Origin of the sequence: Spirosoma aerolatum, from assembly GCF_002056795.1 — a bacterium.
Taxonomy (GTDB): Bacteria; Bacteroidota; Bacteroidia; order Cytophagales; family Spirosomataceae; genus Spirosoma; species Spirosoma aerolatum.
Genome location: NZ_CP020104.1, coordinates 3,177,202 through 3,292,544, shown reverse-complemented (window position 1 = coordinate 3,292,544; position 115,343 = coordinate 3,177,202). Strand labels below are relative to the sequence as shown.

General features: G+C 47.2%; 99 protein-coding genes (1 of these 99 running past the window's edge). 46 read left to right on the top strand and 53 right to left on the bottom strand.

Annotated features, from left to right (window positions below; genetic code table 11):
* Positions 1-125: 125 nt before the first annotated feature.
* Entirely contained in the window at positions 126-1,319 is a 1,194-nt protein-coding gene (locus B5M13_RS13330) for a glycosyltransferase family 2 protein (protein ID WP_179950491.1), read from the bottom strand.
* Between the two features lie 255 nt (positions 1,320-1,574).
* On the opposite strand from B5M13_RS13330, the gene B5M13_RS13325 reads away from it, so the two are divergent.
* Entirely contained in the window at positions 1,575-1,850 is a 276-nt protein-coding gene (locus B5M13_RS13325; protein WP_245859990.1) for a hypothetical protein, read from the top strand.
* A gap of 119 nt (positions 1,851-1,969) precedes the next feature.
* Here B5M13_RS13325 and frr read toward each other — a convergent pair whose 3' ends face one another.
* The 6 genes from frr to dusB all read right to left on the bottom strand — a co-directional run bounded on the left by frr (position 1,970) and on the right by dusB (position 6,972).
* Positions 1,970-2,530 carry a ribosome recycling factor gene (gene frr / locus B5M13_RS13320; protein WP_080059917.1) on the bottom strand — a complete coding sequence of 187 codons (561 nt, stop codon included), beginning with the start codon at positions 2,528-2,530 and terminating at the stop codon, positions 1,970-1,972.
* A 92-nt stretch (positions 2,531-2,622) separates the two neighbouring features.
* A complete protein-coding gene (gene pyrH, locus B5M13_RS13315) occupies positions 2,623-3,351 on the bottom strand; it encodes a UMP kinase (RefSeq protein WP_080056135.1) in 729 nt (242 codons plus the stop codon).
* A 141-nt stretch (positions 3,352-3,492) separates the two neighbouring features.
* Positions 3,493-4,455: a sugar phosphate isomerase/epimerase family protein gene (locus B5M13_RS13310; RefSeq protein ID WP_080056134.1), complete on the bottom strand. Its 963-nt coding sequence runs from the start codon at positions 4,453-4,455 to the stop codon at positions 3,493-3,495.
* A gap of 17 nt (positions 4,456-4,472) precedes the next feature.
* The gene (locus tag B5M13_RS13305) at positions 4,473-4,973 is read right to left on the bottom strand and encodes an acetyl-CoA carboxylase biotin carboxyl carrier protein subunit (protein ID WP_080056133.1); all 501 of its coding nucleotides are present in this window, start codon (positions 4,971-4,973) and stop codon (positions 4,473-4,475) included.
* 69 nt (positions 4,974-5,042) lie between these two features.
* Positions 5,043-5,948: a DMT family transporter gene (locus tag B5M13_RS13300; protein ID WP_080056132.1), complete on the bottom strand. Its 906-nt coding sequence runs from the start codon at positions 5,946-5,948 to the stop codon at positions 5,043-5,045.
* 28 nt (positions 5,949-5,976) lie between these two features.
* On the bottom strand, positions 5,977-6,972 hold the full coding sequence (gene dusB, locus B5M13_RS13295; RefSeq protein ID WP_080056131.1) for a tRNA dihydrouridine synthase DusB: 996 nt from the start codon (positions 6,970-6,972) through the stop codon (positions 5,977-5,979).
* 193 nt (positions 6,973-7,165) lie between these two features.
* Here dusB and B5M13_RS13290 point away from each other — a divergent pair, with 193 nt between their 5' ends.
* The 4 genes from B5M13_RS13290 to B5M13_RS13275 all read left to right on the top strand — a co-directional run bounded on the left by B5M13_RS13290 (position 7,166) and on the right by B5M13_RS13275 (position 10,591).
* Positions 7,166-8,047 carry a CPBP family intramembrane glutamic endopeptidase gene (locus B5M13_RS13290; RefSeq protein WP_080059916.1) on the top strand — a complete coding sequence of 294 codons (882 nt, stop codon included), beginning with the start codon at positions 7,166-7,168 and terminating at the stop codon, positions 8,045-8,047.
* 90 nt (positions 8,048-8,137) lie between these two features.
* Complete coding sequence (locus tag B5M13_RS13285) at positions 8,138-8,362, top strand: putative signal transducing protein (protein ID WP_080056130.1); 225 nt, start codon at positions 8,138-8,140, stop codon at positions 8,360-8,362.
* On the top strand, positions 8,343-9,176 hold the full coding sequence (locus B5M13_RS13280) for a phosphatidate cytidylyltransferase (protein ID WP_080056129.1): 834 nt from the start codon (positions 8,343-8,345) through the stop codon (positions 9,174-9,176). Before B5M13_RS13285 ends, B5M13_RS13280 begins: the two co-directional genes overlap by 20 nt.
* A gap of 683 nt (positions 9,177-9,859) precedes the next feature.
* The gene (locus tag B5M13_RS13275) at positions 9,860-10,591 is read left to right on the top strand and encodes a carboxypeptidase-like regulatory domain-containing protein (RefSeq protein ID WP_080056128.1); all 732 of its coding nucleotides are present in this window, start codon (positions 9,860-9,862) and stop codon (positions 10,589-10,591) included.
* 24 nt (positions 10,592-10,615) lie between these two features.
* On the opposite strand, the gene B5M13_RS13270 is transcribed toward B5M13_RS13275, so the two are convergent.
* Entirely contained in the window at positions 10,616-11,395 is a 780-nt protein-coding gene (locus B5M13_RS13270) for a UDP-2,3-diacylglucosamine diphosphatase (protein ID WP_080056127.1), read from the bottom strand.
* Positions 11,396-11,612: 217 nt separating this feature from the next.
* Between B5M13_RS13270 and B5M13_RS13265 the strand changes: the two genes are divergently transcribed.
* Positions 11,613-12,377, top strand: a complete 765-nt coding sequence (locus tag B5M13_RS13265) for a hypothetical protein (RefSeq protein ID WP_080056126.1) — start codon at positions 11,613-11,615, stop codon at positions 12,375-12,377.
* An 84-nt stretch (positions 12,378-12,461) separates the two neighbouring features.
* Here the strand turns inward: B5M13_RS13265 and bioB are convergent, their stop codons facing one another.
* From bioB to B5M13_RS13205, 12 genes are all read right to left on the bottom strand, one after another.
* Positions 12,462-13,457 (bottom strand): biotin synthase BioB, encoded by a 996-nt coding sequence (gene bioB, locus B5M13_RS13260; protein ID WP_080059915.1) that lies wholly within the window; start codon positions 13,455-13,457, stop codon positions 12,462-12,464.
* 132 nt (positions 13,458-13,589) lie between these two features.
* Positions 13,590-14,783, bottom strand: coding sequence for an acyltransferase family protein (locus tag B5M13_RS13255; protein WP_080056125.1), 1,194 nt, complete (start codon positions 14,781-14,783; stop codon positions 13,590-13,592).
* A gap of 86 nt (positions 14,784-14,869) precedes the next feature.
* Positions 14,870-16,837, bottom strand: coding sequence for a pyrroloquinoline quinone-dependent dehydrogenase (locus B5M13_RS13250; protein WP_080056124.1), 1,968 nt, complete (start codon positions 16,835-16,837; stop codon positions 14,870-14,872).
* Between the two features lie 105 nt (positions 16,838-16,942).
* Complete coding sequence (locus B5M13_RS13245) at positions 16,943-18,142, bottom strand: helix-turn-helix transcriptional regulator (RefSeq protein WP_080059914.1); 1,200 nt, start codon at positions 18,140-18,142, stop codon at positions 16,943-16,945.
* 90 nt (positions 18,143-18,232) lie between these two features.
* Positions 18,233-20,002, bottom strand: a complete 1,770-nt coding sequence (sppA, locus tag B5M13_RS13240; protein WP_080056123.1) for a signal peptide peptidase SppA — start codon at positions 20,000-20,002, stop codon at positions 18,233-18,235.
* A gap of 188 nt (positions 20,003-20,190) precedes the next feature.
* Positions 20,191-20,793 carry an inorganic pyrophosphatase gene (locus tag B5M13_RS13235; protein WP_080056122.1) on the bottom strand — a complete coding sequence of 201 codons (603 nt, stop codon included), beginning with the start codon at positions 20,791-20,793 and terminating at the stop codon, positions 20,191-20,193.
* A gap of 105 nt (positions 20,794-20,898) precedes the next feature.
* Complete coding sequence (locus tag B5M13_RS13230; RefSeq protein WP_080056121.1) at positions 20,899-21,894, bottom strand: glycosyltransferase family 2 protein; 996 nt, start codon at positions 21,892-21,894, stop codon at positions 20,899-20,901.
* 169 nt (positions 21,895-22,063) lie between these two features.
* On the bottom strand, positions 22,064-22,252 hold the full coding sequence (locus tag B5M13_RS13225; RefSeq protein ID WP_080056120.1) for a HepT-like ribonuclease domain-containing protein: 189 nt from the start codon (positions 22,250-22,252) through the stop codon (positions 22,064-22,066).
* Positions 22,253-22,340: 88 nt separating this feature from the next.
* A complete protein-coding gene (locus B5M13_RS13220) occupies positions 22,341-22,532 on the bottom strand; it encodes a nucleotidyltransferase family protein (protein ID WP_245859988.1) in 192 nt (63 codons plus the stop codon).
* A gap of 71 nt (positions 22,533-22,603) precedes the next feature.
* A complete protein-coding gene (locus tag B5M13_RS13215) occupies positions 22,604-23,302 on the bottom strand; it encodes a tRNA1(Val) (adenine(37)-N6)-methyltransferase (protein ID WP_394334316.1) in 699 nt (232 codons plus the stop codon).
* Between the two features lie 126 nt (positions 23,303-23,428).
* Positions 23,429-24,067 (bottom strand): ribonuclease H1 domain-containing protein, encoded by a 639-nt coding sequence (locus B5M13_RS13210; protein WP_080056118.1) that lies wholly within the window; start codon positions 24,065-24,067, stop codon positions 23,429-23,431.
* 246 nt (positions 24,068-24,313) lie between these two features.
* Positions 24,314-26,032: a PQQ-dependent sugar dehydrogenase gene (locus tag B5M13_RS13205; RefSeq protein ID WP_080056117.1), complete on the bottom strand. Its 1,719-nt coding sequence runs from the start codon at positions 26,030-26,032 to the stop codon at positions 24,314-24,316.
* A 187-nt stretch (positions 26,033-26,219) separates the two neighbouring features.
* On the opposite strand from B5M13_RS13205, the gene B5M13_RS13200 reads away from it, so the two are divergent.
* The 7 genes from B5M13_RS13200 to B5M13_RS13170 all read left to right on the top strand — a co-directional run bounded on the left by B5M13_RS13200 (position 26,220) and on the right by B5M13_RS13170 (position 35,282).
* Complete coding sequence (locus B5M13_RS13200) at positions 26,220-26,696, top strand: MarR family winged helix-turn-helix transcriptional regulator (protein WP_245859987.1); 477 nt, start codon at positions 26,220-26,222, stop codon at positions 26,694-26,696.
* Positions 26,697-26,755: 59 nt separating this feature from the next.
* Positions 26,756-28,084, top strand: a complete 1,329-nt coding sequence (locus tag B5M13_RS13195) for a TolC family protein (RefSeq protein WP_080056116.1) — start codon at positions 26,756-26,758, stop codon at positions 28,082-28,084.
* Positions 28,085-28,113: 29 nt separating this feature from the next.
* Positions 28,114-29,169 (top strand): efflux RND transporter periplasmic adaptor subunit, encoded by a 1,056-nt coding sequence (locus tag B5M13_RS13190; RefSeq protein ID WP_080056115.1) that lies wholly within the window; start codon positions 28,114-28,116, stop codon positions 29,167-29,169.
* A gap of 106 nt (positions 29,170-29,275) precedes the next feature.
* The gene (locus B5M13_RS13185) at positions 29,276-32,407 is read left to right on the top strand and encodes an efflux RND transporter permease subunit (RefSeq protein WP_080056114.1); all 3,132 of its coding nucleotides are present in this window, start codon (positions 29,276-29,278) and stop codon (positions 32,405-32,407) included.
* Positions 32,408-32,670: 263 nt separating this feature from the next.
* On the top strand, positions 32,671-32,928 hold the full coding sequence (locus B5M13_RS13180) for an acyl carrier protein (RefSeq protein ID WP_080056113.1): 258 nt from the start codon (positions 32,671-32,673) through the stop codon (positions 32,926-32,928).
* A 220-nt stretch (positions 32,929-33,148) separates the two neighbouring features.
* Positions 33,149-34,654: a DUF2271 domain-containing protein gene (locus B5M13_RS13175; RefSeq protein WP_080056112.1), complete on the top strand. Its 1,506-nt coding sequence runs from the start codon at positions 33,149-33,151 to the stop codon at positions 34,652-34,654.
* Positions 34,599-35,282 (top strand): PepSY-associated TM helix domain-containing protein, encoded by a 684-nt coding sequence (locus B5M13_RS13170; protein ID WP_080056111.1) that lies wholly within the window; start codon positions 34,599-34,601, stop codon positions 35,280-35,282. Before B5M13_RS13175 ends, B5M13_RS13170 begins: the two co-directional genes overlap by 56 nt.
* Before the next feature lie 94 nt (positions 35,283-35,376).
* On the opposite strand, the gene B5M13_RS13165 is transcribed toward B5M13_RS13170, so the two are convergent.
* The 8 genes from B5M13_RS13165 to B5M13_RS13130 all read right to left on the bottom strand — a co-directional run bounded on the left by B5M13_RS13165 (position 35,377) and on the right by B5M13_RS13130 (position 43,243).
* A complete protein-coding gene (locus B5M13_RS13165; protein WP_080056110.1) occupies positions 35,377-37,035 on the bottom strand; it encodes a carboxylesterase/lipase family protein in 1,659 nt (552 codons plus the stop codon).
* 157 nt (positions 37,036-37,192) lie between these two features.
* A complete protein-coding gene (locus B5M13_RS13160; protein ID WP_080056109.1) occupies positions 37,193-37,771 on the bottom strand; it encodes a TetR/AcrR family transcriptional regulator in 579 nt (192 codons plus the stop codon).
* Positions 37,772-37,951: 180 nt separating this feature from the next.
* Entirely contained in the window at positions 37,952-38,920 is a 969-nt protein-coding gene (locus tag B5M13_RS13155; RefSeq protein WP_080056108.1) for an MBL fold metallo-hydrolase, read from the bottom strand.
* A gap of 149 nt (positions 38,921-39,069) precedes the next feature.
* Positions 39,070-40,317 (bottom strand): peptidase T, encoded by a 1,248-nt coding sequence (gene pepT, locus B5M13_RS13150; protein WP_080056107.1) that lies wholly within the window; start codon positions 40,315-40,317, stop codon positions 39,070-39,072.
* Positions 40,318-40,391: 74 nt separating this feature from the next.
* Positions 40,392-40,844 carry a GNAT family N-acetyltransferase gene (locus B5M13_RS13145; protein WP_080056106.1) on the bottom strand — a complete coding sequence of 151 codons (453 nt, stop codon included), beginning with the start codon at positions 40,842-40,844 and terminating at the stop codon, positions 40,392-40,394.
* 15 nt (positions 40,845-40,859) lie between these two features.
* Positions 40,860-41,333 carry a pyrophosphohydrolase domain-containing protein gene (locus tag B5M13_RS13140; RefSeq protein WP_080056105.1) on the bottom strand — a complete coding sequence of 158 codons (474 nt, stop codon included), beginning with the start codon at positions 41,331-41,333 and terminating at the stop codon, positions 40,860-40,862.
* A gap of 90 nt (positions 41,334-41,423) precedes the next feature.
* Entirely contained in the window at positions 41,424-41,984 is a 561-nt protein-coding gene (locus B5M13_RS13135) for a hypothetical protein (protein WP_080056104.1), read from the bottom strand.
* Positions 41,985-42,040: 56 nt separating this feature from the next.
* Positions 42,041-43,243, bottom strand: coding sequence for a M28 family metallopeptidase (locus B5M13_RS13130; protein ID WP_080056103.1), 1,203 nt, complete (start codon positions 43,241-43,243; stop codon positions 42,041-42,043).
* Positions 43,244-43,454: 211 nt separating this feature from the next.
* Here B5M13_RS13130 and B5M13_RS13125 point away from each other — a divergent pair, with 211 nt between their 5' ends.
* Entirely contained in the window at positions 43,455-44,102 is a 648-nt protein-coding gene (locus B5M13_RS13125) for a carbonic anhydrase (protein ID WP_080056102.1), read from the top strand.
* Between the two features lie 69 nt (positions 44,103-44,171).
* Here B5M13_RS13125 and B5M13_RS13120 read toward each other — a convergent pair whose 3' ends face one another.
* Both B5M13_RS13120 and B5M13_RS13115 read right to left on the bottom strand, forming a co-directional pair.
* Positions 44,172-46,361 (bottom strand): glutamine synthetase III family protein, encoded by a 2,190-nt coding sequence (locus tag B5M13_RS13120; protein WP_080056101.1) that lies wholly within the window; start codon positions 46,359-46,361, stop codon positions 44,172-44,174.
* A gap of 144 nt (positions 46,362-46,505) precedes the next feature.
* Positions 46,506-46,826, bottom strand: a complete 321-nt coding sequence (locus tag B5M13_RS13115) for a hypothetical protein (RefSeq protein WP_155297247.1) — start codon at positions 46,824-46,826, stop codon at positions 46,506-46,508.
* Positions 46,827-47,089: 263 nt separating this feature from the next.
* Between B5M13_RS13115 and B5M13_RS13110 the strand changes: the two genes are divergently transcribed.
* Positions 47,090-48,223 carry an ATP-binding protein gene (locus tag B5M13_RS13110; protein ID WP_080056099.1) on the top strand — a complete coding sequence of 378 codons (1,134 nt, stop codon included), beginning with the start codon at positions 47,090-47,092 and terminating at the stop codon, positions 48,221-48,223.
* Positions 48,224-48,339: 116 nt separating this feature from the next.
* Here the strand turns inward: B5M13_RS13110 and B5M13_RS13105 are convergent, their stop codons facing one another.
* The 4 genes from B5M13_RS13105 to aroQ all read right to left on the bottom strand — a co-directional run bounded on the left by B5M13_RS13105 (position 48,340) and on the right by aroQ (position 51,863).
* The gene (locus B5M13_RS13105) at positions 48,340-49,374 is read right to left on the bottom strand and encodes a glutamine synthetase beta-grasp domain-containing protein (protein ID WP_020596016.1); all 1,035 of its coding nucleotides are present in this window, start codon (positions 49,372-49,374) and stop codon (positions 48,340-48,342) included.
* 328 nt (positions 49,375-49,702) lie between these two features.
* Positions 49,703-50,278, bottom strand: a complete 576-nt coding sequence (locus B5M13_RS13100; protein WP_080059912.1) for a MarC family protein — start codon at positions 50,276-50,278, stop codon at positions 49,703-49,705.
* Positions 50,279-50,334: 56 nt separating this feature from the next.
* Positions 50,335-51,372 (bottom strand): aminotransferase class V-fold PLP-dependent enzyme, encoded by a 1,038-nt coding sequence (locus tag B5M13_RS13095; protein ID WP_080056098.1) that lies wholly within the window; start codon positions 51,370-51,372, stop codon positions 50,335-50,337.
* 65 nt (positions 51,373-51,437) lie between these two features.
* Positions 51,438-51,863: a type II 3-dehydroquinate dehydratase gene (aroQ, locus tag B5M13_RS13090; RefSeq protein ID WP_080056097.1), complete on the bottom strand. Its 426-nt coding sequence runs from the start codon at positions 51,861-51,863 to the stop codon at positions 51,438-51,440.
* A 122-nt stretch (positions 51,864-51,985) separates the two neighbouring features.
* On the opposite strand from aroQ, the gene xerD reads away from it, so the two are divergent.
* Positions 51,986-52,921 carry a site-specific tyrosine recombinase XerD gene (gene xerD, locus B5M13_RS13085; protein ID WP_080056096.1) on the top strand — a complete coding sequence of 312 codons (936 nt, stop codon included), beginning with the start codon at positions 51,986-51,988 and terminating at the stop codon, positions 52,919-52,921.
* A gap of 149 nt (positions 52,922-53,070) precedes the next feature.
* Here the strand turns inward: xerD and B5M13_RS13080 are convergent, their stop codons facing one another.
* Positions 53,071-53,607: a hypothetical protein gene (locus tag B5M13_RS13080; RefSeq protein ID WP_080056095.1), complete on the bottom strand. Its 537-nt coding sequence runs from the start codon at positions 53,605-53,607 to the stop codon at positions 53,071-53,073.
* Positions 53,608-53,680: 73 nt separating this feature from the next.
* On the opposite strand from B5M13_RS13080, the gene B5M13_RS13075 reads away from it, so the two are divergent.
* Complete coding sequence (locus B5M13_RS13075; RefSeq protein ID WP_080056094.1) at positions 53,681-54,874, top strand: aminotransferase class V-fold PLP-dependent enzyme; 1,194 nt, start codon at positions 53,681-53,683, stop codon at positions 54,872-54,874.
* Between the two features lie 87 nt (positions 54,875-54,961).
* On the opposite strand, the gene gloA2 is transcribed toward B5M13_RS13075, so the two are convergent.
* The 3 genes from gloA2 to B5M13_RS13060 all read right to left on the bottom strand — a co-directional run bounded on the left by gloA2 (position 54,962) and on the right by B5M13_RS13060 (position 56,138).
* On the bottom strand, positions 54,962-55,351 hold the full coding sequence (gene gloA2 / locus B5M13_RS13070) for an SMU1112c/YaeR family gloxylase I-like metalloprotein (protein WP_080056093.1): 390 nt from the start codon (positions 55,349-55,351) through the stop codon (positions 54,962-54,964).
* Positions 55,352-55,357: 6 nt separating this feature from the next.
* Complete coding sequence (locus B5M13_RS13065) at positions 55,358-55,549, bottom strand: hypothetical protein (protein ID WP_080056092.1); 192 nt, start codon at positions 55,547-55,549, stop codon at positions 55,358-55,360.
* 82 nt (positions 55,550-55,631) lie between these two features.
* Positions 55,632-56,138 carry a SixA phosphatase family protein gene (locus B5M13_RS13060; protein ID WP_080056091.1) on the bottom strand — a complete coding sequence of 169 codons (507 nt, stop codon included), beginning with the start codon at positions 56,136-56,138 and terminating at the stop codon, positions 55,632-55,634.
* A 167-nt stretch (positions 56,139-56,305) separates the two neighbouring features.
* Between B5M13_RS13060 and asnS the strand changes: the two genes are divergently transcribed.
* Together asnS and B5M13_RS13050 are read left to right on the top strand one after the other, a co-directional pair.
* Entirely contained in the window at positions 56,306-57,805 is a 1,500-nt protein-coding gene (asnS, locus tag B5M13_RS13055) for an asparagine--tRNA ligase (RefSeq protein WP_080056090.1), read from the top strand.
* A 12-nt stretch (positions 57,806-57,817) separates the two neighbouring features.
* Entirely contained in the window at positions 57,818-58,900 is a 1,083-nt protein-coding gene (locus tag B5M13_RS13050; RefSeq protein WP_080056089.1) for a complex I subunit 1/NuoH family protein, read from the top strand.
* Between the two features lie 94 nt (positions 58,901-58,994).
* On the opposite strand, the gene B5M13_RS13045 is transcribed toward B5M13_RS13050, so the two are convergent.
* From B5M13_RS13045 to B5M13_RS13020, 6 genes are all read right to left on the bottom strand, one after another.
* Entirely contained in the window at positions 58,995-59,687 is a 693-nt protein-coding gene (locus tag B5M13_RS13045; RefSeq protein WP_080056088.1) for a sulfite oxidase-like oxidoreductase, read from the bottom strand.
* Positions 59,688-59,870: 183 nt separating this feature from the next.
* Positions 59,871-60,944, bottom strand: a complete 1,074-nt coding sequence (gene pheA / locus B5M13_RS13040) for a prephenate dehydratase (protein WP_080056087.1) — start codon at positions 60,942-60,944, stop codon at positions 59,871-59,873.
* A 199-nt stretch (positions 60,945-61,143) separates the two neighbouring features.
* Complete coding sequence (locus tag B5M13_RS13035; protein WP_080056086.1) at positions 61,144-62,634, bottom strand: RagB/SusD family nutrient uptake outer membrane protein; 1,491 nt, start codon at positions 62,632-62,634, stop codon at positions 61,144-61,146.
* A 28-nt stretch (positions 62,635-62,662) separates the two neighbouring features.
* Positions 62,663-65,176, bottom strand: a complete 2,514-nt coding sequence (locus B5M13_RS13030; RefSeq protein WP_080056085.1) for a SusC/RagA family TonB-linked outer membrane protein — start codon at positions 65,174-65,176, stop codon at positions 62,663-62,665.
* A complete protein-coding gene (locus tag B5M13_RS13025) occupies positions 65,176-65,841 on the bottom strand; it encodes a carboxypeptidase-like regulatory domain-containing protein (RefSeq protein ID WP_080056084.1) in 666 nt (221 codons plus the stop codon). Before B5M13_RS13025 ends, B5M13_RS13030 begins: the two co-directional genes overlap by 1 nt.
* Positions 65,842-66,499: 658 nt before the next feature.
* Entirely contained in the window at positions 66,500-68,395 is a 1,896-nt protein-coding gene (locus B5M13_RS13020; RefSeq protein WP_080056083.1) for a DNA topoisomerase IV subunit B, read from the bottom strand.
* Between the two features lie 242 nt (positions 68,396-68,637).
* Here B5M13_RS13020 and B5M13_RS13015 point away from each other — a divergent pair, with 242 nt between their 5' ends.
* The 19 genes from B5M13_RS13015 (at position 68,638) to B5M13_RS12925 (ending at position 91,941) form a co-directional block, all read left to right on the top strand.
* Positions 68,638-71,253 (top strand): polysaccharide biosynthesis/export family protein, encoded by a 2,616-nt coding sequence (locus tag B5M13_RS13015; protein ID WP_080056082.1) that lies wholly within the window; start codon positions 68,638-68,640, stop codon positions 71,251-71,253.
* 15 nt (positions 71,254-71,268) lie between these two features.
* Complete coding sequence (locus B5M13_RS13010) at positions 71,269-72,381, top strand: GumC domain-containing protein (protein ID WP_080056081.1); 1,113 nt, start codon at positions 71,269-71,271, stop codon at positions 72,379-72,381.
* Between the two features lie 72 nt (positions 72,382-72,453).
* Positions 72,454-73,293 carry an ABC transporter permease gene (locus tag B5M13_RS13005; protein WP_080056080.1) on the top strand — a complete coding sequence of 280 codons (840 nt, stop codon included), beginning with the start codon at positions 72,454-72,456 and terminating at the stop codon, positions 73,291-73,293.
* 105 nt (positions 73,294-73,398) lie between these two features.
* A complete protein-coding gene (locus B5M13_RS13000; RefSeq protein ID WP_080056079.1) occupies positions 73,399-74,655 on the top strand; it encodes an ABC transporter ATP-binding protein in 1,257 nt (418 codons plus the stop codon).
* 124 nt (positions 74,656-74,779) lie between these two features.
* Positions 74,780-75,886, top strand: a complete 1,107-nt coding sequence (locus B5M13_RS12995) for a DegT/DnrJ/EryC1/StrS family aminotransferase (RefSeq protein ID WP_080056078.1) — start codon at positions 74,780-74,782, stop codon at positions 75,884-75,886.
* 112 nt (positions 75,887-75,998) lie between these two features.
* Positions 75,999-78,065 carry an ArnT family glycosyltransferase gene (locus B5M13_RS12990; protein ID WP_080056077.1) on the top strand — a complete coding sequence of 689 codons (2,067 nt, stop codon included), beginning with the start codon at positions 75,999-76,001 and terminating at the stop codon, positions 78,063-78,065.
* Positions 78,066-78,149: 84 nt separating this feature from the next.
* Positions 78,150-78,854, top strand: coding sequence for a WbqC family protein (locus tag B5M13_RS12985; RefSeq protein WP_080056076.1), 705 nt, complete (start codon positions 78,150-78,152; stop codon positions 78,852-78,854).
* A gap of 59 nt (positions 78,855-78,913) precedes the next feature.
* Positions 78,914-79,567 carry an acetyltransferase gene (locus B5M13_RS12980; RefSeq protein WP_080056075.1) on the top strand — a complete coding sequence of 218 codons (654 nt, stop codon included), beginning with the start codon at positions 78,914-78,916 and terminating at the stop codon, positions 79,565-79,567.
* Positions 79,568-79,673: 106 nt separating this feature from the next.
* Positions 79,674-80,861, top strand: a complete 1,188-nt coding sequence (locus B5M13_RS12975; RefSeq protein WP_080056074.1) for a glycosyltransferase family 4 protein — start codon at positions 79,674-79,676, stop codon at positions 80,859-80,861.
* 179 nt (positions 80,862-81,040) lie between these two features.
* On the top strand, positions 81,041-82,087 hold the full coding sequence (locus tag B5M13_RS12970; protein ID WP_080056073.1) for a glycosyltransferase family protein: 1,047 nt from the start codon (positions 81,041-81,043) through the stop codon (positions 82,085-82,087).
* A 2-nt stretch (positions 82,088-82,089) separates the two neighbouring features.
* Entirely contained in the window at positions 82,090-83,124 is a 1,035-nt protein-coding gene (locus B5M13_RS12965; RefSeq protein ID WP_080056072.1) for a glycosyltransferase family 9 protein, read from the top strand.
* Positions 83,121-83,948: a DUF5672 family protein gene (locus B5M13_RS12960; RefSeq protein WP_080056071.1), complete on the top strand. Its 828-nt coding sequence runs from the start codon at positions 83,121-83,123 to the stop codon at positions 83,946-83,948. The genes B5M13_RS12965 and B5M13_RS12960 overlap by 4 nt, the downstream gene beginning before the upstream one ends.
* Positions 83,949-83,956: 8 nt before the next feature.
* Positions 83,957-84,982, top strand: coding sequence for a glycosyltransferase (locus B5M13_RS12955; RefSeq protein ID WP_245859985.1), 1,026 nt, complete (start codon positions 83,957-83,959; stop codon positions 84,980-84,982).
* A gap of 18 nt (positions 84,983-85,000) precedes the next feature.
* The gene (locus tag B5M13_RS12950; protein WP_080056069.1) at positions 85,001-86,020 is read left to right on the top strand and encodes a hypothetical protein; all 1,020 of its coding nucleotides are present in this window, start codon (positions 85,001-85,003) and stop codon (positions 86,018-86,020) included.
* 116 nt (positions 86,021-86,136) lie between these two features.
* Positions 86,137-87,246 carry a glycosyltransferase family 4 protein gene (locus tag B5M13_RS12945; protein ID WP_080056068.1) on the top strand — a complete coding sequence of 370 codons (1,110 nt, stop codon included), beginning with the start codon at positions 86,137-86,139 and terminating at the stop codon, positions 87,244-87,246.
* A gap of 3 nt (positions 87,247-87,249) precedes the next feature.
* Positions 87,250-88,146 (top strand): glycosyltransferase family 2 protein, encoded by an 897-nt coding sequence (locus B5M13_RS12940; protein WP_080056067.1) that lies wholly within the window; start codon positions 87,250-87,252, stop codon positions 88,144-88,146.
* A gap of 74 nt (positions 88,147-88,220) precedes the next feature.
* Positions 88,221-89,600, top strand: a complete 1,380-nt coding sequence (locus B5M13_RS12935; RefSeq protein ID WP_080056066.1) for a hypothetical protein — start codon at positions 88,221-88,223, stop codon at positions 89,598-89,600.
* Positions 89,600-90,766 carry a glycosyltransferase family 4 protein gene (locus B5M13_RS12930; RefSeq protein ID WP_080056065.1) on the top strand — a complete coding sequence of 389 codons (1,167 nt, stop codon included), beginning with the start codon at positions 89,600-89,602 and terminating at the stop codon, positions 90,764-90,766. The genes B5M13_RS12935 and B5M13_RS12930 overlap by 1 nt, the downstream gene beginning before the upstream one ends.
* 20 nt (positions 90,767-90,786) lie before the next feature.
* A complete protein-coding gene (locus B5M13_RS12925) occupies positions 90,787-91,941 on the top strand; it encodes a glycosyltransferase (protein WP_080056064.1) in 1,155 nt (384 codons plus the stop codon).
* A gap of 28 nt (positions 91,942-91,969) precedes the next feature.
* On the opposite strand, the gene B5M13_RS12920 is transcribed toward B5M13_RS12925, so the two are convergent.
* The 3 genes from B5M13_RS12920 to B5M13_RS12910 all read right to left on the bottom strand — a co-directional run bounded on the left by B5M13_RS12920 (position 91,970) and on the right by B5M13_RS12910 (position 95,654).
* Positions 91,970-92,824, bottom strand: a complete 855-nt coding sequence (locus tag B5M13_RS12920; RefSeq protein ID WP_080056063.1) for a polysaccharide deacetylase family protein — start codon at positions 92,822-92,824, stop codon at positions 91,970-91,972.
* Positions 92,825-92,918: 94 nt separating this feature from the next.
* The gene (locus tag B5M13_RS12915; RefSeq protein WP_080056062.1) at positions 92,919-93,683 is read right to left on the bottom strand and encodes a methionyl-tRNA formyltransferase; all 765 of its coding nucleotides are present in this window, start codon (positions 93,681-93,683) and stop codon (positions 92,919-92,921) included.
* Between the two features lie 63 nt (positions 93,684-93,746).
* Entirely contained in the window at positions 93,747-95,654 is a 1,908-nt protein-coding gene (locus B5M13_RS12910; RefSeq protein ID WP_245859983.1) for a sialate O-acetylesterase, read from the bottom strand.
* Positions 95,655-95,861: 207 nt separating this feature from the next.
* Here B5M13_RS12910 and B5M13_RS12905 point away from each other — a divergent pair, with 207 nt between their 5' ends.
* The 4 genes from B5M13_RS12905 (at position 95,862) to B5M13_RS12890 (ending at position 99,545) form a co-directional block, all read left to right on the top strand.
* Entirely contained in the window at positions 95,862-96,794 is a 933-nt protein-coding gene (locus B5M13_RS12905; protein WP_080056059.1) for a glycosyltransferase family 2 protein, read from the top strand.
* 41 nt (positions 96,795-96,835) lie between these two features.
* Positions 96,836-97,402 (top strand): WcaF family extracellular polysaccharide biosynthesis acetyltransferase, encoded by a 567-nt coding sequence (locus B5M13_RS12900; protein ID WP_080056058.1) that lies wholly within the window; start codon positions 96,836-96,838, stop codon positions 97,400-97,402.
* The gene (locus tag B5M13_RS12895) at positions 97,399-98,172 is read left to right on the top strand and encodes a glycosyltransferase family 2 protein (RefSeq protein WP_080056056.1); all 774 of its coding nucleotides are present in this window, start codon (positions 97,399-97,401) and stop codon (positions 98,170-98,172) included. Before B5M13_RS12900 ends, B5M13_RS12895 begins: the two co-directional genes overlap by 4 nt.
* 164 nt (positions 98,173-98,336) lie before the next feature.
* The gene (locus B5M13_RS12890) at positions 98,337-99,545 is read left to right on the top strand and encodes a glycosyltransferase family 4 protein (RefSeq protein WP_080056054.1); all 1,209 of its coding nucleotides are present in this window, start codon (positions 98,337-98,339) and stop codon (positions 99,543-99,545) included.
* A 74-nt stretch (positions 99,546-99,619) separates the two neighbouring features.
* Here the strand turns inward: B5M13_RS12890 and B5M13_RS12885 are convergent, their stop codons facing one another.
* Positions 99,620-102,697 carry a hypothetical protein gene (locus B5M13_RS12885; RefSeq protein WP_155297246.1) on the bottom strand — a complete coding sequence of 1,026 codons (3,078 nt, stop codon included), beginning with the start codon at positions 102,695-102,697 and terminating at the stop codon, positions 99,620-99,622.
* Between the two features lie 433 nt (positions 102,698-103,130).
* Here B5M13_RS12885 and B5M13_RS12880 point away from each other — a divergent pair, with 433 nt between their 5' ends.
* Positions 103,131-104,456, top strand: coding sequence for a glycosyltransferase (locus B5M13_RS12880; RefSeq protein ID WP_080056051.1), 1,326 nt, complete (start codon positions 103,131-103,133; stop codon positions 104,454-104,456).
* Positions 104,457-104,602: 146 nt separating this feature from the next.
* Here B5M13_RS12880 and B5M13_RS12875 read toward each other — a convergent pair whose 3' ends face one another.
* From B5M13_RS12875 to B5M13_RS12855, 5 genes are all read right to left on the bottom strand, one after another.
* The gene (locus B5M13_RS12875) at positions 104,603-104,989 is read right to left on the bottom strand and encodes a hypothetical protein (protein WP_179950490.1); all 387 of its coding nucleotides are present in this window, start codon (positions 104,987-104,989) and stop codon (positions 104,603-104,605) included.
* A 313-nt stretch (positions 104,990-105,302) separates the two neighbouring features.
* A complete protein-coding gene (locus tag B5M13_RS12870) occupies positions 105,303-105,698 on the bottom strand; it encodes a hypothetical protein (RefSeq protein WP_155297245.1) in 396 nt (131 codons plus the stop codon).
* Between the two features lie 502 nt (positions 105,699-106,200).
* The gene (locus B5M13_RS12865) at positions 106,201-107,664 is read right to left on the bottom strand and encodes a TolC family protein (RefSeq protein ID WP_080056048.1); all 1,464 of its coding nucleotides are present in this window, start codon (positions 107,662-107,664) and stop codon (positions 106,201-106,203) included.
* Positions 107,639-110,860, bottom strand: coding sequence for an efflux RND transporter permease subunit (locus B5M13_RS12860; RefSeq protein ID WP_080056046.1), 3,222 nt, complete (start codon positions 110,858-110,860; stop codon positions 107,639-107,641). Before B5M13_RS12860 ends, B5M13_RS12865 begins: the two co-directional genes overlap by 26 nt.
* Positions 110,861-110,991: 131 nt before the next feature.
* Positions 110,992-112,128 (bottom strand): efflux RND transporter periplasmic adaptor subunit, encoded by a 1,137-nt coding sequence (locus B5M13_RS12855; RefSeq protein ID WP_080056045.1) that lies wholly within the window; start codon positions 112,126-112,128, stop codon positions 110,992-110,994.
* Positions 112,129-112,383: 255 nt separating this feature from the next.
* On the opposite strand from B5M13_RS12855, the gene B5M13_RS12850 reads away from it, so the two are divergent.
* The 3 genes from B5M13_RS12850 to B5M13_RS12840 all read left to right on the top strand — a co-directional run.
* The gene (locus B5M13_RS12850; RefSeq protein WP_080056044.1) at positions 112,384-113,265 is read left to right on the top strand and encodes a universal stress protein; all 882 of its coding nucleotides are present in this window, start codon (positions 112,384-112,386) and stop codon (positions 113,263-113,265) included.
* An 87-nt stretch (positions 113,266-113,352) separates the two neighbouring features.
* Positions 113,353-113,898 carry a hypothetical protein gene (locus B5M13_RS12845; protein WP_080059911.1) on the top strand — a complete coding sequence of 182 codons (546 nt, stop codon included), beginning with the start codon at positions 113,353-113,355 and terminating at the stop codon, positions 113,896-113,898.
* Positions 113,899-114,014: 116 nt separating this feature from the next.
* Positions 114,015-115,343: the 5' portion of a vanadium-dependent haloperoxidase gene (locus B5M13_RS12840; RefSeq protein ID WP_080056043.1), read on the top strand. Its footprint extends 9 nt past the window's final position; the window shows 1,329 of its 1,338 coding nt (coding positions 1-1,329); the start codon lies at positions 114,015-114,017; its stop codon lies off the right edge, out of view.

The window sequence follows — 115,343 nt, the reverse complement described above, 5'->3', positions numbered from 1 at the left end:
CTAATCTGTATCATTTAACGGATTCGCTTTCTTTTTACCCACTTTAGTAGGCTATTTATCTCTTTTGACTCCTTAATTTGGGCTTTGTCACACATCGGCTTCATCCTTATCCCAGGCAATCCAGGCTAGGGTGTCTGGGCATCAGGCGAACCCGTGTGGGGGGTGTGCATAAAGCGCTTAAAGGCTTTACGAATATTAAGTAAAGCCCTTACAAAACTTAGCAGCAATACAGGAATAAATAAAAATTCGCGTATACTTACTCGTTTCCATAAATAAGCAGGCACCGACATAATTAAACTGGCACTCATCACCAGCAACAACACAAGTGGCGTTTGCCAGAGGAATGAGTAAGGCGTTAGTAAACCGATTAATAAGCCTAAAAGCAGTAATCCCAGTAAAAGAATTTTTGGCAGAATGATAGCCTGAATAATCTTGAGGCCACTGGCAATACGCCCCTGTAGAATTTCACCTATCCCTTTCCAGAAATAGAATTTTATGAACTGCCACTGAGCCGCTATCCAACGAGTACGCTGATTCTGAAATACTGCCCGATGGGCTACTTTCTCATCGTAAATGTAGGCATCTTCGAGGTAGGCAATCTTACAACCACTCAGTACAATATTGGTTTCCAGCTCTTTATCGTAGCCTCCCATGGTATGTTGAGTTGCCATGGCTTCTTTCATCAGCCTGGGTTCAAATGCCATCCCCGAGCCAATTGTAGCCGATGACAAACCTAATACCCGGCTTCCTTTCCGAAAAATGTGGTTGTTTATTTCTTCACTAATGGCGTCCAGAATGGCAACACTGGTATTACTATTTTTAGCAACCCGATGTCCCTGAGCCGCTCGCCATCCCTGTTCAAAGGCCCTGTTGATTCGACTCAGAAAATCAGGTGCCATATGGTTATCGGCATCAGAAACAACAAGTATATCGTATTGATCAAGTGGCAACTTCGATAAAGCGGCATTAATAGCCTTTGCGACCGTCGATACGTCGAAAGAGACTTCGAGTACTTTGACTGGAAATGCGGCTAACTGAATGAGTGTACGTGGTAAAAATGAATCTGCTATGACAATAAGATCGAATTGATCGGCAGGATAATGTTGCTTCAAATTTTCCGTTACCGACTCAATAATAACGGCATCTTCTTTATAGGCAGGAATCAAAACTCCTATTTTCCTAAACGTAATTGTATCAGACGATGGACTAACATCGTCTGCTTTGCCTAAGCGACCTGCTATAGCAAATACGGCCCAGTACACTACGTTCAGTACAATATACCCTAAAAAAATACAATAAATTGCGTAAATAATTGACATAAAGTAAGTGTCGAGTTCATACTGCGCAGCTATTGCTTCAGAATCATAAATTAACCTCAACTGTTCTCCAACCTATTGATGGGAAGAGCCCATTTCTTTAGTTTGGCAAAATCCCGCCCATCTACCCTTTACTAAATTCACATATAATGTAGACCTGCAGACTCAACATAACTAGGCTCATTAAAGGATAACCCTTTCATCTTTAAGACCACCGATTCGTTACCAAGTCACATAAAAAGACGCAACCAAAATGATTTGCGCTCCGTATATATGGGCATGCGCTACATTGTTGTTTTCGCTCAGGCAGAAATAGGCTACGCGGTGGGGTTCGATAACTCCGCCGATGCAGTTGATTTTTTGTATTGGGGTTACGAAGAGTATGACTTACTACCCTATGGTATCTTCGATGTACTGACGGGCGAAGTATGGCCATACGAACACCGGGGAGCGCGCGTGGTCGATGTTGACGACGAATTAATCAGCCGAACAGCAAAAGACTATTTAAAATCAGCTATTCGGCAAACGAAATAGCCCTGTAGGGAGTATTAGGGACTATATAGACTGGATCACTGGCGAACGTAATCCAGTCGTTTACACCAAAAAGCCGACCCTTAGTGATTGGGTCGGCTTTTTTGACCAAGCAGGGCAAGCTATACGGCCAGGATATCTTTCTCTTTAGCCACGAACGTCTCGTCGATGCGGGCGATGAATGCATCCGTTAATTTCTGAACACGCTCCTCACCAACTTTAACGGCATCTTCCGAAACCCCGTCTTTTACTAGCTTGCGGATGTCTTCGTTGGTATCTTTACGGATATTGCGAACGTTTACTTTAGCGACTTCGACCTCCTGTTTTACTTTTTTGACAAGGTCGCGACGACGCTCTTCCGTGAGCGGTGGAATGTTTAAGCGAATAAGTTCTCCGTCGTTGCTCGGCGACAATCCGAGGTTCGAATTACGGATGGCTTTTTCAACTTCGCCGATCAGTTTTTTCTCGAAAGGCTTGACAGCAATCGTACGTGCATCGGGCGTCGTTACGGAAGCTACCTGATTTAGGGGCGTCATAGCCCCATAATATTCTACCTGAATACCATCCAACATCTGGGGTGACGCTTTACCGGCGCGGATTTTTGTTAACTCGATGGCCAGGTGCTTGAGAGCCTTTTCCATCGTGTCCTTTGCATCATCGAGAAATAGCTCGATCTCTTCCATATAGTTTTTAATTTTGAATGAGTGAATAGTTGAATGACTGAATAATCGTAGCGATACATATTTAATCATTCAACTAGTTAATCATTCTATCATTACAATTTAGTCGTAACAAGTGTACCGACACTGTCGTCACCCTGAATCAACCGAAGCAGACTTCCCTGATTGTTCATATTAAAGACAATGATCGGCAGATTATTTTCCTGACAAAGTGTAAAAGCTGTAAGGTCCATCACGCTCAATTTCTTCTCGTAAACGTCATCGAAGGTAATCGTCGTATACCGAACAGCCGTTTTGTCTTTCATTGGGTCGGCCGAATAGATACCGTCCACTTTGGTCCCTTTCAGGACGACATCTGCTTCTACTTCAATGGCTCTTAATGCGGCCGTAGAATCAGTGGTGAAGTAGGGATTCCCCGTTCCAGCCCCAAATATAACTACCCTGCCTTTTTCGAGATGACGCACAGCCCGGCGACGGACGTAGGGTTCACAAACCTGCTCCATTTTGATCGCCGACATGACACGGGTATACATACCGTGCTTCTCCAGCGAACTCTGAATAGCCATTGCGTTGATAACTGTTGCCAACATACCCATGTAATCCCCCTGCACACGGTCGATGCCTGATCGCTCCCCTGAAACGCCCCGAAAGATATTCCCTCCACCAATGACAATAGCGACCTGCACCCCCAGATCAACAATTTGTTTAATTTCTTTGCTGTATTGTTCAAGCACGATCGGGTCTATATTATACCCATTAGGCCCAGCCAATGCCTCCCCACTCAGCTTGAGCAGGATGCGTTTATACTTTGTCTGTGATGTCATGAAGGGAAGTTTTGCGGGCAAAGATAGGAAAAAGGGAGTAAAGGGAAGAGTAGAGAAAAAGAGAAAAGGTCTGAGATTTTACGGGGCGGCTTCATTTCTCTGATCCTTTGTTTGTTTTACCAATTCGACCTTCCTGACTTTTTATGCCTCCTGCCAAAGTGTCTTTATTCGGTCCATATCCCGTTTCATAGCCGTAAATACTTCATTTTTAGGTATTGATATCGTGGTATTTCCATGCTCAGCCCCACCGATTGGATACTCTATATGGAGTGTGATGGGTACATTTACAACATGTTTTTTCAAAAAGGCAAAGTACGTCTTAAAATCGACCATGCCTTCACCAAACGGCACGTCCTGTACCACCCACTTATCCCCTTTTTTCGCCCAGTGAAAATCTTTAAGCGTAATGGCTTTAATCTGCGGCCGGATCAATCGAAGGCCATTTGGCCAGGCAGTACCACCTTCGACCGTAGCATGTCGAATGTCGTATTGTACGCCCATATGCTGAGGGTTAGCTTTCCTGAGAATTTCCCATATCTCCCAGATGTCTGATCCGACCAGTACCCCGGCATGATTCTGGTAGCAGCCAATCAGGTTCAGGGTTTTATTTAGTTCTGCCAGCGCCTGAATCTGATTCTGATAGTGTAGAATGGAATCAGGCAAGGAACGTTTCTCTTCGTATTGGTACCATGCCATTCGGTACGTCTGAAACCCAAGTTTGGCGGCTGTTTTCAGAAGACGTTGATCGGTAGCCTTCGTCGCATCGCCAACCGCAGTGGTCATCAGTCGAGGGGGAAGTCCTGCCTTTCGAAGAGCTTCAACGGCTTTTGGCAAATCATCTTCCACACGCTCTGGACGCACATGTCCGTCAGGCCGTACGGTCAGATCTACACCCGCAAAGCCCATACTGGCGGCCGCATCTGCCATGTCCGTGTAATTCAGAAACTGCAGATGTTTCGAGAATATATGGATCGGTGGCACCACAGCATCATCGCTTGGAACGTACGGAATAGACTCCGCAATGGTTCCGGGCCATACCGGCAATATTCCTGCGGCTAAAGCGGTCTGAGTCAGAAAACGGCGACGGGTATAGTGAGTATCCATACCTACTAAATACCTACTCAGGAAAATTCTACCAATACCTGGCCCTTCTCGACCCGATCGCCTTTGGCTACCCGGATGGTTTTGATGCTACCGGCACCAGGTGATTTTAGCACGTTTTCCATTTTCATTGCCTCCAGAATCAGCAGACTATCGCCTTTGTTGATGGCATCACCCGGCTGTACGTGTATCCCAACGATCAGTCCGGGCATCGGCGCTTTCAACTCATTTACTTTCGTGCTGGCGGCACTACTCATGCCCATTTTTTCGAGTAATAAATCGAAGCGGTCTTTTAGCTGAACCTGATGGATATGCCCATTAATTTTTAGGGTTACCGATTTCTCCTTGGTGTTCAGGTCCAGGATTTCGGCAGTGTAAGAACGATTCTGATGAAGAATATGAAAGGTTCGATCGGATAACTTAGCTAAGTCCCAGACGAATGGCTCTCCATTCAACAGCGGACTGCCTGACATAAAATCAATCGTGAAGGTGTTTTCATCGGGTAGGGCAGCGGTGTACATAACAGGGATTCGTTTTTACGGTTGGCGTTGGCAGACACATCATCACACCAGACACTACAAACATCAAACTTATTTATTCACCAGCCAAATTCCCAGCAGGCAAATACCCATACCTGCAAACTGCACGGCATAAATGGTTTCGCCATCCAGTACACCCCACATTAGCGCCACAATGGGAATCAGATACGTAACCGAAGCCGCAAATAAAGGGGATGCCAGTTGCACAACTCGGTTGAAGAAAATAGACATCAGCCCGGAACCAAACACCCCAAGCGTGGCCAGAGCTGCTAGTGACCAGTTATTTTTTACGTCAACGACCCGGCTCAGAAAATCCGTCGGGATAAGCGTAAGCAGGGCAATGGGGCCCGCAAAAGCAAACAACCAGGCCGTCGATACCAGCGCTGGCAGATGACTCAGGTAACGTCCGATCAGGTTTGTATTCAGACCATAACAGATCGTAGCCAGCACAACCAGCAGCGCATACCCATTAAACTGAAAAGAACCTGTAGCACTGAAAAATACCAGCAGCAGCGAACCGGTCAGCCCCAACAGAATACCCGCTACCTGTCGGATTCGGAGTGGTTGCCCGAAAACTAATCCACCCAGAATCAGTGTAAACAATGGGCTAAGCGAATTTAAGGCACCGGCCAAAGAACTGTTCAGATGGGCACCCGCTTCGGCAAACAGAAAAGCAGGAATTACAAAGCCAACAACACCCGACGCAAGCAAGGCCAGCCACCGATGCCGAACAGCTACCCGAACATCAGACTGACGACTTTGCCTTATCAGAAAGGGAAGAAAGAAAACAAAGGCAAACACCAATCGACCAGCCGCTACTTGTTCTGGTGGAAAAGCTCCCAGGCTACGCTTAATCAGAATAAATGAACTGCCCCAAACCAAAGCCAGCGCACCAAGCAATACCCAGGCCATCAATGGGCGTTTCTGCAAGCGTAAAACAGGCTCTTCGGTAGTCATGTTTTTCTCCTACTACTCACTCCTATTACTAGGCTAAAAGAATCTCTTCGGAATAGTAGTCAGCGATTTCATCCAGCACCGCACTTACTCCGCTATAGGAATCGGTGGTCACCAAACGCATTCGATAAGGTTTGAAGTCGGGTAGCCCTTTAAAATAATTGGCGTAATGACGGCGCATTTCGAAAAGGCCAACAATTTCGCCTTTCCAGCGAATTGAGAAATCCAGATGCTGACGACAAACCGCTACCCGATCGGCAATAGTCGGTGCCGGAAGATGCTGACCAGTTTTAGCAAAATGCTTTATTTCATTAAAAATCCAGGGATAACCTATACTGGCGCGACCGATCATGACGCCATCGACACCATACCGATTCTTATACTCAATCGCTTTTTCGGGCGAATCGATATCGCCATTGCCAAAGATCGGAATATGAATACGTGGGTTATCTTTTATCCGGCCAATGAGGGTCCAGTCGGCTTCGCCCTTATACATCTGCGCCCGGGTTCGTCCATGAATGGTCAGCGCTTTAATACCCACATCCTGCAACCGTTCGGCAACTTCACCAACATTTTTTGTTGAATCGTCCCAGCCCAGGCGGGTTTTTACCGTTACGGGCAGGTGCGTAGCCTTAACAACGGCTTCGGTCATGCGCGCCATTTTAGGAATATCCTGAAGCAGGGCTGCTCCTGCTCCCCGGCAGGCGACATTTTTCACCGGACATCCGTAATTTATATCGATCAAGTCTGGACTGACCCGACTGGCAATACGAGCACACTCACCCATGGTTTCAACGTCCGACCCAAAAAGCTGTATACCGACAGGACGCTCATACTCAAATATATCCAGTTTTTGAACACTCTTTGCGGCATCCCGGATTAAGCCTTCCGACGAAATAAATTCCGTATACATCAGATCGGCTCCATTCGCCTTGCAAACCGCACGAAACGGCGGATCGCTGACATCTTCCATGGGAGCCAGTAGCAACGGAAAATCCGGCAGTTGTATAGTACCAATCGTGACCACTCTGGTATTGATTTATAACATATAATAACAGATTTACGATTTGTAGGCTTATTTGGTTCCGTTATTTGCCAGGCCTGATGGTCCATGCATCGTCATTCGTACCCCATACGTCCTTATATTTACACAAATTATGCAACCCGTTCACCCTTCAGAGACCTCTACCTCCCGTCCTCCCACGCTTGGCGGCCTGATTATGCTCGTCGGTTTTATCCTCCTGGGAGGTGTTGTAAGTACGTATTTACTATTCGGCCTACTGGCTATGACCCGTGGGCTGGATATCGAGAAAACGCAGGATTATCTGCAGTCGCTGGCCGCCAACCCAACATCGGTGCCGGGTAGCTGGTACGAACTCATGCTACTCCAGGCCGTCAATCATATGGGCACGTTTCTGCTGCCTTCGCTGGTGTACTGGTATTTTATCGAGCGCCGTTCCTGGAATCAGTTTAATAATCGCCCTGTTTCGGCTGTGGTAGGCTTTAGTCTGGTCGTTCTGATTGTCCTGGCGTTTATGCCGTTTGATGGACTTATCATCGAGTGGAATCAGAATCTGCACTTACCCGAAACGCTGGCTCCTATTGAGCAGTGGATGCGCGATCAGGAGAAGAAGCTGAACGGACTCACACAATACCTGACTACCTTTCAATCGACAGGGCAGTTACTTATTGCGATACTGGTAGTAGCCGTTATTCCGGCTATCGGCGAAGAAGTTCTGTTTCGGGGAATTCTACAACGTAACTTTATCTACTGGACGCGGAATGTACACGTAGGCATCTGGCTGGCGGCTGCGCTATTCAGTGCCATTCACGTACAGTTTCTCGGCTTCTTCCCACGTATGCTCCTGGGAGCGCTGTTCGGATACCTGTACGTATGGTCAGGTAACCTTTGGGTACCAATTTTAGCCCATTTCGTCAATAATGGGTTTACTGTATTCATGGTCTATCTTTATCAGCAGAAAGTTACCTCTATGAACATCGAAAGTACAGAATCCGTACCGATTTTAGGCTCGCTGATAGGAGCTATCGTTACGACTGGGCTATTATATTATTTCAGAAAAAATAATTCCGTACAAACGTAAAGACGCCACACCTGGCGTCTCTGGTGCGTCAGCAGCAACCATCTGGTCATGAGGGACCACACCTGGCGTCTCTACAAGTCAACAATTAGAATGAACGAAAATTGGGAATCCATATACGCAACCGTCCTTCCTCACCGGGCCGAACTGGCGAAAGCGTTGCTCCTGGAACACGATATTCCGGCAGTTATTATTAATAAACAAAGCAGCAGTTATCCGAATATTGGGTGGGGAAAAGGTGAGGTTGAGGTTCATGTACCAGCCAAGGATGCCATTCTGGCCAAAGTTATTTTAGAGAATGAAGCAACGTTTAGCTAATATGACCAATCTTCAGCAGCGAGTGATTGCGGCTGTAATTGGAGTTCCGTTTATTTTATTCATGATCTGGTACGCTGATTGGACATTTGCCCTCCTGTTCTGCGTGATTAGTGCATTGACCCAACGCGAATTTTATCGGTTGTTGGGGCTGGATGGTTTCGAGCCCCTTACTGCCTATGGCACGCTGGTGGGTAGTATGATTTGTGTACTGGCTTACTTTATCGAAACAGACCAGATCGGTATGGGCAACTATTTTCTGATCTGTCCGGCCTCGTCGATGATCTTCCTGATAAAGCTTTACAAAAAGCGCGATATGAAACCATTCACCAATATTGGTTTCACCTTTCTGGGGATCATCTACGTTGCTATGCCCTTCGCCCTGCTTATTATTCTCGCTCTCCGAGGAGGAGGCTTCCATCCGATGATTATCACTGGATGTCTTCTTTTACTGTGGGCCAGCGACATTGGCGCTTATTTCGCTGGGACAAAGTTTGGTCGGCGAAAATTATTTGAGCGGGTATCGCCCAAAAAATCGTGGGAGGGGGCCCTAGGTGGGGCTGCTGCTGCTACCCTTATTGCTTCAGGTCTGGCCCTATATGCCACCGAGCTACAACCCTGGCAATGGTACTGCGTAGGAACCATTATCGTCGTAACGGGCACCTATGGCGATCTGGTTGAATCATTATTCAAGCGAAGCATTGCCATTAAGGATTCGGGAAGCAGTATTCCGGGGCATGGTGGTTTTCTTGACCGTTTCGATGGGCTTTTGCTGGCAGCGCCATTCATTATTACATTTTTAAAGCTGTTCGCCTGACGCTTGACAGTTTATAAAAAGTCATCTGACTACAAAAACGCCCGGTTTCAAGATGAACCGGGCGTTTGCGTTTACCGTAACTGTACTTCTTACTAAAAAAGGTGTATGAATTCGTAATGAATTAGATACCTGATCGCTTAAAAGGTAACGGTTTTCATCCTACTAACTTAATTATTTCCCCAGCCTCCCCTACCCAAAAAGCCAATTTACTTAGTTGTGTGATGTACAGTCAAAAGGATATCCATGGGTTTGTAATTCTACCTAATCAGGTACGAGAAAAACCCCATTCAAATACCGCAGAATGCCCATTGCCAGACATGTACGCATGTATATACATTTACAAACCTCTTGAAAAACAGAAAAACTTTCTTTTCGGCTACTCAAGTTCAAGCGTCTTAAGTAGTAAGCCCGGCCTGACTAACCGGGCTTTTTTAGTTTACTCCCCTGAAGGCAATTCCTTCAATTTCCACTCAGTTATCAGGCTTGGCTATACCGACTATGTCAACTTCATTGGTAAAACTTTATGATTTAAAAATTCTTAAAAAGCTCTTCACATTACATTCATTCTCATGTGTTATCGTCCAGAATGGGTAAATTTGTCAGGCAAACTTTCTTAAAATTCGGGTAGTCGAAACCATATACTGCCTTTTCCTCGTTTACTTTGTAGTTTATTTGGCGAGTCTATGAAGAAGTCATTGACGTTATTGGTTCTGATTATGGTGCTAACTGCCTTAACGGGACTCTATTCATCCGTAAAGGCCCAGGGACAGGACCGGCAGGTAACGTTCACTGGCTTTATAACGGGAGGCAAAACGAACGAACCTTTACCTGGAGCTTATATTTATATTCCGAAAGCTGGGCGTGGGGTTTTAGCGGCTCCTAACGGCTATTTTGCTTTGCCTGTATTTCCGGGCGATAGCGTTATTTTCAGTTATGTTGGTTTCCGTACTCAGTATCATATTATTCCGAGTCGCTTAACCGACCTTACGTATTCGGCCGTTGTGGCGTTGCAGGAAGATGTAAAAACTCTGGCAGAAGTGAAGGTGTATCCGTATGCTACAGAGGAGCTATTCAAAGAAGCGTTCGTCAATCTGAAACTACCCGACGAAAAAGAGCGCGAGAATTTAGCTAAAAATACGAGCCCAGAAGCCATCATGCGCCAGGCAGCTACGATGCCTATGAGTGCGCTGGCCAACCACCAGAACTTCGTCAATCAGCAGTTTTTTGGGCGTGAGTCCCTTATTGGGCGTAGTTCGGCCACGACGTTTGCCTTTACCAACCCATTTGCTTGGGCTAACTTTATTCGATCCGTTAAGCGGGGGGATTTTAAGAACAAGGAGTGGCGCAACGAAATCAATAAAGCCCCCCGCGAAAACGTCTCCCGAAAAGATATTTTACAGGACAATAACAACTAGCATTTAGGGAGAACTCTACTGCCATTAACCCTTCCAGGCTTTCAGTTGTAACCCGGTTTCGTCAAACACGGCATAAGTTTTGGCGGCTACCCACTCACCAAGATTAATATACCGGCTAGAGTTGTTGACGGTCAAATCCAGCGGTAAGTGTCTGTGCCCAAAGATGTAATAGTCATGGTGCGAGGCAGCCTCTACCTCACGAGCGTATTGCATAAGCCATTCACGGTCTTCGCCCAGGAATTGCTCCTCCCCTTTCTTCTGATTGCTGATTCGGCTTCGGCGCGACCACGCCTGAGCCAGTCCAATACCTAAATCAGGGTGGACCCACCGAAAAAGCTGCCGGGCCAATTTACTCTCAAAGACTGTTTTCAGCCGTTTATAAACAAAATCACCGGGGCCAAGTCCATCGCCATGCCCAATCAAAAATCGTTTACCACCGATTTCATACCGCCGTGGTTCCCGATAGACGGGTATCCCCATTTCCTTAGTAAAGTAATCATTCATCCACATGTCATGATTCCCGGTAAAAAAAATGATTTTTATCCCGGAATCAGTCAATTCGGCAAGTTTTCCCTGTAGCCGAACGAATCCTTTGGGAATGCTATGCTTGTATTCGAACCAGAAGTCGAACACATCGCCTACCAGAAAAATCACCTCTGCATCGGTACGGATCGTATCGAGCCAATCCACAACGGCCTGTTCGCGTTCACGGCTTTGACTGGGAGAAGGTGTACCTAAGTGAAAATCAGAAGCAAAATAAGCCTTTTGGCCGGGGGATAATAAAATGGTTTCGATGGCAGACATGGAACAGGTATATTCAGTCACAAAACTACGCAACGAACACCGATCTCCCTCATTTGCGGTATCATTCGGGTGGCTGACGGTAACAGAACGGATCAACTTTAGACAGCGTGCTTACCACGCAGAGTGGGTTAAAGCCGATTGCACTCATGCAAAAACATAGGCATCCTTAAGATGGTATTTAAGAAAACGCTAATTTTGGCTTTTCTCCAATCATACCATGAAACTAAAGTCGCTGATAGTTGCTTTACCTGTACTGTGCTTTGCCTGCAGTAACCCTGGCTCAGACACTTCCGATCCAGCCAGCCAAATGGATGCCAGCCCAATTTTGGCCAAAAGACCTACAGGCCTCGCTGCACTCACCTCTGATTTTAACTACGACGAACCCTGTAACATACTGGGTGAAGAATATGTCCGCCATACGTTCAACCTAGGCGAAACCGTCAAACTGGAAGAAGGGCATGAACACGGTGGCTGTGATTTTGCCTGGGAAGGCAGTAAAGTTGTTGTATCATTTGGTGGGGCAAGACCTTACTCGTCAACGTTCCTGGCTGAGTACCAATTTGATAAGATGTATCAGGGAAAACCGGACGCACAGGCTGCGCCCGTAGCCGACGTACACGAGCAGGAAATGACCAACAGTTCGGAAGGTACGAATCCCGAAGCCATGGTTGCCGACTCAGCCGTTTCGGAGCATCCTGCTACCGAAGATCATCAGCCTACTCATGGTGGCGTTACTGCAGCAACTCCTCACCTGACGGCTCCTGCTGTTAGCAAAGGTAATTTTGAAGCGGTACCGAATGTTGGGGATAAAGCGGTATGGGACGCCACAACGGGTGCCATGCACGTACTGTACAACAACCACATCATTAACGTAACGGTTGAAACGAAAGATAAAGCAGAAGTTAAGAAAGAACGGGCAGCTTCGTTAGCCGAAGTGATCATCGAGAAGATCAACGAAAATGAATACGTTCGTCGCTTATAACAGCCATGTTCCACATTAAAAAAGGGAGCCTAAACAACTTGGGCTCCCTTTTTTAATGTGGAATCTCAAAATCGCCACAAGGCATTAAAGCGGAATTTGCTCGAACACAACGGCAGGTTGATCGCCATTTTTGAAGGCTTTCCGGGGCCGGATGTTGAGCGTTTGGAATAACTGCTGGTCCGCATCTTCGTCCGGGTTAGGCGTTGTCAGGAGTTTATCACCGGCAAAGATGGAATTGGCTCCGGCCAGAAAGCACAAAGCCTGCTCTTCGGTATTCATCCGAACGCGACCAGCCGAAAGACGTACCATTGCTTTCGGCATGATAATTCGGGCAGTAGCAATCATCCGAACCATTTCCCAGATCGACACCCTTGGCTGATCTTCTAAAGGCGTTCCCTCTACCGGCACCAGCGCATTGACAGGTACAGATTCGGGATGTTGAGGCAGCGTAGCCAGTGTGTGCAACATACCAATCCTATCCTGATCCGACTCGCCCATCCCGATTATACCACCCGAACAAACCGAAATTCCGGCCTTACGGGCATGGCTCAGTGTGTCTAAGCGATCATCGTAGGTACGAGTTGTGATGATGTCGCCATAATATTCTTCGCTGGTATCGAGGTTATGGTTATAAGCATACAAGCCAGCATCTTTTAGTTTCTGCGCCTGACTTTCGGTCAGCATACCGAGCGTGCAGCACACTTCAAGCCCCATTTCGTTGACGCCCTGTACCATTTCCAGTACTTTATCGAAATCACGATTATCACGCACTTCACGCCAGGCTGCTCCCATACAGAAACGCGTACTTCCGGTATCCTTAGCCCGCTGTGCTGCCGTCAGCACTTCATTGACCTCCATCAATTTATGCACTTTCACATTGGTATGGTAACGAGCTGCCTGCGGGCAGTAGGCGCAATCCTCAGGGCATCCACCCGTCTTGACAGAAAGCAGTGTACATACCTGTACTTCCTGAGGATCATGATGTTGTCGGTGAACAGTAGCTGCCCGGTAAATTAAATCCAGAACAGGCGAATTATAAATGTCGGCGATTTCAGCGCGGGTCCAATCGGTACGAAGCATGTCGTTGGAAATGTATTGATTCGAGATGTAACGTGAGTTCGACAGTAGAACAGCAATCCATGATCCATAGTATGCCATTCCCGAATTCAGCTTATGCAGGTAAAAATAGATGCTTCGGTCGAACCAGACAACTTATTTCATCCCAAACAATACCCTCATTGGCTTAAATGGGCGAATCAGTATGGCATAAATAGCGATACAGGCCCCTAATGAAGCAAGACTTACGGCAAGAAAACCTGTGTAAACGCCTAAGGTAGTCCGGGTCAGCACATAATAACCGATAAGAACGATCACGGTCTGGTGCAGGATATAAAACGGATAAACCGCTTCGTTTAAATAAGGCAGCAACGGTTTACCCTGCCAGGATGGGTTACGATTCAGATACAGATACCCATAGGCAATAGTAGCCAGCACCAAAAACCAGGTCAAGGCAATCCATTCGAAGCTAAACAAGGTCGTAAGTAGCCTGGAGTCATCAATGGTATCCATACTGGCAAATACCCGTACGCTGTACAGGATTGCGGTTAACAGGAGTGTAGCCATCAAATAATAACGGCGCTGCTCAGTAAGCATCTGCCAGAACTCCCGCCGACTGATAAGTACATAGCCCAGCCAGAATAGTAGCAGATTCTTCATAAAATACGCCCAGTCGTTTACCAGTGCGTGTGTTTCGTGCGGAAAGAAACCGCCCAGTAGTACATCATTCAGCCACAAGATACCAACCAGCCCCAGTGCTCCACCGGGTTTGGCGATAAGCCTGCCAATTCGGTCGATAAACCGCTGCCCGCTTTCACTTTGCAACCAGCGGAATACGGGGATACTAAGCAGCGAATACAGAAACAGATAACATACGAACCAGAGGTGATGCCAGCTAAACGCGCCACCTTTTCCACCATCCTGATAAGGTTGGAACCGAAATACTTCGGGATAGAAATCGATATAGCTCCCTGTAAAGCGGCCTCTAAACAGCCATTCGATGTAAATCTGGGGCGGAACGATCACAAGCATACCGAACACCAGCGGAACAAACAACCGCTGGACCCGCTCACCGGCATAGGATTTAAACGATCGTTTTTTCAGGGCGAAAAATGTACCAGCCCCTGAAATAAAAAACAGCAGGGGCATTCGCCACAGATGTAGCCAGCGCATCACCTCTTCCATCGGCTGGCTATGTTGAGCACTTTTAATATGCCATCCCCAGGACACGTAAATCATCCCAGTATGGTAAAAAAGCAACGTCAATATGGCAATAACCCGCAGCCAGTCGAGGTCATACCGACGCGTTACAGAAACAAGCTGAGTTGCTGCAATGGGTTGAGGTTTCATGGGTTTTTAGTACTTAGTGATCATTACATTGTCCTTGATCTTCGTTTGAGCAAAAGCAGAAATGACAACTAATGACTATAAATGACTTAAGGTAATTTATAAGCGACTACATAATCACCGAGTTTTGTCCCCAGCTTTCCGTGTCCACCAGCCGCAATCACAATATATTGCTGACCGTTAATCTGATACGTCATAGGGGTTGCCTGTGCGCTGGCAGGCAAGGGCACCTCCCATTGCAGACTGCCATCGTCCGTTTTAAAAGCGCGTAGGTGCCCATCGAAACTGGCAGCCACGAATACCAGGCCACCCGCCGTTGAAATCGCTCCACCGAAATTCAGAGAACCCCATTGCTTTGCCTCTGGGTATTTCCCTAAATCCAGCATATAGCCCAGCGGGATCTCCCAGGCCATTGTACCTTTTTGAAGATTGAGTGCAACCAGCGTACCCCAGGGTGGCGGGGTCTGCATCAGCAAACTACCGTCATTGGGTTGAAACAAATAGCTTCGTTTCATTACATAGGGTGTACCTGCCTGCATGCCCGTTTCGGCCCGTAGTAATTCCTCATTGTTTCGGAGGGAGCCGGATAGCTCTTCGCGCGGTATCAAACGGATCAATGCAGCCAGACGATTTACGTTGGTAATCAATAAACCAGATGAGGGGTCATAACACATACCACCCCAGTGAATCCCGCCAACATTGCCGGGGGTGATAATACTTCCCTGAAGTGAAGGCGGTGTAAATGCCCCATCGTACCGATATGGCTCAATCCGACGCTGAGCGGCTGCTTTGTCTTCTGCTGTTGGCCCCCAGGCTTCCAACTTCTGAAGTCCCAGTAAGGGAAGTGTTTTAGGGAAAGGCTGTGTTGGGTGAGCTTCCTCGCCCGGTACCGTTGATTTAGGTACAGGTCGTTCTTCAACCGGCAACAGGGGGGCACCTGTTTCCCGATGCAGGATAAACACATGCCCCATTTTGGTACCGACCGCTACGGCTGGCACTTCTTTACCATTCTGTTGAAACGTAAATAACAGAGGCTGTGCAGCATTGTCATAATCCCATAGATCATGGTGGACGGTCTGAAAATGCCAGACAACCTTACCCGTCGACGCTCGTATGGCGACAATCGAACTGGAAAATAAGTTTTGTCCCAGTCGCTCTCCGCCGTAATAATCCGGGCTGGGGCTGGTAGTCGGCACAAAGACCAGGTCCCGTTCAGGGTCCGCCGAAATCATCGACCAGGCATTGGCAGCGCCCGACTGATGGGCATAAGGCCCTTTCCAGGTATCATAGCCCGCATCCGCTTTCGTTCGGGGAATAGGGTCCCAACTCCAGCGCAAAGCCCCAGTAATGGCATCGTAGGCTCGTACGACCCCGCGTTCATAATTGAATCGGTAGTTATCGCCCATCGACGAACCGACAACAATGGTGTTGCCAATGACCGCCGGGGGCGAGGTAACGCTGATTATGCCAACGCCCTGCCGCAAATCGACACTTCCCGACTTTCCGAACGAAGGAATGGGTTTACCCGTAGCTGCATCCAGTGCAATCAGTCGCCCGTCGAGTGTGGCTACGAATATTCGTTTACCGACCCCTGTCGACGCTCGTTTGTCGCTGGGTGCAGGCCAGACTGAAACACCACGCGAGGTAATCTCGGATAATTCCTGACGCAGGTACACTTCGGGGTCATAAACCCATTTTTGTTGGCCGGTAGCGGCATCGATGGCAAAGACACGTGAGGTGGGCGTACTCAAAAAAAGCGTTCCATCGACCATAACGGGCGTGGCTTCAAAAGCCGCTTTTTCGGCAGCATTCGTTCCTTTATAGGTTTCTAATTCGCCCGTCCGAAACGTCCAGGCCTGTGTTAGCTGCTTTACGTTAGTGGTATTGATTTGCTTTAGCGGAGAGAATCGCATCCCTCCCCCATCGTTGCCATAAGCAGGCCATTCGACCGTATTAGGGATCTGTGCGTTTACGACAAAGAGACTACAAAGCGATACGGTAAAACCAAGCAACAGGCTTTTTCTAATAGCCCCGCCAAGGGTTGCATGAACTTGCATAAGCAGATGTGCTTTTTGTGTTGATGAAGCAAAATTGCACTCATCATGTCTAAAAAGGCCTATCTGCCGATGTCAATGAAGTTCTTGCCGAACGGCACGCAGTTTTTAAGCCTTCTGTTCCACAACTTTTGCCCGGTATTGAGCTGGCGTCAGGTTCGTTAGCCGCTTAAACGCAGTATGAAAGGCGGAAGGCGAATTATAGCCGACCCGCTCCGCTATCTCTTCGATTTTGAGATGGGTGGTTGTGGGGTCCTGAAGTAGTTGCTGCGCTTCACGCACCCGATAGGAAGCCAGCAGATCAAAAAAACTTTGTGCTAATCGATCGTTCAGAATTTGCGAGAGATGATGCGGAGTCGTGTTTAGTCGCTGGGCCAGTTTAGGCAGGGAAAGATCACTTTCCAGATAAGGCTTTTCGGCCTCCATCAACCGATTTAATTTTAACAACAAGGTTTCTTCAAGCTCTTCCGATAACGCTGATTTTTCGTACTTTTTCTTCGGTTCAACCGATGCGCTGGGCGATTCGTCGACGATAATCTCTTTCTCCTGAAGCGCACTTGACCTCTGCATTACCAGCAGCGATGTAGCGTATATCGTGAGGGTTAGATAAGCCGCCAGAAAATGATCGCCCATATCTTCATGGTATGTGGCTTTAACAACACCGATCAGCACCGGAAACAAAATCACCAGCGCCGATACGTTTCGCGCCATCACCATAGAAACCGGCGCTTTTCCTAATAAGGGCAGATTGGCCCGTTTAAAGGCCTTTCTTACTTCCAGCAAGGCCAATACGGTGTATATCAGACAACTTAACAGTGTTAACTCGTTGATATAATCACGCAGTCCCGTAAAATCGTCGTGCATATAAGGCTCAACATGCACAAACGGCAACTCAGGGTGGAAAGCGTTTATGTATGAATTGTATTTGAATTCGGGGGGCTGAACAATCCAGGTAATGGCATTCACCGACCAGATGGCGGCTGGCAGCAAGTGCCAGCCCCAATGCCGGGGTAGTCGCGAATTTAATTTGGCATAAACAAAGAAATAAAACAGCGGTGCCAGGGCAAAGTTGAACAGTTCACCATAATCGACCAGGGCCAGCATCTGAAACATGTAGTTCGAATATTCCAGCCCAATTTCCAGCATGATCGCCGATACACTCAGCAGGTATAAGCCAAAGCACCGATTAGCCAGACTCTTCCGCCGTTGGCCTGTCAGAAAAAAAATACCCAGAAACACTCCCTGTGCTACGCCCAGAAAGATCAGAAACGCAAACAGGTCAAGGCGAATGGGGAGCGTTTGCATCATAAATGACAATTACGTAATGCAAGGTAAACAAAAGGCCCGTAAGGTTTTCATCCTCACGGGCCTCTTCTATAACTGGAACGGCTATTTTATTTATCGAATATCGATTTCAAACGGCAGGCGCATCTGGATTCCCTGCATCATTTTGAGTTTCTTCAAATAGGCTACATAAGGAGCCAGCTCACCAAGCTGAGCCTGTACTTTGGATTCTTCATCACCCGAAAGCGAATTCATCAGTGATTCAAAAAACTCCTTTTTACGAGGCTGGTATTTCAATCGATAATCACCGTCTTTAAGCTTCGCCGACTGAGCAGCCAGCTTGATGGCATCATCTAATCCACCCAGCTGATCGACCAGGCCGATTCCTTTACCCTGCGTACCTGTCCAGACACGGCCGCCTGCAATAGCCCGAATGCTGTCGACAGGTAGTTTGCGGCCAGCCGCTGCCTTACTCGTAAACTGGGCATAAATTCGCTCGGTGGCCCGTTGCATGGCCTGCTTCTGAAAGGGTGTCATTTCGTGCGTAGCCGTTGGAAAATCAGCGTTCGTGTTGGTTTTTACCCGATCATACGTAATACCCAACTTGTCCTTAAAGAAGTTTTCCGTATTGAACAAAAGAGAGAATACGCCAATTGAGCCCGTGATTGTATTCGGCTCGGCCACAATCTTGTTACAGCCCATGAGCATGTAATAACCGCCCGAAGCTGCATAATCGGACATCGAGCCAATGACAGGCTTCGCTTTCTTAGCCAGTTCAACTTCCCGATACATCATGTCCGACGCTAGGGCGCTTCCTCCACCAGAGTTTACCCGCAGCACAATGGCTTTTACTTTTTCGTCCTGACGAGCTTTACGGAGTTCTTCCACAATAGTCTCCGAACCAATGGTATTATCGCTACTTTTTCCAGAATGGATATCGCCCGACGCTACGATTACCGCAATGCGATTTGAGCCACTTCCTTCCGAATCGGCGCCCGTTTTTTCGGAATCTTCGTACTTACTCAGCGAGACGTAATTGATTTTCTTTTTCTCATCCACGCCCAGTTGTTTGCGAATTACTGCTTCCAGTTCATCCTGATACCCAACATTGGTAATCAGTTTAGTACGCAGGGCATCCTGTGGGGTCTGAATCGTCAGATTATCGGCATACCGCTTGAGTGAATCGACCCGGAGTGCACGACTTTGTGCCACCCGAACCAGCATGTGATCGTTGATCGAATTCAGGAATGAGGTAACCTGACGGCGGTTAGGCTCACTCATATCCTCCCGAATAAAGGGCTCAACAGCACTTTTAAATTCTCCGACCCGGAAAATTTCGGGCTTCAAACCCAATTTATCGAGTGTACCTTTAAAGAACGAAAGTTCGGCCTCCAAGCCATTCCATTCCAGTTCACCGGTAGGTGCCAGATAGATTTTATCAGCTACCGACGCCAGGTAGTAGCCTTTCTCGCTCATCCCCTCTGCATAGGCATACACAAACTTTTTCGACGCCTTGAAATCAATCAGTGCATTCCTAATTTCTTCGAGAGACGCCCAGCCTGCCGCCGGTGTTTCGGTTTTCAGATAAATACCTTCAATGTTCTTATCTTCCTTGGCGTCTTTCAGGGCCTGTTTGAGTTCAATCAACCCGATAGCGTCGCCTGTTGAACGGATCGGGCCAAAATCGCCAAACGGATTATTACTGCTCCGCTCCTCAATGGGTTTATCTAAATCCAATTTAAGCACTGAATTAGATGCCACGGATGTCTTACTGTCGGATGAGGAAAAAGCGGCCCCCAGCCCGATTAGCATTAAAAAGCCAACGAAGGAGAAGAGAATCAATCCGACGATGGTGGCTAAAACATATTTAAGAAACTGCATCATGAATAACTTAACCGTTGTGTGTCGCTACACTAATTACGCAAAAGTAACGTCTATTTGAGGCATCTAATTGAAAAAATGTTGAGTGCACCATGGAGTGGATAAATGGCATAGGGCAGAGGGCGTATGGCAAAGGGGTTATGTTCGCCCCCAAGTCATATGCCCTCTGCCCTATGCTGTTAAACGATACGCTACATCAACTTATAATCGTTGATAGATGTTTGAATAACTTCCCAGGCTTCAGCCTGTCCATACACATTAGCCAACTCCATAGCAACGGGTTCATCGGGCAATGTTTTATAGGTAAGGAAATAATGGCGTAGTCGCTTCACAACAGCTTCCGGCAATTGCTCCAGCTCGGTATACTGCCCGTACATGGCATCTCCTTTGAGCACGGCAATAATTTTGTCGTCGGCTTCCCCTTTATCGATCATACGGAATCCGCCAATGGGAATAGCCTGTAAGATCAGGTCGCCGTGGGTGATTTCCCGTTCGGTCAGTACACAGATGTCGAGGGGGTCACCGTCGCCCATGCTAACCACTTTGCCCGATTTTTCAGTGGCCAGTTTAGCAATCTGATCTCCACAGTATGTCTGGGGAATAAAGCCGTAGAGAGCAGGCAATACGTTGGAGTATTGTTGAGGACGATCTATCTTCAGAAAACCAGTGGTTTTATCAATTTCATATTTAACGGTGTCGGTCGGGACAATTTCGATAAAAACCGTCACTTGTTTGGGTGCCAAATCCCCAATTGGAATACCATGCCAGGGGTGTGCTTTAAAATTACTCTTCATTCGTGTTGTATATATAGATTAATTAATCAAGTCGATGAATACTGGGTAATGCGATGGATACTAATTTGCAGTATCGACCCTTTGACCATAGTACAGTATCCTTTATCAGACGGACGTTTTTTGTTCTGAAAAGCCGACTCGTTCGGCCACCATTTGATCACCTGAGCGATTCAGGCTCTGACGAACCAGTAATTCACCCAGAAACCCTGCCAGAAACAATTGAACTCCCAAAATAATAGCCACAAGGCCAAAAAAGAAAAGCGGATTGTCGGTCACGTTCCGAAACTTGACGCCATTGGCAATGTTAATTAATTTCTCAACAATCAGCCAGATGGCCAGCACCGAGCCGATAAAGAACGACAATGTTCCGAATGTACCAAAAAAGTGCATCGGCCGTTTGCTGAATCGGTGGACGAACGCAATGACCAGCACATCCAGAAACCCATTTACGAACCGTTCCAGGCCAAATTTAGTGGTTCCGTACTTCCGGGCGCGGTGCTGGACCACTTTTTCGCCAATTCGGCTAAACCCATTCCAGTTGGCCACAATGGGCAGGTTCCGGTGCATATCGCCATACAAAGCAGGTGCAATGGTTTTGACTACCTTTTGCCGGTACGCTTTCAGACCGCAGTTGAAATCATGCAGTTGAACGCCTGAAATCCAGCGCGAAACGGCATTGAACAATTTCGTCGGCAAGGTCTTGGTAATGGGGTCATAACGTTTCTGTTTCCAGCCCGATACCAGGTCATACTTATCCTCGGTTACCATCCGGTACAGTTCCGGAATTTCGTCGGGACTATCCTGCAGATCGGCATCCATGGTGATCACAATCTGACCACGTGCCGCCTGAAAGCCCGATTGCAAAGCCGCTGTTTTACCATAGTTCCGGTTGAAGCGTATGCCCCGAACATTCGGGTTTACGCTCGATAACTGTTCGACAATCGTCCAGGAATCGTCGGTACTCCCGTCGTCGACAAACAGAATTTCATAGGTGTAGTGCTGTTCCGTTACAACCCGAACGATCCAGTCGTGTAGCTCGGGTAACGATTCGTCTTCGTTATAAAGTGGAATCAGAACGGTCAGTTGAAGTAATTCAGTCATTGGATTGAGGCCCCGTTAATTGACTAATTAACGACCTAATTTTAGGTTTCAGTTCAGCCGTATGTTTTGTGATGATTCGTCAAAGAATTTCCGGTCGATTTCCGTAATACTCATGAACAAGAATAGGGCGGAGTTGGATAATAGCGCTCCAGTCAATCGAATTATCCAACTACCGAATCTCATCTGTAACGTGATAAGTTGCTTCGCCAACTATCTCTAATGCTTTTACTACGGCAAATGTAATCTTCAAATCGGATGCAAATGCATCAAAGGTCATTCCTGCTACAAATTCATCGACTGATTCTAAAGCATCCAGACTATGTTCAAGTCGCGTCCTGTTAGGCAGTCTACCTTTCATAAATCAACTGTTTATCCTGATTTACGAAAGGAATGACATAGTTAGACAAAGCGCCTTCGCAAACTAAATCAACTTTACGATTAAATGTCTATTCCAAATCCATCCACCAATGAACATACTCTAACCCAATCGGCTCAGAAAAATCCCGTTCCAGTAATACATCAATATCGCTGGTTGCGTCTTGTTCGTTTCGGGCAAATGATCCAAACAGCCAGGCGCGTTCAACTGGTTTATCAGCAAAGTAAGCTCGAAGTGTTTGAACAACCTGCCTTTTATCCATATCAGCCTTAGGTATCTCGGTTTCTTCTAAACCCAGACGACACAAATATCGTCGTAAAGAAGCATAGATTGTCAGAATATCAGATAAAAGTCCTGAAGCAGCTTCCTGAACTCAGCAGTATAGGCCACCCCTGACTTACTTTGGGGTTTGTGTTCATAGATGGTCAGGGTTTCGTCGAGCGGTTCAGCGTTTACGAATGAGAATCCGCTTATAACCCGAAAGAAAGGCTTTTGCTCATGGTGCTGTAACGAAAGTCGTCTGAAAGGGTGTAAACCAAACTTTTGAGCCAACTCAGCCAGCTTGCCAGCTTCGTAAGGCGGCAACAATACCCACCACTGTCCATCTGGCTTCATCAGTCGAACAACAGCTTCAACCAACTCACCAAACGGTAGTTCATCCGTATGCAACGCCCGATTGACAGCCGCATCGGACGACCGAAGATGATTTGTGTAGAAAGGTGGATTGGTCAGAATTCGATCATACATATGCTCACTCCAAAAATCCTGAATCCGGCTATGAAAGACAGCTACTCGCTCCGCAAACGGACTGGCAGCACTATTTTCAGTAGCCTGAGCAAACGCATTTTCATCGATTTCCACTGCGTCAATCGTTGCCGTCGGATTCCGCTGGGCTGCCATAAGTGCCAGCAACCCCGTTCCTGTACCAATATCCAGCAGTCGCTCCCCACTGGCATTGTTCACTGTCCCCCCGGCTCTTTCACCTACATCGGCATAGGCACCCAGCACACAGGCATCCGTACAAACCTTCATGGCGGTTCGTTCCTGGTGAATGGTAAATTGCTTGAAGGCGAACAAGTTGATATAGGATGTTTAATGTAGGATATATGATATATGACTAGAGCATACCTCCTACATCATATATCCTACACTCTTTGGTTACTTCCGTCCAAAATCGGCTGGATTTTCGCCCCAGACTGTCGTTTCCCATTTTAAGACAGGATTGGCGTAGCGGTGTGTCTGGAGCCAGGTTTCAGCCCGATCGAGGAGGTCGAATAGTTCGGCATTTCGGGCGGTTTCTTCCAGCTTGGTATTGGCTTTCTTCTTTTTTACCCAACCGATCGCCGTTCGGGAATCGGAATAAACGGGAATGTTGCTGCCTTTTTGATGCAACAACGCCAGCGCGTGGACAATAGCCAGAAACTCCCCTATGTTGTTGGTGCCATCAAAATAGGGCCCTTTCAGAAATAACCGCTGCCGGGTGGCGAGGTATATGCCCTGATATTCCATATCGCCTGTGGCGGTGTTCCAGGCCGCATCAACCACCAGACTATCCAGAATGGGCTCTCCTACCAGTTCATCCCGCTTGCCCTGTTTTACAGTACTTTTGGGTCCCTGCCCCATGTGGAGATGGGGTTTCTCCTTGTATGCTTTCAGCGCAGCCGGTTTGCTATCGAACGATTTAAACAAGGGCTTGGCAAAACCATCGGTCTGCGCTTTGGCCTCCTCCCAACTGTCGTATACACCCGGCTTTCGGCCCTGCCAGACTACATAATATTTAGGCTTTTTCTGAGCCATTGATTCTCTGAATTCAACGATTAAATGAGGTAATCAACCGACCGGGCAAAGGCCTATTCACTACAATTGCCGATCAATAATCGTCCAAAATAACGCGTTTCTTTCCAATAGTACGCTCCTTTCAGATGGTTTCCACACAAATTCACCCCATAGATTTGCTTATAAACTGACAGTATACGAACCCTGCTGGTGATTGATCGTATCGAGTTCTACAAGGCCCAAAACACCTTTATCTGCCATTTTCACCTACCGATAGCCAGCTTTTTTGATTCGCCTGATCTTCCCGTCGCTTTTGGTCATGATATACATTTCCTTTGTAAACCGATCGTACGTGATACGAAGATCCACGCGCTTTGAGCCAGACAGCTCTACCAGGTTCGTAGGTTTTCCATCCTGCATGATGGTCAGTTCCTGCACCGAGTGGTCTGTCAGATTCTTATCAATATTGGCGAAGAACACGCGTCCTCTTGCAATGTCTCCGAAAACATATTTGTTCTTCAATGCCTCGATTGGGCCCTCATAAACATAACCTCCGCTGATTGCATTGCCATCGAGATGGTCATATTGCAGAAACGGTCGGATGAATCTGTCGGCTTTTGTGTCGGGCACGGGATACACATTCTTCAAATCTTTCGATGAGATGCCGTAATTCCCCTCTCGCACATTCCAGCCATAATCCCCCCCTTTCTGGATAACATTCACTTCTTCGAAATTAGATTCACCTACGTCTGTACAGAACAAGCGGCCTTGATACCAGGCCTGCCGATGCGGATTGCGGAAACCATAGGCATATATTTCCGTATAAATGGCAGGGTCGTTCTCAGCCACAAACGGATTGTCGGCCGGGATAGTATACTGCCCGTTTTTGCTGTTTCGCCCTAAAGGATCGATGCGGATCAGGGTGCCCAGCAGGGAAGTCAGTTTGTGGCAAAGCTCCGGGTGCTTATTGATCGTTGAGCCTCCATCGCCGATACCGATATATAATTTGCCATAGTCCTGTGAGTCCTTGAGTGCTTCTGGATTAAACCCAATATCCTGTATACCGTGCGCGGAGGATGGCATATTGACGCGTAGCAGTTCTCTCCGCTTACCCGTGAATATAGGGCTCGTTAGATCATCCATGTGCCACTCCGACACTACCCATTGCAAAGCCACTTCCACCGAGTCGCTGTAGCTGTAATCAGCCCGTTTGCCCTTGAACGATTCTGTATGTGTCGTATAAATAAGCCCGTTTTTTAGAAAGTCGGGATGAAAGGCGAAACTGCCCAAACCCGTGCCCAGCCCCGGTTCGTTGATAAAATTCTCGATCAGGGGCCGCACATCCAGAAACGTACTGGCTTCTTTTCCAGCGATGCGGTAGATCAGCCCGCGTTGGTCACTGACGTACTGCGTCCCATCGCCTGATGGGTGAGCCCGCATGGTGGCAATTCGAGTACGGGGCATTTTATCGCTGGATGGAGGGATGGTCACAAACTCTTCCAGTTCGATAGTCAGGTTTGATTTGGCTACCGGCTCCGTCAATCGAGTGTTGGCTCCCCCCGTATTATTGCTGACTACCAGCGGCTGACTGTTATTTTTTTGAGTTTCGTCGGCAATGTAGGCCACAATGGACTTCAGCTCGTCGTCTTTCAGAAAATCGAACCCCGGCATGATCATCTTGTACCGTTTCGACAGACTTACTGCCCGTGCATTTCCCGACTCAATCGCTTTCTGTGGATTCTTCATAAACGCAATGAGTTCTTTTTCGGAAAGCAGCCGGGTAATACCCCCCAATTTCGGCCCAATTCCATCCTGTTCCAGTGCATGACAGGATACACAATGCGTTTTAAAAAGCGCTTTTCCCGGCAAATCATCCGGCATTGTCTGCATTCGGTCAGAAACCGACAAGTCGTGGTTGTTGGGAACAGTAAGCCATACCAATGCTAGAAAAGGAAGGCAATAGAGGTAACGTAACGAAAAGGTCATACATAAATGGTCAACCTGTTTAAAAGCGTAGAAAAGCCAGCAACTACCATTCAGTCACTTTTATACTGACTGAACGCACCGCTTGTTACCTCCTTCGCTTCAGTGAAAGATGAGGCAGCACAAAAAATCGTAAAACTTTTCCCTAAAACTATTGGTTGATATATCAACACAATTGTACATTTGCGCCATGATTACGAACAGGGAAGAGGAATTAAAGGCGAAATTTTCGAAACGCATGGGCCGTTCACTCATTTTTACGGCTAATCATATGGGGCATCTACTGGCTAAACAATCGAATCGGGAACTCATCCGATTGGGTTTCACCCTTCAGATTGAGCAGGTGCCAATTCTGTTTATGGTTTATTTTTCCGGTGAGGACTTACTATCACAACAGGAAATTGCAAATATGCTTCAGAAGGACAAATCAGGCATTCAACGCTCATTACGCACGTTGGAGCGGGATGGCTACCTCCGTATCGTTCCCGATAGTATTGACCGACGTAAGAATTTGATTCAGTTGACCCCAGCTGGAAAAATGGTGGTTGAAAAAGCCATTGAAACGGCTGAAACAATTGATAAGCAAGTAACCGACCAGTTAACTGCGGAAGAACTGGACGCATTCCTGGCCACGCTACGTAAAATTTCTTCCATACTCGAGAAGTAACTTTTTTTTAATTAAATAGTTGATAGGTCTACAGTAGACACCTCAACTTAATTGGACGTATGAAACATAAAATTGCACTGAGTTTATTCGTACTGCTGGCCCAGGCTGGTTGGGCTCAGTCTACACAAAGTTTTCGACTGAAAGACTGTATTGATTATGGTCTACAGCACTACGGTACGGTTCGCATCGCCCAGAACCAGGTAGAGAATGCCAATCAGCAGGCTCGTCAGGCATTGGGGCTATACCTGCCACAGGTATCGGCTACAGGGACATTTACGGATAATATAAAATTACAAACGACACTACTACCTGCTGGCTTTGCCGGGCCAGAACCCGTTCGGCTTGCACTCGGATCGAAATACCAGACTAACGTAAATGCCCAGGCTACTCAGACCATTTACGACAAATCACTGCTATTAGGTATAAAGGCTGCCAAACCCAATCAGCAATTGGCGGACTTAAATACCCGCCAAACCCGCGAGGACATTATCTATAATATTGCCAGCAATTATTATCAGGTTTTTATTGCCCAGCAACAAATAGCCCTGTTACGCGATAACCTGCAGCGTACACAGCAAGTACTGAATATTCTGAAACTACAACGGGATAATGGCGTAATTCAACCCGTCGATTATACCCGAACAGAAGTTAGTTACAACAGCACTCAGTCGCAGTTGACCCTGGCTGAGAATGATCTGAATCTGGCCTACAACCGACTCAAATACCAGATGGGTTTACCAGCCGATCAGGAACTAACCCTGGCGGATTCGACTCTATTAACGCAACTTCCTGTTATTGAACAACTGCCGTTTGAATCCCGAAACCTGGTCTCCTTTCAACAGGCTGAAACAAATCTGGAACTCCAACGCCTTCAGCTTCAACGGGTAAAAGCGGGTTACATGCCAACAGTAAGTCTGGCCGCTAACTATGGTTCGCTTGTTCTGGCAAACGAGTTCAGTAATTCATTCAAGAATTTTACGGGGTTTGGCAGTTTCAGTCTACGCGTGAACATTCCCATCTTCGATGGTTTTCAACGCGATGCACAGATCAAGCAGCAACGGCTAACCGTACTCAATCAGGAAGAACAGCAACGCCTGAATGTGGCCGCTTATCGACTCCAGTTCAACAATGCACAGTCGCAGATTCAACGAGCGCAAACGAATGTTCTGAACGGCGACCGAAACGTTAAGCTGGCGCAGGAAGTGTATAACATCACGACACTGCAATACAAACAGGGCGTCAAGTCGCTGACCGATCTGGTCAACGCTGATACTTCCTACCGGCAAGCCCAATCCGATTACATCAATTCACTCATCAATCTGTACCAGGCCCGACTCGATCTCGAACAATCGAAGGGCACCTTACTTACTTTCTATAATCAACTCTAGGTCGTTAGCAGGCAATACAACCGAAAGCCATGAAAAAGACAACACTTATTATTATCACGTCGGCCCTGGCCATCGTCGCTTTGATCGGCTTCCGACTGGCGTCGAACAAAGAGAAGATCGATGCACAGAACAAACCAGCTGTCAACACGAACGTAGCGATTCCGGTGACCGTCGATCGTGTAGCGGAAGGAGCGGTTAGTCAACAGCTTATCAAAACGGGTAATCTGATCCCCTACCGCGAGGCCACTATAACAGCCACCACGGCTGGTAAAGTGACCCGCGTCAATTTCGATCTGGGAACGCAGGTACGGCAGGGTCAAACCCTGGTCGAACTGGATAACCGCCTGAAAGAGCTATCGTTACAGGCGACTCAACTCAACATCGACAAGTTGAAGAAAGATGTTAACCGCTATAATACACTGCTGGCCGGAAATGCCACTACCGAGATTCAGGTTAACGAAACGAAGTACAATTACGAAAACGCAGTTAATCAGGCAGAGCAGATTCAGAAACAGATTCAGGATGCGAATGTCAAAGCGCCAATCAGCGGACAGATCGTGCAGAAAGCCATTGAGCCGGGGGTATACATCACGGTCGGCAGCACACTGGGCAAAGTACTGGATGTGGCCCGCCTGAAGGTCGATGTGCTGGTCAATGAGAGCGATGTGTACCAGCTCCACAAAGGCCAGGCGGTAAAGGTGACCGCCGATGTGTTTCCGGGAAAGGTTTTCAGTGGACAGATTTCCTACATCGCCCCGCAAGGCACCGACGAACATAACTATCCGGTCGAGATCACCATCAGCAATGCCAATGGCCTGAAAGCCGGTACCTTCGTCAACGTTGATTTCTCGCAGAAATCGAATCAGAAAGCCTTACAGATTCCGCGCATTGCTCTGGTCGAAAGCATTAAAAACCCATACGTGTATGTGGTCGAAAACAATGTGGTTCACCAGCGCAAGATTACCGTCGGTCGTGATTTTGGCGATACGATCGAAGTACTAAGTGGCCTGTCGGCTGGCGATGTCGTCGTTACGACAGGCCAACTAAACCTGGGCGAAGGCAAACCTGTGCAAATTACAAAATAAGCGAAAGAGTGAAAGAGCGAAAGAGTGGGCTGACGCTCCAATCAATACGCTCAACTTTATTCACTCTTTCACTCTTTCGCTCTTTCACTCTTTCACTCTTTGAATCATGTCAATAACCGAGATAGCCATAAAACGGCCGTTACTGGTAACGACCATCTTTACTGTACTGATTTTGTTCGGTTTTCTGAGCTACCAGCAATTATCGTACAACCTGTTGCCCAAGTTTGAAGCCAACGTCATCAGTGTGGCCACGACCTACCGGGGTGCTTCGGCCGACGAGGTGGAAACCAACGTAACCAAGCGCATCGAAGACGCGCTGTCGTCGCTGGAAGGGCTCGACCGTATGACGGCCACCTCGCAGGAAGGCGCTTCGATTGTGATTATTCAGCTTAAAAACGGCGTCGATGTTACGCTGGCGCAGCAGGATGCCCAACGTAAAATCGAACAGATTATAAACCTGTTACCAGACGAAGTTGACCGCCCAATTCTGAATAAATTCTCGACAGACGAGATTCCAGTGCTGCGAATGGGTGTAACGGCCAATTTGTCACCCACGAAACTATACGACCTGATCGACGACGAACTGAAACCGCAACTTTCCAACGTGGCCGGGGTTGGCCAGGTAAACGTGATTGGCGGTAATGAGCGGCAAATCCAGGTCAACGTCGATGCTGAAAAGCTGCGGGCCTACGGTGTATCCATCGGTCAGGTATCGCAGGCCATTAACGCGGCCAACACCAGCTATCCGGCAGGTCAGCTGGAAACACAGCAATCACAATATTCGATCCGGTTCGATGCCTCAGTCGAGACTGTCAATCGGCTGCGGAGCCTCGTGATTGCCCGCCGGACCGATGGTAGTGAGGTTCAACTAAATAATGTGGCCGAAGTTGTCGATGCCGTCGCGAAACCAACGGCTATTAACCATATCAACGGTCTGCCATCTATCGGTGTTCAGATTCAGAAACAGTCGGATGCCAACGCCGTTTCGGTGAGTGAACTGGTCCGGGCGCGGATTGCCCAGCTCGAAAAGCAACATAGCGATGTAAAGCTGAAATTCAACATAGCCTCCGACCAGTCGACCTACACGCTGGCATCCGCTCATGCGGTAGTAGACGATCTTTTTCTGGCGGTGCTGATTGTTTCGGTCGTGATGCTGCTGTTCCTGCATAGCTTCCGGTCGTCGCTGTTCGTACTGGTGGCCTTGCCTTCGTCCATGATTCCGACGTTCATTCTGATGTATGTTTCAGGTTTCTCACTAAACCTGATGACGCTGATGGCCCTCTCGCTGGTGGTTGGTATCCTGGTCGATGACTCGATTGTGGTTCTGGAAAACATCAACCGCCACCTCGAAATGGGGAAAGATCGGGTCAAGGCGGCACTGGATGGCCGAAACGAAATTGGCTTTACGGCACTGGCGATCACGCTGGTGGACGTCGTGGTATTCGTACCGCTTGCCATGACTGGCGGACTGATCGGAAATATTCTGCGGGAGTTTTCACTCGTGGTGGTGTTTTCGACCCTGATGAGTCTGATCGTATCCTTTACCCTGACGCCTTTGCTGGTATCGCGATTCGGGAAGCACGAACCCCTGAATCCCAACTCATTATGGGGCAAACTGAACCTGGGTTTTGAAAGCCTTCTGACCCGGATCACCAATGCCTACGGGCACATACTGGAGTCGGTACTGGGGCATAAGCGCTGGATTTTTCTGGCTGTTATTGGATTACTGATTGGCTCAATCGCCTTGGTACCAGCCGGATTTATCGGTGCGGCCTTTATGCCGCAGAGTGACCAGGGCGAGATGAGCGTTCAGCTGGAACTAGCCCCAACGGCCTCTATTTACCAGACCAATTCAGTATCGCAACGGGCCGAGCAACTCATTCTGAAGCATCCCGAAGTAACCAACGTGTTTACCAATGTGGGATATACCAGCAGCGGGATAGCGACCTCATCGAACAGCAACATCGTCGATCTGAACGTGAAGCTGGTTGACAAAAAACAACGAGCCGTATCGACTGATGATTTTGGACAGATTCTAAAACGGGAAGTTGGTCAGATTCCCGGCGTTAAAGTTACCGTTAGCCCGGTCGGTATTGTTGGAGCGTCACAGGCTCCGATTCAGATTGCCGTTAAGGGAACAAGTTTGGCCAGTATCCGGCAAGCCGCTGCTCAGGTAAAGGATGTAGTCACGTCTATTCCTGGGACGCAGGATGTGAAATACTCCGTAAAAGATCCCAAACCGGAAGTAACCGTTAGCCTTGATCGGGAGAAAATGGCGCAACTGGGCATCAGTGCTTCAGATGTAGGAATTGCTCTCCAGAATGCGTTCCGGGGGAATGACCTGTCGAAATTTAAGCAGAATGGAAACGAATACGACATCCTGATTAGTCTGGATCGTTTTGATCGCACTAACCCACAAGATGTCAGCCGTTTAACATTTGTCAACAACCAGGGCCGGACCTTCGAGCTGTCGCAGTTTGCCCGCGTACAGGAACAAACGGGTGAGAGCGTACTGGAACGTATTGACCGCCTGTCGTCCATTACGGTTAATGCGCAGGTTATTGGCCGTCCGGTCGGTACTGTTGGCGCAGACATTCAGGCCAAAATGGCGAAGGTCAAGCTTCCCGAAGGCGTTACGGTTCAGTACCTGGGTCAGTTGCAGCAGCAGTCCGACGCATTCGGTAGCCTGGGTCTCGCCCTGATGATTGCCATTCTGCTGGTGTACTTCATCATGGTAGCGCTCTACGAAAGTGTGGTTTATCCGTTTGTGGTGTTGTTCTCGATACCGGTTGCCCTGATCGGCGCCTTACTGGCCCTAGCCCTCACAATGCAAAGCCTGACCGTCTTTTCGATTGTGGGTATGATTATGCTGCTGGGTCTGGTTGCCAAGAACGCGATTCTGATCGTTGACTTTGCCAATCAGCTTAAAGCCGAAGGCCACGACGTGATGCATGCACTGGTCGAAGCGGGCAAAGAGCGGTTACGGCCAATTCTGATGACCACGCTTGCCATGGTATTCGGTATGTTACCTATTGCGCTGGCGAGTGGTGCTGGTGCCGAAACTAAAAACGGCATGGCCTGGGTTATCATCGGTGGTTTAACGTCTTCTCTCCTGCTTACTCTGCTAGTGGTGCCTTCGGTGTATTTGGTCGTAGATCGATTAATTGCCCGGTTCTCAAAGACGAAGGTAACACCGAAAAAGCCACAGGAGCTTGACGTAGCCAAAGCCATCAGTTAGCCAGTTTCTGTATCGCGGGCAAAAGAACCGCGATACAGATTTATATCGGATACCCAAGCAACAAAAAAAGTATCTGACGCGTACTGAAAAATACAACAATACACATCGACAATGCGTACTATTTATCTATCATACTGGTCGTTAAGACGGCTGTTTATAAGCTAAGTGGTAAGAATGGATAACGAACAAGGGAAACTGGTCTGAACGGCCATGCCTACTTATTATTCGTTATCCATTACGCATTTCTAAAAAATTCACTATTCATGACAACCTACGAACGAGTCTTTCAAAAACTACAGCAATTTCTCTTCCGAACATTTACGTTACCCTATTCGACCATTGCCGCCTATCAGCAACTCCAGGGAACGCTGGGATTAAGTGAGTGGGAATTTACCGAAGCAGTTGTCGTACTGGAAACGCATTTTGGTGTCGTACTACCCGACGAAGCACTCACACCTCGACTGACGGTGGGTGAATTGTGTACGCTGGTCAGTCAGCAGGCAGGCGTGCCAAATCGATAATTCGCTGGGAGTTACTTCGCCTAAATACAGGAAGGATACGCTTCCGGGAAAACATTCGTAGAGTAAAACCAGTGATTCAACCGATCTGAATGGGCATTCGGATCGGTTCTTTTTTGCTTACCTGTTGTCGATAATAACTTACCAGCCGTTATCGTATAAATTACCATTAGCCATAAAACGTCACCAACCCACTAAACGAACGCACTTATCTTGTTCTCTCATGAATGCAATCTCCATCGTAGGTCTTGCTCCGCTTATAGCCAGTCTACCCGGTTCAGCCACCAGCGGCCTGTTTATCAATCACCTGGAAAACGTCCTCGGCACCTCCTTCGATCTTAAAGTTGCCGCTCGCTCTTATACAGCAGCTCGACAGGCTGAACAATTGATTTTGGCTGAAATTGATCGACTGAGCACGGTGCTGAGCGGCTATCAGTCCGATAGCGAATTCAGCCAGTGGCTGTCGGCTCCTCTCCATAAGCCCATTGTCATTTCCGACGATCTGTTTGCAGTGCTCAGCACATTTGACCGATGGCACTCGCAAACGTCGGGCGCTATCAGCGCAGCCGCCCAGCAACTCAATCAACTTTGGCAACAGGCCGCTCATCGCCAGTCGGCACCTACCGAAACGGAACGCCAACAGGCGGTAGAAGCGATCAATCAGACGCATTGGCAACTCAATGCCGATCAAAAAACGGCAACCCGATTGACCCAGGCACCCCTTCGACTACATACGTTTACCAAAAGTTACGTGCTTGATCGAGCAGCCAACGTTGCGATCAATCTACCGGGGGTAGATGGCTTAGTACTCAATAGCGGGGGCGATATAGTGGTTCGGGGTAATTGGCAGGAACCCGTTTCAGTTGCCAACCCACAGGCCGATGCCGAAAATGCTGCCCCCATAGCCCAGCTTCAGGTAAAAAATGGTGCCATAGCCACCAGTGGAAATTACCGTCGGGGTTATCAGATCGGAAACGAGTGGGTATCGCATATTATGGACCCACGTACAGGCTTACCGGCTCAGGAGGTTATCAGCGCAACAGTACTCCATCCTGATGCGATTACGGCTGGTGCATTGGCAACCGCTTTCAATGTGCTAGCTCCTTCCGAAAGCGAAGCTCTGGCCGCTCAGTTACCCAACACCGAATACCTACTGGTTACCCGCGACGGGCAAACAGTTCGTAGTGCCAACTGGCCAACTACTACCTTACCCAAAGCCTCGTCAGGTTCCGCAGAGGCTTTAACAACGGCTCATCTGCTCTCGCTCCCCATTAAAGACAAACTGTGGAACCCTAATCAGGAGTTACAAATAACACTGGAACTGGCTCGCTTTGAAGGGCGCTCGCACCGTCCGTTTGTAGCGATTTGGGTTGAGGACGAATCCGGGAAGCCCGTCCGACAACTGGCTCTGTGGTATAACAAACCTCGCTGGCTACACGATCTGCGGGAATGGTACAGCCTGCAAACCGATAAGGCCACTTCCGTTACCAGTGCCACTCGATCACCGGGCGAATATACACTGGTCTGGGATGGAAAAGATGACGATGGCCAATATGTAAAACAGGGTAAATACACCATCCTGATCGAAGCGGCACGGGAGCATGGCTCTTATCAGCTTATTCGTCAGACGATGGATTTCAATGGAAAAGTTAAACAGCAACCCCTCACCGGAAATGTCGAAATCACAGCAGCAGCCCTGGATTACCGCGAAAAAACATCAACTCGCTAATGGGCATTCCGTGCGGCAACAGCCAGCCGTAAAATCGCTGGGGGGCGTCCGCTGGGCAGGGGTAGCCCGCTGGCTGCACCTCTACCTATCGGTAGTGAGCTTCATACTGGTGCTCTTCTTTGCGGTAACGGGCCTTACGCTCAACCATGCCGACTGGTTCGACGACGCTACCCAAACGACAGAACTCAAAGGAAAACTCAATCCTGCATGGGTAGCTGGTACGGATACGGGAACTGTTAACAAACTGGCCATTGTCGAGTATCTGCGGGCCACCCACCAGCTCAAAGGCATGGTCAGTGAGTTTCGGATTGATGATCGCGAGTGTTCGCTGTCCTTTCACGGACCGGGTTACTCGGCCGATGCGTTTGTTAAACGACCCGATGGTACCTATACGATCACCGAAACCAAAATGGGACTGATGGCAGTACTCAACGACCTGCATAAAGGCAGGGATACAGGCCGGGGCTGGGCATGGGTCATTGACATTGCTGCCGTGTTCATGACACTGGTTTCGCTAACCGGATTAGCCTTGTTGCTCCTCCTGAAAAAACGGCGGGTCAGTGGTCTTGGCTGGTTAGTGATCGGGGGCACTGCCACTGGGTTAGCGTACTGGCTACTAGTCGTTTAGAAGATCAATAGAACACAGATCCTTATGATGATTATGATTAATCAAGATCCGTTTTAATCATAATCATCATAAGGATCTGTGTTCTATTGATTGCTTAGGCCAGTGCTTTCCGGGCTTCGCGGTCGGGGTCGTTGGCCAGTGCCGGAACATCGTCCAGAATCATAGTTTCACCGTTTTGCGTCGTGTAGGGTTTCCAGTTGGGGAGGCCACCGCCGTTCGGGTTACCCGTTTTCATAAAATTGATAAACGAGCCTGCCATCTTTTCCGATAACGCCCGTGGCCGCTTCCCTCCACCCGTATGGGTGAGCATCAGATCAGTATTGTAGAACCAGAAACAGATGTCGTCGCAGTGGAACGCCCGCATCCGTCCATCAAACAGGGGCGGTTGCCAGCCAAACCAGGCCACATACACCGGTGCTTTATGCTGCGACGCTTTGGCATCGGCGGCAGCAACGGCATTTTTCCGGTTCGACACAATCAGTGCCCATAGCTCTATCGGCCGCGCTTTCGGGAAATTCCGGGCATAGGCATCGACAATATCGCCCGATTTATCACCAAAGCGTGGCTTAATTTTCTCCTTCACCTGATCCAGCGAAATGGCTTCCAGCGATGCATCGGTCCGATTGGGATTCATTTCGTGGAAGGTCGTACAAATCATCAGCGGAATATCGGCCGAGAAATGGTTTGGGTCGTTGAAAAAGGCACCACTACTTAGGTAAGTCCCGTCACCTACAGGCGAATACCCGCCCCGCTGAATACCCATTCGTTTTGCTTCGTCGGCCATTTTTTCGACTGCCCGATTGGCGATGGCAATGTAGTCAAGCCAGGGAATCTGCTGAAGCTTTTCGATTTCGCCTTGTTTCAGTCCAGCCTCTTCCATAACCTTCTGGCCCAGTTTCTCGGCGTATTCCTTATTGGCTCCGGCCAGTGAGCTACCACTCAAAGCCACTGCCTTATGAAACAGCCCTTTTGCCGATGGCATATTCATCAGCGTCGTTACCTTAGCTCCTCCACCCGACTGCCCAATAATGGTTACGTTGTTGGGATCTCCACCAAAATTGGCGATGTTATTCTTCACCCATTCGAGTGCTGCTACCATATCCAGATTGCCTACGTTGCCAGAAGCGGCATGACCACCCACCGCTTTCAGGTCCGTATAGCCCAAGGGTCCGAGCCGGTGGTTGAGCGAGCAGAAAACCACATTGCCAAACCGGGACAGATTTTCGCCATGATAGCCGTCCTGCTCAATGCCGTTTCCATTCGTGAAACCTCCTCCATGCAGCCAGACCACCACCGGGCGTTTTTGTTTGTCTAAAGCCGGCGTCCAGACGTTGAGTTTCAGACAATCTTCCGATACATCGTCGTAGTTCCAGTGGTCAACAAACGATGCGTAAGGATTCGCATAGCGTTTTTCCATAATCTGCGGAGCGGAATTACCCCACCACAACGCAGGCCGTATGTCGGTCCAGGGTGTAGGTTTTTGCGGGGGCATAAACCGATTTTTACCGGACGTATCGGCCCCATACGGAATACCTAAAAACTGATGAATGCCTCTGAGGATAAACCCTCTGACTTTGCCGTATTCGGTATTGGCCACAGCGATGTTGTCGCCCACGAATAATAGTTGATCATCACCGGTTGGCTTTGTCACTTTAGGGCGATTTGGGCCAGCCGCATCCGATGAGTATGGCACACCTAAACCAGCTACACCAACTCCCAGCGATTGTAAAAAATTACGTCTTGAAGCGTTCATCGTTGACTATGTTAGAAAGTTAAAGATTGGTTAATCCGGCTACTGAAAACCATAGGAAGCGTTAAGCAATAAGCTTACTGTCAAAAAGACATAATGAGCTTTTTTTACTCTTGTCCGGTTCCCTTTGTTTCTGACCTTCACCGGATTTACTACCGCTCTATACCATCGCCAACTCGCCTTGCATAGTCTCGTATATGTCTAGTCCTTTACGGGTTAGCAAACCCCGAATGAAATGATGCTTTATCGCTTCGTCGGAGGTTTCATAGGGGGTTTCTCGCTGGCTTTGGTCGGCCCATAACCAGGCGATTACCCCCAGTTCCAGATCGGTCCGGTACACAGTCTGCTCGATGCCGTGTTGTAGATTGCTGACCAGAATGGTATTGATGTATTCGGCCCGGAATTGTTGAAAGAACCCCCAGACGGTGGGGTAATGCCGTTCAATATCCCGGAATAGATTCGGATTTACGGTTCGTCGGTAATGGATCAGCCGATTCCAGATCAGCAGGGCCTCCAGAATGGGATTATCTACTCGGGTTAAAATGGCGCTGGCTTCCCGCAGATTTTCGTTCAACTGATTTTCCAGCATCAGTCGAACCAGTTCTTCCTTGCTATCGAAATACTGATACACGGTTTTCTTCGAGATACCGAGTTCCTGGGCAATATCTTCCAGCCTGACGGTTCGCACGCCAAATTGATTAAACAGATGCCGGGCTTCGGCAATAATACGTTCTTTCATGCTTATTAGCTGTATAGCTGTATAAGTACATAGGGGCTAAATAGTTAATCAGATAAGCATCAAATTGAAAAAAAATAAGCGTCAGGTTTCTTCCAGCTCTCTAAAAAAGGAATCTCCCCTCCTGAGGCTAAGTTTGCCAGCAAGTGGGGAGACATCCGGTACGTTCGGGTATGCGACTTATTAGCGATCCCGCTGAATAGCCCAGATCATATAGGTCAGTAAACCCGCTACCAAGCCTAAGCCCAGTCCCCGTGCTACATGAAACGAAACCGGGGTCGGCATCTCTACAATTCCATGTTCATCAGTAATAGCCGCCTGTTTTACATAGCGTCCGTCTAAGGAGGGAATCGAACGTGATTCGAATTCGTGCGCCAACCGATTCAACCCTAGTTCCAGTTCAAGTCCGCGCACCGCTATACCATGCCCCGTTCCAGCCGCTAACGGATTTAGATTATTCAACTTAATCACTGATTGTTTAGCTGCTTCCCAATCGCAGGTAAAATAGGCTGGAGGTCCATGAAACTCTTCACGCTGGGTAGCCACTGCCGAAATAGTATTCTGATTGGTGGTCACAAAGGCATCACCCGCAATGAGTGTTCGATCTTTATCACGAAACAGGGATATGTGACCGGGGGCATGGCCGGGGGTATGAATAGCACGCCAGTTGGGTAATTCCGGGATTTGTCCATTCTCCGCAATCGGTCGAATGGCATCGCCAAAATCCATTGGCCCAATAGGAAAAATCCATGACATATACGACATTCCACCGCCCCCAATTGCCGGATCGGGTGGTGGATAACTCGACTTCCCGGTTAAGTATGGAATTTCCAGCCGATGGACGTAAACGGGTACATCCCAGTCTTTCAACAATGTTTTCAATGAACCCGTATGATCGGCATGCCCATGAGTCAGTACAATCGCTCTGGGCTTGGTGCCGGGTCCAAATAATTCCTCGGCCCGACCTTTTATGGCTCCGGCATACCCCATCAAGCCCGCATCGACCAGTACCCAGGGATTACCGTGCCCAGGTTCACCAATGAAAAATACATTGACAAACAGTGTTTTCAAGCCCGATACATCGGCGGTTACATCATACGGGTTTTTCGTGCCGACCGCTATCGGCTCATCCAGTTCCAGTTCGCTTTCCATATCTGTGACGTTTATAAAAAACGGTCAGCCCAGTTCATGTCACGGTTTCAACTTGATAAAAAACCACGATACAAACTAACCTGACCGTCTTGTAGCTCAACCTACAGATATGATGGATTGTTCAGCAAAACCGGCAAACGGTCTGCTTCTTAGCTGCGCTCTTCCCAAACAGTGGCTACATTCACAATGACTTCAACGGCTTTCTGCATATCCTGAACCGACACCCATTCCAGCCGCGAATGAAACGCATGTTCTCCAGCAAAAATATTGGGACAGGGCAACCCCATGAATGATAGCCTCGACCCATCGGTCCCTCCCCGGATACTACGTCGTTCAGCTGAAAGGCCCGCCCGTTTGATGGCTTCCAGTGCATTATCGACCACGGCTGGGTACTGGTCCAGCACATTTTTCATGTTGCGGTATTGCTTTTTAACCACAAACTGTGCCGACGAACCTGGGTAATTTGCCAATACGTCGTTCAGCATGTTTTGCAGATAGAGTTCTTTTTCCTGCAAGCCCACTTCCGTAAAATCGCGAATGATAAACTCCAGCACAGCCTGATCCTGATTACCATCCAGCCGAGTGGGATGAACGAAGCCTGCTTTATCCTCGGTTGTTTCGGGAGAAAGGGCATTTTTGGGCAGTGCCGCCAACAAGTCGGCTGCTATTTTCAACGCATTTTCGAGCTTGCCTTTAGCAAAACCCGGATGCGTACTGACCCCCTGAATCGTAATTTTTACCGCATCAGCCGAGAAGGTTTCATCTTCTAGAGTGCCTAAGGCTTCTCCATCGATGGTATAGCCAAAATCGGCCCCAAGTTTCTTGATGTCTACTTTTTCAGTGCCTCGCCCAACCTCTTCATCGGGTGTAAAGAGCAACCGAATACGGCCATGTTTACTATCAGGATGCGTAATGAGATAATTAGCCGCATCCATAATCTCGGCTACACCCGCTTTGTTATCGGCTCCCAGCAGCGTAGTGCCACTGGCCGTAATAATGTCGTTGCCAATCTGCTGTCGAAGATCAGGATGATCAGCCACACGAATTATCTGATTAGGGTCGTCGGGCAGGACAATATCGGTTCCATTCCAGTGGCTATGAATGATTGGTTTCACCCCTTCACCTGTCACATCAGGCGATGTATCGACATGCGAACAAAAGCAGATGGTCGGAACGGTCGTCTTATCGGACGTAGCCGGAATAGTTGCGTATACGTACCCCCATTCATCCAGTTCAGCATCGGCAATGCCCATCTGGTGCAACTCCTCTACCAATAATCGACTGAGGTCTTTCTGTTTGGCGGTACTTGGGTTAGCTGTTGATTGCGGGTCTGACTGCGTATCGATCTGAACATAGCGCAGAAAACGCTCAACCGCCGTAAATTGGTAATCTTTCATACACTCTATCGTATCTTCGGATTCTGTGGTGTCAAGAGAATCCTTTAACAACGAATCTACTTAGAACAAATTCCTTAAAAATGCAGCTTCATTCCTTCATGTGATGCGTTGAAACCAAGCTTTTCATAAAATCGAAGGGCGTCAGGTCGTTGTTTATCCGTCGTTAATTGTATAACGTGGGCTTTTCGTTCTCTGGCTCGTGCGATTGCCCACTCAATCATTTTCTGGCCGATGCCTTCTCCACGAACATCCTCCCGTATGCGAACTGCTTCAATTTGCGCCCTTACACCTCCCCGATAGGTCAGATACTGAATAAAACTTAACTGTAATGTCCCAATCAGTTCTTTCTCAGTGTTTTCAACAACAATCAATTCCTGATTTGGATCGGCATTGATATGGTCAAACGCAGTAAAGTAAGCGTCTGGTACTGGATCGGTATAGTTCTCCCGAAGTTGTCCTAACTTGTCGTTAGCTAATAATTGTACAATCGATGGAACGTCCTGCCGGGCTGCTTTCCTGAAAAGCATGGTATATGTCGTGATTTAGGCTAATTCGCTAAGAACACCCTCCAGATTGGCAGGCGAGTAATTGACACTTTTCAGCGTTTTGTGATCCGCATCACGATACACCAGAAACTTACCGTCCGATTCAATATAGTGGCATGGTACTCCTTTGGCCTGATACTCGGCAACAGTAGCTTCTGCTTCAGCAACGGTCAGACAGGCTTTGCTCATATTCGAGCGCTGTACTTCATCAAATAAATCTTTGAATTTATGGCCCAGCCCAAACTCCAACACAGCCCCCGACAATACGTATTGCAAATCGCATAAGGCATCGGCTACGGCAACAATATCACCCTCGGCAATGGCTTCGCGCAGTTCATCAAGTTCTTCTGCCAGTAGGGCCACCCGTAGCTGACACCGGGCTTCAGATGGGATTTGTGGCGTTTCTAAAATAGGGGCATGGAAGGTACGGTGAAATTCCGCCACCTGATTAAGCGAGTCGGGTTGCTGCATATATCAATGTTAGAATGAGTGAATAATAGAATGAGTGAATATTAAAATTTTGTATAATATTCACTCATTCTATTATTCACTCATTCAAAATTAATTTTCGTCTTCACTCGAAAATGAATACAAGGTTGTGTCTAATGAAAGTTTGTTGGCGTTGAAGTCACGAACGAATGCTTCGACGATATCGTCATTGATCTCTTCTACATTTAGGCATACGTCCAGCGCGATGCCATAATCGGATTGCATGTCGACTTCCACATGCTCCTGTACCTTAACCGTTTCGGTTTCTTCAATCTCGTCGATAATTTCGGTCAAAGCCGTTTCGGCTTCTTCTTCCAGCTCAGGCGAGATTTTATAGGTAGGCTTCCGGTCTTCAGGTGGCACGTATTCCGGATACGTTTTGCGTACCTGCTCTACAGCCATTTCATACACTAAACTGCTGTGATGCAGGCGAAGCGTATAAACCAGTGTATCGAAAATAACTTCTTCGCCCTGGTACTTACCCGGAAACTGAATGTGTACGCATTCGCCTTCATCCAGTGTATCCAGGTCATCATCTTCGACGTAAACGAACGATTTTCCTTCCTTCCGACATTCCTCTTTGAGGGCGCTGATTTCTTCAGGGTCGTACCCCTCGTTTTTGTAGTTTGCCATGGGACAAAGCTAATGGATAATGTAGTATGAACAATGCCGTTTACCCAGTAGCCTATTTAGCCGTTGTTCGTCATCCACTTTAACACAACTGCTTCGGCGAGATCGATGGCATCATGCATTGATCCGGTTTCCACCTGTTCAAGCGTATCGGCAGTCTGGTGAATACGTGGCATTTGCCCCTGATCATCCAGCGCACACAAAGCCAGCACAGGAATTCGATTACGTACAAACCATACGCTATCGAAGTCGGCCGTATGCCAGCGCCCAATCTGCGCTCGTTCGCTGAACCGATCACTTACCAGCAGTTGTCTGGCCAACTGAGTCGCTGTATTATCGTAACGTATGCGCTCAACAGTACCCGTTTGTTCAATGACCGTAAGTTTTCCGGCTCCGAGTGTATCAAAATTGATGGCCAAGGTTTCAGGACGCTTCCATTCCCTTTTGTGGGCTTCTACATAGGAATAAGCCCCAATCATCCCTACTTCTTCGGCACTAGTGAGCACAACCTCAATATCCAGATCGGGCAGGTTTACATCCGTCAGTCGTTCGGCTGTTGCCAAAGCCGCTGCCACTCCCGTTGCGTTATCGCTGGCTCCGTTGGTATAGCCATGAAGCCAGTAACCAAGCGTTCCCATAACAGCCTGGAGCCCAAAATAAGCCATCAGTCCGTACCGGGCATACTGAACGTAAGGCAAGCCAACTTTAAGGGCTTCCAGCGCTGCGATACCAACGGAAAATCCCATCAGCCACAGCGATATAATCAATGATACCCGAAAATTGGTCTGCTGTTTGGGGCTGTACAGCAGCGACACAGGTGCAGTATCGTAGTGAGCCATTAAGATGACTTTTCGCCGGTTTTCTATTGGTCCGCCACTCGACCAACTGCCGATTACATTACTGGCCGTGTGTTGCACCGGAAATCGGGTAATAAATGAATAGTTCCAGTTGAAATACCGCCAGGCCATAACTGTAAAATACAGCACCAGACCAACAGCAACCCCCGAAACGGGAATCAAGGCCAGACTAACCAGTAAGCCACCAATTAGCCAATATACAATTGTTAGGTAAGTACGGGGTGTCTGAAACGATTCTGTACGTACCTGAGCTCCCATCTCGGTCAGATACGATTGTAGAAGTCGTGCAGCTTCAGTTCCCTGAGGGGTTGCTGCTCCTCTATGGGGTAATCGGCAAAGGTCTTGTAAAAGGCTGGAAGCAGAGTACACGGATTCGGGTTTATAATGGATGGTATAGTGGTGCAAATTACATATGCTTTTTAATACAATATTAAGGTCAGACCAACGTCAGATTGCTCAAAAACCTTCGTTGTTTTGATAATGCCTACCATTGACATTAAAAAGAGATTAAAAAACAGAATAAGGAGTTTATCAAAATCTGCTATCTTCACCCCTAAATTGTCCAAGCAACGTATCGTATTGACGACTCATCAGTCACCATCTTTTTACTTTAGTTATGACAAGCTACCAGCAGATTTTTGAGAATAACCAGAAATGGATTGCGGAGAAAACCCGTACTGACAGCGATTTTTTTAAAACACTGGCTGAAAATCAACAACCTGACTACCTGTACATTGGTTGTTCCGACAGTCGGGTAACCGCCGAAGACATGATGGGTATTAAGCCTGGAGAAGCTTTTGTTCATCGTAACGTTGCCAATCTGGTCAACAACATTGACCTGAACGTTATGTCCGTAATCGAATATGCGGTGCAGCATCTGAAAGTAAAACACATTATTGTATGCGGACATTACAATTGCGGGGGCGTCAAAGCAGCTATGCAGCCTAAAGATCTGGGAACGCTGAACCCCTGGCTACGTAACATTCGGGATGTGTACCGTGCCCATCAGGACGAGCTTGACCTTATCACGGACGAACCTGCCCGGTATGACCGACTTGTTGAGCTAAATGTGCAGGAACAATGTGTGAACGTTATCAAAACGGCCGCTGTGCAGCTCTCCTATTTCGAACATGGTTACCCAGAAGTACACGGCTGGGTGTTTGACCTCCGAACAGGCCGTATTAAAGACCTTGAACTGGATTTCCCGGAAATACTCCATAACATCCAGAAGATCTATAACCTAACCGACAAACCCTGGTATTAGGCTATACGTTGGAACCGCATCGGCAGCCAGTCTTCGTCGCATAAAGACTGGATGCCGATGCGGTTCCAACTATTTCACAAACAGCAACTCCCGGTATTTTACCAGTGGCCAGTCTTCATCGTCGACGATTTCTTCGAGCTTGTCTACTTCATAGCGAATGATCTCGAAATGGTCCTTCACTTCCGTAGCATACAGGCGTGCCCGTTCAACCGTATCGCTCACGTTGTTCGCTTTCTTCCGCGAATCGATCATAGCTTCGACCCCTTTTTTGATGACCAGTACTCGAGTCGAAATTTCACGCAGTATATCCTTGATCGGTTCGGCTTCGGCACTCATTCCCAGTTCGACCAGATTCCGGGCGGTTTCGGCCAGTTTATTCTGATATTTCAAGGCCGTGGATACAACGTGGTTCATAGCCAGATCGCCCATCACCCGCGATTCGATCTGTACGTTTTTGATATACTTCTCCAGTTCGATCTCGTAGCGTGATTCTACTTCGGCATGGTTCATAACTCCCGTCCGTTCAAATAAGGACAGCGATTCGGGTTGCACGTAAATGGCCAATGCTTCGGGCGACGATTTAATGTTCGATAAACCACGTTTGGCCGCTTCCTCTACCCACTCGTCCGAATAGCCATTTCCCTCAAACAGAATCCGTTTTGAGTTCGCGTAATACTCTTTCAGAATATCGACAATGGCCAGTTCTTTCTTTTCGTTTCGTGCCAGCCGACCGTCGAGATCGGTTTTAAACTTGTTTAGCTGATCAGCAACAATGGCATTTAACACGGTCATGGTTGAAGCCGAGTTGGCCGAACTCCCTACGGCCCGGAACTCAAACTTATTACCCGTAAAGGCAAACGGCGATGTTCGATTTCGATCGGTGTTATCGCGCATTAAGCTTGGAATCCGATTCAGGCCCAGTTTGTAATACACATTATCGCCTTTGTTGATCGTCACCTCCGACTTGGTTTCCAGATCGGTTAACGCCTGGGTGAGCGTTTCTCCTAAAAAGACCGACATGATAGCAGGCGGTGCCTCATTAGCGCCCAAACGATGTTCGTTACCAGCTGATGCAATGCTGGCCCTCAGCAGATCGGCGTTGTCGTGAACGGCTTTGATAACATTGACCAGAAACGTCAGAAAACGAAGCGTCTCCTTAGGTTTCGTACTGGGAGCCAGCAGGTTAACACCCGTATTAGTTCCCATCGACCAGTTGTTGTGCTTGCCACTCCCGTTGATTCCGGCAAACGGTTTTTCGTGGAAAAGGACTTTCAGGTTATGCTTTTCAGCTATTTTTTCCATCAGGTCCATGAGCAGCGCGTTATGATCGATGGACAAATTGACTTCCTCAAAGGTCGGCGCTACTTCAAATTGCCCTGGCGCTACTTCGTTGTGTCGCGTTCTGACCGGCATGCCGAGCTTCATCGACTCAAACTCAAAGTCGACCATAAAGGCATTGACACGGGGGGGGATTGAGCCAAAATAATGATCTTCTAACTGCTGCCCGCGTGCCGGTTGGTGCCCGAATACAGTACGACCCGCCAACACCAGATCAGGGCGAGCGTAGAACAGCGCCCGGTCGACCACAAAATATTCCTGCTCAGGCCCCAGGGTAGGCGTCACTTTGGTAATGTTGCGATCGAAATACTGGCAAACAGCCGTCGCTGCCTTATCCAGCGCATTCAGTGCTTTCAGTAAAGGCGTTTTGTAATCAAGCGCTTCGCCGGTGTACGATATAAATACCGATGGAATACAGAGTGTTTTGCCACCTGCCCCATTGTCCATCAGGAAAGCGGGCGAACTAGGGTCCCATCCGGTATAACCACGGGCTTCGAAGGTATTACGCAGTCCACCACTTGGAAACGATGAGGCATCGGGCTCCTGCTGAACTAAGGCACTCCCTTTAAATTTCTCGATGGCTTTTCCATCCGAGCCGACATCAAAAAACGCGTCGTGCTTTTCGGCTGTTTCGCCAGTCAGCGGCTGAAACCAGTGGGTATAGTGTGTAGCACCTTTTGAGGTAGCCCACGATTTCATGGCTCCGGCTACTTCGTCGGCAATAGCCCGGTCGATCTGGCCATTGGTGTTGATGGCCTCAGTAACTTTCAGGTATGCTTCGGGCGACAGCAGCGACCGCATAACTTCATTATTAAACGTATAACTGCCAAAAAAGTCGCCGACACGCTCAGTAGGTGCTGTTACGAGCATCGCCTGACGATTCTGGGCCATTTCAAGCGCTTTAAAGCGAAAATTGGACATTGAGACGGTTTCGAGGTTTTAGGTTGAAAAATTAACCAAACATACACCCCATCTGCCAGTTACAGAACAGGGATTCGGTAATTTCTTGCGTCAGCTTTACTCAGGAGCCAATTCCTTAGCTTTAATAGCTGGAAGTAAGCCGTACTACTCCTCGCCCGAAAGCAATCCCGAAATCCCAAAAAGCATCGTTCCCAAAATTTTAGGGCCGAACTTCTTTCCCGTAAATCGCCCGAACTCACTCATCCATTTTGTTTTCTCCAGCACCTTAGCGCCAGTCTCTCGCAACGCATCAGTGGTTTCTTTTCCAGCCGCTTTTTTCGAAAAGTATACGACCGGGGCACTCAGACCGAGCACTGAAAGTCCAACTACGGCTCCTGCTACGGCACCAATCGTACCAGAAATTTCTTTACCTGTTTCCTCAAACTGCTTCCATTTTTCTTCGAAATCGTACTCGTTGGATTCCATAGCTTTCACGTTAAGATACAGGAACATTGACAGTTAAAGGTAGCTAAAAGCTAATTGGGAATGTAACAAACTTGATAAGTGGTCCTGTATAGAAATAAAGAATCCCGACCACTTTCGTAGTCGGGATTCTGACTAACTACTATTCTTCAAATTCTGAACAGTTACAAGTGTTATTTTTATTTGTCTGGACAATTATTAGCTTAATTTGCACTAATTTAGCTAATACAAATACTAATTTCGCATTAAAATAAGTACAGGTAGGCATGATCAGACGGCAATTAAGTGATACGATCCGTAAAAAACTTTTAGAATCGAATAAGATTATCATCCTATATGGCCCGCGGCAAGTTGGAAAAACTACTTTAGTACGGGAATTAATCAGTACGTTACCTTATCGGTCCTTAAGCGTAAATGCGGATGAATTGCTTTACCAAACCGTTTTGTCAGGCCGGAATCTAAACCAGATGAAACTTCTTGTGGAAGGGTATGATCTGCTGTTTGTCGACGAAGCCCAGCGTATTCCAGATGTAGGGATTAATCTGAAAATTCTACATGATGCATTGCCCAATCTGAAGATCATTGCAACCGGATCTTCGTCTTTTGAATTGGCTAACAAAACAAAAGAAGCTTTGACAGGTCGAACCTGGACGTACGAACTTTTCCCGATTTCACTGGGTGAACTTCGACAAGAGCAAAACGCATTTCAGTTACAACAACGGCTGGAAGAACTTTTGCGCTTTGGTTCTTACCCCGATACGCTCCAGTTTACCAATGCCACCGACAAAGTGCATTATTTACGTGAGCTTTCTTCAGCGTATCTGTATAAAGATATATTGGAAATGGCCTCTATTCGGCACGCCGATAAACTGCGAAAGCTGATCCAGTTACTAGCCTTTCAGGTTGGCTCAGAAGTCTCTTTGAATGAGATAGGTAATACACTTGGCATGAGTAAGGACACGGTTAATACGTACATCGACCTACTGGAAAAAGCATTTGTTGTCTTTCGGCTATCTGGTTTTAGTCGAAACCTTCGGAAAGAAATCAGCAAGATGGACAAGGTTTACTTCTATGATCTGGGTATTCGAAACGTAGTCATTGATAATTTCCAACCCCTTGATCTACGAACGGATATAGGTGCTTTGTGGGAAAATTTCCTGGTCATTGAGCGTCGTAAGCGAAATGCTTATACAGGTCAGTTTGCCAACACTTACTTCTGGCGTACGTATACTGGAGCCGAACTTGACTACGTAGAAGAAGCCAACGGGCAACTATCCGGTTTTGAATTTAAGTTTTCCCGCAAATCAGTTAAAGCCCCTGCTTCCTGGATAGATACCTACCCTGGTGCCAATTTCCAGTTAATTAACCAGGAAAATTATTTGGCATTTGTGATCGACTAACTACCTAATTGCCAATTAACCACTCGCCCTCCATAATTCCCCAACGTACCAGGCCCCATAGAAAAAGCCCGGCTACTTTCGCAGTCGGGCTTCTGAGTTAATCTATGCAGGATGGCTTATGCTTCTACAGCTTCTGCCGCCTTAACAGTCTTGATAATGATAGCAGCTACTTTGTAAGGATCAGCCGCCGAGTTTGGCCGACGATCTTCCAGCCAGCCTTTCCAGCCACGCTCTACTGTAGCGATAGGGATACGAATCGAAGCACCCCGGTCCGATACACCAAACGAGAATTGGTCGATCGACTGGGTTTCGTGCTTACCGGTCAAACGCAGGTGGTTGTCAGCGCCATATACATCGATACAGGCTTTGATCACCTCAGGCGAGCTACCGAATCCGCTACAGATTTTTTCATATACTTCCTTGCTACCTGCCGTACGAAGCGTGGTGTTCGAGAAGTTAGCGTGCATACCCGAACCGTTCCAGTCGGTAGCGCCCAGGGGTTTGCAATGCCAGTTGATCGAAATACCGTATTTTTCACCGATACGCTCCAGAATGTAGCGAGCAACCCAGATCTGGTCGCCAGCTTCTTTCGCACCTTTGGCAAAAATCTGGAATTCCCACTGACCTGTAGCAACTTCAGCATTGATACCTTCTACGTTCAGGCCGGCATCAAGGCAAGCGTCGAGGTGTTCTTCGATGATATAACGGCCATACGCATTTTGAGCACCAACCGAGCAGTAGTAAGGGCCTTGTGGGCGTTTTGGGAAACCTTCTGCTGGGAACCCAAGCGGCTTATCGATGCTCATGTCCCACAGGAAGTATTCCTGCTCGAAACCGAACCAGAAATCGTTGTCGTCATCTTCAATCGTGGCACGGCCGTTCGACTCGTGAGGGGTACCATCAGCATTCAGCACTTCGCACATCACGAGGTAGCCATTCTTACGCTGTGGATCAGGGCAGATGAAAACGGGTTTCAGCAAGCAGTCGGACGAGCCACCTGGAGCCTGTTCGGTTGACGAACCATCAAACGACCACATAGGGCAGTCTTCCAGTTTACCAGAGAAATCGCCTTCAATTTTGGTTTTTGAACGCAAGCTTTGGGTAGGCTTATAACCATCGAGCCAAATGTATTCTAACTTCGCCTTTGCCATGATGTACAAGTGGATTGAGTTGAATAGGGGTTTTGTGCAATACTTTTGGCAAATATAATGCGGCTTTACAATAAAAAATAAATGCTATATACCCCTTCAACCATATTTTTTATGGTTTTTGCGGAAAAATTATAATTATAATTCGTTTGGTACAGTAATTCGCCATATTTAGGCTATTTTTTTTATCACTTTATAATCTTACCGGCTTTCTACGAATTTTTAAGAATTGGTTCGTTTTACCTTTAAAAATCCTGTATTTATCGTAACATTTTGTCTTATTTCGTGATTTAAGCTTTAAAGTGAAAGCTGTTTAAGTGACTTATTGGTCTTAAAAATCAGAAATAAGATTCGTTTTGAGCAGCTTAATCGCGATGGCTAATAGAATAATGCCGAAGATTTTCCGCAACACAGCTAGTCCTCCAGCCCCCAACCTATCTTCCAGCCATCCTGACGATCGCAATACGGCATAAATCAGCAGGAGATTCAGAACGATACCGATGATAATATTGACAGTCTGGTAGGCGGCTCGGAGCGAAATGAGTGTGGTTAGGGTTCCGGCTCCGGCAATCAGAGGAAAAGCGATTGGAACAATATGGGTAGCTCCGCCCGTCTCTACTTCCGATTTAAAAATGGTTCGTCCCAGAATCATTTCCAGACCAATCAGGAAAATGATCAGGGCACCCGCCACAGCAAAGGAAGCGACATCGACCCCGAAGAGAGCCAGCAGTTGATCCCCTACAAACAGGAAAGCAATCATCAGAGCTCCCGAAGCCAGGGTAGCCCGCTCCGACTCGATCTTTCCCGATTTCCGGCGCAGATCGATAATTACGGGCAGCGAGCCGATTATATCGATCACCGAGAATAGAATCAGTGTGACCGAAACGATTTCTTTAAAATTAGGCATAGGCAAGATGGTAGTGAGCGTTTCCCCGCTGGGATGATATACCAACAATGAATTGATCATAATGCGGACATCCTGTCCGCGTTACAGTAATTCAGCAAAAACTGTTTCAAGGTTTCAATTTCGTCGGTAGAAATAGCAGGAAAATTAGCGATCCGAAAGGTTGATGTCTTCCAGTCACCGTAGCCATTACCGAGCATAATACCAGCCTGTTGGGCAGCTATTTTAATAGCTTTTATGTCCGTATCACTTCCTTGTACTGCAATGACGGTATCGGACCGCACCAATATATCCCGGTTCAATAATTGAAAAGGCGACTGAGCCAGTTCGTTCTCAAAAAAAGAATACCAGGCAGCGGCACGTTGTTTTGTGACGCTGGCGACCTCGGCAATTGGGGCGATCTGCTGCAAGATCCGCATCAACAGATAAATCCCTAACCCGTTTGGCGTATAGGGGGTCTGAAATTTCGAGAAATTCTCATGGATAAACAGCAGACTGTTGTAGTGATTGTTCTCCCCTATTTCTTCGGCCCGTTTCAACGCATTTGGCGAATAAGTCAGAACAGCCAGTCCGGCGGGTAAACCAAAACATTTCTGGACCGACGCAAACCAAACATCGGCCAATGTCCAGTCGAGCACAATACCCGCCATCGACGAAACCGCATCAACAGCAATTAGCCCTGTAAAATCACGGCGGAACTGGGCCAGCGTTTCCATCGGCACCTGGGTGCCATTGGAGGTTTCGTTCTGAACGATACACAGTACATCAGCATCACTCAGGCGGGTCGGTGGTTTTATCCGGTAGGCATACTCAGCCCACTTTTTTCCGAAGGCACCACTATGCGGATGCAGGCTGGCTTCGCCGGTTAGTGACTGGGCCACAATTTCCCAGCACTCCGTTGCCGACGACACCAGGGCAATATGGTAATCGGCCGGGATAGCGAGTTTTTCATGCAGCAGGCGAATGGTTTCTTTTACAATGTCCATGAAGCCTGTGCTTCGATGATTCAGGCTAACAATTCCCTGACGAACCGCTTCGACCGCATAATCGGCCACTTGCGGGTATACTTTCGACGGACCTGGGTAAAAGGTGATCATTGCTTAATGAGTAATGTAAAATGAACAATGGATAATAAATTGATGCCTTTTTTGTCCATTGCTCATTATCCATTGTTTATTAGATAGCGTATAGCCATTTCATACCCCATTAGTCCCAGCCCTACGACAACCCCTTTGCATTTAGCCGACAGGTAGCTGTGGTGGCGGAACGACTCACGGGCATGTACATTCGAAATATGGACCTCTATGGCTGGCGCTGTAACGGCCGACAACGCATCGGCAATAGCAATGGATGTATGGGTGTATGCACCAGCATTGATCACAATGCCATCGACATCGAAACCAAGTTCGTGAATTTTATCGATCAGTTCGCCTTCGTGGTTCGACTGAAAATAGCGAAGTTGCACATCCGAAAACTGCTGTTCGAGGGTTTCCAGGTAATCGACAAACGAGCGATTACCATAAATAGTCGGTTCGCGCTTACCTAACAGGTTCAGGTTCGGGCCGTTAATAATAAGAATCTGTTTCATACTAAATGAATAATGGATAATGAGTAATGGATAATGTAAAAGGGATAATGATCGATGGCAAACTCAGCACACTAGCATATCCAGTATTCATTTAACATTATCCATTATTCATTCACCGTCCTATGTGGCAAAGTTATATAAACGCCTTTAAGAACTACCTCAAGCTGGAGCGATCGCTGGCCGAAAATTCGGTGGAAGCGTATTTGCACGACGCCGAGAAACTGTACGAATACATCCTTTTAACCGATCCTGCACGTACACCCATGCAGGTGACGGAAAAAGAGTTAATGAATTTCCTGAAGTATCTGGGCGAACTCGGTTTATCCGCCCATAGTCAGGGGCGTATGTTATCAGGATTAAAATCCTTCTTTAAATATCTGCTCCTCGAAAACCTGATTCAGCACGACCCGACTCAGCAGCTCAAAGGGCCTAAACTGGGTCGTCAACTACCCGATACCCTAAGTTTCCCAGAAGTCGAAGCCATTCTGAGCGCCATCGACCTCTCAACACCGGGCGGCACCCGTGACCGGGCGATGCTCGAAGTCCTCTACAGTTCCGGGCTTCGGGTTTCTGAATTACTCAATCTACGTTTGACCAACTGCTTTTTCGATTCGGGCTTTATCCGGGTGCTGGGCAAGGGCGACAAAGTTCGGTTGGTTCCCATCGGCGACGACGCCATGCACTATACGCGGCTCTATGTACAGCACGTACGTAGCCAGTTGGATGTGCAAAAAGGCGATGAGGACACTATATTTTTGAATTTGCGTGGAAAACAGCTTTCGCGTATTTCGGTGTTTACGACCATAAAAAAACTGGCTACCGAAGCCGGGATCAAAAAAATAATCAGTCCGCACACCTTTCGGCACTCCTTTGCCACTCACCTGATCGAAGGCGGGGCCGACCTACGGGCTGTTCAGCAAATGCTTGGTCACGAATCCATCACCACCACTGAAATCTATACACACCTTGACCGCGATTATCTCCAGCAAACCCTACGGGAGTATCATCCAAGAGCCAGAGGATTTAAAGAGCGAAAGAATGAAAGAATTAAAGAATGAAAGAATGAAAATGGTATGCGGCAGCATTCCGCTCTTTCACTCATTCGCTCTTTAAAAAAAGTCCCCGCCACTGAAACAGTAGCGGGGAGCCTCCAATCTAACTAACCCAAAACTATATGAAATAGTTGTGTTTTGACCGAGCGCTATCATTACGCATCAGCCAATGACTTTTCACCCACGAATTGCTGATTCTGATTCTTAAACAATAAGTTAAACGAAGTCAGACTGCCGTAAATCCGGGTGATATATTGTTGAATATTGATCTTTTCTTCGTCATCGAGCGCACTGGCATTTACCCGCTGTTCGAGTACCCGAAGACGGTCACGAACCATCACGATTTTATGGAAGAATGCATCGATAGGCATTTCTTTTTGTGCCAGATCGACCCGGCCGGGTTTCAGGATAAGTTTACCACCTTTCCATTTATCGCCGAGTGGGACAATTTCTGTCTGATCGACCCAGCGCTGAAGAACCCGAGTGAGTGACTGTTCAACATCGAACAGACTAACCAGGTCACCATCGGGTTCCAACGCTTCAAGGATACTGAGCGGTGTGTCGAATTTGATTACCTTCACACCATGCTCGATAAACGTAATTGTATAGCCATTGGCTTTTAGGTTGATGACAACGCCATCGCCAAATTCTTCGTGACGAACACGGGAGCCAATGCCTAGTAATGTAGTCATTTTACGGGGTAGGTTTTAGGTTTCAATCATGCCTTTACAAACCCCGTGCCAATTTTTTTTAGCAGTTTTTTTTATGTTCATCAACACAACTCCTCTTCGCTCGCAAAAGCATCAGTTTAGCTTACCACAACCTATTCACTACCTGAATTGTGCAACCCGTGCTCCATTCAGTCGGACCGTTGAGCAGGCGGGTCATACGGCTCTTTCTCAACAGGCCAATCCGTTTGGCTTACAACCCGACGATTTTTTTACGGGTGCCGTTCGGGTACGGGCTCTCTTTTCCGAATTGATCAATAATCCCGACCCCGAACGCATCGCCATAGTTCCCTCTGTCTCATACGGCATGGGCGTAGTAGCTCGTAACCTCCATCGAAAATCAGGCATCCGGGCCGGCCAAAAAATTGTGATGATCTGCGATGAATTTCCGAGTGATGTCTATGCCTGGGATCGTGTAATTACCGAACTCGGTTTAACAGTCGTGACCGTAGCTATGCCTGCTGAATTCCCGAAAGGCGAGCTTTGGAATCAGCGGCTACTGGATGCCATTGATGCCAATACAGCGATGGTAGTTGTGCCTCCCGTTCATTGGATGTATGGTATCCAATTCGACCTGAAAGCGATCAGTAAGCGAGCCAGAGACGTAGGTGCCTGGGTGGTGATTGACGGAACTCAGGCGATTGGCGCGCTCCCTTTCGATCTGGAAGCTATTCAACCCGACGCGGTTGTTTGTGCGGGTTACAAGTGGCTGATGGGGCCTTACTCAATGGGTCTAGCCTATTTTGGGCCAGCGTTCGATGAGGGGATTCCGCTGGAAGAGGGCTGGATGAATCGGCTCGATAGCAACCAGTTTCATAAACTCATGGACTATCAGCCGGTGTACAGGCCCAAAGCCTATCGGTATAACGTTGGTGAGCATACGCATTTCCTGCAAATGCCCATGCTTGAGTCTGCCTTAACCCAATTGATCGACTGGCAGCCTGCCCGTATTCAGGCTTACACAAAGACCTTACTGGCCGATGCCTGGCCTATTCTTGAAAAATCAGGATGCCGGATCGAACCTGAGAGCGATACCACAGGTCGTAGTCATCATCTGGTAGGGCTATGGCTCCCCGAACAGACCGATCCTATGACCGTTCAACAAGCGCTTTTAAAAAAGAATGTTTCCGTTTCGGCCCGTGCCCGCGTCTTACGCATTGCTCCGCATGTATACAATGATAGTAATGACGTTGACGCCCTGGTTGAGGTATTAACGCAAGTACTCATGTAGAGACGCCATGCCTGGCGTATCATACGCGTCAGCCATAACGTTTCTGATTAAACGAACCATCTGGTCAGGAGACGCATACTTGCGTCTCTACAGTTCATACAACTCCAGCGGTAGTGCATCCGGGTCGGCAAAGAAGGTGAACCGGCGCCCCGTATGTTCGTCTACGCGAATGGGTTCCGTTGCTACTCCCTGTTCGTTCAGATGTTGAATAGCAGCATCCAGATCAGTCACGGCAAAGGCGAGATGACGCAGCCCGGCAGCTTCGGGTCTGGACGGCCGTTTGGGTGGTTCAGGAAACGAGAAAAGCTCAATCAGGTAGCTGCCATTCAACGCCAGATCCAGTTTATACGACTGTCGTTCAGCCCTATGATATTCGCCAAGTATCGTAAACCCCAGTATCTCCGTATAAAACTGCTTCGACCGTTCATAGTCGGAACAGATAATGGCAATGTGATGGACAGCACTCAGTTTGAGCATAGCAAATCAGGGGTTAAGAAGCGTATCTGTCGCCATGGTATCGGCAACAGTACCATCCTTGGGTGGCAAAGCCCGTTCAACCTCCCGACGCTTATTCCAGGGGGCCGTTGTGCGACGGGCCATATCAATGGTAAACAAGATCACAAGGGTTGTGAATGCAATAAAAACAATTACGAATATCCGACGATTGCGATTCATTAATCAAGAAAATAGACAATGACGTTTATTATATGAGTCAAGATTAGCCCTTCAGCCACCATTATTCATTATATATTTTACATTATTCATTAGTTGGCAATTGCTTGGGGCCAATTTGAAATTCCAGGCTTCCGGTTCGGCCTGAGATTTCAGCCCAGTTCAGGTTTCCGAATGTAATAGCCACCACAGCGCCTTTACTCATGGAACCAATATCTTTGTGCGTCAGGAATTCGCCGAGGTACGATACATCGGGATTATGTCCCACGATCATGGCCGTCTGGACGGTAGTGGGCAACAGATTCAATGCGGCCAGATAGGCCTTAGGACCACCTTCATACAGAAACTGATTTAGCTCGATTCGGGCGGTATCAAATCCAGTTTGTTCGGCAATTACTTTTGCGGTGTCTTTAGCACGAGGGGCTGTACTGCTGATAATCACATCTGGCAATACAGATTTTTCATGAAGGTAACGGCCCATTCTGGCGGCTGCAATGATTCCATCGGGGGTAAGCTCTCGGTCATGATCAGCCATAAACATGGCCCGGTCTTCTGCTTTTGCGTGGCGAACGATATACAAGGTTATCGGCATGGTGTCACAAGTATGTGGGGTCTGTTGTCTCAAACAGTACAAAAATAAGGCCGCAATCGCCCCTGACCTACACTCTTGTGATTTTACGGATTAAAATTGTTTATGGGCTATTCAACCGACAATCCGTACTTTTGCGACCACAACCATTACAGGGTCCCCATTTTAGTATGAGTTACTTACCGATAAAGCAGTTATTGAAAGCTTCTTCTGGCGTGGATTCGTCCCGCGTGGATTCGCCCGTTGGCACTACCGTGACCGTAAAGGGCTGGGTTCGTACAAAACGTGAAAGTAAAAACGCCGTTTTCATCGCTCTTAACGATGGCTCTACCATACAGAACATTCAGGCAGTAGCCGAGGCTGGCCAGCTTCCCGAAGACACGCTCAAACTCATTACGACTGGTTCCTGCCTGGCCATCACGGGGCAGATTGTGGAGTCACAGGGATCGGGACAGGCGATAGAAGTTAAAATTGCCGATGTTGTCATTTACGGTACGGCTGATCCTGAAAAGTATCCGCTTCAACCCAAACGGCACTCGCTGGAGTTCTTACGTGAAATTGCCCATCTGCGCCCCCGAACCAATACGTTCAGTGCCATTCTGCGCATTCGGCATGCATTGGCTTTTGCTATTCATAAATACTTCAACGACAACGGTTTTTACTACCTCAATACCCCTATCATTACCGCTTCGGATGCCGAAGGGGCTGGTGAAATGTTTCGTGTAACCACGCTGGATGCAATCAAACCTCCGCTGACTGAAGACGGCAAAGTTGATTATAGCCAGGACTTCTTTGGCCGCGAAACAAACCTGACCGTATCAGGGCAGTTGGAAGGCGAATTGGGCGCTATGGCACTGGGCAAAATTTACACCTTCGGGCCTACATTCCGTGCTGAAAACTCCAATACGACCCGCCACCTCGCTGAGTTCTGGATGATCGAACCCGAAATGGCGTTTTATGAACTGGAAGATAACATGAATCTGGCAGAGGATTTCGTCAAAACCGTTATCCGATATGCCCTTCAGCACTGTGCCGATGATCTGGCTTTTCTGGACAACCGACTCAAGGAGGAGGAAAAAACCAAAAAGAAAGAAGAGCAGAGTGAGCTGGGCTTACTTGAAAAGCTCCAGTTTGTGATCAACAACGAGTTTGTGCGGCTCACCTATACCGAAGCGGTCGATATTCTGATGAATTCGAAACCCGCCAAGAAAGGTCAGTTCCAGTTTGAGGTAAAATGGGGGATTGATCTTCAGTCGGAACATGAGCGATACCTGGTTGAAAAGCATTTCAAGAAACCCGTCATTCTGACCAATTACCCGCGTGCCATTAAGGCGTTCTATATGAAACAGGATAGCAAACCCGCTACCAACGCCCGTGGGGAGGTCTTTGGCCCTACTGTTCGGGCTATGGACGTCCTGTTCCCCGGCATTGGCGAAATCATTGGGGGTTCACAACGGGAAGAGGATCTGGATAAACTGGTTGCCCGAATGCAGGAGGTAGGAATCGATCCCGAAGCCATCTGGTGGTATCTGGATACCCGTCGATTCGGCACCGCTCCCCACGCTGGTTTTGGACTCGGTTTCGAACGTCTGGTTCTGTTCGTTACAGGCATGGGCAACATCCGCGATGTCATTCCCTTCCCCAGAGCCCCCAAAACAGCCGAGTTTTAACCTAATGATTGAATGATTGCTCTCCCTATTTTTCTGGCCATGGCTTCCGGCTTTGTTGTCGTTGGGGTTTATACCGAACGGAAGATATCGGCCTTTATGCAGGACCGGCTTGGCCCTATGGAAACCGGGAAATGGGGACTGCTACAACTCTTTGCCGATCTGCTTAAACTCCTTCAGAAAGAAGATATTGTACCTACGGCTGCCGATCGTCGGTTATTTCTGTTGGCTCCCTCTATCATTTTTGCATCGGTCTTTGCGGGCTTTGCGGTGCTACCGCTTACGCCTGACTTACAGGGTTCGAAAGCCGATGTTGGAGTCTTTTACCTGATGGCTATTGTCTCGTTCGATGTGGTAGGTATCCTGATGGCAGGCTGGGGGTCTAACAACAAGTACTCTTTGTTTGGGGCCATGCGGTCCGTAGCGCAGATTATTTCCTATGAAATCCCGCTCGGGCTGACCATACTTTGTGTCGTTATGATTGGTCAGACATTGAATTTACAGGATATCAGTTTTCAGCAGGGAATTTTTGGACACGAGACTAACTATCTGTTTGGGTTAAAAGCGTTAGGCATCGACGTATCGACCTGGGGGGGTATTTTTAACTGGAACATCCTTCGGAATCCGTTTCTGTTCTTTGCGTACATCATCTTTTTCATCTGTACGCTGGCCGAAAGTAATCGGGCTCCGTTCGACCTGCCCGAAGGGGAATCAGAAATCGTTGCCGGATTTCATACGGAATATTCCGGAATGCGGTTTGCGCTGTTATACCTGTCCGAATACGCCATGATGTTGCTGGTATCGTTTCTGGGTGCCGTTCTGTTTCTGGGAAGCTGGAATACGCCATTTCCTAACCTCGGCCCGCTTCGGCTGGCCGACTGGACAAGTGGCACACCGGGCACTGTGTGGGGGCATATTACAGGCGGCTTCTGGCTGCTCTCGAAAGCCTTTTTCGCCGTCCTGATTCAGATGTGGGTAAGGTGGACATTCCCCCGCGTCCGGGTCGATCAGATGATGTTCCTGTGCTGGAAGGTTCTGACACCGACAGCAATCCTTTTATTGCTCATTTCCGGCATCTGGCGACTGTTAATGATTTAAGAGAAACAGCTCGCAATCGACTTCAGCCGTAGCAAAACAAAACTCCCCGAAAGTTTTCCATTTTCGGGGAGTTTTGTTTTGCTCAATTTTTATTTCACGAATAGCGGTCGTTTCGCCAGGGGTAGGCCGTATTCGAATAGCCACGTTCTTCCCAGAATCCGAGCTGGTTTTTCGATAAAAACTCAATTCGTTTAATCCACTTCGCTCCTTTCCAGGCATATAGTTGGGGAGTAATCATCCGCAGCGGCCCACCATGTTCACGTGGTAACGGTTGGCCATCGGCGGTATGCACCAGCAGCACATCGGGCTTAAGAGCTTCTTCGAGCGATACATTGGTCGAGTACCCATCGTAGCCGTAACACATCACATGCGTGGCTGTTCCTTTGGGGTCAACCAGCGCGGCTAAATCCATAAACCGAACCCCCACCCACGGAATATCCAGCCGCGACCAGGTGGTTACGCAATGAAAATCACTTGTATCTTCTACCTGCGGTAAAGCCAGAAAATCTTCCCATTTGAGCCGAACCGGATGGTTCACTTCGCCATCTATTGCTAACTGCCATTTATCAAGCGGAATATTAGGCTGGTAACCCAAATCCAGCACTGGCCATTTGGTGGTGACGGTCTGCCCTACCGGAACCGTTGGCATCCCATGCCGATTGGCTGGGCCTGAGCCTCTTGGCCTTTCGTCGGTCATGGAGGGGGTCTGTGCCATTTTTTCCTCAAAACGACGTTTGAGTTTCATTCGGGCTTCGACTATTCGTTCTGTTTTATCGTTCGATTCCATGCCGTTATAAGCGATTTCAGATCGAAAAAGTTACAACTTCCAACCGGGATTTCTTGCTGGTGGAAATAGGTATATTCGTCATTAAATTGTCATGGCTGGCCATTCTGTGTCATTCCTCGTCATATCACTGGTACAATACGTATGAACGACCAGCCATAAAAAAATGACTATCAATGACAATAACTAAGCGACCCGTACATAGCTACCCAGCCATTTGACTTCGGCCGCATGGTGGTTCAGAATTTCCTGTAAATCGGGATCGTTGGCGTGCCCTTCGCATTCCAGCAAAAACCAGTAGCGGAACGTAGCACCTTCACGCAGGGGACGGCTTTCAATTTTTGTCAGATTGATCCGACGAGCATTAAACTCCTGTAGAAATTCGGCCAGTACGCCAGGTGAATCGGTGTTTTGTAGTTTTGCAATCAGGGTCGTTTTATCGTGCCCACTTGGCTGATTGACAAAATCTTTCGCCAGGATGAGGAATCGGGTTCGGTTCAGATCGCTGTTTTCAATATTGTCGAACAGGATCGGCACATCAAACAACTTTGCCGCAATGCCCGAACAAACAGCTGCCGCATTCGGATGTTGGGAAGCCAGTTTAGCCGCCTTTGAAGTTGATTCGACAGGAACTAGCTCAGGACTAAGCCCGTCAAAATAGTCATGCAGGAATCGACTGCATTGACCGAAGGCAATATCTTTCGAGTAAATATGGGTAATATCAGCCAAATTCTCGGCCTTTGTGGCAAACGTAAAATGAACGGGAATCTGAATCTCGGCAGCAATCCGCAGGTCTTTTTCCAGCAACAAATCAATGGCCTCTTCTACAACGCCCTCCTGATTGTTTTCGATGGGCACAACGCCAAACCGAACCCGCCCCGTTTCGACACTTTCAAATACCGACCGAATATTGGGCAGAGCCAGATAGGTACTCATCGCGCCAAAACGGCTTTCAGCAGCCTGATGGGTAAAACTCCCCTCCGGGCCTAAATAAGCCACTCGTTCGGGTAATTCCAGATTTCGCGAAACGGCAAAAATTTCCAGGAATATGGCTTCAATAGCCGGGCGATTCAACAATCCATTGTTCTGCTCGTGCAGTCGATCGATAATCTGTTTTTCGCGTTCAGGCCGGTAGATAACGGCGTTGGTTGAACGTTTTAATTCGCCTACCTGACGAACCAGTTCCATACGCTGATTAAGGAGCATCAGAAGTTGATCGTCGAGAGAGTCGATTTGGTTACGAAGGGATTCTAAAGTCATTATGGCCATGCTTAATTCACAAAAGTACATTACGGGTTGCCTCCTGCCAATTTTCATTCGTGAAAAGACCAGAATCTGCAAAATCCTTACCCCCAAAAGCTTGAACGTCCCGGAATCTTAGCTATAGTTCACCCTGAAATAGCAACGCGCCTGACCGAAATTTCAGCCAGGCGCGTTACTCTTACTCAAGGAATGAAGCTTATTGAGGGTTCTGTACGACTACCCCGTTCGTATTGTTGATTTCATCCTGCGGAATCAGGAATTGCCATCGCTTATCGTTGGCAGGAACATCGAATACCCCGTTTGTATACGAAGCGTTGTGGTTTCCTCCATTCCGATTCAATGGCGAATTCGTTCGTTTTAAATCGTAGAATCGGAAACCCTCTCCCCAAAGTTCAATTCGTCGCTGCGTCATAATTTCGTCGATCAAGGCAGTTCCGGTTAACGTCGACTTCGTATATTTTGGATCACGGTTAACCGCTAATGTATACAATACAGTCGCTGCTTCTGCATCTTTACCCTGCCGAGCAAGGGCCTCTGCCTCAACAAGATACATTTCAGCAGCCCGCATGTATGGCACATCACCAATGCTCAGGGATGGATCGGCCACTTTAAACTTCTTATGCAGGTATTTATAGCGCTGGAAGGTTGATGCCGGTAATGGGAATTCAGCGGTATTCGTTCCTGTCGAATCCCATAGTTTTTTACGGACGTCAGTCGCTCTGATTTTGCTGTACAGCGCCGAAAACATCACTTTCGGGGTAGAGCGAATGGCAGTCGAGCTATAATTTATCGACATGTAGGCGAAGAACGAATAGAAATAGTTCGTTTGATCTGCCACAATCCGGGAAGCCCACATCCACTCAGGGTTGGTATAGTCATTGAAGCCTTCCAGGTACTGCGAGTTCGACATAAGCGAATATCCTGTACGGGCCTCTTTTGCCATTTGTGCTGCCGTAGTATAGTCCTGTTGTGTAAGGGCAATCCGGGCTTTGATGCCTTTGGCAACGCTTATATCGAAATGCGACTTATTGGTACGCGTATAGCCTGTAAACAGACTGATTGCCTGATCGATGTCTTTATTGATCTGCGTGTATACTTCCGACACTTTTGCCCGTGGTGTTGGCGTTGTTTTGGCCTCCAGTACTAAAGGCACACCCAGACCATCGTTAGCCGCACCGGCTATAAAGCGCTCACCAAATAATTGAACCATTTGGAAATAGGCCCATGCCCGGTAAGTCAATGCTTCCGCTTTAATCGCTTTTTTATCGGCTTCCGTTCCTGATGCATTATCAATATTATTGATAATCATGTTGGCGTTACCGATAATTACGTAGTAAAATTCATAATTGTAGTACACAATAGAACTCGTTGCGGTTCTGTGAGTAATCCACTTGTATTCGTCACGGAGCCAGGAGTTCGACACATTTGGAAAGACCAAATCTTCGCCCATGATATCCATATACAACATATTACCCGACTGGCCTCCCTGCGCCTGAACGCCAAAAATCTGGGAGTACATGATCCGGTGGATACCATTTAAGGCTGCCCAGGCATTTTTGGTTGTTGTGAACGCATCCGCTGTCGAAACCTGATTGGTAGGTGTTGTTTCCAGGAACTCTTGTTCACAACCGAAGAGTGAGAAGGCGATAGCTATTCCCAACACTCCTTTTATGATGTATTTCTTCATTGTCAAAAAATCGTTTAAGTCTTTTAGGTTAAAAGCCGAGTCTCGCACCGACCGATATTACCCGGTTGAAGTTGTAAGTATTATCGACAGTACCGTTGAACGCACCGGTTACGTTCATGCCGACCCGAGCGGAGAATAAGCCCAGGTTTTCGCCAGAAACATAAACACTAGCCGATTTAGCACTGATCTTATTGAGCAACAGGGTGGGAATTGCGTAACTCAAGGTAATGTTGTTAATCTGCAGGAAGGAGGCATCCGTAAGGTAGCGAGTGCTTTGCCCAGTCAGGTTAGTGATATTCCCATTATCAAGGCGGGGAACGTCTGTAATATCCCCCTGCTTTTGCCAGCGCCGGAACGCATCTTTGTGCATAGCCGTGCCATATGTACCACCATGCATCAGGGAAGCATAAGCACCATCATATACTTTCCCACCAACCTGATAAGTCAATAAAACACTCAGCGACAGACCTTTGTATGAAAGGTTATGGTTCATCGAACCAAAAAATTTAGGTATGGATGAATAGCCTGTATAGCGAAGATTGGCTTCCGAAAGAACAGTGGTTACGGTATCAGCGCCAATGACTTTACCATTAGCCGTCAGGATATTTGTTCTGTACAGCGAATTACCTGTTTCAGCATCTACGCCATAAAACTCGCGCATGTAAAAGTCGTAAATCGAACGGCCTACACTGTACCCTTTCGTACCACTTATAATCAGTTGCTGGTTATCCGGCATTTTCGTGATCTGGTTCTTATAAGTTGTCCAGTTCAGGGTAACTGAGTATTTGAAATCTGGCGTTCTGACAACATCCCCATTCAACTGGATCTCTAACCCTCGGTTATACAGGTTTCCAATGTTACTTGGAATTTTGAAGCCACCATCACTATACGTTCCACCGTTTGACAACGCCAGAGGCACATTAAAAATCAGCCCGTCTGTAACCCGGTTAAAATACTCTACACTACCTGATACACGGCTTCTAAATAGACTGAAATCAATCCCCAAATCGAAATTTTTACCAGTTTCCCAGGTCAATGCATTATTCGGTAGCGAAGCTTGGGTAAAGCCTGGCTCAGCATTATTGTTCCGGCCAAGTGTATATAAAGATTGATAAGGATAATAGCCTATGACATCACCCAAATTTTCGTTACCGACGATACCATACGAAGCCCGAACTTTCAACAGGTCAATCCAGGGTACCTGGAAGAATTTTTCCTTTTCCAGGTTGTAAGCGGCTCCAACCGATCCAAAAGTAGCCCAGCGAACATCTTTATAGAATCTGGAATTACCATCTCTCCGAATTGTGGCGCTCAGAATATACTTTTTGTCAAAATCGTAATTCGCTCTGCCAAAGAAGCTTTCGATCGTGTAGTTGTCCTCGAAAGACGAAACTCCCAGCACCGACGCGAAGTTGACCAGCTCCGTGATGCCATCTACAATAACACCCGAGCGAGAGCCCGTAAATGAATTGTATTTATAAGAGTAATTCTCATGACCAGCCAGTAAGTTCAGATTATGCTTACCAAACGATTTATCGTATTCCAGCAATTGGTTAAAGGTTATTGCCGTCGTCCGGTAAAAGTTGTTACCGGCACGGCCTGCTGGGGCGCCATCACCAACGATTGGGTTTTCAAACGTACGGAACTGGGTATCCTGTAAATCCAGACCAACGTTCGATGTTGCTTTGAAGCCAGGGAATAGATTAACCGAAGCGTATGTTCGACCACTGATAATACCGCGAACCTGTTTTCGGTTATTCAACAGGTTTTCCCATATGGCATGTCGGCCACTAGCGTAGGGCCGTACATCGCCCATGTCATAGATCTGATTACCGTTCTCATCCAGAATATAAGCCCCCGTAGCTGGATCGTGCTTATGAACAGGGTAGATAGGAGCAATAAAACGAGAAATGTAGAACGGATTCACAAATGAAGTACCTCCGTCGCTGGCAACATCGGTGTTCGCATTGCTATACGTTCCGGTAAGGTTAAAGCCGGTTTTAAACCATTTTGTAGCCTGGGTATTTACATTGATACGGCCCGTAAACCGTTCAAAATCTGATTTTAACAGATATCCCTGCTCTTTGGTATACCCTACCGAAACAAAATAGTCTGACTTAGCCGTACCGCCATCATACGAAATGCTGTAATTCTGGCGACTTTTACCTCCCTGCTGTATGGCATTCACCCAGCTCAAATCTTCTGGATATCGTAATTGAGCAGCTGGATTAAGGGCTCCATTTACATCGACCAACTGGTTATCAGGCACGTTGAATGGATTATATTTCAACTGATCCGTAATACCGGTATAATTTCTACCATTATACGTTGTAGTAATACCTGAGGCTATACTGCTGGCTACATCCTGCGGAATTTTCAAAGAGCCGTATTGAAGCGAATTGCGGTAAACTTCCCACATTAATGGATAGTATTCCTGAGCAGAAACGGTTTCGTACTCAGGCAATCCCCGTGAAATACCACCAACCGATGCATTAAAGGTTAAATTACTACGATTATTTTTACCTTTCTTCGTGGTAATCATCACAACCCCGTTGGCCCCCGCGATCCGTAAATAGCTGTAGTCGAAGCGTCTTTCAGTATGCTAATCGACTCAATGTCATCTGGATTGATGTTCGACGTACTCAGATTATAAGGTACACCGTCAACAACATACAACGCTTCGTTGGATGTTGAGATCGAGCCAAAGCCCCGCACCCGAATGGATGGCGCTGAGCCAGGTGCCCCTCCCGACTGAGTAGCCTGAACACCTGGAGCCGCTCCAATTACGGAGTTCAATGCGTTGGAATTCTGGCGATTGGCAATGGCATTGGCGTTAATCTGGCTGGACGCACCAACGTGCGTTTCTTTGTTTACCGTTCCGTAACCCACTACCATGACTTCATTCAGGTACCGGCCTTCCTCTACCAGCGAGATCGTGACGTTTGTTTTGTTGGCTACCTCAACTTCCTGCGTTGTAAAGCCAATAAAGCTTACAACGAGCGTAGAGGATTTTTGAGGGACGTTAACTGAGAATTTCCCCTCTTTATCCGTGATGGTTCCGACTGAGGTGCCTTTAACCACTACACTAACTCCTGGTAGCGCACTTCCATCCTGTGACGAAGTTATCGTACCTCGGACTGTTGTCTGAGCATACAGGTAACTACTTGTTACAATGAATAACAAGATACTTAATAAAGATCTAAGCATAGTTTGAAGATTAAATAGATATTAATTCCAAAGTTAATTGGACAAATTGAATATAGTTTAATATATATTAAAATTTTCCACACATAAGCACTTGCACTTATTCGATACAGCAACGAATTGCCATACTTAAGTATTAACGAAAATAATAGTTAACACAGAATTTTATACGATATAATATTTTGATATTTTTTATTGAATCAAAAATAAAAAATCAAGAAAAGAATTATATCTGTGCAGCTACTATTATCAATATCTATATACCAATAGGACATTACCAAGAATCCATCAAACAGAATTAAAACCGAATAATTGTATTATTTCATTATTTTATTTTTATATTACATGCTAAGTAAATCATATATAACAAGTATATTAATTAATAATGACGCTGAGATTTTAAGTTATTGGTAGAGCAAGCATAGTGTCAGGTTTGCATCGTGTATAGCTTCTTTCGATAGGCGTCTGTCGACTATTTGTAAGTCCATAGCCTACCTGCCGTTATAGGTATCACATAGACTATGAACAAAAAAAGACCTCCTTACTGGCTCTGGCGCGTAGGCAATGCTCAAAGCGGAGTAAGGAGGTACTAAATACAGAGTCTCCCAAATGTGGGATGGCTTACAATTTACTGATTAACGGTTGCTTTTATCAAACTAACCTAGGCAACCAAGGCAGCTTCTTCAACATCTTTTTCAATACGCAGGTTATCGATGATGAACCGCTGCCGTTCGGGGGTATTCTTACCCATGAAGTAGCTGAGCAGTTTGGGAATGGATGTTTCTTTTTCCATAATAACAGGCTCTAACCGCATATTTTCGCCGATGAATAACCCAAACTCCTCTGGCGATATCTCCCCCAGGCCCTTAAATCGGGTAATTTCGACCTTTTTGCCTCCCTTAGTCAGCTTGTCAATAGCTTTTTGCTTTTCCTCGTCCGAATAGCAGTAAGTTGTCTCCTTATGGTTTTTCGGATTCCGAACCCGAAACAAGGGCGTCTCTAATATATAGAGGTGTCCATTTCGGACCAGATCAGGAAAGAACTGGAGGAAGAAGGTCAGCATTAATAGTCGAATGTGCATGCCATCGACATCAGCGTCGGTAGCAATCACAATACGATTATACCGCAGCCCTTCCAGGCCATCTTCTATATCCAGTGCGTGCTGAAGCAGGTTAAACTCCTCATTTTCGTATACCACTTTCTTGGTTAAACCGAAGCAGTTCAATGGCTTACCCCGTAAACTAAAAACAGCCTGAGCCTGCACATTCCGCGATTTTGTGATAGACCCACTGGCCGAGTCGCCCTCCGTGATGAACAGAGTAGTCTGATAGCGATCTTCCGCTTTCGGGTCGGACAGGTGGTTTCGACAATCGCGCAGTTTTTTGTTGTGCAAACTTGCCTTTTTGGCACGATCATTGGCCAGTTTCTTGATACCAGCGAGTTCCTTGCGTTCCCGTTCCGACTGTTCGATTCGCTTTTTGAGTGCATCGCGTACCGATGGGTTAATATGGAGGTAATCGTCCAGGCGTTCTTTCACAAAATCGCTTACAAATGAACGAACCGATTGGGCATTTGGCTCAGGTGACATGTTGACCGACCCTAACTTGGTCTTCGTCTGTGACTCAAACACGGGCTCCTGAACCCGAATACTGATAGCGGCTATGATACTAGCCCTAATATCAGTGGTTTCGTAGTTTTTGTCGTAATGTTTACGGATCGTTTCAACGACAGCTTCTTTCAGGGAATTGAGGTGCGTACCATGCTGGGTCGTATTCTGTCCGTTAACAAAAGAGTAATACTCTTCGCCATATTGATTGCCGTGAGTAAGTGCGATTTCGATATCATGCCCCTTGAGATGTATAATCGGATAGCGCAGGGAATCTTCATCGGTTTTATTCCGAAGCAGATCGAGAAGGCCGTTCTGAGAAATATATTTCTGCTTGTTGAAAACGATGGTCAGACCCGCATTCAGGTAGCAGTAGTTCCAGATCATATTTTCCAGAAACTGCGGGATATAGTGAAAATGCTTGAAGACAGTATCATCGGGTTCAAAGCATATCAGCGTACCATTACGCTCAGACGAAACTTCCTCACCCTGTTGTTTTAGCTCGCCACGTTCAAATTCCGCCCATACGGTTCGGCCTTCGCGGAACGACTGCACCCGGAAATAGGTGGACAAGGCATTCACGGCTTTAGTACCTACTCCATTGAGTCCTACCGATTTCTGAAACGCCCCAGAGTCGTATTTACCCCCGGTATTGATCTTCGACACTACCTCGACCACTTTTCCGAGGGGAATACCCCGGCCGAAGTCGCGTACTTCTACCCGATGATCGGTTACCCGTACCTCGATCGTTTTACCGAAGCCCATTACGTGTTCGTCAATGCAGTTATCAATCGTTTCTTTCAGGAGAACGTAGATGCCATCGTCGGCAGCCGATCCGTCGCCTAATTTACCAATATACATGCCTGGTCGCAGGCGAATGTGCTCACGCCAATCCAGCGAGCGGATGCTGTCTTCATTGTATTGAACCGGCTGGTTCAGAGATTCTGCCATGTTAGGTTAATGGATTAACTAAAAAAGTAGTAGTTTTGTATCGCTCTTCCAGTACATCGGAAAAATTATACCATGTATAGCAAGAGGTATAAAACTTACCATTCAAAAGGAAACTGTTTAAAATCCAACAAAAGTTCGCTTACTTTGCCAGCTAAACTATCCTGCGTACTACACGAATAAATTGTTCGTTAACTACTGGTCTTAGTCGGCGTTGCTTGCAATTTGTTCGACTTCTTAAAAATATGCAAAATTCAAGAATTATTCACGTGTTCCCACTGAATTTTTTTCTTTTCGGCGCCAGCCGTTTACCCCGTCAATTGACTATCTTTTTTACTGGTTTGCTGGTTCTCTTAGTGGGATTGACAACTCAGGCTCAAGTGGCCCCTTCACCAGGAGCGGCCCCCGCTGCACCAAGTTCTGCTAACCCAGCAGCTCCTGGCAGAGGGACAGCGCTTCCATCGGGAGTGAATCCGGCTAACCTACCAGCAAATGTTCAGCAACAACTCAACCAGCGGGGGCAAAACGCAACCAATGGCCGAACAGGTAATCCTACCCCTGCCCAACAATCCCGTACGGGTAATAATGGGAACACAACGAACACACCTAATGGTACTAATGGCAATCAGCAGTTCGACAAACAGGACACCAATTCGGAAAGTGCCCCTGCAACCGATGAAGAACTTGCCGAAGAGCGTATAAAACAAGCGCAGCGCCGTGAACAGGAAGAGCGTCGGCAGAAACTGTTTGGATACTCGCTGTTCAACGATCCAGCGATGGCGGCAACCTTCCAACCCAATATCAATATCGCCACACCCCGCAACTATATTGTCGGCCCTGGCGATGAATTAAATATCCGGATGTACGGCTATTCAGAAGGCGATTACTCCCAGAAAGTATCCCCCGAAGGATTTGTTTACATCGCGCAACAGACGGGTATTGGCCCTATTTTCGTCTCCGGCCTATCAGTCGAGAAAGCGAAAGAACGGCTGATTAGCCGGATGGCAACGAAGTTTGTAGGGCTTCGGAATTCATCCTATGGGGCACAGAATACATTCCTGGAAGTATCGCTTGGGTCTATTCGCAGCATTCGGGTCACCGTTACCGGCGATGCCGTTCGCCCAGGCACTTATACCATGTCGGGTCTGTCGACGGTCATGAACGCTATCTATCAGGCCGGTGGGCCCAATGATATTGGCTCGTATCGGAAGGTTCAACTCATCCGCAATAACCGCATTGTGGCCACGCTCGATCTATACGATTACCTGCTGAATGGTATTCAGCAAAACGACCTCCGTTTGCAGGATAATGACAATATTCGCTTCACTACATTCATTGAACGGATTGAAATTGGTGGAGCTGTTAAACGATCCAACATTTTTGAAATGCTACCCGGCGAAACACTCGACAGACTGCTTTTCTATGCGGGTGATTTTACAGCCAATGCCTATAAAGGCCGCTTAAAAGTTACACGGGTAACCGACCGAGAACTGAAAGTAACCGACGTTACAGCCCCAGAATTCAAGACGTTTGTTATGCAGGATGGTGATGTTGTGTCGGTCGAACGGGTTCTGAACCGTTTTGAAAACAAGATCACGATTGAAGGAGCTGTTTTCCGCCCTGGAGAATACTCGCTCGATAACAACAAAACACTGAAAGATCTTATCAAATCAGCTGAAGGAATACGCGGTGATGCCTTTACAGGTCGAGTGAATATTGTACGTACCCGCGAAGATTTAGCGGTTGAAAACCTGTCGATAAATCTGGCAAATATCCTGGCAGGCACTGATCCTGATATCCCGCTTCAGCGCGAAGATCAGGTCATCGTTCCTTCACGCTTCGAACTGGCTCAGCAAGCTACCATATCGGCCATCGGTGAATTGAACAAACCTGACCCCGGCATGCCTTACATGGCCAATATGACATTGAACGATGTGCTGGTCAAAACGGGTGGTCTGAAGGAGTCGGCCGCTTACTCGGTTGTGGAGGTAGTACGGCGTAAAAAAGACGTTGATCCGAAATCCCCAACGGCTCAGATTGCCGATATCTACCGATTCAATGTCAACCGGGATCTGACCCTGTCCAACGATGCGAACCGGAACTTCGTTCTTGAACCTTTCGATCAGATCATCGTGCGCCGTTCGCCCAATTACCTCGAACAAACCTATGCGGCTGTTGTCGGTGAGGTAATTATGCCTGGCCCGTATGCAATTCGCAGCAAAGACATGAAAATTTCGGATCTGGTGTTTCAATCAGGTGGTTTAACCCCACAAGCCTATGTTGAAGGAGCCACGCTGGTTCGCCCTGTGCGGCTTAGCTCAGATGAGCTTCAGCGGAAGCAACGCGCCATCCAGGAAGTAGGTGATAATGCTTCTAAAACGGTTGTTGAAACGGAAGTACAATCCCCAACTTCTTCGGAGTCAATTGGTATCAATCTAAAGAAAATTCTGGCGAAGCCTGGCTCAAGCGAAGATATTCTGGTTCAGGAAGGAGATACCCTTCGCATTCCGAAACTGCTTGAAACCGTGCGAATCCAGGGCGAAGTACAATTGCCCAATACGGTTAAATACCGTGCCGGACAGACATTCCAGGATTACATTTCGCAAACAGGTGGATTCACCTCAAAATCGCAGCGCCGGAAATCGTTCGTCGTGTATGCCAACGGCTCGGTTGATCGTACCCGGAAATTTATGTTCTTTAATGTTTATCCACGAGTGGAGCCCGGCGCGGAAATTGTAGTTCCAAAACGGACGGCAACGCCACTAACCCCGCAGCAGATACTCAGTTCAACCGCCGGTACCATTTCATCATTACTTAGTGTCATTGGGTTGATTATTGCCTTATCCCGGGTCGGAAACTAAGTCAGGAGTCTACGTATGAACCCTACAAATAAAACAAATACAGATCCAAACGTCATCGTGAGTCGCCCGTTGCCTCCCGATGAAATTTCACCTAAATCGGTCGTTTTACGGGTGTTGGCCGTAAAGAACGTTTTTTATCGTAACTGGAAACTGCTTGTTATTCTGGTTGCTATTGGCGGCATTTCCGGCTTTATCTACGACATGATGCACAAACCCCGGATCGTTTATACGGGCAGCATTATGTTTAACCTCGGTGGCGGCTCATCCAGCAGTAGTTTTGGTGGCGATTTAGGACAGTTGGCCAGTGCGTTTGGCTTATCGTCAGGAGCTCCTGATGCCAATATCTTCGTGGGCGACAACTTCCTGATTTACGCTACATCTCGGCCTGTGCTGGAAAAGACCCTGATGAAAACGGATACGATCAATGGCAAAGACACGCTGCTGGTTAACTACTACATCCGTCATAGTGGCATCCGCGATAAAGAGTGGGAGGATAATGACTCCTTACGAGCTTTTTATTTTAAGAAAGCCAAAACGCCAGATCAGTACACGAAAATGGAACAGATCGTGATGGCTGGTATCTGTGGACGGATCGAAGGTGAAATGGCGATTAAACAGCCTGAGCGTAAATCCTCATTCATGCAATTGGAGTGCTTCATGGAAGACGAAAAGCTGACAGCTACCTTCTTGAACACGCACTTGAAAACCATTGAGGAAGACTATCAGAAGAAGCAAACCAAGAAAACCCGGGAGATGTATGAGATGCTCGAACAACGAGCCGACTCACTAGCCAAAATCATAACAGGGACTGAGAACCAACTGGCTCAGTACATGGACCAGAATCAGCAGGTTGTGGTAGCACAGGCCAAACTGAAAGAGAGTAAGTTGACCCGTAATTCAAGCTTCTTATCCGGTCTATATTATCAGGCGCTTCAGAGTGCCGATAACATGCGCTTATCGCTGATTCGGGAAACACCATTGTTTACAGTTATCGAGCCGGTTGCCTATCCATTATACCGTGAAGTTATCAAAACACAGGGACTTCAGGTTGGTATTGCCTTGACGCTGATCCTTTCGATTGTGATCATTTTCGTGCGGGAAACTTACCGCTCAATTATGAAAGAATAAGACGTTACGCTGAAGCAGTGACCAATACCCCTTTATAACTGTCTCATCGAGACCTATAAACCAGTATTCGTTTTGAAAACACACGAAGTTGTTATCCAGCCAGGTCGTTCGGAACGGCATTATTGGCGGGATCTGTGGCGAAACCGTGAGTTGCTTTACATCCTGTCGATGCGCGACGTAACGGTTCGTTATAAACAAACAGCACTTGGCACGGCCTGGGGGCTTATTCGCCCATTGACCACTATGCTGATCATGGTATTCGTTTTCAGCAAGATTGCCAAACTGCCACCCGATCCGGGTATTCCGTATCCGCTGATGGTATTGGGCGGCATTACGGTCTGGACATTTTTCTCGACTGCATTTACCCAGATCAGTAATAGCGTAACCCTTAATTCAAACCTGGTCACGAAGGTATACTTCCCAAGGTTGATTATGCCCTTAAGTTCAATTGCCATTAGTCTGGTCGATTTTCTGGTATCACTGGGGTTGTTTATTCTACTGGCCATCTGGTACAAGTTTATTCCCGACTGGCATTTACTGCTACTACCTGCTTTTATTTTGCTGGCTTTATTGGCGTCTTTTGCCTTTGGGCTATTCTTTGCGGCTGTCAACGTCCGTTTCCGCGATATAGCTCAGCTTATTCCGTTTATTGTCCAGGTTGGGTTTTATATTTGCCCTATCGCCTATAGTAGTCGACTTGTTGCCGATAAAGCGTCGGAATGGTGGGCTCCATTCTATTGGGCCAATCCAATGGTTGGTATTATCGATGGGTTCCGCTGGTCACTTCTAGGCGAGAAAGCTTATTTCAATCCACAGAGTCTACTCATATCAGTCAGTATTGTATTGGTATGTTTGACGCTTTCCCTCTACTTTTTTCGGAAACGGGAGAATACATTTGTAGATGATATTTAAAAGTAGTGAGTAGTGAGGAGTGAGGAGTGAGAATGCTGGCGCATGTTTTTCTTAAAGTGGCAGCATTCCCACTACTCACTACTCACTACTCGCTCCTCACCACTTATGTCTGTCATTACTGTCGAAAATATTAGCAAGCAATACATCATTGACCATAAAAAGGGCAAGGGTGTCAATACGTTGCGGGATGTCATCTCGGAAAACTTTCGGTCGATATTCGGCAGAAAAAAAGACCAAATCACCATCACGCACGAAGAGTTCTGGGCCTTGCGGGATGTTAATTTTTCGATTGAACAGGGGGACCGGGTAGGTATTATCGGACACAATGGCGCTGGCAAATCGACCATGCTCAAAATCCTGAGCAAAATCATCCAGCCTACAACCGGTACCGTTCGCATTCGTGGGCGGGTAGCCAGCCTGCTCGAAGTGGGTACTGGTTTTCACCCTGAACTGACCGGACGGGAAAACATATTTCTGAATGGCTCGCTCTTAGGCATGAGCCGTACTGAAATAAAGAAGCAGTTCGACGAAATTGTAGCGTTTGCCGGGGTCGAAAAATTTCTTGATACACCCGTAAAACGCTATTCATCAGGGATGTATGTCAGGCTAGGCTTTGCAATTTCGGCACACCTTGACCCCGAAATCATGATTGTGGACGAAGTTCTGGCTGTAGGCGATGCTGAGTTTCAAAAAAAGAGCCTCGGCAAAATGCGCGATAATTCGGCAAGCGGTCGGACGATCATTTTTGTGAGCCATAACCTGACTGCCGTTCAGGCACTTTGTAATAAAACCCTGTACTTTGAAAAAGGGCGATTGATCGAACAAGGGGAAACAAATCAGGTAGTGGCTTCCTATCTAAGTAAAGTATCCAAAACGCGGCTGGTCCGTCAATGGGATACCCCGGAGGAAGCGCCCGGAAACGATCTGGTTCGGGTCCGCCGGATCGAGTTAATTCCCGATTATTTGGATGATCTTACTCATATCGACGTGCGCACGTCAATGAAGTTCCGGTTCGAGTTCTGGAATCAGATGGAACGCGCCAATTTAAACTTGAGTCTGCATTTAAACTCACTTACAGGCGAGTGTATCTTCAATATAGGTACTCAATCGCAGCCGTACGGGAAGGGGTTAATAGCAGGCGAATGTACCATTCCGGGGTATTTTCTTAATGATGGTTCCTATACAATCTCCATGATGATTGTCAAGGATACGGTTACCCCCGTTTTTGTTATGGAAGAAGGCATTACCTTTGATGTGGAAGATTATCGAGAAGGCATTGCATGGTACGGTAAATGGCCGGGCTATGTACGGCCTCAGTTTCCCTTTCACATTAAAATGCTTGAACCAGTTGTTAGTGAGTAATAACTAGTCGTTCGGTTAAGTATTCGGGGTACGGCGCATGGACAAGCCATGCGATAGCCAACCGTTAGCTGAATACCATAAACCTAAGTTATTGTCTGCTCATCCAGGAACTGCCAATTGACGTATGATCTACATAACAAAATCGTATCTGCCTGATCTACAGGAATATGTAAAGTATCTGGAAGGTATTTGGGAGCGAGTACACCTCACAAACGATGGCCCTTTACTACAAAAGCTGGAAGAGGATCTGAAAAAAGAGTTGGGTGTAAAACACCTTCTTTTCTGTACCAACGGCACCATTGTGCTGCAGATGGCCCTCAAGGCCCTCAACATTACAAAAGAAGTTATTACAACTCCCTTTTCGTATGTAGCCACGACCAATGCACTCTTGTGGGAAGGCTGCACCCCCATTTTTGCGGATATCAATCCCGACGACTTCAATATAGATCCCGACAAGATCGAGCCGTTGATTACCGAAAACACCCAGGCAATTCTGGCAACGCATGTCTACGGGAACCCTTGCCGCATGGAGCAGATACAGGCAATTGCCGATCGTCATAACCTGAAGTTGATCTATGATGCTGCCCACACATTCGGTGCCAGCTATAAGGGCCAGTCTATTCTAAGCTATGGGGACATAAGCACGTGTAGTTTTCATGCTACAAAAGTATTTCATAGCGTCGAAGGCGGTTGTATCGTCACAAACGACGATGATATTGCTAAAAAATTAAGGCATTTTCGTTCGTTTGGTCATCGAAACGATGACTACTTCGAGATGGGTATCAACGCCAAAAATTCAGAGCTTCATGCGGCAATGGGACTTTGTGTGTTACCCAAAGTTCCCGACCTGATCGCAGCGCGTAAATTACGGTTTAGCTATTATGCCGATCGGCTGGATTTTACCCGGATCACCCGGCCCACTTTACTACCTGGTACCGATTACAATTACGCCTATTACCCGATTGTACTCGACTCCGAAGAAACCCTCCTCCGGGTGACCGAAGTGCTAAAAGCTCAGCATGTAGTACCCCGACGTTATTTTTATCCATCGCTGAATACCTTACCTTTTGCGCTTAAAGACGGCATTCTGCAACCATGCCCTATATCGGAAGATATAGCCTCGCGTGTATTATGCCTGCCACTCTATCCCGACTTGCCCGAAGAAGACATTGACCGGATTGCTACGTTAGTTAACGAAGCGATTGCCATTGTCAGCGAAGTAAATGGATAAATTGATACTTAATGGATACTGATGTTCGCCAAAGCATGGCCTGCCTGTTAATCATCCATTGCTCATCTGATGTATCCATTTACCTTAGTACCTGCACCGTATATCGTGCGTTATGACCCTAATTTATCTTCTCGCGCTAGCACTATTTCTTGGCTACATTAGTCGTCTGTCGACACGGATTTCCCGTCGTTCGCTTACCGAATGGTGGCTGACTACATTTTTATTGGGAGCCGGAAGCGTTATTCTAACCGGTTTTATCCTTTCAGCACTTTATTTAACGGCAAACACACTGGTATGGGCAGTTGCAGTTTTTGGTACAGCTACCCTCATCGGATTTATACTACGCTGGCTTACTCCTAACCCAGAACCGTTTTCTGTTTTTTCGCTTATCGAGGAGCGATGGCATACAGGCCGACAATGGTTTGGTGGATTATCAGGCTATTCACGCTTTTTATTTTCCGTACTATTCGTAACCCTGGCAGTACTTGCCGTCACCAATCTATTGCTGGTGTTGTTCACCGTTCCCAACGAATGGGATAGTATGACAGGCCATTTGAACCGTGTGATGCAATATATTCAGCGCGGCACAATGCGTCATTTTGGCGGTACAAACTGGAATATCGATACATATCCGAAAAGTGTTTGTACCCTTCAGATCTATTCGTTTCTGATGACGGGCCATTTTGAAAATGGCTTCAAGTTCATTCATCATCTTAGCTACTGGACAGCCATTGTTGCTGTTTTTGGCATTGTCCAGCGCATTGGCCAAAACCGGCTGTCGGCCAGTTTCTTCTGCGCTTTGGCATTTGCCTTACTACCCGATTTCCTGATGCAGTCCATTACAACCGAAACCGATATTGTACTGACTGCTTATCTGAGTGTGCTTTTATATATGCTGTTCAGCTATAAAAGCAACCAGCCCAAAACTGACAATCGGTATTTATATCTTGCGGGCATGGCGTTTGGCATTGCCTTCGGGCACAAGATCACCTTCGCCCTGCTCCTTCCGTCGGTATTCATGGTCATGATTTACACAGTATTTCTGTCGTCTTCCTGGGGTGTAACGTTTCAACGTACCTGGCGGCTGGGAGCAGCTATTATTGTGGGAGTCTGCTTGTGGATGTTACCAACGGGATATCTAAAAAACATTGAAGTATTTGGTCACCCAATCGGCCCACCAACCGCACTTAAGCATCAGTCTGTTGAACGGGCCGGTACACTTAGGAATCTGTTTGAACAGGGAAGCCGCAATGTTATCCGCTATGGCTACGACCATGTGAACCTCGATGGTATCCGGAATCTGACTCTAGGAGCGGAATTGAATCATGCCATGCGCCAACCGCTTGTTGTTCTGGAAGATAAGCTACATATGCGTCTGGATGAAGAAACAGATTTTTCGATCCAGCCATTTGCTTTCGACCGCAAGTTCGTGTTCTATAATGCCAATCCGTATTGGGGCATCTTTGGCTTTGGTCTTATTTTCCCCTTATTAATTCTGGTTCTGATCGGTTACGTACGTTCAACACCGCATACGTTCCTGGGCATCGCACTACTACTCCACTTCGCAGCGCTCTCCTACTCAGCCCCTTACGATCCATTCAAGGGTCGTTATTTCATTGAGACCAGTTTATTCGGCGTTCCTTTTCTCGCTCTGCTGTTTCTGCACGCTCGTACGTCGGTTGACGTTCCTGATCGGGTTGTTTGGAAAGGGTATGTCGGCCTGGTGACCGTTCTGGGATGTATTTCGGCTATTCTGTGCATCTTCCTCAACACCCGCGCTCTTCCGTTTGCCTGGAAAGCCCCTGATGGTCGCTCATTTTCTTCTGCTTTTGAAGCGGACCGAATCAAACAAATGACCCTGGGCCGCCCGGATACGTATATCCCCTACAAGCGTTTCGATGAACTGGTACCGGAGCAAGCCACGGTTGCTTTGGCGACGATCAACGACGACTACGAATATCCTCTTTACGGCCCCCATTTATCCCGTCGACTCATTGCCATCAATCCATTTGAGCAGGGATTAAAACCCATTCCGAAAAACGCCGATTACTTGTTTTTCGATAAAAGTGTGATTCGTCCACAACCCGGCGATATAAGGCTAGGTACCGACACCACCTTACGGGCCGCCGTTATTGTACCGGGAGAAGACTATTATTTACGAAAACTTAAAAAGGATTGAAAACCAGTAGCGAGAAGGGTTGACACACGAAACAACAATATACGTCAACCCTTCTCGCTACTGGTTTTCAATCCTACACTTGCGATGACTATAGCAATCATGCAGCCTTATTTCCTGCCCTATGTTGGCTACATGCAACTCATTAAGGCTGTTGATAAATTCATTCTCTACGACGATGTTGCCTTCATTAATAGAGGCTGGATAAACCGTAACCGACTGGCTATCAATGGCCAAGAGTACTTATTTACTGTTCCCCTAAAAGATGCCAGCCAGAACAAGCGGATCAATGAAGTGCATATAGCCGATGATCCAAAATGGAAGGGTAAATTACTGAAAACCATTGAACAGGGCTACCGTAAAGCACCCTATTATCAAACGGTTATGCCACTGGCTGAAAAAATCATCAATTTTACCACCGATTCGATTGCCGAACTGGTGTACAGCAGTCTTCTTGAACTGAATCACTATCTGGACCTACCGACCGTTTTGATACAGTCGTCGAGTATTTACAACAATGTCGAGTTGAAAGCCCAGGAACGGATTCTGGATATTTGTCGGCAGGAAGGGGCAACCCGGTACATCAATCCAATTGGCGGTACTGAGTTGTACGACAAACCAACGTTTGCCCAGGCTGGTATTGAGTTGAATTTTATAAAATCGAACAAAGTCGAATATCCGCAGGGCAATAACCGAAATCCGTTTATTCCCTGGCTATCGATTCTGGATATATTGATGAACAACGACCTGGCCAGCGTCAGAGCGATGCTGGATGAATATGAATTAGTGTAGTATTTAGGCGTTAGAAGCGGGGCTGCCCTCACATCTAACTCCTCACTCCTTAAAAAAGTATGGCAAAAGTTATCATTTTTGGCGTAATGGATACGGCTGAACTGGCCCATTTCTACCTAAAGCACGATTCTGAACATGAGGTGGTCGCGTTCACCGTTAGCCGCGAATATATGACTGGTACTGAATTTCAGGGGCTGCCTTTAGTTGCGTTTGAAGAGGTTGAAACCATTTTTTCGCCCAACGAATACAAGTTTTTCGCGCCGATGACAGGTCGAAACATGAATCGCAATCGCGAACGGATTTACCTCGAAGCCAAAGCCAAAGGGTATGCGTTTATTTCGTATGTCAGTTCAAAAGCAACGGTTTTTGGCAACCAGATCGGCGAAAACTGCTTCATTCTGGAAGATAATACCATACAACCGTTCACAACTATAGGCAATAATGTCGTTCTCTGGAGCGGCAACCACATTGGTCATCATGGTCAGATCAAAGACCATGTCTTCTTCACCTCCCATGTTGTGATGTCGGGGCATTGTGTCATTGAACCTTATTGCTTCTTTGGCGTCAACAGCACCATCCGGGATTTTCTTCATATCGCAACCGGCACACTGGTAGGGATGGCCTCCGCCGTTTATAAAGACACTGAAGAATGGGGGCTCTACCTCGGCAATCCCGCCAAAAAATTACCCAAACCCAGTTACGAAGCGTATTGATTTTAGTACCTAGGCGTTAGGAGCGAGTAGAGGGAATGGCTGGCGAATCAGGAAACCACGCATCAGCCATTTTTTCTACTCGCTCCTAACGCCACACTCCTTTAGCATGAATCTCCTTCTCATCGGCCATGATGCCAACCGCGCCGGAGCGCAGCTTGTTTTATTAAATGTAATGCGTCTGCTGAAAGCGGAAGGTTTTCAGATGCATCTGCTACTGGGCGAAGGAGGGCCACTTTTGGAGGAATACCAGGCGATTTGCCCCGTTACAATCTGGCCGGCTCCCCCGGCGTATGCTGTAGGGGCTTTGGCCGATAAGGTGTTGTGGAAATTAGGCCGATGGCAGCAGTTTTATGAGCGTCGGACTAAAGCGCATCAACAAGCCATTCGGTCCCAACTCGGTTTGGACAAAGTCGATCTGGTCCTGGTCAATACCGTTACCAGCAGTCGATGGGTTGCTCAGTTGGCCATTCCCGCCCAGACACCCGTAGTTACGTTTGTACATGAGCTCGACATGTCGGTTCGGATTTACACCCGTCCTGATGAGCTGGCCTATCTGCTTAAACGGACAAATCACATGCTGGCGGTTTCGAAAGCAACCGCCCGATACTACGAGCAGGAGCATGGCTTCGACCCGACCCGCATATCGTTGTACACACTTATCGACACGCCTACTCTGGAGAAAAACGTCCAAAAAGCGATGAAACAGCCTTCGTTGTATGCCTCGCTGGGTTTGCCAGCCGATGCGCTGATTGTTGGTGGGTGCGGCAATGCAGAGTGGCGGAAAGGGAATGATCTGTTTGTCAGCATTGCCCGTCAGGTAATTAGCCGGTATACGGGCAAACAGTCTATCCATTTTGTTTGGGTGGGTATGCCCAAAGGTACACTGCACGATGATATCTGGCTGGATATTCGCAAAGCCGGCCTGGCCGATCGGGTACATTTGATCCCTCCTACCCCCGAAGTACTTCGATACACAAGCCGATTCGATGTATTTGTGCTCTGTTCCCGCGAAGACCCTTACCCATTGGTCGTGTTTGAAGCCGGATTAAGTGGTGTACCCGTCGTGTGTTTCGATGGAGCTGGCGGTTCTCCCGAACTGGTCGAAACAGACGGAGGCTACGTAGTGCCCTATCTCGATCTGGACGCCATGAGCGATCGGATCATTGAGCTACTTCAGGACCCTGATCTTCGTCGGGAAATGGGGCAACGCCTGGGGCAAAAAATCCTGGAACGTCATCCGGCTAAACAAAGTGTCGATACGCTTATCCAATTGTTTAACCAACTCACGGCTTAGCGCTTACGCGTTGAGTAGGTTTATCGCGTCGATAGGCATCGTTGCAATTTGCTGATATACATTTACATATCTAGTTAATACGAGATGAGTTACTTCTCTTGAAAAGGCACGAGTTAACAGATCAGCCAGGGCATCCGTTTTGTCATCACTGAATTATCTGCTATCTTCCCAGCTTCTTTATGACACTTGCTTTTACAATCTGCTCGATCAACTATCTGGCTCAGGCTCGAACGCTGGGGGAATCACTCCGACAAACCAATCCTGACTATCGATATATTATTGGGTTAGTTGACAAATTAAGCGCAGCCAATCTTCCTGATGAACTGATCCCGGATTACCCCATGCTCGAAGTGGATAAAATCGGGATTCCAGACTTTGGGGCCATGTGCGACCGCTACGATATTACCGAACTCAACACGGCTGTCAAACCGTTTTTTATCGATTATTTCTACAAGACCTACCCCGACGCTACCGAGGTTATTTATTTCGACCCGGACATTATTGTTTTTCAGCCTTTACTCGATTTGAATGAAGCGCTGAAAACCTACAGCCTGGTACTAACTCCGCACACCTGCTCACCAACGCCTGATTGGGAACGCCCGAACGAATTGCACCACCTGAATACAGGTATTTTCAACCTCGGGTTTATTGGCTTACGAGCCGACGAAACAGCCCGTCGGTTTGTGAACTGGTGGAAAGAGCGGCTGGTGTTCGAATGCCGGATTGATCTCTGCGAAGGGCTATTTGTAGATCAGCATTGGGTCAATTTCGCCCCGGTTTATTACGATAATGTATTGATCGACCACCATTTAGGCTATAACGTCGCCTACTGGAATCTGCACGAACGATATTTTTCGCAGAATCAGGCTGGTCAATGGCAAATCAATGGAGCGATTGACCAGCCTTTTTCGTCGGGTAACGAAACGACTGCTGAACCTTTACAGTTTTTTCATTATAGCGGTTACAATCCCGATCGCCCCGATGAAATCTCGAAATATCAAACGCGCTTTACCTTTGCCGACGCAAGTCAGACCAAAGAGCAACGACCCGATGTGCGCCCATTATTCGATTTCTACCGCGAGCGGTTGCTGGCGAACCACAACGAACAGTATAGGCAGTATCCGTGCGTTTATATTAAACCACCGGTAATACTTCGTTACAAACGAGTTCGTAAATTCCTTCAAACACCGTTCAACCAAGTTATTTCGCTATTAGAATCGCATTGAGTATGAATGAGGGACCTCGTTTCCGGGAGCTCTGGACCTATCGTTTTCATAAGTACACCCACATAGTTGGTAAGTTTTGGTCGTTTTGGGTCAAATATGTTCAGCTATGGTGGCTTAAACAAAAGCATAGAAATCGTCCGCTTGTTGCTATTATTCTCTCGGAACAGATGGGGGATATCATTGCCTGTGAGCCAGTAGCCAGAGAAGTCCGACGCAGGCATCCGAATGATTACATTATTTGGGTAGTTCGTAAACCCTATCTCGAGCTGGTCAAATATCATCCTGATCTCGATGGATACCTGATCGAGAAATGCCCGGGCGAACGGGTACGACTGCTCCGGTCAGGCATTTTCGACAAAGTTTACAACCTGCATATTTCGCATCGAAAATGTAAATATTGTCTGGAAGATCCTGTTAATCCGATAGCCGATCAGATTGGCCTGAACTTTGATAATTATTATGACCGGGGCGACCTGCTATATGTTTTTCCACAGGCGGCTGGTTTACCCGCTCTTACCGCCGACCCGAAAATGTATATTCCCAAACGTGTCCGGCAGAAAATAGCATCGTTACAGTTGCCTGACGATCCAATCGTAATTCACTGCCAGTCGAGCCATGTGATGCGCGACTGGCCGTCAGCCAACTGGAACAAACTGGTTCAGTGGATCATTGCCACATACCCTAATCCAGTTATTGAAATTGGTTTGACACCCACTATAACTCTGGAACACCCGCGCTATCGGAGTGTGTGTGGTCAATTAAGTTTGCTCGAAACAGCCGAAGTGATTCGACAGGCATGCCTGTTTATTGGCATCGACAGTGGACCTGCCCATATGGCCAATGCCGTCGAAACAGATGGGATTATTTTGTTGGGAAAGTTGTTCGACTTTGTCGATTATCTACCTTACTCAGGTCGTTATAAGCGGGGCGAGGGTATTACAATCCTCAACAAGTTCGATCATCACTGTGCCGATCTGCCATATAGTTGGGTACAGAAAGCGGTCGCCAATCGACTGGGCCAGCCTAAATTTGCATGAAAGCATCAACACCCGTTAGCGTAAACGTTGTTATACCCGTTTACAAAACACAGCTTACTGACTATGAGCGCATTGCGCTAACTCAGTGCGTAAACGTATTAAAAGATTACCCTATTTGGCTTGCAGCCCCGCATTCGCTCGATATATCGGCCTACCGCCAAATAAGTCCTAGTTTACAGGCTCGCACGTTCGACAATAGTTATTTTTCTGATATTCAAGGCTATAACCGGCTCATGGTATCTGAAGAATTTTATCAGGCCTTTGCCGATCAGGAATATTTATTGATTCATCAGTTAGATGCGTTTGTCTTTAAGGATGAACTAGCCTACTGGTGTCAACAGAATTATGATTACATTGGCGCTCCTTGGTTGCGCGACCGGGATTTTACGGGTTTGGGCGATCAAATCTGGTTTACGATTAAGCAACAGATAGCCACCTGGCTGGATCTTAAAAAACCGGATGGCATTACCCCTCGGGAAATTATTAACCTGAACGGGGTTGGGTGTGGTGGCTTTTCGCTTCGTCGTGTTCCGGCGATGCTGCGCTGCCTGAAACCCTTCGAGAAAAAAATTGCCGAGTATAATAAAAATACCATGCACCAATACCACGAAGACGTATTCTGGGGTATTGAAGTAAATCGGTACTGGCCACACCTTCGGATTCCGAATTATCGGAAAGCTTTACATTTTTCAATTGAATTTTTTCCGCAATGGGCCGTTGAACATTACAATCAAGGGCAATTACCATTCGGTTGCCACGCCTGGGATATACATGGACTAACGTACTGGCGCCCCATTTTCGCCCAATACGGTTACCAAATATGACTGCGCGTATGACTACATCTGTGCAAAATCCAACAATTTCTATCGCCCTCTGTACATACAATGGGAAAACCTACCTGCCTGTACAATGGCATAGCCTGATGCATCAGCACCAATTACCCGATGAGGTAATCATTTCGGACGATTGCTCGACGGATGGTACGCCTGAGTTGCTGAAACAATTGGCCGACAAAGCACCGTTTAATGTGCATGTTCTACCCAATACAACCCGCTTAGGGTATAATAAAAACTTCGAACGGGCTATTGCAGCCTGCAAAGGCGATCTGATTTTTCTCTGTGATCAGGATGATTTCTGGCTACCAGAAAAAATTAGCACCATGACGCAATACATGATCCAGCACCCTGAAGCCCAGATGGCATTTTGCGACGCCTGGGTTACCGACGAATATCTGGATGGGCGCGAGGAACGATTCTGGAAAGCAGTTCGCTTTGACGAAAAAGCCAAAAATCGCTGGCTGGCTGGCGAAACAATGGATGTTTTGCTGGATGGAAATCGAATGATGGGATGTGCTACTGTTGTTCGTCAGTCGTATCTGCCCATGATTATACCTATTCCGAAGACAATTCCAGGGTATATTTACGATGGCTGGATGGCCCTGGTTGCCGCCACCCAAAATGCTGTTCACTTCATAGACCAGCCTTTGCAGCTCTACCGAACGCATGTACAGCAACAGGTGGGCGTTCGTCCTCAGGAAGTGGGTGAACGTATTCGCCTTCGGGACCGACTTACCCGACATAGGGCCCGCAAACTAGCACCGTTACATAAAAAGCAGATTCAATTACAAGTAATCAGCCAGCTTTTGGGCGAACGAATCCCTAAGGATTCACCGGGTTTACCCCAGCTCTATCGCCAATTAGCACATTACACTATGCGAAGCAATCTGCCTCACAATCGTCTGAAACGCTTTATTCCCGTTCTAACCAGCCTGTGGAAAGGTAATTACCACCGATATGCCGATCCGGCTGCCGACTGGTATGCACCTTATCTGGCAGTTTTGGGCGATTTGTTTGAATGACGTAGTTTTGCGCTTACTGTGTTACTTACCATCTGTACCCTTCGTCAATTACCCCAGGCTTTAGCTCTGGGCGACAGTTTCCGTCAGTTTTCGGCTACTGACCCATTTATTCTCATTGGGCTGGCCGATGACCCTGCCCAGTTACCACCGGGTTTTACATCACCCTATCCGATCCTTCCGATCCAGGATATACTCCCGGTTGACGAACGAAAGGCGTTGTCAGCACAATACACACCCACCGAATTTGCTGCGGCCTGTAAGCCTCTGTTTATTACAGAGGCATTCCGTCGGTACCCGGAAATAAATCGGCTAATCTATGCCGACCCCAACATCCATTTTTCGGCCTCTACTGACCCGATCTGGGCCCAGTTGGAGAACACAAATTTTATTCTGACACCGTTTATTACTCGCGACTTTGCCATGCCTGGCACCACAGCAAAGTCGTGGCCCGACGAGAAGGCTTTCCAGAACATCGGACTTTATAACGCTGATTTTCTAGCTTTTAAACGATCAGCCGAAACCGAACGGATGTTGGCCTGGTGGGATAATCGGGTACGCGAACGAGCTTTTATTAATTTCTGCGCCGGACTATGTCTGGATCAGATTTGGCTCATGCATGTGCCAGTCTTTTTCCGCAACGTGTCTATCGTCAAAAATTCGGGTTGGCACGTGGGGCTCTGGAACTTACCGGAACGAACAATCCATTCGGCGTCCGGGCACTGGCAGGTAAACGGCCCTTCCGATCAGAATCAAGCCCTGCAATTCGTTAATTATAAGGGTCTATACAATTCCGACGAAGGCTTTTTTCCGCACCAGAATCGTACCATATTGGCGAAGCAGCCAGCTATTAAAACGTTGATAAATACATATCGGCAAGCCATTTTACAACATATGCCGTCGGTATTCGAAACGCTTCAGCCTGCCTATGGCCAACAAACAGAAGCTCGTATCATTCGTGGTTGGCGCTACAAAACGATTCAATCCATGCAGGGCATCAATCGGTTTCTTGACCGGGTATACCTGCCTGCCATTCGATAAGAGTACGCACCGAATAATCAACAGAGGTAAAGGATTTATCGGCAAATACCCCTATTTTTGTCAGCACGTTTTCTCAGAAAAATACAAACCGGCATCTGGTTTGTAGGTTTTCCTACATGAAAGTACTCTTCGACCATCAATCGTTCACGGGGCTGCCTTATGGGGGCGTTTCCCGCTATTTTTTTGAACTGATGCGTTCATTCACCAAGCGATCAGACGTTGAGTTTGAGCTGTCGCTTCGGCTGTCGAACAACGAATATTTAGATCAGGCTTCGTTTAGCAATCATTTTCGGTATCACGGGTTTGCCCAACTTCGTAATGCGCACCGAGTGGCTTCCGTTCTTAATCGATTGTATAGTCTGCAACGAGTTCGGGCGGGTAAGTTCGATGTTTTCCATCCTACTTACTACCATCGGTATTTCCTGAAAGCGATCAATAAAAAGCCGTTTGTCTTAACCTTTCATGATGCAACCAGCGAACGGTTCGGCAAACAATATCCTGAAGTTGGCGAAGGGCTTTACGACTTAAAAAAACAACTTCTGCGCCGGGCCGACTGTATTATTAGTGTGTCAGAGTTTAGTAAGCAAGACTTGCTTCGCTACTTTCCCATCGACCCCGATAAGGTAAAAGTCATTCATTTAGGGACCCGCCTAAGCGAATCCGTTCCTGCGTTCGATCAGCAGGCCCGGCCTTTTCCAGCGCCCTACCTACTGTATGTAGGCAAACGAGGACTGTACAAAAACTTCAATGGCTTTTTCCGGGCCGTTCAGCCCATTTTGCATCGGTACCCTGATCTGCATCTGATTTGTACAGGGGGTGGTTCGTTTACGCATGAAGAGCAAACGCTGTTTTATGCCAGCCGTCTCAACGAACAGGTTCATTACCGCCCGATAACCGATGCTGGGCTGATGAATCTTTATCAGCATGCCCGTGCCTTTGTTTTTCCTTCACTTAACGAAGGATTTGGGCTGCCTGTGCTGGAAGCCTTCAGTGGTGGCTGCCCGGTTGTGCTCAGTAACCGCAGTTCGCTTCCAGAAGTGGGTGCCGACGCAGCCCTTTATTTTGATCCTGAAGATGATGATTCCATGGCCGAAGCAATCGAACGAATTGTTACAGACGATGCGCTGTGTGCAGAATTGCGACAGAAAGGGGCTCAACGCCTAAAGTTGTTCTCTTGCGACAAAACGGCTCAGCAAACGCTGGAGGTGTATCAATCTATGTGCTAAGGCATGAATTCGAACCCAAAATCACTTCGGTCGTTTGTTACGCAACCTTACAGCCCATCCGTTACGGCTAATCCTAGCCAGAGCAATTACCCAAAGCTGACCGTCGTTACGCCTTCCTTCAATCAGGCGCACTATTTGGAACGGACCATATTGAGCGTCTTAAATCAGAAGTACCCTAATTTGGAATACTTCATTATCGATGGCGGTTCAACCGATGGCAGTCTTGATATAATTAAAAAATACGAACCGTACCTGGCCGGTTGGGTGAGCGAAAAAGATCGGGGACAAACAGATGCCATCAATAAGGGGTTTCGGCAGGCAACGGGCGATTACGTTGCTTTTCAGAACTCCGACGATGTGTTTGCGCCAAATGCGTTCAGCCGAGTAGCTGAAGCCTGGCGGAACGCACCCGATACCGATGTTTTCTTCGGAGATATGTATATTACCGACGAAGATGACGTTATTCTGGAAGAAATGCGGGCACCAGATTTCTGTTTAGCATGTCAGATTTACGAAGGAATGCAGGTTTTCAACCAATCGTTGTTTATGCGACGTACCCGACTGGAACAGATTGGCTATCTTGACGAAAGCTTACGATTTGTAATTGACTACGAAATTGTAGCCCGATTGGGTGTGCAGGCTGACGTCAGGTTTCGGCATGTTGATGGATTCTGGGGCGGCTTTCGGATCCAGCCTGATGCCAAGTCCTCAACCATTGCCGGTTCGGTTGGTCTACAGGAGCATCAGCTTGTTAAAATGAAATACCAGCCGATGCTGACCTCATCGCTGGGGGCTTCATTCTGGCAGCGTTATTGTCGCATACGCAAACTACTGGTTTTTGTGGGTAAAGGTCAATTTATGTACGTTATACACCGGCTCAGGCTACGCCAGGCCAGATAATTGCTTTCGGTTTTCAGTATACGGTAACATTTACAGTACGTTGAAAATCGAAAGCTGAAAATTATGATCTGTTTATGAACGGTTTGATTCGTCTGGTTCGGTCCCTCGATTTTATGCGGATGGTGCTTGGTATCTGCATCATTGTCGATGGGTATCCGCTTATATTCTTTTTTCGGGAAACGATGCGGTTGGCTCCGGGAAGTACCACCTTTACAGCCCTAGCACTGGCAAGCGGGTTGTTGCTCATGGTGCCTTTTACGGTTTTCCGGCGGCTTTACCGGCCTAACATCACCATGTTCTGGATGGGCATGGGCTATATTCTACTGAGCATCGTGTACATGTTCATCTTTAACGGTGTACCAGGTTTTCAGGATGCAGGACGGGATATGATCTACTTCACGTACATATTGATTTTTATGTTTCTGCTGATCAATATCCCGAATGACATCATTCCCTATTTTATACCGGTAGTGGTCTGGTTTACGCTAGCGTCCAATCTGGGGCTTATTTATTCGCTAATTACCGACCCTACCTGGGCGATTGGTCAACGAGCTACGATTACCTTGAACAATGGTGATCCCGGTTCAGGGAACCCCCACGCGTTTTCACGAAATGCCTACATGGGTGTTGTGGCCTGCGCTATCTGGCTGGTACGACCTAATACACTTCTGATTTTTCGGCTACTATCATTTTTCGCAGGTGTAGTCAACATCGCCGTGTTAGTACTTACTCAAACTCGTTCTGCCATTTTGGCCTTTCTGGTCGCGGTGTGTTTTTTTCTGTATTTCAACGTTCGTCCCGCCCAGATACGTACAGCCGCCCGAAGCCTGGTAAAACCAATTCCTCTAATGGTTATGTTCGTGGGCTTCCTTGGCGTTGTTTATTTCTTCCAGCGAAATATTACTACGTATCTGATACTATATGACTATGTAACGGCTTTTTTGTCGAGGAACATGGAAACGGTTTATGCTATGCTTGGTTTGAAATCGGCTGGTCACGATTATAAGGCGGTGCTGGATGACTCCACTGCTAACCGTTCAGTCAGTACCCAGTTTCTTCAGTTAGTCATCTTCAGCCATATGCACATGCTGGTTTTAGGGTATGGCTACAAATATCTTTACCTCGACATTCCTATTCTGGAGTCAGTAATCAACCAGGGTATTTTAGGACTGGTATTATTTGGTGGGTTGAATTGGCTGGTTCTAAAAAATGCCTGGCGTATTATGCGAACCAACCCCAATCCACTAAGCATTTTTTTAGCCTATTTCTACTTCCTGATTTTGGTTCAGGCATTTACCAATGGCCGCCCAAATGAAATTTCATTCTGGTTTCCACTCTGCCTGATGATTCGATTTATGGGAGTAGAACATCTGTTTCCAGCCCACTTATCGGATAAACCGTCTGTGCCAGCTCAGGAGAAGTATGTCGTTTTGCCAAGTCCTGAACCTGCCTGATGCGTATTCTTATTGTCCATAACCTGCTATGGGCTCATTATAAATCCAGCGTTTTCCAGGCTCTGCAACAATTAGTCGACCAGCGAGACGACGTAACCATCAATGTGCTTCAGATTGCCCGCAATGAGCGCTCACGTGCAGGATTGGAAACGTCTTCGTATAAAAGCATCCCTACTTATTCGTACAACTACGAGTTGCTTTTCGATCGGTACGTCGAGGAGGTAGGGCTTCGTGACCGCGCTCAGGTACTACTAAAGCGAGCGATTGCATTTCGGCCGGATGTAATCAACCTGACGGGCTATTACGATCCGGCACAGCTTCTGCTGCTGATCTGGGCCAAAAGCAAGGGAATTCGGGTGGTTATGCAGAATGAAAGCACAGCTGCCGACCAACAACGGGGTGGTTGGAAAGAACAACTAAAGCGATGGGTTTTTCGACTGTGTGACGGCTTCTTCTGCTTCGGTAGCCAGGCCGCCGATTATCTCATACAGTTGGGCGTACCACCTGCCAAAATTTTGCTTCGCAAGAACGCTGTTGACAACAATGCGCTCCTGGCAGTTTACGAACGAACGCTACCCAATCGGGCTTCTCAACAACAGAAAGCTGGTTTACGCCCTAAAAATTTTATTTTCGTCGGAAGGCTCATCGAAATCAAGAATCTCCCTATGCTTATCACAGCCTTTGCAGAGGCTGGAAAGCGGTTGATAAACCGCAACGACTGGGGATTGATTTTGCTGGGGGATGGAGTAGAGCACGAAAACCTAATCAATCATATCCAGCATCTGGGCGTAGCGGATCGGGTTAAACTACTACCGGGTCGCCCGTGGTTTCGCGTACCTGAAGTATTGGCTCTCAGTGATGTACTAGTATTACCAAGCCATTCAGAACCATGGGGGCTGGTAGTCAATGAAGCCATGGCTTGTGGCTTACCAGTTATCGTTTCAGAGCGATGCGGCTGCGCCGTCGACATAGTACATGATGGCCAGAACGGCTTTATTTTTAATCCAGAACAACCTGCCCAATTAACGTATCGGCTCATCCAGTTTATGGATGGCACCGTCAATACGCGGCTCATGGGCCAGCTTGCCAAAGAGTTCATAGCCCCCTATGCACCCCAGGCCGTAGCCCAGGAAATGCTTGACGGATTTATCAAAATCACGAAATAATCGGTTATTTCGCGGTATCTATGCGAATTTTAAACATCTGTGCATACACCTGGCAAACGGGTGGCCCCCCTAAGATTATTTTCGACCATACGCAGGTTGTGCTTCGTTATGGCCATCAGGTCGACATCTTAAGCCCCATTTCGCCTGGCGAAAAACCATACACTGTACCCGAAGGGGCTCGGTTGATTCTGTGCAAGCGAACGACCGGTATCAGTCGGTTTTTCCGGGAATTTTCCATCGAGCTATATCAGTATCTAAAAAAACATATTCACGAGTATGATGTCATTCACTGTCATGGACTATGGCATTTCGGGACATTGTCTCCGTTTATGCTTGATCATTCGGTAGCAAAAGTCATTACCATCCACGGTGTTCTGGATCGCTGGGTGTATGCCCATAACAACTGGAAAAAGCAGCTTATGGATACACTAGCGCAGAAGGCTTATCTGCGCCGGGCCGATCTGGTTCAGATTAACAATACGGATGAACAGGAGGACGTACTGCGTTACCTTGGCCAACGCCATCCCAACATCGTGATCATCCCAAATGGTGTTAAACGGAGCGACTTTGCCCAGCTTCCATCCAAGGGGACATTCCGGCAGAAATTCAACTTGCCCACTGATAAGAAGCTGGTTCTGTTTATGAGCCGACTAAATATCAAGAAAGGCCTGGATATTCTCCTGCCCGGTTTTAAAGATTACGTTACCGCCAATCCCAATACCCTATTAGCCATTGCTGGCTCCGACGATGGGTATGAAGCAGCTACACGTCAGTTTATTGAGCAGAACAACCTGAGCGATTCGATTCGATTGGTAGGTATGCTTACGGGCGATGACAAGAAAGCTGCCCTTGCCGATGCGGACTTATTTACGCTTCCCTCCTACTCCGAAGGATTTTCGATGGCTGTACTGGAAGCGATGGCCGCTGGTACACCTGCCCTCGTCTCAGATCGAGTCGGTTTTGGGGAGGCCATTCGGAAACACAAAGCCGCTGGTCTACTTACCAGCTTGACAGCCGAAGCGGTAACCGAAGGTCTGGAAAGCCTGCTTACCAACGACGCCCTCCGCCAGCAAATAGCTACAAATGCCACCGACATGGTAAAGACCTATTACGATATTGACGTTGTGGCCAAGCAATTACTGGACGAGTACGAGAAGATCTGTAAGCGAAAATAACAAATAGCGTTCAACCAGTTTTTTGCCATTATTGCGATACTGTCCGCTGAATTACGCGCTCCCAGTTCACCTGCTTATCGGCTTCGGCCAGGTCTACGAACGGGAATTCGGTAAGGAGCTGTTTCAGCTTTGGCAAGCAATTTTTAAGGCCATAATACGACTTAAATCGCCGTACACGACTTAAGCCAGGAATCATAGGTTGCTCGGCATCGAAATCGCGGGGGTGGAAATAGGTCATCACATAGGGGGATCGTCGCATCAGCCCCTTGATAACCGAATAAGGGAACAATCGAAAATAGCCACCACCCGAAAAAATCAGGTCCTGACCAACTACGGCTGCCGTATTAATGGGAAACTCCTTCAGAAGTGTCCCCTCTACATTCAGGTACCCTGGTTCGAACATATTCAGTGAAGCATCGCCCCCATGCGCCCGTCGAGCCGAAAATACGGAGCAATCAATCTCGATCCCTTGCTCGATCAGAATCGGAAATACCCACCGATTATACGCTTTAACAGAGAAACCAGGTGCACGGTACGACCGCACCTTTTTTCCTGTCAAATCCTGTAAATGTTTAATGGAACGGGCCAAATCCTCCTGAAACTCCTGGGGCGTTTGTTCATAGGCGAGCTGATGGGCGTACGAATGGGTAGCAATCTCATAACCAGCCGCGTCGATTCGCCGAATCACATCGGGATGTTTATCAGCCACCCAGCCCAGGCAGAAAAACGTAGCCCGGCTTTTAGTATCCTCCAAAAGCTGGAAAATCAGATCCATATTCTGATAAATACGCGTTTCATAACGCCCCCAGTCGGCTTCGGTGCGGGTCGATGCGTTATCCAGAATATGAAACCACTCTTCAATATCAAACGTCAGGATATTCATAAACAAGGGGTAAGAGAGAAAGACAGGGGAGGGAGCGAAGGGGGTCTTTCAATCCATTGCCCATTCACTCCCGCTTAGTTATTTTCGTCCTTCTTTAATAAAATCGCTTTCCTGCTGCCCGGAAAGCCTGCACATCCTCGCGGGTAGGAAATGTAAAATAGGTCATCTGCGAGGCATCATTTTCAATGAGTTCGTACTTGCCCGAGTGAATTTTTTCAATTGATTCCAGAATGGCATCCATGCCCATTTTTTTGGTAACGTCGATCAGTTCTGCCTGACTCATAGTACCAATAGGAAGCTTTTTCTGGACCAGAATGGGACCACTGTCGATTCCTTCATCCACAAAAAATACGGACACCCCTGTATGTGTTTCGCCATTTTTCAGCACCCAGAACGAAGGCATCAGGCCACGATACTTTGGCAATAAGGCTGTATGCAGGTTAATGCAGCCATGCGTCGCTACATCGAGCAATTTCTGTCTGAAAATCTGGTTACCAGCAATCGACACAAACAGATCAGGCTTGTAAGCCCGGAGCTTATCCAGGTTTTCGTCTTTATTGATGTTTCCTTCGATATGAATCAGCGGAATGTTTCGATCAGCAAGTACCTTCCGAACATTATTCTGACTGTTTAATTTAGATGCAACGAATTTTAGGCCGTACCGAACAAAAAATGGGAAGCCGAAGATGTCGTAGGTTTTTTTCATCTTCTCGGTAAATGTCTCTCGCTTTCCAAATGGCGACACGTCGAACACCACCGTTGCTACCACTTCGGCATAAGGTGGTAATTTTTTCAATAAATAATCAATATTACGGGCAAGATAGAAAGGATCATCCTGAGTAAGAATCACAAGGCGCATAACCGATTCGCAAATGTTAATGCCACAAAACTACGTATTCCCCCGAAAAGGCAAGGTTTGTTCTTATCGAATGATCAGTTTTCTACGCAGAGAATGGCCTTCGGCAGTTTGCAGGTCAACTACATAGAAACCTGTACTAAGATCTTCTACACTTAGCGAGAACGCATTTCTAACGTTTCCATGCCAGCTTTTCACTACCCTACCAATACCATCCCGTAGTGTCAGATCGGTAAACGTGACTTGGTCTGCCTTCACATGAAGCACCCGATCAGCGACTACCGGGTTCGGATAGAGTTGTACGATCGGTTCGGTAGGTTCTACTCCTAAAATCAATGGTTGTGTTCTGACCACGTTACTATATACCGACTCCGACGCATTACTATAAGCCCGAAGCCGATAATAATACGTCCCATACATGTCGGGTAAATTTGGATCTGTAAACGTATTGGTCGTTCCACTTAGCACAGCGATCTGCTTAAATCGGTTCGCTACGGTATCTGAACGCTCCAGAATTTGCACATCGGACCCAGCCGAGGCCACCCAGTTCAATTGAATCTGCTTTTCGGATAATGGCTTGGCAGCCAGTGTCGTAACGGTAGCAATAGCATCGGCAATCGGTACATCGAATGAAAAAGCGCGCATACCTCGTGCATTTCGGAGCGTGGGGCCATCGTAAAAAGCCGACACATCATCGGAGAAAAAGGCTGGCAAATACCGCAATCGTTTTGCGGTAACGGGCTGGCTCAGGGCTAGTTTTACCCGGTTGCCATTGGGTGTACCCGTCTTGACAAACCCCGATTGCCCGTCCAGGTAAAAATAATCTTTCTGGTAGCGAGTTACCACCACCTGTCCGGTTGCAAAATTAAAAAAGGTGGTGTCATTCTTCCAGAGTACCTGATCCGTAAACTCCATTGTCACAGAGTCTTTCTGGACATTATAAAATACCCGTTTAACATCGGGCGAATTAATCTGGACCGTATCCTTCGATCCATAAACATCACGGGCGATCTGCCGAAACTGCTCAAACGCAAGGCGCTGATACGCTAACGGTTCATAGTGAACACCATCGTAACCCGGCGTCCCAACTGTAGCAATGGTTTCGACGTTCTTGAATAAATATTTCGTTCGTCGCTGAAAATCACGCAATGCAGCTGCACTATCCTGTGGATTAGCATTACTCAGGATATTAATCTGCCCCACATAGATGCGCATATCCCCATAATCTTCGCGAAACTGGTTATACAATGTTGCGAATTTCCCACCATAGTTTTTCGTACCTGTGCCCGCATCTTCCTCACCCTGCCGCCAAATTATGGCTTTAGCGAGTTTGGCAGCACCGGCCCACTGTGCCCGATACAACAAATCGCCATAAATCGTATACGGATTGGCGTGGTTATTGGGATCACGCAACATTAGCGCGTCGATACCTGTGCCCCCTTTTGCCCCATTAAGCACACAGGTTGGTATACCATAATATTGTAGGATCAATCGTTGTAACGTCAAGCCAAACCCACCTACACTGGCATAGGGCTGTTTAGCTGGATACCAAGCTATTTTATCTGGCGATTCGCCGGCTGAATACCCTGCATTCCGCAGGTATTTATCATCAAAACTATACGAGTAATATTCTTCGAGCTGAGCCAGAGCCAACGCATTAGACTGACCATGAATAATAAAGAAGTCTCCACAAACCACTCCATTTTGATTGGCGATCAGCGCTGAATCGGTCTGTGTATAGACATATACTTTGAATGTATATTGGGCCCGCTCCGCTTTGATAACCGATGAAAAACGAAACAATGTACTATCGACGTTAGGCACTAGTGTCTTGGTTTGAACACTAATTAGCGAGTCTTCGCGCCACACTTCCATATTCAGTTTTGTGTACCAGGGTGTATAATTAATACCACTAATCACGACTTCGGCCTGGTTATTAGCATCTCGCGGAAAAAGCTGATATGGATGCGGCATTTGTAGAAAAACTACTTGAGCTGATGTGGTGAAATAGTACAAAAACAATATAACTGTAATGTAAAGTGCCTTCACAAGCTTTGCCGAGTATAAAAAAAGTTATAATATTGCATCTTCCTTCAATTGAGGAATGTGTTGGTAAAATAAGTCTTTTTTTACATAAGTCGGCAAAAAAGGCTATTTATTGAGCAAACAGTAACTTTAAGTATGACCGACGTATCTGTCATCATCCTGACACACAACGAGGAAAAACACATTGCTCGCTGTTTGGATAGCCTACTCCCGTTTACGGATAAAATCTTCATTGTTGATTCGTTTTCAACTGATCGAACCGTTGAGATTGCCCGGTCTATGGGGGCAGTTGTGGTGCAAAATACCTGGGTTAATTACGCCACTCAGTTCAATTTTGGCATTGCGCATACGCCTTTTCAGACAACCTGGCTTATGCGTATGGATGCTGACGAATACGTTATGCCGGAGTTGGCATCCGAAATCAACCAACGTCTGGCTACCCTGCCCGATTCCACGGGTGGTGTGTATGTAAAGCGACGGGTATTCTTTCTGAATCGCTGGATTCGCTATGGTGGTTTTTATCCAATCTGGCTGCTTCGACTATGGCGTAGAGGAGACGGTTTTTGTGAACAAGTGTGGCATGATGAACACATAAAATTAACAAAGGGTGAGCCCATACATTTCGATCACGACATTGTCGATCATAACTTGAATAACCTGACTTGGTGGACGCAGAAACATAATCATTATACGATTCTGGAAATGATTAACCTGCTCAACTACCGTCATCAGTTTGATCAGGCCGAAAAAGTACAACCTCGTTTTTTTGGAACGCAGGACCAGCGAATTCGATTTTTAAAGGAAATGTATGCGTCGATGCCATATTTCACGCGGCCCATCCTGTATTTCGTCTATCGCTACTTCATCCGATTAGGCTTTCTGGACGGGCGACCGGGTTTTGTCTGGTGTTTTCTGCAAGGCTTGTGGTATCGCTATCTGGTCGATGCCAAGCTTCTGGAACTAGACATTCGGATTGGTAACGATAAAGAGGCCATTATCAATTACTTTAAAACCGAGTATGGTAAAGACCTGCGAGCGATTCGTCCTCAACAGGTTACCCAATCCTGAACCGAAATTAACTGATAGGCTTATTCAGGCACAAGATTAGCATGAGGGAACAGATCAATGAAAAAACAGACCTGTCACGCTTCGACAATAGCTGGTACAACCACGGTCCCCGCTGGCGGGTTTTGCTTTGGTTTCTTGTAAACGCCTATTTTTTAAATACCTATTTACCTATACCTGTCAGGCTCAAAGTAGCAGTTTTACGTTTATTCGGGGCTAAAATTGGACGCAATGTGATGATCAAACCAGCGGTGAACATCAAATACCCTTGGTTACTGGAGATTGGCGATTACGTCTGGATTGGAGAGCAGGTCTGGATCGACAACTTAAGCCAGGTAGTTATCGGCAACAACGCCTGCCTGTCGCAGGGAGCCATGATTCTAACAGGCAACCACAACTATCGAAGCATAACCTTCGATCTGACTACCCGACCGATTTCATTAGAAGATGGGGTCTGGATTGGAGCCAGGTCAGTTGTATGTGCAGGTGTCCGCTGCGAATCGCATTCGGTACTGTCGGTCAATTCAGTAGCCACGCGTTCATTAGACGCATACAGCATTTATCAGGGCAATCCGGCTGCCTTTATCCGCAAACGAACCATAACGGCGTGAAAGTTTCTATTATAACGGTTGTTTACAATGGTGCGGAATTTATTCGGGACTGCATCGAATCGATTCTGAATCAGACCTATCCAGATATTGAATACATCATTGTGGACGGAAAATCGACGGATAGTACTATCGACATCATTCAATCGTACGGCACCAAAATTGCTCGATTTATCTCGGAACCCGACAATGGGCTATACGATGCTATGAACAAAGGCATTCGTATGGCTACCGGTGAGATTATCGGTTTGCTGAATGCGGATGACTTTTATCGTCACAATCGTGTTATTGAGCATATGGTAGCGACATTCGAGCGCACAGGTAGCGACGCGGTATATGGCGATATGCTTTATGTTGACCGGGTAAACCCCCAACGACTTAAGCGCTACTGGCGATCGGGTTGGTATAGCACGAATGCGTTCCTGTGGGGCTGGATGCCGGGTCACCTTTCGTTTTTTGCGAAACGCTGGCTCTATGAGCGCTATGGTTCTTTTCGCCTTGACATGAAAAGTGCTGCCGATTACGAACTTATGTTACGATTCATCCACAAAAATAATGCTAAAATTGCCTACATGGATGAAGTAACAATAGTTATGAGAGCCGGCGGAATCAGTAACAGTAGCTTGCAAAACAGGCTTCGAGCTAATCGGGAAGACAAACTGGCCTGGGAACTAAACGGTCTCAAGCCGTACTTTTTCACATTGTGGTTGAAGCCGTTGCGTAAACTTAAACAATATATTAGCAAACCTCCTGAGCCTGCCAATCCATTGTAATCTCAACCGTTAAATCAGATTTTCTTTTCCCTATTAGCTAAACCCATGAATTTTATGCTCCTTACAGCCCCAAATACGAAATACCCGGTTGGCTTAGGTAGCATTACTCGACGCAAACTGACGAAAAACCCAGAAAGGGAATCAGTAATTAAACGTCCTGCCTTATGAACATCGACTTATTCATTGCCTACCTACAACATAAATTCAAAGACGATCTGTTTACACTCGGGCTTTACCAATGCGTATTATCGTTTTTGGTCGCCTGTTTTGTATCGGTCGTTGCGATACCAGTTATCATTAAAATCTCCGAACTGAAATCGCTGATGGAGAAGCCAGGCGAACGGCGGGCTCACTCTACACCTACCCCTACCTTCGGAGGAATCGCCATTTTTGCAGGTCTGCTTATTTCGTATTTCCTATGGCCAAATATTGATCAAACCGAAATTTACCGGACAAATCTCTCTATTGCCGGAATGACGATACTATTCTTTATTGGTATCAAGGATGATTTGGTAGGGATCGACCCAGCGAAAAAAATCATGTTTCAGGTTTTAGCGGCCATGATCCTGATTTTCTTCGGCGACCTTCGTATCGATTATCTGTATGGTATTATGGGTTTTCATCACGTGGCCGAAATTGTTGGTATCCTGCTGACTTGTTTCATTTTTATTGCCCTTACAAATGCCATAAACCTTATAGATGGGATTGATGGACTAGCGGGCGGTATCGCTACGATTGCCAGCGGCACATTTGGGGGATGGTTTTTGATGACCAATCACTTTTCGATGGCTTGTTTGGCTTTCACACTTGCCGGAGCATTGTTGGGCTTTCTACGGTTCAACTTTTCAAAAACGAGTAAGATTTTTATGGGTAATACTGGCTCCCTGATTATTGGGTTTATGCTGGCTTTTTTCGCAGTACGGTTTGTCAGTCTGAATGCCTCTTATCGGTATGAGCCTACGGCTTTTTTCAATGCTCCAATTCTGGCTATCGTTGTTCTGATTATCCCCATTTTCGATACGCTACGTGTATTTCTGGTTCGGATATTGGCAGGGCGATCTCCATTTTCTGCCGATCGTAATCACATGCACCATATTCTACTCGATAACGGCCTGTCGCATATTGGTGCAACGGCCGTTCTATGTGGCGTTTCGTTATTCAATACCATACTGTTCCTACTACTACATCGCAACATTTCAAATACGTTCTCACTCGTAATTATTGCCGGTTTATTTGGCATTTACATGCTTGTTAGCTTCGGCCTTAAAATGCGGGTGAAATACATAACCACGCATCCCCGCCGTCGGCGGGCCGTATTGCGTCGGGAATTACAAAGTGGCATTACGGGAAAACGAATTATCGATTATTTATGAAAATCTTCGTTAGACTAAAAAAGCCCTCCAGAAAATCCTGGAGGGCTTTTTTAGTCTAACGGGTTTCTATCCGACTATTTTTTATCCGACTTCTGCAATAGCTGTTGAACCATCTGTTTCAAACTTTGCAATTCCTCTTCTACTGACTTAAGCTTCTTTCCCTGTTCCTGGTTAACTGTCCGCTGCTCCTGATTTTCTTTTTCAAGCTGGATGCTGTATAAGGTTAGTTCTTCTATTTTTTCCAGCAGCTTTGCATCGGTTTTATGGAGGTCGTTCCCCTGTTCAACCATTTCTTTCGCAGAGGGTATACCGGGCAAATGTTTATTCCGCTGTATAAATTGCTGAACTTCACTCAGGCTTTTTAGCCGATAACTTGGTTCAAATACATGGTCGCTCCATTCTGCCGAGTTTTTGATAGCCACTTTGATTTTTTCTGTTAAAATGCCTTCCTGTACATATAATTTATATCCAACAGGTATTTTAGTAACCAAAGCACCAATTACTACAGCGTCGTCCCGAACTGGAAACAGATTACCATTCTGCCGTAACCACAGGTTATCAGTGGTTCCAACATTTGTATTACTGACAACGGATGTAGAGATTACGGTTGTAGAGACAACAGTACCTGAGGCCACGTTAGCCAGGTATACATCGCCATTCGAATTGACAGTTAAAACCTTAGTAACTGTACCTGTGGGTATAACATCTGATGTCAGATTCGTAAATCGTAAGCCGCTCACGCCAGAGGTCGATGAAGTAATCTCCAGTTTGGCATTAGGAGCCGTATTGCCTATGCCAACGCTCACCGAGTTTGCTCCAGTCCCACCCAATACAATTGAATTACTCTGATTGACAATGGCATTAGCACCAATAGCAGCCGAATTGGTAATAGTGGTGTTAGCGGCATTAACACCGGCAGCATAACCAATAAATACATTATTCGTACCTGTTGCATTACCGATAAAGCCAGACCGTTGCCCTACGTATGTATTTCGGGAACCAGTGTTATTAGTATACCCTGTGCTATCGCCAACAAAAGTATTCCCACTACCGGACGTATTATTAAAGCCAGACAAGTTACCAAAAAAGGAATTGGAGCCACCTGTAATATTTTTAACCCCAGCTTGATTACCGGCAAACACGTTGAGCCCACCTGACGTTGTAGCATATCCTGCTTTAGACCCAACAAAAACATTTCCTGAATTTATATTGCTGTAACCAGCCGAATCCCCAATCACCACATTATTATGCCCTGTGGTATTAGCATAATTGGCCCGAATTCCTAGGGCTATGTTGCTATAACCCGTAGTATTAGCATACCCCGTATTATAGCCAACAAACGTGTTTGCTATTCCAGATAGATTACTATAACCCGTTTGCTGACCCACAAAAACGTTGCTCTCTCCAGTTATATTACGAAAACCGCTGAGGCTCCCCAGAAACGTATTAAATCGTCCTACGGTGTTCGCCTGTCCTACACTATCCCCCAGAAACAGATTAAAGGAACCGGTTGTATTGCTTCGGCCAGTACTCACTCCTAAAAATGTATTCTGAGTTCCAGTGGTGTTCGCGCGGCCCGATAAATACCCGACAAATGTATTGACGCCAGCCGTGCTGCTATAGCCTGACTGAAATCCTATAAACGTGTTTTGAAGCCCGGCTATATTCAGAAAACCAGCTTTAGAGCCTATGAACACATTATTGCCCACTGTATTAGTATAGCCTGCCGAATCCCCAACTAGCACATTATTAGACCCCGACAGATTACTATAACCGGCCCGGATGCCAACCGATACGTTATTCGAACCGGTTGTGTTTGAAAAACTCGATGTATTACCGATGAAGGTGTTATTAAATCCTGTCGTGTTAGAAAACCCTGTCTGCTGGCCAATAAACACATTACTCTCTCCACTTACATTACGAAAGCCACTCCGGCTTCCCAGAAACGTATTAAAACGGCCCACGGTGTTCGTCTGGCCTACACTATCACCTACAAATAGATTAGAGGACCCCGTTGTCGTATTTCTACCTGCAGTAGCGCCTAAAAAGGTGTTCTGCGTTCCGGTCGTATTAGCACGGCCCGATAAATACCCGACAAATGTATTGACGCCAGCCGTGCTGCTATAGCCTGACTGAAATCCTATAAACGTGTTTTGAAGCCCGGCTATATTCAGAAAACCAGCTTTAGAGCCTATGAACACATTATTGCCCACTGTATTAGTATAGCCTGCCGAATCCCCAACTAGCACATTATTAGACCCCGACAGATTACTATAACCAGCTCTTATACCAACCGATATGTTATTAGAACCAGTTGTATTGGAAAAGCTCGATGTATTACCGATAAAGGTATTATTAAGTCCTGTTGTATTATTAAAGCCTGTACTCTCACCCAGAAATACATTTTGAGCCCCAATGGTATTATTATACCCGGCACGGTACCCGTTGAACGCGTTGTAAGACCCTGTAGTCGTATTAAAGCCTGCTTCCGTTCCAACAAATACATTTTGTGAACCTGTAGTACCTGCCCGCCCCGCATTAAAACCAAGAAACGCATTTCGGGCACCAGTCGAATTATTATACCCGGCAAAGCTGCCTATAAACGCATTCTGCGAACCTGTGTTTCTATACCCGGCAAAACTACCGATAAACGCATTGTCGACGCCTGTTGCGTTGGTATATCCAGCATATGTGCCCAGGAATACATTCTGTGAGCCAATGGTATTGCTATATCCGGCATATGAGCCTAAAAATGAATTTGAGAAACCTGTTGTGTTGAACTGCCCGGCATAACCACCTAGCATGGCATTCTGAGAACCAATCGTATTGTTGGCCCCGACATTTATACCAACAAATGTGTTTTGAGAACCGGTTGTGTTTGCCTGTCCGGTACCAAACCCCATAAAGACATTGTAATAGCCTGTTGTAGTTGATTGCCCGGCATTGTACCCCATAAATACGTTATACAATCCACGCATGGAGCTATTTCCGGCAAAAGGCCCAACCAATGTATTGAAATTACCGGGAGTGACCGAGTTAGGCGTTGTGACGGCATAGTTGGATTGACACCAGCCAATACTGGGGAAGCCCAGAATAAACAACGCTATTACGAACCGATTACCATTGAAAAGTCGAGATATAGATTTCATCATAATCTATGCCAAATATGAAACGTGAGAAAAACCGGAAATGGGTACTGTCAAATGTACACCGATAGTACCCAATTTGATTAGTAACAAACCTGCACTATTTACTGTCCGGTAGCAGTTAGCGCTTATACGTCGATTATTTATCGTAGAGATAACCCTTTGAATCACCACAAAAATTTTGTGCTACCAGCCCATAAATTTCTAAGCTCTACGATACATTCCAAATGCCACATATCCCCTCTAAAAAAGGCAAAAATCATTCCAAACATCTATTTTTCTGGCACTTATACGAGCTATTCTATTGAACGGCCTCACTGCATCATAGTGTTTCCAAACAGCCCCACAGCTCACTTCAACGGGCGTTTTTTCCGTTTCGTAGCAACTACCATTGGCCCCCGGTAGGTCAGGGTGCAACTTTGAGGCAAACAACGAAACGATGACACCTCAACGCATTCTCTTCGCCACCATGCCCATGGATGGCCATTTTAGCCCGCTCACAGGACTAGCTGTACACTTAAAGCAGGCAGGTCACGATGTCCGATGGTACGTTGGCGGCCACTATGGACAAAAAGTTTGTCAATTAGGTCTTCACCATTACCCGTTTAAACAAGCACAGACGGTCAATCAATATAATCTGGATAGTCTGTTTCCTGAACGAACTACGTTGAAGAGCCCTTTAGCCCGACTTCGGTTCGATATACACCAGGTATTTTTACTCCGAACCCCTGAATTTATCGAAGATCTTACCGAAATTCATGCTGAATGGGAATTCGATATACTAGTTCACGATGTCGGCTTCACAGGGGGCGTGTTTGCCAAACATATATTGGGGGTTAAAACGGTAGGTGTTGGCGTAGTGCCCCTGGCCGAATCAGACGCCTATGTTGGCGCATCAGGACTCGGACTACGGCCTCGTATGGGCTGGTTTGGTCAACGGTTTTTAGGTCTGGTACGCTATCTGATTCAGGGGTATGCCCTTAATACATGCCATACGCTTTATAACCGTTATCGTCGACAATATGGTATGCCTGCTGCCAGCGATTTTGTTTTCGACGACCTCATACGTACTGCCGATTTATATCTGCAAAGTGGAGTGCCGGGATTTGAGTATCCCCGCCAGCGGATTAGTTCAAACATCCGCTTCGTAGGTCCTCTACTTCCTTATAGTAAAGGTAAAAAACGAGTTTATGAGCTGCTCAGTAAACTATCAACCTTTAAACGAATCATTCTTGTTACTCAGGGGACCATCGAACGGGATGTCGAAAAACTAATCGTACCAACGCTTGAAGCCTTTAAAAACGAACCCGATACGCTCGTTATTGCCACCACAGGCGGCTCACAAACAAACGAACTCAGAGTTCGTTACCCAATTCATAACGCATTGATCGAGGATTATATCGACTTTAATGTGGTAATGCCCTATGCCAATGTTTATATTACCAATGGTGGATACGGTGGCGTGATGTTAGGACTAAAACATAAGTTACCAATCATAGCGGCTGGTATCCACGAAGGCAAAAATGAAATTGCTGCCCGGCTAGGCTACTGTCAGGTAGGCATAGACCTGAAAACGGAAAGGCCAAAACCAGGCCAGATTTATAAAGCGGTTGACACAATCCTGAGTGATATAACGTATCGTGAAAATGTACAAAAATTGGGCGTCGAATTGGCGTCATACAATACAAACGAACTGGCCGAACGGTATATAACTGCCCTATATCAGGAATGCCCTCAATTTATTTCAGAGGAAATAATAGCTTAAATTGAAACGGATAAGGGTAAGCCCTTATCCGTTTCAATTATTTATAAATAACTATATATCAGACCTATAAAGAATGTAAACTAGTACTCTTGTCGATTCAGGTTAGTTAGTAATCACCCACCTGTTTTTAACGTATATGAATCGACCTATTGGTTTACCGTCTCTTTCATTAAGTTCAACAAAGCCAGATCAAGCCCTTGTGGAGTTTTTGCTCTTTTTGAAGATGGATAATGAACTTCCGACGCATTTTGCTTTGTCAGCAGCGGAACAATCTCTGACCAGAAGTCACATAAAAACCAGTGCATATTCATTCCCGGATGGTTTACATTTTTAAATGCATCCATCAGAATCAGCCTGGTTTTAGGCTCTGCCGATTTGAGAACGAATTTTAGTGTAAAGTATATAGCCGATAGCTCAGTCCTGGTAAACTCATTCCCCCAACCTCGTGGCAGAACCCCAGGGAATTCAACTTCTGTTGCGACTAGCGTCTTAATATACTCTTTTAGTAGACTAACGTTGGTTTTTGTCTTCATGGTGGTTGAGTTTTATTTCCACATAAATGATTAAATTTTCGACAATTATAAAATATAGCTTAATAAATTTACTAAGCGTATATATTACAGATATCTTCAACTAGACTCGGGGACTAAGCGAGTAGCCAAACATGCCAATGCCGACTGTAATATTAACACAGAAACATGATTATTACAGTACAATATCTTTTTTGTGACCCAAACCAGGAAAATTCAGTCTAAAGATTGACTGACGCAATGCGGTCATTTTTATAGACCAACAAACCCTACCATCGTTGGTAGGGTTTTGTGTAGTGTACACGTACATAGGGCATTAGTTTACCCTTTTCATTGTCCAGGAAGACTTCCCTCCGGTTACGGAATCAGCTATGGTTCCATTGGATAACATATTTTGGCTACCGGTATATGTAGCGTTTCCTGACTGCACATGCTGATACCCACCATCATAATTCAATGTTGTTACTCTAAACGAAAAGTCATTGCCGCTTAAACTCCAGGTTCCATAGGCATATACATCATTTCCTGGCGTTTTGCCTTTATACGTGAGTGTCCCGTCTTCGTAAATCGTAAAACTAAAAAAGAAGGATTTGCCAACGTACGTTGGATCAGTAGCCGAAACCGTGTAGGTACCTGTCCAGAGTCCGTATATTGGGGAATTGACCGGAGTAACATCACTTCCATCAGAACGACAGCCCTGAAGTAAAGTCACACAGCTAAAAAGCGTTAAACAAATTACCGATCGGTAAAAAGCTGTTTTGGCAGAAAAAAACATCATTGATGTATTGTAATCGATAATTGGGAAAATTATTCCATTAAGTATCCTTTAATGGCCATATAGACAAACAGTAACAAACTACTGCTTAGAAGGGCAAGGATTAGAATTAATACAGGCCTTAGTCGTCGTTCGCTTGGTGTAGGCATTTTATGAGTGGACACGGTTCTTTCTGAGTTGATTAACGCCACAACAGGGGCGCTTCTTTTCCTGCTTACTCCTTTACAGAGTGGTTTGGCCGATTCCTCTCTAAAGCGCTACATACAAAGTAAGGCCGGAGTGATTAATCAACAAAAAATTACAGGTAATTTATCGAATGTATCTGTTTAAACTTTCATACTTACGCTAATAATTAGTTGGTTTTTTGCCTCAGAAGTACAAAAAACACGCAGCTTTCACTGCGTGTCAAAAGATTAAACGGATTCTTTTTGATGTGATTTTATTGCCAACCTCCCCCCAATGAACGGTACAGATTGGTTAAGGCTACAAATTGAGCCTGCTTTGTATTGATCAGTGCCAGTTCGGCTTCCAGTACACTGCGCTGGGCAGTAATCACTTCCAGATAAGAAGCATAGCCATTGGCAAAGAGATCATTTGAAGTCGATACAGCCTGTTGAAGCATGTTTACCTCCTGCGATTTTAACTGGGCAACCTGCCGATAATTTTCAATACCACGCAAGTTAGTCATTACTTCGCCGAACCCCGTTTGAATAATTTGCTGGTAACGGAATAAGGATTCCCGGCTTTGAGCAACCGTTTGCCGATAATTCGCTTTTAACGAGCGTCGATTCAGAATAGGCGCCGATAGGCCCCCTAGCAAACCGGTGGCAATGGAAGCCGGATTGAACAGTACTGCCGTACGGAATGCGTTCAGACCCAGATAGGCCGACAGATTCAGGCTTGGAAGGAATTCAGCACGGGCAACGTCAACATCGATATGAGCCGCCTGTAACTCAAGTTCTGCCTGCTGAATATCTGGGCGCCGAACGAGCATCTGAGTGGGCAGACCGGCTACGATCTGACTCGGTAGCTCTCGCTCCTGTAAGGATTGGCCACGACGAATGGGTTGTGGGTAGCGACCAAGCAGTCGATTTAGCTGGTTCTCATTCTCAACAATCTGTTGCTGCACCTGCCCAAGCCGGCTTTTCGTATTGATCAGTTGGGCCGTAAACTGCTGGACAGCCAGTTCCGTAACCCGTCCAGCTTGTTTCTGAATACGCACCAAATCCACAGCCTTCTGCTGATAATCAATATTTTCCTGAAGAATTTCCAGCTCACCATCCAAGGCCAGGAGATTGTAATAATACCGGGCAATCTCAGCAACTAGTGCCGTAACAACAGCTTGTCGCCCTTTTTCAGACGCCAACACGCGGATATAAGCCGATTTTTTACGATTTCGGAGTTTGCCCCATATATCGATTTCCCAAGAACTGCGAGCACCTAGAAAATAATCGGGCGTAGGATTTGGCGTAAGTTGATTCCCCCGAATGTTTTCGGATAAGTTGGTGTCATAATTGCCTACGCCGGTCATGGTATACTCCCCATACCGATCAACCCCAGCCGATGCCACGGCATTGACCTGAGGAGCCAGAAAACCACGACTGTATTCAAAATTGGCTCTGGCCATCTCGATTCGTTGGGTGGCAATGCGCAGATCCAGATTACTGGTCAGGGCCGTATCGATCAGCTGTACCAGGTTATCGTCGGCAAAAAAGGCGCGCCAGCTTTGAGCTGCTATACTGGCCGAATCGGTTTGGGTTTGACGGGCGAATGAAGCAGGTACAGGCTGTTTATTGGGGCGCAACAGAGGTTTAGGAAGCTGACAGCTACCCAATAGTACCAACGCCAGTAGCAAAGGACTGCTCCGCCAGCGTAGGCTACGAACTGTGAATAACTTGACCATTGACTTGTTTTGGCGTAGATGAAACAACGTGTTGAGAATCTAAATCCAACGGATGCATATCCTCGTTATCTTCGTCATCGTCCGGCTTTGGACCGAAGCGTTTGCCCAGTCTGGCAAAGAAGACGAACAGACCGGGAATTAGAATCAGACCGAAGAGGGTGCCCGTCAGCATGCCACCAGCCGCTGCCGTACCGATGGATCGGTTGCCGAGTGCGCCCGCACCAGCCGCCATACAGAGCGGAACCAGCCCGGCAATGAACGCAAACGATGTCATCAGAATCGGCCGTAAACGTGAAACGGCTCCTTCCAGTGCGGCATCAATAATGGATGCGCCTTCGCGTTGGCGCTGGTTAGCGAATTCGACGATCAGGATGGCATTTTTCCCCAGTAAGCCGATCAGCATAACCAGAGCTACCTGCGCATAGATATTATTTTGGAGTCCGGCCAGTTGCAGAAAGGCAAACGATCCGAAAATACCGGTAGGCAGCGATAATAGAACAGGTAACGGCAGCAGCACACTTTCGTACTGAGCCACCAGCAGCAGATAAACGAATACCAGACAAATAGCGAAAATGTACACCGCCTGATCGCCCGACTTGACCTCTTCCCTCGACATCCCCGACCATTCGAACCCAAATCCTTTGGGCAGTTCTTTGGCCGCTACTTCTTCAACCGCCCGTATCGCATCGCCACTACTATAGCCCGGAGCGGCATCGCCATTGATCATGGCCGAGGTGTACATGTTATAGCGAGTAAGCTGCTCAGGTCCATATATCCGCTCCAGACTAACGAAGTTGGCATACGGCACCATTTCGCCCTGGTCATTTTTGACCCGCATATTCAATACATCTTCTGGTTTAACCCGGTAGTTCGGAGCCGCCTGTACCATAACTTTATACATCTGCCCGAAGCGGATAAAATTGGAAGCATAATAGCTCCCCATCAGCGTTTGCAACGTGCTCATTGCATTGTCGATCGAAACGCCTTTCTGTGATGCTTTTTGCTGATCGACGTGGAGCAGGTATTGGGGAAAACTAGGGTCGAAACTGGTAAAGGCATCGTTAATTTCAGGCCGTTTTTTCAATGCTTCAATAAATCCCTGAACCACTTTGTTCGTCTTTTGCAGATCGTCGCTACGGCTACGGTCCAGCAAACGCAGTTCAAAACCGCTGGAATTACCAAAGCCCGGTACGGTCGGTGGTGGGAAAAACTGAATACTGGCATCGGTAATACCTTTCGTCTCGTTCTCCAGTATTTTGATCAGATCATCGGTCGAAACAGTACGGTCGTCCCAGTGTTTGAGGTTGATCATGGCCATACCATACGACGCGCCTGCCCCATCGGTAAGGAGGCTATAACCAGCCAGCGTCGATACGTTTTCGACCGATTCCTGCCTGGAAGCTATCGCTTCAATACCATCCAGTACTTTCTCGGTCCGGTCAACAGTAGCACCGGCAGGAGTTGTTACGTTAACGTAAATCATACCCTGGTCTTCGGTAGGGATAAAACCACCCGGCAACAACTGAAGTATACCCCAGGTACCCAGCACAAACGCAAGTAACAATCCCCACGTAATTACGCTTCGACTAACTATTCGACGTAGCAACCGCTGATAGCCATTCGCCAGCGATTCGTACCCCCGATTGAAACGGGCAAAGAATCGCCCGAGCAATCCTTTTTTCTCGTGATGAACTGGGCGAAGTAGCAGGGCACATAAAGCCGGAGTGAGTGTGAGGGCATTGATACCCGAAATCACGATGGCGATGGCGAGTGTCAGCGAGAACTGCCGATAAAAAATACCGACTGGCCCCGACATAAACGCAACGGGAACAAATACCGCCGACATCACCAGTGTAATGGCGACAATAGCCCCGGCAATGTCGTGCATGGCAGCAAACGTCGCCTTACGGGGAGGCAGATGTTCTTCCTCCATACGTGCATGGACGGCTTCAACCACAACAATGGCGTTATCGACTACAATCCCGATCGCAAGTACTAACGCAAATAGAGTCAGCAGGTTGATCGAGAAATCAATGGCACTCATAAATGTGAACGTACCAACCAGCGCCACCGGAACCGCCAGCGCACAGATCAGAGTCGATCGCCAGTCCTGCAAAAAGAGAAAGACAATCACAAACACCAGCAGGAAGGCTTCCATCAGCGTGCGAATCACTTCATGAATCGAAGCATCCAGAAACCGCGACACGTCGTAAGCGTAGTTGTAGGTCATTCCCGCCGGAAACGACGTTTCTTTTAACTCGGCCATTCGCTGTTTGACGGCCGCAATCACATCGCTGGCATTGGAGCCTGGCCGTTGCTTCAGCATAATCGAAGCAGAAGGGCGACCATCGTTTTTCGATAGTACAGAATAGTCCAGTGAACCAAATTCAACGTCAGCTACATCCTTTAGAAAAAGTAATGAGCCATCCTTCTCGGTTCGAATAACCAGATTCTCGTACTGTTGTGGTTCAAAAAACTTACCCGTGTAGCGCAGCACGTATTGCAATACCTGCGGAGCTTTGTCGGCGGCTTCACCAGCTTTACCGGGAGCGGCTTCTACGTTCTGCTTCCGAATGGCATCCACAATCTCATTGGCCGATACATTATAGGCCGTCATGCGGTCGGGTTTAAGCCACACGCGCATGGAGTAATCGCGACTACCCATAATGGCGGCAAACCCAACCCCGTCGATTCGCTTCAACTCAGCCAGTACGTTGATGTCGGCAAAATTGTAGATAAATTTTTCGTCTACGGTAGGGTCATCACTGACGATGTTGAGGTAAAGCAACATACTATTGACCTCTTTTTCGGTCACGACCCCCGCCTTGATCACCTCCTCCGGTAACTCATCGATTACGGTCGTTACTCGGTTCTGTACGTTCACCGCTGCCAGATCCGGGTCGGTACCTACTTTAAAGAAAACGGTAATCAGTGTCGTTCCATCATTCCCCGAAATAGAGGTCATATAGGTCATGTTCGGTACCCCATTGATAGCTCGTTCGAGTGGGGTAGCTACCGCTTTTACGCATACGTCGGCACTGGCGCCCGTATATTTGGTTGTTACCGTTACCGAGGGCGGCACGATGTCGGGAAACTGCGTGACAGGCAGACCTGTTAGGGCTAATATTCCCAGCAGTACCAGCAATACGGAAATAACCGTTGATAATAAAGGCCGTTTAATGAATATATTGAACATCTTCTAAAGGGTTGTTGATGGTCAGTTAGTAGTCATTTGCTTCGCGTCATTCAGTGGTCATTGATGGCCATGGATTGTTCGAGTAGTCAATGACAATCAATGACTACCGAATGACGCGAAGCATATGCCGATTAATGAGCCGATGCGTAAAGAGCCTGTAAGCGTTTGGCGGGCAGTGCTTTCGGAATGATGGTCATCCCATCTTTGAGGCTCTGGATACCTTCGTATACGATTCGATCGCCCGCCTTCAGGCCCGTCTGGACGATATACATGTGATCGACCCGGCTCCGGGGTACAAAACTTCGGGTGCGGACTCTGTTTTTGGCGTCGACCACATACACGAAGTTTTTATCCTGTACTTCAAATACGGCTTTCTGTGGTACCAGAACGGCGTCGTCAACTTCTGTAGCGAGTCGGATTTTGCCGGTAGCGCCATGCCGGAGCAATCGGTTGGGATTCGGGAAACTAGCCCGGAACGCAATGGTACCGGAGTTACCTTCAAATTCGGTTTCGGTAGTTTCAATTTTCCCTTTGAACGGATATGGAGTATCGTCGGCCAGCAACAGATCGACCTCCCGAACAGTGGTTTTATCCGGGTCGCGCCGTTTTTTAATGAACGCCAGGTACTCTTTCTCCGAAACATGGAAATAGGCATACATTTCTCGCAGATCGGAAATGCTTGTGAGTAAGGCCCCTTCTTCGATCAGGCTTCCGCGTTTGAACGGAATCCGGTTAATAACCCCGTCGAAGGGTGCGCGGATGCTGGTCAGCGATACATGAAACCGGGCTTTCGTCAACGCTGCTTTAGCCGCATTAATGGCCGAGCGAGCCATTTCCATTTTCGCTTTAGCCAGCTTCAGTTCAGAAGGTGAAATGACATTTTTCCCGACCAGGAGCTTAACCCGTTCCAGTTCCACAGCCGCCGATTGCTCATCAGCCATCGCACTTTCCAGGCTGGCCTGCCCCCGATCAACTTCGACCTGATATTCGGTTGGATTAAGCTGAAACAATAACTGGCCTTTACGAACGGGTTGCCCTTCGTCGATCAGGATTTTATCCAGATACCCCGCTACCCGAGCGCGTACTTCCACGTTCTGCACCGCTTCCAGCTCACCCGTATAAAAGTGATCGAGTGTAGCATCCTGTTCCGTCAACTGAATAACGGGAAGTGTAGGAGCGGCTGTTTCCGACTTTTGCTCACTATGAACAGAACAGGCCGATAGGGTGATACCAATTAATAAACTGAGTAAACCAGCGCGAGTATACATAAAGAAGTTAGTCTAATTGACTAAACAAATGATTGGTTTAGTGACTGTTGCGTTTATTCTTTCAGCAAGAAGGTATACTCGACTAAGGAGCGGATTAAAAATTTCTTAGAATTTCCTTAGAGCCAGTTTAAATTGATAGCGAGCGTTTACAAACACGTTTTCTAAGAAGATTTTAAGGTTGTGCTAAGCTTTCTGTAAGTATTGACAGGGAAGTTTGTCCGTTAAGCCGCTCCTATTACGGGCGGCTAGCAATCCATGGACGAACATTCTCTAGCGACAATCCTGACGTTTATTGATTTTACTGAATCCTCGCTGAATGCTTTATCGGTTGCGAGCAGGCTCTGCCAACAGCACGAAGCACAACTACGGTTGGTCTACGTCTTAAAAGCCGACTATGGTCAGCATCCCCAGCCATCCGTAACGAATACGTCGATTGAGTACCTCCTTCGCGAAGGAGCTGATCTCATTCAATTACTGGCAACACAAACTGCTCAGTCATTTCAGATACATTGTACCAGTGCCTGTCGGCTCGGTAATAAATCCGACGAAATCGTGACGGAGGCTTCGTCAGTGAAAGCCGATCTGATTATTATGGGCACGCAAACGGGGTCGGATATGCAATCGTATCGAATGAACAACGACGCGTATCTAGTAGTAGAATCGGCTCATTGCCCGGTTCTGACCGTCCCTGACCGGAAGCAGTGGGCTACCTTTGAGCGTATTCTGTTTCCGGTCAGGCCGATACCCGGTGCTCTTGACAAATATGAGTTCGCCCGACGAATCATCCGAAAAAATAAAGCCTCACTCACTGTATTGGCGCTTTCAGCCCCCGAAGAAGTAATCAGTATTCGGGATTTGCAGGACATACTGACGGAATTGACCACCCGGCTGGACGATGATCAGGTGGTGAATCAAACCTTATTTTGCGCTACGGATTTAATGGCGGCTACGGTCCTAAAAAAAGCGCAGGAAATAAAGACCGATTTAATTATTATTACCGCTCAGCTTATTACAACGATGGACGACCTGCTGATTGGCCCGTTTACCCAGCAAATGATCCATAATGCGCAGGTGCCCGTCCTCTCTATCCGATCCGAAGCTGATCATTATCAGGCTGGGGAATTGAGTAGAATTTAAGAAATTTGTACTCCGTGTTATAGTTACACGATAAACTAATGATGCCATAAAAGCGTCCTTACGGGCCGAATTTTGGGAACATACTGGGTGAAGACATTGATAGCCATCGGCTTTTTTGTGCTGCTGCTCTACCACTGGATAGGGCTGCCATTGGCTGTACTTACCTTTGAGCAGAGTTATGAGTTCGCAGCCCCGGTGTCGGCCGATGATCAATGGAAAGTTGTCAAACTGCCTATTTCGCTCCCTTATACATCAGCCTGGGAAAACGCTGACGGCCACGAAGGTCTGATTCAGGATGGCGATGAGTTTTATAACATTGTCCACCAGCGATACGCCAACGACACCCTGTATACGGTACTGAAAACGAACCAGAATGCGAAAGAGCGTTTTTTCGATCTGGCCGAACAGTTACAGGAGATGAACAGCGATGATAATCAGACTTTTCCAAAAACGCCACTGGGTCGTCTGTTAAAATTGCTAAGCGAACGGTTAACCATTTATCTGCCCCCTACCTCCTGTTGCCTCATCCAGCCAGATGCTCAATCGCTGCAAGCCCGTACTGGCTACAGCACAATTCAACTGGCTTATACTGCCGTTGGTGTAGAAGCCCCGTCGCCCCCACCCAAACAATAGCCTGATTTTTAACGAATTTCCTCAATGAGCTCGTCCATGCACCCCGACATGGCGACAAGCTCCTTATTTTCTTTTGGGCATCCCACAATGAAGCCCTATACCATTCAGGCTATTTTATGAAACAACGTTTGATCCTCACTCTGCTACTGGGTTTACTGGCTTGTCAGCCCAGTGCTACCCCCGAACAATACAATCCGAAGGCATCGAATCCGCAATTATTTTACGATTGCTCGAAAACGCTGACGGATATCATGATCCATGATGTTTTTAAGCCCCCCGTTGCCAGTCGAATTTACGGATACACCTATCTGGCGGCTTATGAAGCTTTACAACCCGGTTATACGGGGTACTCCTCCTTAATGGGTAAACTCAACGGATCAAAAGCGGCTCCCCGACCCGATTCTAACACTGCCTACTGCTATCCAGTCGCCAGTTTGAAAGCGTTCATAACGGTAGGCCGGGCGCTTACCTTTTCGTCCGATCTGTGGGATAGTTTTGAGAAAACCTTCTGGCCCCGCTTAGAAGCCCTCCAGATTCCGGATGATGTGTATGATCGGTCGGTGCAGTATGGCGAACTAATTGCCAGGCATGTTTTAGAATACGCCAGCAAAGACCATTATAAAGAAACACGGGGCTTTCGGTATACGGTGACCAATAAGCCGGGAACCTGGGTACCTACGCCCCCGGCCTATGCCGATGCCTGCGAACCTCAGTGGAATACGGTTCGGTTGTTTACGCTGGACTCTGTCCGCCAGTTTCGTTGCCCTCCCCCAGCCAAATACGACCTGAATCGCAACAGTCCATTCTGGAAACTGACCGAAGAAGTATATACCATTGGCAAACGGCAGGATAAGACCGAACAGGCCATTGCATATTTCTGGGACGATAACGCCTTTGTGACCAACATCTCGGGGCATGTGATGTTTGCCAGCAAAAAAATGTCGCCGGTGGGTCATTGGCTGGCCATTGCAACGACTCTGGCCCGGCAGCAAAAACTGACGATGATCCAGGCTACTCAGCTATTTGCACTGACGTCCATTGCCATGTTCGACGCATTCATTGCCTGTTGGGATGAAAAATACACCTACATTCGAATTCGACCCGAAACGGTGATCAATAACACCATCGATCCGCAGTGGCGTCCTTTTCTGGAAACCCCGGCTTTTCCCGAATATGTGAGTGGGCACAGCGACATTTCGGCCGCAGCAGGCAAGGTCATCGGGCAGTTAGTTGGCAATAATGTTGCCTTTACCGATTCGACCGAGCTGCCATATGGGCATGGAGTTCGGTCGTTTACCTCCGTTGAAGCCGCCTATCAGGAAGCCTCGATAAGCCGGGTTTATGGGGGTATTCATTATCGGGATGGCGTTGAGGAAGGTACGGTCCAGGGAGAACATGTCGGACAGCATGTATTGCAGAAATTGCGCCCCCAATCGGCCATTGCT

Coding starts and splice junctions, on each gene's coding strand:
- B5M13_RS13255 (WP_080056125.1), bottom strand. CDS start 14,783: ATGAAACCTCAACCCATTGCAGCAACTCAGCTTGTTTCTGTAACGCGT.
- B5M13_RS12940 (WP_080056067.1), top strand. CDS start 87,250: ATGAATTCGAACCCAAAATCACTTCGGTCGTTTGTTACGCAACCTTAC.
- B5M13_RS13175 (WP_080056112.1), top strand. CDS start 33,149: ATGAATGCAATCTCCATCGTAGGTCTTGCTCCGCTTATAGCCAGTCTA.
- B5M13_RS12915 (WP_080056062.1), bottom strand. CDS start 93,683: ATGCGCCTTGTGATTCTTACTCAGGATGATCCTTTCTATCTTGCCCGT.
- B5M13_RS13100 (WP_080059912.1), bottom strand. CDS start 50,278: ATGCCTAATTTTAAAGAAATCGTTTCGGTCACACTGATTCTATTCTCG.
- B5M13_RS12960 (WP_080056071.1), top strand. CDS start 83,121: ATGAAAGCATCAACACCCGTTAGCGTAAACGTTGTTATACCCGTTTAC.
- B5M13_RS13285 (WP_080056130.1), top strand. CDS start 8,138: ATGAACGAAAATTGGGAATCCATATACGCAACCGTCCTTCCTCACCGG.
- B5M13_RS13185 (WP_080056114.1), top strand. CDS start 29,276: ATGTCAATAACCGAGATAGCCATAAAACGGCCGTTACTGGTAACGACC.
- B5M13_RS12855 (WP_080056045.1), bottom strand. CDS start 112,128: ATGTATACTCGCGCTGGTTTACTCAGTTTATTAATTGGTATCACCCTA.
- B5M13_RS13190 (WP_080056115.1), top strand. CDS start 28,114: ATGAAAAAGACAACACTTATTATTATCACGTCGGCCCTGGCCATCGTC.
- B5M13_RS13230 (WP_080056121.1), bottom strand. CDS start 21,894: ATGACTGAATTACTTCAACTGACCGTTCTGATTCCACTTTATAACGAA.
- B5M13_RS13205 (WP_080056117.1), bottom strand. CDS start 26,032: ATGACCTTTTCGTTACGTTACCTCTATTGCCTTCCTTTTCTAGCATTG.
- xerD (WP_080056096.1), top strand. CDS start 51,986: ATGTGGCAAAGTTATATAAACGCCTTTAAGAACTACCTCAAGCTGGAG.
- B5M13_RS12975 (WP_080056074.1), top strand. CDS start 79,674: ATGAATCTCCTTCTCATCGGCCATGATGCCAACCGCGCCGGAGCGCAG.
- B5M13_RS13145 (WP_080056106.1), bottom strand. CDS start 40,844: ATGCTTTTCAGGAAAGCAGCCCGGCAGGACGTTCCATCGATTGTACAA.
- B5M13_RS13235 (WP_080056122.1), bottom strand. CDS start 20,793: ATGAAGAGTAATTTTAAAGCACACCCCTGGCATGGTATTCCAATTGGG.
- B5M13_RS12905 (WP_080056059.1), top strand. CDS start 95,862: ATGACCGACGTATCTGTCATCATCCTGACACACAACGAGGAAAAACAC.
- B5M13_RS13155 (WP_080056108.1), bottom strand. CDS start 38,920: ATGGAAAGCGAACTGGAACTGGATGAGCCGATAGCGGTCGGCACGAAA.
- B5M13_RS13305 (WP_080056133.1), bottom strand. CDS start 4,973: ATGTACACCGCTGCCCTACCCGATGAAAACACCTTCACGATTGATTTT.
- B5M13_RS12885 (WP_155297246.1), bottom strand. CDS start 102,697: ATGATGAAATCTATATCTCGACTTTTCAATGGTAATCGGTTCGTAATA.
- B5M13_RS13060 (WP_080056091.1), bottom strand. CDS start 56,138: ATGCCGATAACCTTGTATATCGTTCGCCACGCAAAAGCAGAAGACCGG.
- B5M13_RS13245 (WP_080059914.1), bottom strand. CDS start 18,142: ATGATGCAAACGCTCCCCATTCGCCTTGACCTGTTTGCGTTTCTGATC.
- B5M13_RS13110 (WP_080056099.1), top strand. CDS start 47,090: ATGATCAGACGGCAATTAAGTGATACGATCCGTAAAAAACTTTTAGAA.
- B5M13_RS12965 (WP_080056072.1), top strand. CDS start 82,090: ATGAATGAGGGACCTCGTTTCCGGGAGCTCTGGACCTATCGTTTTCAT.
- pheA (WP_080056087.1), bottom strand. CDS start 60,944: ATGACTTTAGAATCCCTTCGTAACCAAATCGACTCTCTCGACGATCAA.
- B5M13_RS13195 (WP_080056116.1), top strand. CDS start 26,756: ATGAAACATAAAATTGCACTGAGTTTATTCGTACTGCTGGCCCAGGCT.
- B5M13_RS13330 (WP_179950491.1), bottom strand. CDS start 1,319: ATGTCAATTATTTACGCAATTTATTGTATTTTTTTAGGGTATATTGTA.
- B5M13_RS13135 (WP_080056104.1), bottom strand. CDS start 41,984: ATGGCAAACTACAAAAACGAGGGGTACGACCCTGAAGAAATCAGCGCC.
- B5M13_RS13300 (WP_080056132.1), bottom strand. CDS start 5,948: ATGACTACCGAAGAGCCTGTTTTACGCTTGCAGAAACGCCCATTGATG.
- B5M13_RS13050 (WP_080056089.1), top strand. CDS start 57,818: ATGATTGCTCTCCCTATTTTTCTGGCCATGGCTTCCGGCTTTGTTGTC.
- B5M13_RS13125 (WP_080056102.1), top strand. CDS start 43,455: ATGACAAGCTACCAGCAGATTTTTGAGAATAACCAGAAATGGATTGCG.
- B5M13_RS13160 (WP_080056109.1), bottom strand. CDS start 37,771: ATGAAAGAACGTATTATTGCCGAAGCCCGGCATCTGTTTAATCAATTT.
- B5M13_RS13010 (WP_080056081.1), top strand. CDS start 71,269: ATGAACCCTACAAATAAAACAAATACAGATCCAAACGTCATCGTGAGT.
- B5M13_RS13000 (WP_080056079.1), top strand. CDS start 73,399: ATGTCTGTCATTACTGTCGAAAATATTAGCAAGCAATACATCATTGAC.
- B5M13_RS13200 (WP_245859987.1), top strand. CDS start 26,220: ATGATTACGAACAGGGAAGAGGAATTAAAGGCGAAATTTTCGAAACGC.
- B5M13_RS13215 (WP_394334316.1), bottom strand. CDS start 23,302: ATGAAGGTTTGTACGGATGCCTGTGTGCTGGGTGCCTATGCCGATGTA.
- B5M13_RS13030 (WP_080056085.1), bottom strand. CDS start 65,176: ATGATTACCACGAAGAAAGGTAAAAATAATCGTAGTAATTTAACCTTT.
- B5M13_RS13170 (WP_080056111.1), top strand. CDS start 34,599: ATGTCGAAATCACAGCAGCAGCCCTGGATTACCGCGAAAAAACATCAA.
- pyrH (WP_080056135.1), bottom strand. CDS start 3,351: ATGACATCACAGACAAAGTATAAACGCATCCTGCTCAAGCTGAGTGGG.
- B5M13_RS13280 (WP_080056129.1), top strand. CDS start 8,343: ATGAAGCAACGTTTAGCTAATATGACCAATCTTCAGCAGCGAGTGATT.
- B5M13_RS13220 (WP_245859988.1), bottom strand. CDS start 22,532: ATGGATAAAAGGCAGGTTGTTCAAACACTTCGAGCTTACTTTGCTGAT.
- B5M13_RS12910 (WP_245859983.1), bottom strand. CDS start 95,654: ATGCCGCATCCATATCAGCTTTTTCCGCGAGATGCTAATAACCAGGCC.
- B5M13_RS12945 (WP_080056068.1), top strand. CDS start 86,137: ATGAAAGTACTCTTCGACCATCAATCGTTCACGGGGCTGCCTTATGGG.
- B5M13_RS12955 (WP_245859985.1), top strand. CDS start 83,957: ATGACTACATCTGTGCAAAATCCAACAATTTCTATCGCCCTCTGTACA.
- pepT (WP_080056107.1), bottom strand. CDS start 40,317: ATGAAAGATTACCAATTTACGGCGGTTGAGCGTTTTCTGCGCTATGTT.
- gloA2 (WP_080056093.1), bottom strand. CDS start 55,351: ATGCTCAAACTGAGTGCTGTCCATCACATTGCCATTATCTGTTCCGAC.
- B5M13_RS13225 (WP_080056120.1), bottom strand. CDS start 22,252: ATGAAAGGTAGACTGCCTAACAGGACGCGACTTGAACATAGTCTGGAT.
- B5M13_RS13270 (WP_080056127.1), bottom strand. CDS start 11,395: ATGTCTGCCATCGAAACCATTTTATTATCCCCCGGCCAAAAGGCTTAT.
- B5M13_RS13115 (WP_155297247.1), bottom strand. CDS start 46,826: ATGGAATCCAACGAGTACGATTTCGAAGAAAAATGGAAGCAGTTTGAG.
- B5M13_RS13045 (WP_080056088.1), bottom strand. CDS start 59,687: ATGGAATCGAACGATAAAACAGAACGAATAGTCGAAGCCCGAATGAAA.
- sppA (WP_080056123.1), bottom strand. CDS start 20,002: ATGATGCAGTTTCTTAAATATGTTTTAGCCACCATCGTCGGATTGATT.
- B5M13_RS12865 (WP_080056048.1), bottom strand. CDS start 107,664: ATGGTCAAGTTATTCACAGTTCGTAGCCTACGCTGGCGGAGCAGTCCT.
- B5M13_RS13290 (WP_080059916.1), top strand. CDS start 7,166: ATGCTCGTCGGTTTTATCCTCCTGGGAGGTGTTGTAAGTACGTATTTA.
- B5M13_RS13035 (WP_080056086.1), bottom strand. CDS start 62,634: ATGAAGAAATACATCATAAAAGGAGTGTTGGGAATAGCTATCGCCTTC.
- B5M13_RS12995 (WP_080056078.1), top strand. CDS start 74,780: ATGATCTACATAACAAAATCGTATCTGCCTGATCTACAGGAATATGTA.
- B5M13_RS12925 (WP_080056064.1), top strand. CDS start 90,787: ATGCGAATTTTAAACATCTGTGCATACACCTGGCAAACGGGTGGCCCC.
- B5M13_RS12990 (WP_080056077.1), top strand. CDS start 75,999: ATGACCCTAATTTATCTTCTCGCGCTAGCACTATTTCTTGGCTACATT.
- bioB (WP_080059915.1), bottom strand. CDS start 13,457: ATGCTTCGTACCGATTGGACCCGCGCTGAAATCGCCGACATTTATAAT.
- B5M13_RS12860 (WP_080056046.1), bottom strand. CDS start 110,860: ATGTTCAATATATTCATTAAACGGCCTTTATTATCAACGGTTATTTCC.
- B5M13_RS12900 (WP_080056058.1), top strand. CDS start 96,836: ATGAGGGAACAGATCAATGAAAAAACAGACCTGTCACGCTTCGACAAT.
- B5M13_RS13015 (WP_080056082.1), top strand. CDS start 68,638: ATGCAAAATTCAAGAATTATTCACGTGTTCCCACTGAATTTTTTTCTT.
- B5M13_RS12930 (WP_080056065.1), top strand. CDS start 89,600: ATGCGTATTCTTATTGTCCATAACCTGCTATGGGCTCATTATAAATCC.
- B5M13_RS13020 (WP_080056083.1), bottom strand. CDS start 68,395: ATGGCAGAATCTCTGAACCAGCCGGTTCAATACAATGAAGACAGCATC.
- B5M13_RS12890 (WP_080056054.1), top strand. CDS start 98,337: ATGAACATCGACTTATTCATTGCCTACCTACAACATAAATTCAAAGAC.
- asnS (WP_080056090.1), top strand. CDS start 56,306: ATGAGTTACTTACCGATAAAGCAGTTATTGAAAGCTTCTTCTGGCGTG.
- B5M13_RS13025 (WP_080056084.1), bottom strand. CDS start 65,841: ATGCTTAGATCTTTATTAAGTATCTTGTTATTCATTGTAACAAGTAGT.
- B5M13_RS12920 (WP_080056063.1), bottom strand. CDS start 92,824: ATGAATATCCTGACGTTTGATATTGAAGAGTGGTTTCATATTCTGGAT.
- B5M13_RS13120 (WP_080056101.1), bottom strand. CDS start 46,361: ATGTCCAATTTTCGCTTTAAAGCGCTTGAAATGGCCCAGAATCGTCAG.
- B5M13_RS13065 (WP_080056092.1), bottom strand. CDS start 55,549: ATGAATCGCAATCGTCGGATATTCGTAATTGTTTTTATTGCATTCACA.
- B5M13_RS13210 (WP_080056118.1), bottom strand. CDS start 24,067: ATGGCTCAGAAAAAGCCTAAATATTATGTAGTCTGGCAGGGCCGAAAG.
- B5M13_RS13165 (WP_080056110.1), bottom strand. CDS start 37,035: ATGAACGCTTCAAGACGTAATTTTTTACAATCGCTGGGAGTTGGTGTA.
- B5M13_RS12935 (WP_080056066.1), top strand. CDS start 88,221: ATGAACGGTTTGATTCGTCTGGTTCGGTCCCTCGATTTTATGCGGATG.
- B5M13_RS12980 (WP_080056075.1), top strand. CDS start 78,914: ATGGCAAAAGTTATCATTTTTGGCGTAATGGATACGGCTGAACTGGCC.
- aroQ (WP_080056097.1), bottom strand. CDS start 51,863: ATGAAACAGATTCTTATTATTAACGGCCCGAACCTGAACCTGTTAGGT.
- B5M13_RS12875 (WP_179950490.1), bottom strand. CDS start 104,989: ATGAAGACAAAAACCAACGTTAGTCTACTAAAAGAGTATATTAAGACG.
- B5M13_RS13265 (WP_080056126.1), top strand. CDS start 11,613: ATGAAACTAAAGTCGCTGATAGTTGCTTTACCTGTACTGTGCTTTGCC.
- B5M13_RS13275 (WP_080056128.1), top strand. CDS start 9,860: ATGAAGAAGTCATTGACGTTATTGGTTCTGATTATGGTGCTAACTGCC.
- B5M13_RS13180 (WP_080056113.1), top strand. CDS start 32,671: ATGACAACCTACGAACGAGTCTTTCAAAAACTACAGCAATTTCTCTTC.
- B5M13_RS12985 (WP_080056076.1), top strand. CDS start 78,150: ATGACTATAGCAATCATGCAGCCTTATTTCCTGCCCTATGTTGGCTAC.
- B5M13_RS13140 (WP_080056105.1), bottom strand. CDS start 41,333: ATGCAGCAACCCGACTCGCTTAATCAGGTGGCGGAATTTCACCGTACC.
- B5M13_RS13095 (WP_080056098.1), bottom strand. CDS start 51,372: ATGATCACCTTTTACCCAGGTCCGTCGAAAGTATACCCGCAAGTGGCC.
- B5M13_RS12850 (WP_080056044.1), top strand. CDS start 112,384: ATGGACGAACATTCTCTAGCGACAATCCTGACGTTTATTGATTTTACT.
- B5M13_RS13075 (WP_080056094.1), top strand. CDS start 53,681: ATGTTCATCAACACAACTCCTCTTCGCTCGCAAAAGCATCAGTTTAGC.
- B5M13_RS13080 (WP_080056095.1), bottom strand. CDS start 53,607: ATGACTACATTACTAGGCATTGGCTCCCGTGTTCGTCACGAAGAATTT.
- B5M13_RS13250 (WP_080056124.1), bottom strand. CDS start 16,837: ATGCAAGTTCATGCAACCCTTGGCGGGGCTATTAGAAAAAGCCTGTTG.
- B5M13_RS13105 (WP_020596016.1), bottom strand. CDS start 49,374: ATGGCAAAGGCGAAGTTAGAATACATTTGGCTCGATGGTTATAAGCCT.
- B5M13_RS12880 (WP_080056051.1), top strand. CDS start 103,131: ATGACACCTCAACGCATTCTCTTCGCCACCATGCCCATGGATGGCCAT.
- B5M13_RS12970 (WP_080056073.1), top strand. CDS start 81,041: ATGACACTTGCTTTTACAATCTGCTCGATCAACTATCTGGCTCAGGCT.
- B5M13_RS13310 (WP_080056134.1), bottom strand. CDS start 4,455: ATGGATACTCACTATACCCGTCGCCGTTTTCTGACTCAGACCGCTTTA.
- frr (WP_080059917.1), bottom strand. CDS start 2,530: ATGGAAGAGATCGAGCTATTTCTCGATGATGCAAAGGACACGATGGAA.